Genomic DNA, 114,876 nt, shown 5'->3' on the forward strand with positions numbered 1-114,876 from the left:
GGCGTCCTGGCCGTCACCGTGATCGCCTCCCTGCTCAGCCCCAAGGGCCGGGCACTGAGCATCGCCAAGAACGCCCGGCGCCATGCCCAGCAGTACCTGGATGCCGACTACGAGTCCGATCCTGCGCTGCGGGAGAAGAACTACCAGAAGCTGCTGGAGGAGGAGCGGCAGTTCCGCGAGCTCGATGAGAAGCAGCGGGTCTGGGTGAAGGATCACGAGCAGGAGACCGCGGAGCTGATCGCCGAGGCGCATCGCGAACACGATCGGGCCGAGACCCAGTCGTGAGATGATCCGGTAGGTGAACGTGGTCATCGTCGCCGTCGGCGTCCTGCTCCTGCTGGTCGCCGTCACGGTCGCCGTCGTCGCCTGGCAGCGGAGCCGGGATGAGATCTTCATCGGTCCCACTCCCGGCCTGCTGCCGGCGCCCGGCCAGCCGGTCCGCGTCGAACGGGTGCGGCCTGGCCGGGAGTACGCCGGGGCGGTGGCGGTGCAGTTCCAGCCGCCGCGCGATCTGGCGCCCGGGCTGGTCGGCACCATCGTCGACGGGCACGCCGAGATGCGCGATGTCACCGCCACCATCATCGATCTCGCGGTCCGCGGGTTCCTGCGGATCCAGTCGGTGGGTGCCCCGGAGGCGGGGCAGCAGGACGGCCGCGGCAGGGGCCGGAAGGCCAAGCAGGACTGGATTCTGGAGGCGCTGCCCAATCCGCCGGCCGATGCTCGGCCGTTCGAGGCGGCGCTGCTGCGCGGCCTGTTCCGCACCGGACCCAGGGTGCGGATGTCCGATCTGCAGGCGGGCGCCGGTCAGGCGATGCGCGAGGCCCAGGTGGACCTCTACCGGCAGGTCGTCGCCAACGGCTGGTATCCGCGGCATCCCGCCGCCTCCGGTGGCAAGCTGCGCATCTGGGGCACCCTGTTGCTCATCCTCGGTCTGATCGCGGGGCTGCTCACCGTCTCCCTGGCGCTCACCCTGCGGGCGGAGTGGTGGGCGCTGGCCGGCCCGATCGCGGCCGTCGTCGGCGGCCTGGTGCTGCTGCTGGTCGGGCGCCGGGCCCGGGTCGGGCGCACCGCCACCGGGACCGCGGTCGCGATCCAGGCCCGCGGGTTCAAGCAGTATCTGACCACCGCCGAGGCCGATCAGATCCGCTTCGAGGAGGCCTCGGAGATCTTCAGCCGCTATCTGCCCTACGCGATCGTCTTCGGCGTCGCGGACCACTGGGCGAAGGTGTTCGGCGAGGTCGCGAAGCGCTACCAGGCCCAGCTCGGGGTGGCCGGTGGTTACACCGCCGGCGACGCGCTGTTCGACCTGATGTGGTTCGATCTGCTCACCGACGGCGACCTCGACCTGTTCAACCTGCCGGAACTCTTCGGCGGTCTGGACATCGGTGACGCCGGGATCGGTGACGTGCTGAGCGGCTTCACCGACAGCGTGGACAGCTTCGTCGACTCCGCGAACGGTTTCGACCTCCCCGACCTCGGCGGCTGCGACGGCTGCGACCTCGACCTCGGTGGCTGCGACGGTTGCGGCTGAGCCCCCGCCACGTTCATCGAGTGGCTCGCGCAGCGAGCGCCCCACCACGTTCATCGAGTAGCTCGCGCAGCGAGCGGCCCCGCCACGTTCATCGAGTAGCTCGCGCAGCGAGCGTGTCGAGATGAACCCGTACGCCGGTTGAGCGAGCGAGGTACGAGCGAGTCGAAGCCAGCGCCCGTGGTGAAACCACCCCTACTTGCGTGAAACCCCCACTGCAGCAGGGGTTTCGAGCACCGGAGGGTGGTTTCACGGGAGCCACCGGTTGGTGCGGTTCATCTCGACACGCCGACCATTGCTCCGCTGGCGCTCCGCATGGTCGGCTACTCGATGAACGTGGGGGAGGCCGCTCGGCGTGGTCGGCTACTCGATGAACGTGGGTGCTGCGATAAATCGGATGCGCGGCCCGGGAGTGCGGCTCATACTGGATGAGTCGCGGAGCGGCCGGGCCGGAGGAGCTCGGTTACCTCTGTCACAGGATGAAAAGGCCGCGGGTTCGACTCCCGCCCACCTTCGGGTGCGTAGCTCAGTGGTAGAGCATTTCACTTCCGGGAGCCATCACCATGCCCGGCCGTTCGCGACAGGTGCGGGCCGACGATGATCGGTTATCTGGCATACCTGGTTCGATTCCACTCTCGCCCATTCGGCGGGGATTCCGGTCGTCACACCCATGCCCGCACCGCCCAACAATCCAAGCACCATTGACCAATCACCGAGCACCGTGGAGGAGGAACCACCATGGTCGACATCCTGAAGCTGATCAACCTGCGGCGTACCCCGCAGGCGATGCCCGCACACCCCGATCAGCGGCCGAACGCCGCGGGTGGCTACACCTTCGTCCTGGACGACGTGGCCCGGCTGCGCCGGTTCCTGGTGCTCGGTACCGACTCGGGCACCTACTACACCAACGCGCCCGAGCTCACGCTCGACAATGCCGAGGTGCTGCTCCGGCTCTGCACCGATGACCCGGATTCCTTGCTGGCAACGATTCGCGAGGTCTCGCTGTCCGGGGCCGCGCCGCGGCAGCAGCCGACGCTGTTCGCGCTGGCCGCCGCCACCGCGCGCTGCGACGAGCCGCACCGTCGGCAGGCGCTGGCGATGCTGCCCGAGATCGCCCGCACCGGCACCCAGCTGTTCCTGTTCACCGGTTACGTCGAGCAGTTCCGCGGCTGGGGTCGTGGGCTGCGTCGCGCGGTCGCGTCCTGGTACGCCGATCAGCCGCTGCAGAAGGTCGCGTACCAGACCGTCAAGTACCGTTCGCGGGCCGGTTGGACGCACCGTGACCTGCTCCGGCTGGCCCACCCGGCCACCACCGACGAGGCCCGTCGGGCGCTGTTCGAGTGGGTGGTCCGTGGCACCGACGTGTCCGGGATCGACGGGCTGCAGCAGGTGGCCGCGTACGCCGCGGCGCAGCAGGCGACCGGTGCCGAACTGGCCGAGCTGATCACCGCCGGTGACCTGACCTGGGAGATGCTCCCGGATCGGGCGCTGGCGCGGCCCGAGGTCTGGGAAACCCTTGTCCGCAAGGGGATGCCGATGACCGCGCTGTTGCGTCAGCTCGGCCGGCTGACCAAGCTCGGGGTGCTCGGCCAGGGGCGTGAGCTCACCGAGCTGGTGGCCGACCAGCTCACCGATGCGGATCGGCTGCGGGCGGCCCGGGTGCACCCGCTGCAGGTGCTGATCGCGCAGCGCACCTACGCCCGCGGGCGTGGGGTGCGTGGCTCGCTCACCTGGCAGCCGGTGCCGCAGCTGGTCGATGCCCTGGATCAGGCGTTCGACAAGTCCTTCGCCGCGATCCGGCCCACCGGCAAGCGGCTGCTGCTCGCGGTCGACGTCTCCGGTTCGATGGGCTGGGGGCAGATCGCGGGTACGCCGATCACCCCGCGGGAGGCGGCCGCCGCGATGGCGCTGGCCACCGCCCGGACCGAGTCGGCGTACCAGCTGCTCGGCTTCTCGCACCGCTTGGTGCCGTTGCCGGTCACCCCGCGGCAGCGACTGGACGACGCGCTGTCGGCCATGGGACGGGTGCCCATGGGTGCGACCGACTGCGCGCTGCCGATGCAGCACGCGCTGCGGGAGAAGTTGGCGGTGGACGCCTTCGTGGTCTACACCGACAACGAGACCTGGTACGGCAACGAGCACCCGCACCAGGCGCTGCAGCGCTACCGCGAGCAGACCGGGATCGACGCGAAGCTGATCGTGGTCGGGATGACCGCAACCGGTTCCACGATCGCCGTACCCGACGACCCGGGCATGCTCGATGTGGTCGGCTTCGACGCCTCGGCGCCCGCGGTGCTGGCCGACTTCATCACTGGTGACGCCGGCTGAGCAGGCGCCATCGGGTCGAAACCGGCGTCCCGGGTCGCTCGGAAACTCAACCCTGGATGAGTTTCCGGGCGGCCCGCAGGGCCTGCACACCGTCGGTGCGGGCGGTCTCTTCACGCTCAGACTGCAGTTGGAACAACACCCCGTGGGTGAATGCCGACTGCCCGGCAGCGGTCGCCGCGGCAGCCAGCCCCGGCAACTGCTCACGGACCAGCGCGCAGTCCTGGGCGATGCCGAGGGTCTGGGTCACCCGCTTCCAGGCGGTCGCGATCTCCGCCGCGTCCGCACCGAGCGTGGGTGCGGCAGCCTCCCAGGCGTAGCGGGCGGCCTTGGCCCGCTTGCGGACCAGATGCCAGGCCGGACCGGATGCCTCGTCCGCGCTCTTCCGCGCCTTCTTCCAGGCCTTCAGCACCCGCCGGTCCGCGCGCTCCAGGAACTCGGGCAGTGCCCCCTTGGCGCGCGCTCCGGCGTACTCACCGAAGGGCGGTTCGGCGATCAGCTCCATCAGCGCGGTGCCCAACCGGGCGTAGCGCGGCGAATCCATCGCTGCGAGGAGCTGCTGATGCGCCGCCTGCTGCTGCTCGGCCAGCTCCCGGTCGAGCTGGGTGTCGACGGAGCCGACGACCGCGGCCGCCGGCAGATCGGCCACCTCGGCCCGCAGCAGCTCGGCCAGCACCGCCGGGTCGCGGGTCGCGCCGAGCAGGCCCGCGTACCACTTCAGCTCATCGCGCAGCGGATCGGTGACCTCGCGATCCAGCACCGACCGGAAGGTGCGCAGCGTGCTCCGCAGCCGCCGCGTCGCCACGCGTACCTGATGCACCGGCTCCACCTCACCGGCCCGGACCTGCGGTTCCAGCGCCTGCAGCACCCCGACCTGGGTGGCCAGGTAGTCACCGAGCACCCGGGCCGTGGACGCCTTGCGGGGACGCGGAGGCTCCTCCGCCTCGGCCAGCCGTTCACCCATCGCCTGCACCAGCTTCGACACCGATGCCGAAACCGGTACGCCACCGGCGGCCAGCACCTCGGTGACCCGCTCCAGCAGCTCCTCATCGCCGCGGGTCAGCTCGACCTCCAGTTCCCGCCAGGACTCCTCGGTGCCCCGGCGGGTCGCGGTCACCGTGTCATCGCAGAGCACGGCCAGCGAACCGCCGCGGGGCCCGGTCAGCTGGATCTCGGTGCGCCGGGTGCGCAGCTCGACGACCGGTACCAGGGGAGCCTCGCCGATCACCTCCGCGACCTGCGCGCGCAGCGCCTCGGGCACCAAGCGGGCCCGCGAGCCGGTGGTGAGTGGCAGCTGCATCTCGGTCCGGCTGTCACCGTCCCCGGGCAGCTTGAGATGCCAGCCGGAGTCATGGCCGCCGGTCCGCCGACGCAGGGTGCGGCGATTGCGCGCCAGCAGCAGATCCGGGGTGTCGTAGTAGACCGCGCTCAGCTGATAGGTCTTCCGCTTGCCGAGGGTGACGACCTCACCCAGCTCGGGGATCGGCTGGTCGGCGTCGATCCGGAACTTGCGCTCGGTCTCGGTGCTCCGCTTCGGGGTCATCGCGCGGTCCACCCGCCGTCGACGACCACATCGCTGCCGGTGATCATGCTGCCGTGGGGCCCGGCCAGGAAGGCGATCAGCTGACCCAGATCACCCGGGTCGACGAACCGCTTCACCGCGTGCGGGGCCAGCATCACCTTCTCCACCACCTCGTCCTCGCTCATCCCGTGCGCCTTCGCCTGATCCGGCACCTGGTTGGCGACGATCCCGGTCCAGGCATACCCGGGATTCACGCAGACACTGGTGACACCGTGCTCGGCCCCCTCCAGTGCGGTCACCTTCGACAGACCCTCGAGTCCGTGTTTCGCTGCCACATAAGCGGATTTGTACGCCGAGGCGACCAGTCCGTGCACCGACGACACGTTGATGATCCGGCCGAAGGACTGGGCGTACATGTGGGGGAGACAGGCCCGGATCAGCAGGAACGGTGCCTCCAGCATCACCCGGTTCAGCAGCCGCCAGCGTTCCGGGTCGAAGTCCTGGATCGGGGTGACCTGCTGCAAGCCGGCGTTGTTGACCAGGATGTCGGCCTCCAACCGCAGCTCCTCCAGCTGCCCGGTGTCGCCCAGGTCGACCACCCACGGTTCCCCGGAGATCTCCCCGGCGAGCTGTTCGGCGGCTGCTTCATTGAGGTCGGCGACCACCACCTGCGCACCGTGTTCGGCCAGGGCACGCGAGGTCGCGGCGCCGATCCCGGAGGCTCCGCCGGTGACGATCGCCCGCCGGCCGGCGAGGGGCTGGGTCGCATTCTGTTCCGACATGGGCACAGATTACCGGTCGGCCCAGACCCCCGAGCTGCCGCGTCGGTGCGAGTCGACCAGGTGGGTGTCGACCATCCCGACGGCCTCCATCAGCGCGTACATCGTGGTCGGGCCGACGAATCGGAAGCCGCGCTTCTTCAGTGCCTTCGACAGGGCGAGCGATTCGGCCGACCGGGTGGGGATCTCGGCGAGGATACGCGGCCGCGGGGTGTCGGCCGGTTGGTGGGACCAGATGAACTCCTCCAGTCCACCGTCGGCGCGCAGCGCCACCGTGGCCGCCGCATTGCCAATGGTGGCGAGGATCTTGGCCCGGTTGCGGATGATGCCGGCGTCGGCCAGCAGGCGTGCCACGTCGCTGTCGTCGAAGGCGGCCACCCGGTCCGGGTCGAAACCGGCGAACGCGGCACGGAAGTTCTCCCGCTTGCGCAGGATCGTCGCCCAGCTCAACCCGGACTGGAAACCCTCGAGGCTGAGCCGCTCGAACAGCCCGTGCTCGTCGCGCACCGGCATGCCCCACTCGGTGTCGTAGTAGTCCCGCAGCAGCGGATCGCGGGCCGCCCAGGCCGGGCGGGCCAGGCCGTCGTCACCGATCACCACATCGCTGCTCATGTCGGCCGAGCGTACCGGGAAGAAATCTCGGCCGCGCGGGGTTGCACCGATCATGGAGATCGAGATCTGGTCCGACATCGTGTGCCCGTTCTGCTACCTCGGCAAGCGTGAGTTGGAGAACGCGCTGGCCGGCTTCGAGCACGCCGACGACATCACCATCAGCTGGCGCAGCTTCGAGCTGGACCCCTCGATCGAACCGGTCGTCGAGGGCAGCCTGGTCGACAAGATCGCCGCCAAATATGGGATGCCGGCCGAGCAGGCCGAGCAGTCGCAGCGTCAGATCGCCGCCCGCGCGGAGTCCCTGGGGCTCACCTTCAACTGGCAGCAGGCCCGGTTCGGCAACACCTTCGACGCGCACCGGCTGGTGCACCTGGCCGCCGAGCTCGGGCTGCAGCAGGAGGCGTACGAGCGGTTGCTGCGGGCCTACTTCACCGAGGGCGTCGCGGTCGGCGACAAGGCCGAACTGCAGCGCCTGGGGGAGGAGATCGGACTGCCCGCCGACCGGGTGCGCTCGCTGCTCGCCTCCGACGAGTACGCCGGGCAGGTGCGCGCCGACGAGCAGCGCGCCGCGAAGCTGCGGATCCAGGGCGTGCCGTTCTTCCTCTTCGACGGCCGCTTCGCGGTCTCCGGGGCGCAGCCGCAGGAGGTCTTCGAGGCCGCCCTGCAGAAGGCCTGGGACGCGCACCGTCCCGATCAGCTGATCGACATCGGCGGCTCCGGTGAGGCCTGCGGCCCCGACGGCTGCTGACCTGCCTCTCCCTCCGCCGGCTGAGCGGTGCCAATCACGTTCATTGCGTGTCGAGATGAACCTTCTCGGGAGGGGTTCATCTCGACACGCAGCCCATTGCTCCGCAGGCTCCGCATGGGCTGCTACTCGATGAACGGTAGTGGCGCAGCCCATTGCTCCGCAGGCTCCGCATGGGCTGCTACTCGATGAACGGTAGTGGCGCAGCCCATTGCTCCGCAGGCTCCGCATGGGCTGCTACTCGATGAACGGTAGTGGCGCAGCCGCCATTGCTCCGCTTCGCTCCGCATGGCGGCCTACTCGATGAACGTCAGAGGGCGGCGAGGATGTCGTCGACGCGTTGTTTCGCGTCGCCGAAGAGCATCTGGGTGTTCTCCTTGAAGAACAGCGGATTCTGCACCCCGGCGTACCCGGGCGCCATCGAGCGCTTGAAGACGACCACATCAGCGGCGTTCCAGACCTCGAGCACCGGCATGCCGGCGATCGGTGAACCGGGCTCGTCCTGGGCGGCCGGATTGACGGTGTCATTGGCGCCGATCACCAGGACGGTGTCGGTGTCGCCGAAGTCGTCGTTGATCTCATCGAGCTCCAGCACGATGTCATAGGGCACCTTCGCCTCGGCGAGCAGCACGTTCATGTGCCCGGGCAACCGGCCTGCCACCGGGTGGATCGCGAACCGGACCCTGACCCCGGCCTCGCGCAGCCTGCGGGTCAGTTCGGCCACCGGATACTGCGCCTGCGCGACCGCCATCCCGTATCCCGGGGCGATCACCACCGAGCTGGAGTTCTTCAGCAGTTCGGCGACCTCGGCGGCCTGGATCTCCCGATGGGTGCCGTAGTCGCGGTCCTCACCACCGGCGGTCACCTCGGCGCCGAAGCCGCCGGCGATCACCGAGATGAACGAGCGGTTCATCGCCTTGCACATGATGTAGGACAGGATCGCGCCGGAGGAGCCGACCAGCGCACCGGTGACGATCAGCAGCGCGTTCTCCAGCATGAACCCGGCTGCGGCCGCCGCCCAGCCGGAGTAGGAGTTCAGCATCGACACCACCACCGGCATGTCCCCGCCGCCGATGCTGGCGACCAGGTGGAAGCCGATGGCCAGCGCGATCAGCGTCATCAGCAGCAGCGGGAGCAGTGCGGGCGCGGCGACGAACCAGATGCCCAGGCCGAGGCAGGCGATCAGGCCGAGCAGATTGAGCAGATGCCGGGCCGGCAGCATCAGCGGTGCCGACTTCATCCGCCCGCTCAGCTTCGCCCAGGCGACCAGCGAACCGGTCAGCGTGATCGCACCGATGAACACCCCGAGGAAGACCTCGACCAGGCCGACCGCATCGCTGCTTTCCCCACTGAGGAAGGAGTTCAGGCCGACCAGCACCGCGGCCAGGCCGACGAAGGAGTGCAGCAGTGCGACCAGTTCCGGCATCCCGGTCATCGGCACGGTACGCGCCCGCCAGGCTCCGATGACCGCGCCGATCGACATCGCCAGGGCGATCAGGATCGCGGTGATCAGCACATTGCGGGCACCACCGACGGCGTCGGCGTGCTGCAACCCGAGCACGATGGTCGCGCCGACCGCGAGCACCATGCCGACCACACCGGCTACGTTGCCGCGGCGCGCGGTCTCGTGCTTCGACAGCCCGGCCAGGGCCAGGATGAACAGCAGTGCGGCCAGGATGTAGACCACGCGAACGGCGCCGGACAGCACCGCGGAGGCGTCCAGGGGAAGCAACGACATTCTTCTGCCTCAGTCCTTCGAGAACATCGCCAGCATCCGGTTCGCCACCAGGAAGCCGCCGAAGATGTTGATGCTGGCCACGGTCAGGGCGATGAAGGCGAGGATCCGTACCACCAGGTTGTCCGAACCGATCTGCAGCAGTGCCCCGATCAGGATGATCCCGGAGATCGCGTTCGTCTCGGTCATCAGCGGGGTGTGCAGGGCGTGGGTGACGTTCGAGATCACGTAGTAGCCGACCACCACCGCCAACGCGAAGATCGTGAAATAGAGCAGGAAAGCCGACGGGGTGAACGCCAGGCCGACGGCCAGCAGCACCCCGAGCGTGCCGAGCGCGACCCGCGCCGGGCCGCGGCCGCGACGTACCGGTTCGACCTCGTGCGCCGGTTTCGCGGCGGGCACCGGAGCCGGTGCCGCCGACACCGTCACCGGTGGGGGTGGCCAGGTCACCTCGCCGCGGTCGGCGACCAGCATGGAACGCTGCACCGGATCGTCGAGATCGAGCACCAGCTGACCGTCCCTGGCCGGGGTGAGCAGCTTGACCAGATTGACCAGGTTGGTGCCGAACAGCTGGGAGGCCTGGGTCGGCAACCGGCCCGCCAGATCGGTGTAGCCGATGATGATCACCCCGTTGTCGGAGACCACCACCTGATCGCGCACGGTCAGCTCGCAGTTGCCGCCGTTCGGCGCGGCCAGGTCGACGATCACGCTGCCGGGTTTCATCGCCGCCACCATGGCGGCGGTGATCAACGTCGGTGCCGGCCGGCCGGGGATCAGCGCGGTGGTGATGACGATGTCGGCGGCCGCGGACTGATCGGCATAGAGCTCGGCGGTGCGCTGCTCCTGGTCGGCGGTCAGCTCCTTGGCGTAGCCGTCGCTGGATGCCTCGGCATCCTGCGCACCGGGCAGGTGGGTGAACTCCGCACCCATCGACTCGACCTGCTCGGCCACCTCCGGGCGGACGTCGAAGGCGTAGACCTGGGCGCCGAGCGAACTCGCGGTCCCGATCGCGGCCAACCCGGCCACCCCCGCACCGACCACGAACACCCGCGCCGGCGGCACCTTGCCGGCGGCGGTGACCTGGCCGTTGAGCAACGAGCCGTAGCTGTTCGCGGCCTCGATCACCGCCCGGTAGCCGGCGATGTTGGCCATCGAGGACAACACGTCCAGCGCCTGGGCCCGGGAGATCCGCGGCACGGCATCCAGCGACAGCGCGGTCTCACCGCGGTCGGCCAGTTCGGCGAGCAGTTCGGGGGAGCGGGCCGGGTCGAGCAGGCAGGCCAGCAGCTGCCCCTCGCGGAGCTGCGGAAGTTCCTCCGGCAGCGGGGCACGGACCTTCAGCACCAGATCGCTGCGCCAGACCTCGTCGGCGTCGGCGAGTTCGGCGCCCGCTGCGGCGTACTGCTCGTCGGGGAGTCTGGCCGCCCGGCCGGCACCGGCCTCGAACACGACCTGATGGCCGAGCGCGATCAGCTGGCCGACCGTCTTCGGGGTGGCGGCGACCATCGTCTCCCCGGGCCGCAGTTCTGCCGGTACGCCGATCCGCATCTGCCGTCAGCCCATCCGCTCGGCTGCCACGCGCAACTGCTCCGGCTTCGGCTTGACGACGTGGTCGGCGTACTCGGGATGCTTCGGCAGCCACTTCACCACGTAGGGGCAGACCGGCACGATCTTGTATCCCCTGGCGATCACGTCCTCGACGACGCTGCGGACCAGGGTGGCGGCGAGACCCTGACCGCCGTAGGCCTCGGAGACCCCGGTGTGCACCAGGATCCGGCCGGTCCCGTCGGTGAGTTCGGTGTCGACGTAGAGCTCCTCACCGATCACCTGGTCCGCCGGGTCGGCCCGGTGGTCGATCAGCACATAACGCTGCTCGTCGGCGCGGTCCTGCACCTCGAACTGCTCGGCCTGGTCGGTCTGCTCGGTCATCGGTGGGCTCCTTCGGGTCGGGTTCGGATCACCTTGCCGTCCGCGTCGCGCGGCCGGACGGCGTGTTCGCTGAGGATCGAGATGCGGTTGAAGGCGTTGATGGTGACCGCGATCCATTCGGCCGCGACGAAGGTCTCCTCACCGAGTACGCCGTGGGCGGCGTAGAGGTCGGCGTCCGAGTCGTCGGTGATCGGCAGTCTCGTCGCGGCCTCGGCGATCGCGAGCACCGCCCGTTCGCGTTCGGTGTAGATGTCGGCCTCCCGCCAGGCCGGCAGCAGATCGAGCTGCTGCTGGGTGATCCCGGACTGCCGGGCCTGCCGGGAGTGCAGGTCCAGGCAGAAGGTGCAACCGTTCAGCTGGGAGGCGCGCACCTTGATGAACTCGGTCTCCTGCGCGGTCAACCCGTGTGCCAGCGCGGCCTCGCGGATCGCGGCCGAATAGTCCTGCGCGGCCTGCCAGGCGCCCGGCATCACTTTGTCCAGCAGCGGTCGTCCCATGGCAGAACCATAGGCGGTGCGGTCCTTCGAACCGGGTCGACCCGCGCCGGCGGGGTCTCGTCAGGCGGGCGTCTCGTCAGGTGGGGGCGAGCTGCAGGGTGCCGAGTACGCCCTCGGCCCACTCGCCGGCGGCCTCGGCGGCCGGGACGGTCCCGCCGGCGTCGTGCCGGCCGTATTCACCCACCCGGGTCGCCCCCCGGGCCTCGAGGGCCTCGGTGAGCAGTTCGCTGCCCCGCGAATAGGTCTTGGTGTAGCTGGCATCGCCCATCCCGAACATGGCGAACCGCACCCCGGTGAGATCGATCGGTTGCTGCCGCAGCTGTGCATGGAACTCCGCGGCGGAGGTGGGGACCTCACCGTCACCGTAGGTCGAGCAGACGATCAGGTGGAACCGGGTCGGGTCGAGGTCGGCCGGGCCGATCGAACCGAGGTCGGCGACGACCAGATCCTCGCATTCCCCGAGCAGGGTGCTGAGTTCCTCGGCGACGAGTTCGGCATTGCCCGATTCGGTGCCGAACAGGATTGTCACCGGTACCCCGGCAGCCAGTGCGTGGCCGGTGCCGGCCGGTGCGGCGGTGAGGTGCTCATCGAGGCTGTCGTCGCGGGCCGCCGCGAGCAGCGCCGCCCGGGTGGTGAGCTTGGCCCGGCAGCGCCCGGCGGCGGCGCCGAGCCGCTCCCGCAGGTCGATGCGGCGCCAGCCGTCGAAGTCGGTGGCGTGGTCGGGTGGGTCGATTCCGGTGGCGCCGGTGCTCATCGTGCCGGCGTGCACCTCGGCGGCGATCATCGCCGCCAACGCCTTGGCGTCGACGCGCTGGTCGGGGATGGTGCCGCGGCCGTTGCCCCGGAGCCAGCCGATCGCGAACAGGCCGTCCTCGATCCGGCCGTCACCGGGAATCGGTGAGACCGGGCAGATGCCCTGGCGGGCGATCGCTGCGGGGTCGCGGACGAAACCCATCGCGGTGACGACCGAGTCGGCGGGCAGGCGTACCGACTCGCCGGCCTGGTCGATCTCGACCCCGGACACCGCGCCGTCGGTGCCGAGGATCGCTCGCGGCGTGGCCCCGAACCACCAGTGCAGCTCGATCCGGCCGGTCCCGGCGCTCGGTTCGACGAGGTCCCGCAGCGCATCGAGTTTGGCATCCTTGCCCGGTTCGGTGGCATCCAGTTCGACACCGTGCAGCACATGGGTCACCCCCGGTACCCGGGCGAGCTCGCGGATCATCACCGGATCGAACTTGGCCGCGGTCGCCGCCGAGCGGCCGATCACGTCGAGTCGGGTGATGCCCTCGCGCAGCGGTGCGTGCACCAGGTCGTCGATGTCGCTGCCCTCGAGCGCGCCCGGTTCGCAGATGAGCAGCCGGAGGATGTCGACGGCGACATTGCCCTGGCCGATCACCGCGATCCGGGAGCCGAGCCGCGGGCGGGCTGACTGGTGGCCCGGTGCCTCATCGGGGTGGCCGTTCAGCATCCGGGTGAGGGGACCGGCGGCGTAGACGTGCGCCAGGTCGGCGCCCGGGATGTCCAGGGCCCGATCGGTGGCCAGCCCGCTGGCGAGCACGACGGAGTCGTAGTTCCGCCTCAGGGTGTCCAGGCTCAGATCGCGGCCGAGTTCGGTGTTGCCGATGAACCGCGCCCTGGGGTCGGCGAAGAGCCGGTCGAATTGCGTGCTCACCGACTTGGTGCCCTGGTGGTCGGCGGCGACGCCGTAGCGCAGCAGCCCGTAGGGGACCGGCAACCGGTCGAAGACGTCGACCGAGGAACCGGAGACCTGGCGCAGGATCTCCTTGGCGGTGAAGCAACCGGCCGGCCCGGCCCCGATGACGGCCACCTTCGGCCCCGGGCGCTCGTCGGCCGCGGCGGTGGCCGTGCCCTGCGCCGCGCCGTCGTCGGCGCGGAGACCGTAGTCGGGCGTACCGCTGGTCGAGGTCCAGGTGACGGGCAGGGTGAGCATGCCCCGGAACACCCAGCCGCCCATGGTGGCCGGCTGCGTGGGGTCGGCGGACAGCCCGCGCAGGCTGGTGAACAGCAGCGGGAGAGCGACCTCGGCGATCTGGGCGCGGGCGGCCCAGTTGCCGAGGCAGACATGGACGCCCTTGCTGAACGCCAGGTGCGGCTTCACCTCGCGGTGGATGTTGAACTTCTCCGGATCGGTCCAGATGGTGCGGTCGCGGTTGGCGGAGAGCACGCAGATGCCGAGCTTCGCCCCGGCGGGCAGCGGCGTACCGGCGAGCACCGTGTCCCGGGTGACCTGGCGGGAGTAGAGGCCGATCGGCGCGACCCAGCGGATCGTCTCCTCGAACACGGTCGGCCACAGCCCCGGGTCGGACAGCACCGCGGCCCGCTGCTCGGGATGGGTGAACAGCGCGTGCGCGGCCACCCCGAGGGCATCGCGGGGTTCGTTCAGCCCGCCGCCGATCGTCATCTTGATGTTCGCGCGGATCTTCTCGATCGGCATCCGCTCACCGGGCATCGACAACAGCGCGGAGAGCAGCGAGTCGTCGCGGTGGGTGAGGTGGTACGCCAGCATCTCGTCCAGGGCGGTGTCCACCTCGGTGAACGACCGTTCCCCCTCCGCCCAGACATCCGGGTCGTCGGCGTAGTTGCCGGTCGCATCGATCAGGGTCTGCGACCAGCGCTGCAGATCGGCCTGGTCGGCGTTGTACAAGCCGAGCATCCGCCGCAGCGTCTCGGCGGCGTACGGTGCGGCGAAATCCCAGAGCAGGTCGGCACCGGGCCCCTTGGCGATCAGGTCGGCGAGCAGGTCCTCGGCGACCTCGCGATACATCGACAACCAGACCCGCTTGACGTAACCGGGCTTCAGGATCGGCTGCCAGGCGCGGCGTTCGGCGTAGTGCTCGGGATCGTCGCGGCGGAGCATGGAGTGCCCCATCGCCCGGATCTGCAGCGAACCCTCCTCGTTGGCCGAGAAGGTCTCCTGATCGTGCTCGGTGACACTGATCGCCTCGTAACTGGTGATCAGGTAGCGGTTGACCGCCGGGACCCAGTGCACGCCACCCTCGTCCCGGAGGCGTTCATAGATCGGGAACGGGTCGACCTGCAGATCCGGGATCCGGACCCAGTCCGCAACCGGTGCTGCTGCCTGGAGCTGAGAAGTCATCGTCATCCCCGCCTCGTCATCGAGTTCAGTGCTGGCGCTCACCGCCAAGTCTGGGCACACTGGAAATGAAGCACAAGCGGAATCAGTCGCACTTCCAATTCGGAAAAGGCGGATATGCAGACCCAGCAGGCCCCCAACTTCAGCCTCCGACAGCTGTCCTATCTGCTCACCGCGGCCCGGCTGGGCACGATCTCGGCAGCGGCCGCGGAACTGCACGTCTCCTCCTCGGCGATCTCGGACGCGATCACCGCGCTCGAACAGCAGCTCCAGTCGCAGTTGTGCATCCGTCGCAGGGCACAGGGCCTGGTGCTCACCGCCGCCGGCCGGCAGGTGGCCGCGCGGGCGCAGGCCCTGCTCGCCGAGGCGAACGATCTGGAACGCGAGCTGAAGACCTCCGACGGCGAGCTGGTCGGCCCGATCACGATCGGTTGCTATCCGACGCTGGCGCCGCTGATCCTGCCGGTGCTGCTCGCCGAGTTCGGGGAACGGCACCCCCGGGTCGGCCTGGAGATCGTCGAGACGACCCAGGACCGGTTGGCCGGTCGGTTGGAATCCGGCGAGATCGACCTGGCGTTCGTCTACGAGACCCTGATCCCCGGTGCGCCGAACCACGCGCGGCTGTTCGCGCAGCCGGCGCACGTGGTGCTCGCCGCCGACGACCCGTTCGCCGACCGGCCGGCGGTCCGGCTGGAGGATCTGGTCGAGCGCGACATGATCCTGCTGGACTCGCCACCGTCGAGCCAGCACACGCTGTCGCTGTTCCACGACCGCGGCCTGCGGCCCAGGATCCGGCACCGGGTCGCCAGCTATGAGGTGGTCCGCACCCTGGTCGCCCGCGGACTCGGTTACGGGGTGCTGGTGCAACGGCCGCACAACCCGGCGAGCTACGAGGGCTATCCGCTGGTGCTGAAGGAGATCGAGCCGGCGGTCGCACCGGTCGCCGTCGAGATCATCTGGCCCGCGGAGGTCCCGGTGAACGCGCGGGTGCGGGCGCTGATCGAGTTCGCGCTCGCGGAACCCCGGTGGGGCGCCCCGCGCTCCGCGGGCGAGCAATAGGCTGATCCCCGGCAGCGGGTCGGCGGATCGACTCGACGAGACTCGGGGCGGACGAACGGAGATCAGGGTGTCGGAGCGGGTGACCGTCATCGGGGCAGGGATCACCGGACTCACCGTGGGGTTGCTGGCCGCGCGGGCCGGGCTGCGGACCGAGGTCGTCGACCCGCAGCTGCGACCGGGGCAGCGGACCGGGTTGATGGGTGCGCCGGCCGGGTTGCAGCAGGAGCTGCAGTACCACCACGTGCTGCGCTGGCATGGTGCCGGCGGGCTGCAGGCGTACGCCGACCAGGTACGCCGCGGTCAGCGGTTCGTGCTCGCCGCCGCGGCCGATGCCGGGGTGCCGGTGCGGTTCGCCGATCAGGCCACGCTCACCGCCGACGGCAAGGAGGCGTTCTGGCTGCGGCACGAGGTGCACGCGATGCGGCGCGCCGGCGTGCCGGCGGAGTTCACCGACGAGACCGGGCTGCCGTTCTCGGCCCGGCCGATGCTGGTCACCGGTGACCAGCCGGTGCTGGATCCGGCCGCCTACCGCGACGGTCTGCTGGAGACCTTCACCGAGGCGGGTGGGGTCGTCGAGGACCGGCCGCGGGGCGGTGCTGGCGGCTGGCTGGTGAGCACCACCCCCGAGCCGGCCTTCGACCGGGTGCTGCTCGGGCCGCGGTTGCGCAGCAGCGAGTGGAGCTGGCTGGAGCTGACCAGCGAGGATCCGGCGGCCTTCCCGGGCCGCAGTGGTACCGATCTGGACGACGGCGGCCGGCTCTGGATCCGGACCGCCGAGGACCGGCTGCTGCTGGGCAGTCGCCGCGACGACGGCCGGGCCCGCGCGGCGAGCTGGTTCCCCGATGCCCGGGTCACCGACGCCTGGCGGGCCCGCGCCACCGCCAGCCTGGACGCCGCCCCGTTCGTCGGTTTCGCCGGCCGGGCCGCCGAACGGCGGCTGGTGGCCTGCGGATTCGATGCCTGGGAGCTGACGCTGGGCACCGCGGCGGCGCTGCAGTTGGCGGCGGTGCTGACCGGCGGTGGTACCGGCCGGGCGGAACTGCCCTGGGCCCCGATCCGGGTCCCGCGGCCGCTGAGCCTGCTCGGCGCCGGCTGGAGCCGGGCCCGACACGGGCTGAAGATCAGCCCGGTGTCCCCGTTCCCGCGGCGCCGATAGGGCTCACTTCAGGTAGCCGACGTTCTCCCAGGCGACGGTGGACAGGCCCTGGGCGCCCAGGTTGGCCAGCCGGATCGAGGTGCCGACGAGCTGCGGCTGCTGATAGAGCGGAATGGTCGGCAGCGTCTCCCACAGCTTGCTGTCCAGCTGGTTCGCCAGCTCCTGGCGGCGGGGCAGTGCGGGCTCATTGGTGATCTGCTCGAGCAGCTGGTCGATCTCCGGGTTCTCCAGCCGGGAGTAGTTCTGCTCGGCGCCGGAGCCGAAGCGATCGCTGAGTCCGGCGATCGGGTTGCGGCTGCCCTGCCCGCCCATGGTGATCAGGTCGAACTGACCGCCGGAGAGTACCGAGCCGTTGTCGAACTCGGTCAGCCCGATCTCGCTGACCTGCACGTCGAAACCGACCTGCTTGAGCTGGTCGGCGATCGCGGTCGCCTCGGCCTCGGACGCGGCGACGCCGCGGATCTTGACCAGCTTCACCTGCAGCGGCCGGCCATCCTTGCTGCGGGTGCCGTTGGACTGCGACCAGCCGGCATCGTCGAGGGTCTTGCGGGCGGTGTCCAGGTTGCGGGCCAGCTCCAGCCGCTCGACGTTGTCGGCGTACCCCTCCTGACCGGTCAGGAAGATCCGGTTGTTCAGCGGGGCGGCGTTGAAGTCCAGATCCGGGTACGCCTGGCTGCCGATCTGGGAGCGGTTCAGGGTGAGCTGGATCGCCCGGCGCACCTCGGGTTCGTTGACCGGGCCGGCGCTGCCGGTGTTCAGCACCAGCTGGCGCCAGTTCGTCGAACCGGCCCGGCGCACCTGATGGTCCGGCACGGTCCGGGCGGCCTGGTAGAGCTCGCGGGAGGTGCCCAGGTCGAGCACGTCGATCTCCTGGTTGGTGTACGCGCGGGCCTGGTTCTCGCGCGGCACCTCCTTGATGGTGAGCCGGTCGAGCAGCGGCTTCTCGCCCCACCACAGCGAACTGGGGCTGGTGATCAGCACCCGGTTGGCCTGGTCGTACTGGTCGACCTGGAAGGGCCCGGAGGTCCACTCCTTGCGGAAACCGGTCCAGTTGTTGAACGTGTTGGGGTCGCGTACCGACTCGGCGCGCAGCACGCTCACCTTGTCGAAGACCGCGCGCCAATCGGGGTAGGCCCGGTTGAAGGTGAGCTGCACCTCCTGCTGGCTGGCGCCGGCCTTGACCTCGGAGATCTGGTTGAAGCGCAGGTCGGAGCCGCAGCGGAACCCGCTGGTCCGGCCGTTGCAGGCCTGCCAGGTGGCGATCATGTCGTTGGCCGAGATCGGCTGGCCGTCGCCCCAGGCGGCGCGCGGGTTGAACTTCAGGGTGACCACGGTCGGGTTGGTCGAGGTCTCGGTGGCCGACTCCAGGTAGGCGGTGTTCGGGGTGGCCACGCCGCGGTCGTCGTAGCGGAAGAAGCTCGGCAGGACCGCCCGGCGGAAGGAGTCCAGGCTGTCGTTCGAGTCGGCGGACATCGGGTTGAACGCGCCGAACGACTCGGTCGCCAGGCGTACCTCGCCACCGGGCTGCAGCTCACCCCGATCGCGGGTGTTCACGTCACTGGCCGGGAGCGGAACGGTGTTGCTCTCGCCCTTGTCCTCGGGTTTGGTGCAGCCGGTGAGCAGCAGGCCGGCCACCACGGGCACGGCCAGGAACCGCCGGAACCTCACATGTCCTCCATCGCCTCAGGCATACAAACCCCGACAGCGTACCGGCCCCGCCCCAACCGGCTTAAATCCAGGATTGGAACCACATCCGCAGCTGCCACTGCGACTGGGTGAGCAGGCCGTCGGTGAGGATCGGATAGAAGAAGGCGAAGTTGAGCGCGACCAGGGCCACGAACACCCCGGCGATGATGGCCCCGATTCTTCGGCGTTCACCACCGTCGGCGGGGCCGATGAGTCTGCCGATCACCAGCGCGACCGCGATGCAGGTGAAGGGGATGATGACGATCGCGTAGAAGAAGAACAGCGGCCGGTCGGAGTTCGGGAACCAGGTCAGCCAGGTGCTGGCCACACCGACGACGGGTACGCCGAAGCGCCAGTCCCGACCGAGCACCCACAGCACCAGTGCCGCGAGCAGCGCGAAGATGCCGACCCACCACAGGATCGGTGTGCCGATACCGCTGATCACCCGCAGACAGGTCTCGGTGCCCTGCGGGCAACCCTGCTGGCCGGGTTTGATGTCGTTGACCGCGTCGATGCCGATCGGTCGGGCGACGAACAGCCAGCCGGCGGGCGGGGCGGAGTAGGGGTGGGTCGCCTGTTTGATCCCGTCGCCGGTGTGGAACTCGAAGATCTCCTTGTGATAGGTCCACAGCGAGGCCAGCGCGGAGCCGAGGATCTTCACCGACCGGGCCTCGGGGTGCTGCGCACCCCAGTCGCGGTCGTAACCCCCCGAGGTGGTCAGCCAGCCGGTCCAGCTGGCCAGATAGACCACCCCGGCCACCCCGACCTGGTAGACGAACGCGATCGGGGCGTCGGTGAACAGTCCCTTCCAGGCCTGCGGTCCGGCGCCGGCCAACCGGCGGGCGCCGATGTCCCAGAACACCGAGAGCACCGAGAAGAACGCCAGCACATAGATGGAGTTCCACTTGGTGGCGCAGGCCATCCCGAAGACGATGCCGGCGACCAGCCGCCAGGGCCGCCAGAGGAACACGGGGCCGAATCTGCCGCCGAGGTCGGTGAGCTTGTTGGCTTCCAGATGGTCGGCGAGCTTGTCCCGGTACCAGTCCCGGTCCCGGACCAGCACCGCCACCCCGAGCACGCAGAAGAACGCCTGGAAGATGTCCAGCAGCGCGATCCGCGACATGGTGAAGTGCAGCCCGTCCAGGCTGAGCAGCAGTGCGGCGACGCCGCCGATCAGGGTGGAGCGGGCGAGCCGCCGGGTGAGGAAGAACACCACCGCGATCAGCGCGCACCCGATGATCACCGAGGAGATCCGGAAGCCGAAGGCGTTGAAGCCGAACAGTTTGATGCCGATCGCGATCAGCCATTTGCCGAGCGGCGGGTGCACGATGAACGACCCGGACTCCTTCATTCCGGAGAAGTCGCCGCGGATCACCTGCTGGTCGGCGCCCTCGGCCCAGTCGTGCTCGAAACCGGTGGTCAGCAGGGCGTACGCGTCCTTGGCGTAGTAGACCTCGTCGAAGACCATGCCCTCGGGCCGGGACAGGTTGATCAGGCGGATGATGAACGCGAACAGGGTGATCCCCAGGGCCACCAGCCACGCGGTTCCCCAGTCGTTCGGCATCGCGTTGCGGAGCCGATCGATGGTCGAGACCGGGGTGCTGATCTGCTGCGCTCCGGTCACCGGATGCGGCTCGTCGTACCAGCGGCGGGTGGGCGTATCGTCCGCGAGTTCCTGAGTCACGCCGGTCATCCTATGCTGGCCGGGTTCGTTGTCCGCAGGTCTTCGCAGGAGTTCGGGAGGTGCAGGGTGCTGGTGCTCGCCGGTACGCCGATCGGCAGCGCCGAGGACGCCTCCCCGCGGTTGCTGCGGACGCTCGCCGAGGCCGAGGTGATCGCTGCCGAGGACACCCGGCGGCTGCAGGGTCTGCTGCAGCGGCTCGGGATCTCCACCGCTGCGCGGGTGATCTCCTACTTCGAGGGCAATGAGGCGGCACGCACCCCCGAGCTGCTCGAGGAGCTGCGCGCCGGGCGTACGGTCGTGCTGGTCACCGATGCCGGGATGCCCTCGGTCTCCGATCCGGGATACCGGCTGGTCGCCGCCGCGGTCGCGGCCGAGTTGCCGGTGACCGCGGTGCCGGGGCCGTCGGCGGTGCTCACCGCACTGGCCGTCTCCGGGTTGCCGGTGGACCGGTTCACCTTCGAGGGTTTCCTGCCGCGCAAGGCGGGGGAGCGGAGCCGGCGGCTGGCCCGGTTGGCGACCGAGGAACGGACGATGGTCTTCTTCGAGGCGCCGCACCGGCTGGCCGATTTCCTCCGCGATGCCGCCGAGGTGCTCGGTGCCGAGCGGTCGGCGGCGGTCTGCCGGGAGCTGACCAAGACCTATGAGGAGGTACGCCGCGGCGGGCTCGCCGAGTTGGCCGACTGGGCCGCCGAGCATGCCCGCGGGGAGATCACCGTGGTGGTGGCCGGGGCGCCGGCCGCCGACGCCGATCCGGCCGCGGCGGTCGCCGAGGTGGAGCGGCTGATGGCCGAGGGGCAGCGGATGAAGGCCGCCGTCGCCGAGGTCGCGGAGCGTGCCCAGGTGGCCCGCAATGCCCTTTATCAGGCGGTGCTGGCGGCGCGGAAGGGCTGAATCGGCAAGACCCCTCGACAAATTAGTGGACGTCCACTAATAATTGCGGAGGCGCGGTCGACCCGTGTCACCTCAGTACCGAGGAGCCCCATGAGTGCAGCGCAGCGTTCATCCGTCCCCGAGCCGGGGGACCCCACCATCTCCGCGACCGGCAGCCCGAATCTGATCGGGCCGCGATTGAGCGTCCCCTACCTGGGGCAGCGGCCGCAGGAGCGCCGCCCGGCGTGGTTCATCGGCGGGGTCTTCCTGGCCCAGTTCGGGATCTTCCTGGCGCTGCTCGGGCCGGCCACCGTGTCGATCGCGCTCAAGGTGACCACGCTCACCTCCGATCCGGCGCAGCAGGCCGCCTGGACCGGTACGGCGCTGGCACCCGGGGCGCTCGCCGCGGTGATCTTCAACGCGGTCGGCGGGCGGATCTCCGATCGCACCACCTCTCGCTTCGGCCGGCGGCGACCCTGGCTGGTGATCGGCTTCGTCGGCTTCCTGGTCGCGATGCTGGTGATCGCGCTCGGCACCAATGTGCTGATGCTGGCCGTCGGCTGGTTCCTGGCCCAGATGTGCGCGAATGTGGCGTTCGCCGCCTTCCTCGCCTCGCTGTCGGATCAGCTGCCGCAGCAGCAGTACGGCAAGACCTCGGGCATCGTCGGGATCGCGCAGAACGTCGGCATCATGGGTGCGACCTGGGTGAGCTCGTGGTTCGAATCCAACATGCTGCTGCTGTTCCTGGTGCCGGCCGTCATCGGGTTCGTGCTGGTCGTGGCGTACGCCCTCACCCTGCCCGAACCGGTGCTCAAGCAGAACCGGCACCCGTTCAACCTGCGGGAGTTCCTCGGCACCTTCTGGACCAATCCGATCAGACACCCGGACTTCGCCCTGGCCTGGTGGGGGCGGTTCATGATCATCCTGGCGTCCTACCTGTTCGTCACCTTCCGGTTGTTCTACATGACCAACCATCTGGGGCTGGACCGGTCCCGGGCGGCCGCCGCCGTGGCGCTCGGGGTCACCATCTACACCGTCGCCTCGATGGTCGCCAGCCTGCTCGCCGGCTGGATCTCCGATGCCACCGGCCGGCGCAAGGTGCTCGTCGCCGCCGCCATCCTGCTGTTCGCCATCGGCACCTACCTGCTGCTGCATGTTGACTCGGTGACCGGGTTCTACGTCGTCGAGGCGGTGATGGGGTTCGCCTACGGCTCCTATGTCGCGGTGGACCTGGCGCTGGTCTTCGAGGTGCTGCCGGACCGGGAGAACAACGGCAAGGACCTGGGGGTGTTCAACATGGCCAACGCCCTCCCGCAGTCGATCGCCCCCGCCGTCGGTGGCGTCCTGCTGTCGCGGCTCGGGGGCGGTACGGACTTCACCGCTCTGCTGATCACCGCCGCCGCGGTCGGCGTACTCGGCGCGATCCTCACCATGTTCATCCGGTCCGTCCGCTGACCACCACGATCCGAACCCACGATCCGAAGGAATGCCGATGCCCACCATCGACGAACTCATCGCCCGTCTCGATCTGAACCAGAAGGTACGCCTGCTCACCGGCTCGGCGGCGTTCTCGCTCGCCCCCGAACCCGCCATCGACCTGGCCCGGGTGGACATCTCCGACGGCCCGACCGGGGTCCGTGGCCTCAAGTTCATCGGCGGGGACCGGGTGGTGCTGTTCCCCAGCGCCACCGTGCTGGCCTCGGCCTGGGACGAGGAGCTGATCGAGGAGGTAGGCCGGGTGGTCGCCGACGAGGCGGAACGCCAGCAGATCGCCACCGTCCTCGGGCCGACCATCAATCTGCACCGCACCCCACTCGGTGGCCGGTTGTTCGAGCAGTATTCCGAGGACCCGCTGCTCACCGGCCGGATCGCCGCCGGGTATGTCCGCGGCATCCAGCAGCAGGGGATCGGGGCCTGCCTGAAACACCTCGCCGCCAACGAGGCGGAGACCGAACGCAACACTGTCGACTCGGTGCTGGATGAGCGCACCCTGCGAGAGGTCTATCTGCTGCCGTTCGAGATCGCGATCGCCGAGGACCCGTGGATGGTGATGGCCTCCTACAACAAGGTGAACGGCACCACCGCCACCGAGAACGCGCAGCTGCTCCGGGGAGTGCTCCGCGACGACTGGGACTGGGATGGCGTCGTCGTCTCCGACTGGTACGCGACCCGAACCACCGTCGAGTCCGCGGCCGGCGGGCTGGATCTGGTGATGCCCGGCCCGCACGGACCCTGGGGGGACGCGCTGGTGGCCGCGGTGCGCGAGGGCCGGCTGGCGGAGTCGGTGATCGATGAGAAGGTACGCCGGGTGCTGGCGCACGCCGACCGGGCCGGGCTGCTGGGTCGGGAGCGGACCTGGCGGGACGGTATCCCCGCCCCGGATTCACCCGAGCGGGTGGCGCAGCTCACCGGGTTCGCCGCCGCCGGGTTCACGCTGCTCAAGAACGACGGGGTGCTGCCGCTGGAACCGGGCACCCGGGTTGCCGCGATCGGTCGACCGGTCGTGCAGACCGTCGGCATGGGAGGCGGATCGGCGACGGTGAACGCCCCCTATCAGCGGTCCATCGCCGAGGGACTCACCGGTGTGTCCGACCGGCTCGGATCGCTGGTGGTGGTCGACGGCGTGGAGGTGCGGGACCGGGCGGTGACGGCTGGTCCCGGGACCCTGATCGACCCGGTGACCGGAAGCGAAGGCGTCCGGGCCCGCTACTTCGACGCGGCCGGGGAGCTGCTCGCCGAGGTGCACAGCGATGTCGCCTCGGTGAGCGTGGGCTTCGACGACGACCTGCCGCGGCCGGCCACCGCGGTCGAGCTGCGCGGCGTCCTCACCCGGGGCGGACTGCTCGAGGTCGGGGCACTCGGCTCGGGGGCCTGGCAGCTGCTGGTGGGCGATCAGCGGTCCGAACTGATCCTGAGCATCAGCGGTCACGACCCGGGTGAGGCGATGCTCAAACCGCCGAGCCGGAGCACGCCGATGCAGGTCGCCGAGGGCACCGAGATCGTCGCCCGGGTGGACATCACCGGCGGTGCCGGCACCGCGTCGAGCGCCGACAACGCCGAGCTGGATGCGCTGAACGCCTCCGGTGCCGGGCCGAAGGGGATCGTTGCCGGCCCGGTCGCGCGCCCGGTCGAGGAGGTCATCGCCGAGGCGGTCGCCGCGGCCCGGGCGGCCGATGTCGCGATCGTCGGGGTGGGGCTCACCGAGGAGCAGGAGACCGAGGCCGTCGACAAGAACACCCTCGCGCTGCCGGGGGAGCAGGACCGGTTGGTCCGCGAGGTCGCCGCGGTGGCACCGCGGACGGTGGTCGTGGTCAACGCCTCGACCCCGGTCCTGATGCCGTGGGAGGACGAGGTGGACGCGGTGCTGGTCGTCGGCCTGCCCGGCCAGGAGGGTGGGCTGGCCATCGCCCGGGTGCTGCTGGGCGAGCTGGAGCCGGCGGGCCGGCTGGTCACCACCTGGCCGGTGGCCGACGGGGCGACCCCGGCCTGGGAGGTGGTGCCCGAGAACGGCCGGCTGGTCTATCGCGAGGGCACCTTCGTCGGGCACCGCGGCCACCAGCCCTACGGTCTGGCACCCCGGCCGGCGCACTGGTTCGGTGAGGGGCTGGGCTGGGGGGACTTCTCCTACGGCGAGCCCGAACTGGGCACCGACGCCGACGGCCGCCACGTGGTCTCCGTCGAGGTGCACAATGCCGCCGATCGGGCCTCCCGGGAAGTGGTGCAGGTCTATCTGCGGCCCAGCGACCCGGCCGAACCGGTGCGGCTGGTCGGTTTCGCCGCGGCGCGGATCCCCGCCGGTGAGCAGGCGCGGGTCGAGGTGGTCTGCGACCCGCGGCTGTGGCGGAGCTGGGATGAACAGGCCGGTGGGTGGAGCGAGCTTGCTCCCGGTGGGGAACTGTTGGTGGCCCGCGGGCTCGGCGACGTACGCGGCCGGGTGCCGCTGGCGGCCTCGGTCTCCTCCTGACCCGGCGGGTGAGTGGGAGGATGACCGCGTGCCGAAGCCTGATCGCGTACCCGAACCCGAACCCGATCCCGGGCCCGACCCCGGGCCCGACCCCGGGCCCCGGCGAGGTCCGGGGCGCCCGCGCGGTGGCGACTCCGCCGAGGTCCGTGCGCGGATCGTGCGGGCCGCCATCGAGCTGATCGGGCGGCAGGGTTACCGCGCCACCTCGATGGCCCAGATCGCCAAGGTGGCAGGCATCTCCGCGACGGGGCTGGTGCACCACTTCCCGGCCAAGGAGGAGCTGTACGCCGCCGTGCTGCGCGAACGCGACGAGCTCGACCGGATCATGTTCCGGCCCACCGAGGCGGTGCCGTGGGCGGCGCTGGAATCGGTGGTCTCCCTGGCCAGCGCCAATGCGCAGCGCCCGGAGATGGTCCGGTTGTTCGCGTCGGTGGCCGGTGAGGCGACGGAGGGGACCCACCCCGGAAACACCTGGCTGCGGGAGCATTACGAGCAAACCTTCGGCCAACTGTGCTCGGCGATGCGGGCGGACCAGCAGGCCGGGGTGGCCCGGGCGGACATGCCGGTGGAGCGGATCGCCCGGGAGATCGCGGCGCTGATGGACGGATACCAGACCCAGTGGCTGCTCGATCCGAGCGTCGACATGGCCGCCCTGCTCGACGAGCGGATCGCCGAGATCCGGGCCGTCTGGTCGGTGCAGTCGTAGCAGCCCGGGGTCGCGCATCCTCCAGGGGGGCGGCGCTGGCGGCGCGGAAGGGCTGAGGAGTAAAGTCCCGGACCCCGGTACAACCCCGCACCGGGCCACCCCGGGGAGGTTTCATGGATCCCGCAGTCCGCCTGGACGCCCAATGGATCGACTATCTGTTGATCCTGGTCTATTTCATCTTCGTGCTCGGCGTCGGCTGGTTTGCCCGCCGGGGCGTCTCCAGCAGTATCGAGTTCTTCCTCTCCGGGCGGTCGCTGCCCGCCTGGGTGACCGGGTTGGCGTTCATCTCCGCCAACCTGGGCGCGGTCGAGATCATGGGCATGTCGGCGACCGGTGCGCAATACGGCTATCCGACGATGCACTACTTCTGGGTCGGCGCGATCCCGGCCATGCTGTTCCTCGGCGTGGTGATGATGCCCTTCTACTACGGCTCCAAGGTGCGCTCGGTGCCCGAGTTCATGCGCCGGCGGTTCGGTACCGGCGCGCACCTGGTGAACGCGCTCTCCTTCGCGGTGGCCCAGGTGCTGATCGCCGGGGTGAACCTGTTCCTGCTCGGCAGCATCGTGCAGCGGTTGCTCGGCTGGCCGCTCTGGCTGGCGCTGATCGTCGCCGCCGCGATCGTGCTGTCCTACATCACCCTGGGTGGTCTGTCGGCGGCGATCTACAACGAGGTGCTGCAGTTCTTCGTGATCGTGGCGGCGCTGCTGCCGCTGACGTTGATCGGTCTGCACCGGCTCGGTGGTTGGAACGGCTTCAAGCAGGCGGTGGCCAATGACGGCGGGCTCGGCGCGACCCAGCTGCACACCTGGCCGGGCGAGCAGCTCTCCGGTTTCACCAACCCGGTGCTGTCGGTGGTCGGCATCGTCTTCGGTCTGGGCTTCGTGCTGTCCTTCGGTTACTGGACGACCAACTTCGTCGAGGTGCAGCGGGCGATGGCGTCCAAGGACATCACCTCGGCCCGGTTGACGCCGATCATCGGCGCCTTCCCGAAGATGTTCATCCCGTTCATCGTGATCATCCCCGGCATGATCGCCGCGGTCCTGGTGCCGCAGCTGGCCGAGTTCAAACGGCTCTACCCGCAGGGTGAGGCGGCGGCCCAGGCGGCCACCGGGGTGACCTACAACGACGCGCTGCTGCTGTTGATGCGCGAGACCCTGCCGAATGGTCTGCTGGGTGTGGCGATCGCCGGTCTGCTGGCGGCGTTCATGGCCGGCATGGCGGCCAACGTGTCGGCGTTCAACACCGTCTTTTCCTACGACCTGTGGCAGCAGTACGTGAAGAAGGACAAGCCGGACGACTACTACCTGAAGGTGGGCCGGCTCGCGACCATCGCGGCCTGTGTGATCGCGATCTTCACCGCGCTGATCGCGGCGAACTTCTCCAACCTGATGGACTATCTGCAGACGCTGTTCGGCTTCTTCAACGCGCCGCTGTTCGCCACCTTCATCCTCGGCATGTTCTGGAAGCGGGCGACGCCGACGGCGGGCTGGGTCGGCCTGGTCGGCGGCACGCTGTCCGCGGTCGCGGTGTTCATCCTGAGCGAGACCGGGGTGATCGACCTGCCCGGCCAGGGCGCGGCCTTCCTGGCGGCGAGCGCGGCGTTCGTGGTGGACATCGTGCTGATGGTGATCGTCTCGCTGGTGACGACGCCCAAGCCGGCGAGCGAGTTGCGCGGGCTGGTCTATTCCGAGACCCCGCGCAGCGACCTGGTGGACGCCGACGCCGCGCGGCACCGCTGGTACCAGAAGCCGACCGTGGTCGCCGGTATCGCGCTGGTGATGGTCATCGCGCTCAATGTGATCTTCCGCTGAGGGGTTGGAAATGAGTGACACACATCGCACCCGGGCCCATTCCGCCGGCGCTTTCGACGTCCGGAACTTCATCGCCCTGCTGATCGGCATCTACGGAGTGGTGGTGCTGCTGCTCGGCCTGTTCGCCTTCAACGCCGAGGAATCCGCCCGTACCGACGGGATGAACGCCAACCTGTGGGCCGGCATCGTGATGATCGCCTTCGCGGTGCTCTTCGCGCTCTGGGCGAGGGTACGCCCGGTCAAGGTCGTGGAGACCGAGCAATTGGAGAATCCGGAGTAGGGTCGGGTCGGGTGGGTCCCGGGCTCGTCCCGGTGCGGTGGATCATCCAGCGCCGCACGAACCTCGGATGGGCAAGACTTGCGAGCAGTATCTGACCATCTCCGAAGATCGGGGCCAGATGACCTCCGCAACCCGGACCGCCCACCGACCCCGACTGCTCCGCCGCGCGATGGTGGTCGGCGCCGTCCTGTTCACCCTGATCGGCCTCCCATTCACCGTCGTCGGCGCGATCCAGGGCAATGACTATTTCGCGGTCCCCGATGCGTCGCTGAGCACGGATTCGGCGGCCATGGTCACCCGCGAGATCGATGTCGAGGGCCGTCGTCCGACGGATCCGCAGAACGATCCAGGTGATCTGTCCCGGGTCAGGATCCAGGTCCGACCTGCCGATCCGAACAGGCCGGTGTTCGTCGGCATCGGAAGACGCGCCGACGTCGAGCGATATCTGCGGGGCGTCGCCTACGACGAGATGGCGACCTTCACCACCGACCCGCTCCGGGTGACCTGGCAGCGGCATCCGGGTGGCGCGGCCGCGTCCCCGCCGGCCGCTCAGTCGTTCTGGGCAGCCACCTCGAAGGTGGTGGCTCCCGGTGTCGTCGAGCTGGAATGGGACAAGTCGCTGGGTGAGTGGATGGCCGTCGCCATGAACGCGGACGGTTCCCCCGGTCTGGTGGTCTCGGCCAACATCGGTCTGCGCTGGGGTTTCCTGCTGCCCGTGGGAATCGGGTGCCTGGTTCTCGCGACGACCCTCGTCGGGGGACTCATCCTCCTCACCCGGAGAGCGGCGAAGCGGTGATCCTGAGCTTGAGCATGGATTCCTCCCCGTTGGCTGCGTGACGTTCATCGAGTAGGTCGCGCAGCGACCGTGTCCTTCACGTTCATCGAGTAGGTCGCGCAGCGACCGTGTCGAGATGAATCCCATGCTCGCTGAGCGAGCGAGGGATGCCTTCCCACGTTGGCTGAGCGAGGAGGAACGACGAGTCGAAGCCACGGCCTCTGGGTGACGGTGGTTTCGACTCGTCGCTGCGCTCCTCGCTCAACCAACGTGGGTGTTGACTGCGCGCTCCTGTGGTCGGGGCATGGGAGTTCGGTTGGGGCATGGCACACCATGCTCGGACCGAAGGACGATGCCCCGACCGAATCAGAAGGGTGCGGGTTCGACGGATTCGCTTCCCTGGTTGGATAGCAGGGCAGGCTGAGTATCCGGCGGAGCCGACTTCTTCGCCTTCTGCTTCGCCGTCTTCTGCTTGGCCGCGTTGGCCTGGTCGCGGGCAGCCTGGCGTAGGTCGCGAAGCCGTTGGTTCTTGCGGGCGCGGCGGAGCCGCTCGCGTTCGCGGGCTTCGTCGGCTGCTTGTTCGGCTTCGGCCTGTTCCTTCTCCAACTGGGCCTGGCCGTTGCACAGGGTCTCCCAGAGAAGCTTTTCGGTCCGGGAGAGCGAAGCCGCCGGGTCGTTGATCAGGTGATCGGGTGGTGGATGGTCCCAGGTGCCATGTGCGCTGACCCAGGCCTCCTGCCCGGCGGGTGTTTTCCAGTGGAACACCCCGGGGGAGGGTTGCTCGACCTGATAGCCGGCGTGGGTTCGTGCGCGGTGCGAGGCCCGGGTCAACGGCCCCAGGTTGTCCGAACTGGTCGGCCCCTCCGGTGCGGGGATCGTGTGGTCCAGGTCGATCACGCGGCCGAACGCGCTGCGATTCGATCGGGGGAACATCACATACCGGTCGCGCAGCTTCACCCGCTGGGCGAGTTCGTCACTGGGTCGGTAGGTGTTGACCATCACCGGTGCGGCCAGGTCAATCACCGGCCGCACCTTCACGGTGCCAGCGCACTGGGCGAGCAGCTCCTTCAAGTGCTGGAGGGTGACCGGTCCGAGGGCTTCGCCTTCGCCGCCGCGGCCATTCGCGAGGTCGCGGGAGGTCATGTGAAGGATCAATTCGGCACCGTGCCGGCAGCGTTCGGATGTGGGTGTGACGATCTCCCCGTGCTTGTTGACCACCTCACCCGTAGGCGTGACGGTGGCGCCGTCGAACAGCGAGGGCTGGAGCAGTTGCCGGGCCCGGTCGGGATGTGCGAGGTGACCCAGGGCTTCCGCGCGGAGCTCGTCACGGGAGGCCGTCGAGCCACCGGCCTTCAACACGTCGGCGAGGCGGTCCAGCGTGCCGTTGAGCTGCTGCGCGTCGCCGGCGTCGAGGTTCGCGTAGAGGTCGGTGATCCCGGCGATGGTCCGGCTGGGGGTGAACTCGACACGGCGTTGCTTCTTGGCGGCTTGCCGTTCGGCTTCTTTGTCGTCGTTGAGGATCAACGCGACCTGGGCCTCGGTCGTCGCGACCGCACGCTTGGGGGTGAGGTTGACCAGGCGCAGTGACCAGAGGGAGTCGAACTCGCGGGCCTGGGTGAAGTTCAGCTGCAGGGCGGCGCGGGTGATGTCGCGGGCGACCCAGACGGGGATGTCGCAGTCGAGGGTGGCCTGCCACAGGATCGGATGCCGATGCCGCAGGTTGAGCACGTCGGCGGTCCAGACCTGCGCGGTCTCCGGTGAACACCCCAGCGACATCGCCAACTCGAGGTGAAAGAACTCGGTGATCCCGGGCGTACCGTCGGCACCGGGGAACACGAGTTGTTCACCGTGGAGGACGCGGGCGGTGAGTTCGTCGGTGTGGGTGTTGAGGCCGGAGTAGGTGTCGCAGGCGGCGGCGATCGCAACCAGCCGGCGGGCTTCGGCCTGGGCGATGGTCTCGCTTTCGGCGCGGATCGCTGCGAGCACTTGGGCTCGTTCGGTGGTCATCTGTGGTCACCTCCTTTCAACTGCTAGTCCCACATTAGTCATTGTGTTCGAATAACTCAAGGGGTTTGGGGAGATTTTTTCGGGTTCATCTCGACACGGTCGCTGCGCGACCTACTCGATGAACGTGAGGGCGCAGGGGTGTGCCGGGTTCATCTCGACACGGTCGCTGCGCGACCTACTCGATGAACGTGGGGCGGCGTACCGGGCCGCTAGGATCGGCGGGTGAAGTTGACCGATCGAGTGGCCGCCGATGCCGACAGCCTCTATGACCGCTTCACCGAGTGGACGCTGGAGCGGGGGCTCGAGCTGTATCCGCACCAGGACGAGGCCGCGATCGAGCTGTTCAGCGGCAACAACCTGATTCTCGCCACGCCGACCGGGTCGGGGAAATCGCTGGTCGCGGTCGCGGCGCACTTCGCGGCACTCGCCACCGACCGGGTCAGCTTCTACACCGCACCGATCAAGGCCCTGGTCAGCGAGAAATTCTTCAGCCTGTGTGAGATCTTCGGCGCCGACAACGTCGGCATGGTCACCGGCGACGCCTCGGTAAACGCCGACGCCCCGATCATCTGCTGCACCGCCGAGATCCTCGCCAACCTCTCGCTGCGCGAGGGCAAGGACGCCGACGTCGGCCTGGTGGTGATGGATGAGTTCCACTTCTATTCCGAACCCGACCGCGGTTGGGCCTGGCAGGTACCGCTGCTGGAACTGCCGCAGGCCCAGTTCCTGCTGATGTCGGCCACCCTCGGCGAGGTCGACCAGTTCGTCACCGACCTGACCGAGCGCACCGGGCGTACCACCGCCGTCATCGCCGGCGCCGAACGCCCCGTCCCGCTGGAGTTCGAGTGGTCGATGACCCCGCTGCAGGACAAGGTCGTCGAACTCGTCCGCGACGACAGGGCGCCGGTCTACCTGGTGCACTTCACCCAGGCCGAGGCACTGGAACGCGCACAATCCCTGCTCTCCTTGCCGTTGCTGCCATCCGGTGCGGCCGAACGGATCGCCGCGGAGATCGGCGCCTTCCAGTTCGGACCCGGTTTCGGCAAGGTGCTCTCCAAGCTGGTACGCCGCGGCATCGGCGTGCACCACGCCGGCATGCTGCCCAAATATCGCCGCCTGGTCGAACAACTCGCCCAGACCGGCCTGCTCAAGGTGATCTGTGGCACCGACACCCTCGGTGTCGGGGTCAACGTCCCGATCCGCACCGTGCTGCTCACCGGTCTCAGCAAATACGACGGCCGCAAGGTGCGCCGGCTCAAGGCCCGCGAGTTCCACCAGATCGCCGGCCGGGCCGGCCGGGCCGGTTTCGACACCATCGGCTACGTGGTCGTGCAGGCCCCCGAACATGTCATCGAGAACGAACGCGCCCTCGCGAAGATCGGCGACGATCCCAAGAAGCGCAAGAAATTCCAGCGCCGCAAACCCCCCGAGGGCTTCGTCTCCTGGAACGAGGAGACCTTCACCAAGCTGATCGACGCCGAACCCGAACCGCTGCAGAGCCGGATGCGGGTCACCCACTCGATGATCCTCAACATCGTGCAACGTCCGGGCGACCCGTGGCAGGCGATGCGGTCCCTGCTCCAGGACAACCACGAGCAGTGGCGGCGTACCCGTCAACTCTCCCGCCGCGCACTCTCGCTGACCCGCGGCCTGCTGGAATCCGGCGTCCTGGTCAAACTCGACCCGCCGGCCGCCGACGGGCGCACCTGTGCGCTGGCCGACACCGTCGGGGAGGACTTCGCGCTGAACCAGCCGCTCGCGCCCTTCGCCGTTGCCGCATTGGAACTCCTCGATCCCGAGGCCGACAGCTACCCGCTCGATGTGGTGTCGGTGATCGAGTCGGTGCTGGAGGATCCGTTCGTGGTGCTGCTCGCCCAGCAGCACAAGGAACGGGGCGCCGCGATCGCGGAGATGAAGGCCGACGGCATCGAATACGAGGAGCGGATGCAGCTGCTCGAGGAGGTCACCTGGCCCAAGCCGCTGGCCGAACTGCTCGAGCACGCGCTGCAGGCGTACGCCCAGTCCCACCCCTGGGTCGATCCGAGCGCGCTGTCACCGAAGTCGATCGTCCGCGACCTCTGGGAACGCGCGATGGACTTCACCCAGTTCATCGGCTTCTACCAGCTGCAACGCTCCGAGGGCGTCGTACTGCGCTACCTCACCGACTGCTACCGCGCCCTGCGCCAGACCGTGCCGGATTCCTTCCACAGTGAGGAACTGGACACCCTGATCGAGTGGCTGGGGGAGCTGGTCCGCCAGACCGACTCGTCACTGCTGGACGAGTGGGAGGCGCTCACCGACCCGGACAAGGTCGCCGCCGAGGCGGCGGCCCGCGCCGCCGGCACGCCACCCCCGCCGCCCCGTCCGGTGACCGGAAACGAGCGGGTTTTCACCACCATGGTTCGCAATGCGATGTTCCGCCGGGTCGAACTCGCGGCCCGGGACCGCTGGCAGGAGCTCGCCAACCTGGACGCCGCGGCCGCCGCGCTGCCCGAACCCGAGCTGCCGGTGTTGATGACCGCCGACGCCTGGGACGAGGCGCTCGGCGGTTATTGGGACGAGCACGACGAGCTCCGCACCGGCGCCGATGCCCGCGGACCGGCGCTGCTGCGGATCGAGAAGCACCGCACCCGCTGGGAGGTCACCCAGGTGCTCGACGACCCCGAGGGCAACCACGACTGGCGAATCCTGGCCGAGGTCGACCTGCCCGCCAGCGATCAGGTCGGTACCGCGGTGGTGCGCACCCTCGCATTCGAACGGCTCTGATCACGGGCCGCACCCATCGCCTGCGCCAGATCGGCGATCAGATCGCTCGGATCCTCAAGCCCCACGGACAATCGGAGCAGATCGGCATGCGGCCGGGCCTCCGGTGCGACCGGGCGGTGGGTCAGCGATGCCGGATGCTGGATCAGCGAATCGACCCCGCCCAGGGACACCGCATGGGTGATCAATCGGAGCCCGGTGACCAACCCGGAAGCGGCCTCGAACCCGCCGGTCATGGAGAACGCGATCATCGCACCGGGCCCGCGCAATTGCCTGCCCAGCAGGGATTGCGGGTCCTGGCCAGCGAGTCCCGGATAGCAGACCCGGTCCACCTGTGGCTGCCCGGCCAACCACTGCGCGATGACCTGGGCATTGTCCTGCTGGGCCCGCATCCGTACCGGCAGGGTCTGCAACCCGCGATGCAGCTGGTACGCCGCCAGCGGATACAGCAGTGCCCCGGTCAGCGCGCGTACCCCGCGCAAGCGCGTGGCCCACTCGGCATCGCAGGCCACCACACCACCGAGCAGATCACCGTGGCCGCCGAGATACTTGGTCGCCGAGTGCAGCACCAGGCGCACCCCCTGTCGGCGCGGCTGCTGCAGCACCGGGGTGGCGAAGGTGTTGTCGGCCAGCACCGGTGCCGAACCGGCCTGCGCGACGATCGCGGCCAGATCGACCAGTTCCAACGACGGATTGGCCGGGGTCTCCACGATCACCAGCCCGGTCTGCGGGGTGATCGACTCGGCGACCGTGTCCGGTTCCGCCCAGGTCACCGTCGTGCCCAGCAGCCCGGTGGCCAGCACATGATCGGTGCCACCGTAGAGCGGCCGGACCGCCACCACATGGGGCGTACCGGCCTGCACCAGTGCCAACAGCACGGCCGACAGCGCCGCCATCCCGGAGGCGTACGCCACCGCCTCCTCGGTGCCCTCCAGGGCTGCCAACCCGCGCTCGAACCGATCCACGTTGGGATTCCAGAGCCGTTGGTAGACCAGGCTCTGCCCGGACCCGGGCCGGCCACCGCCGGCCAGCGTCTCGTAGGCCTCTCCACCGCTGTCCAGATCGCTCACCGGATAGGTGCTGGACAGGTCGATCGGTGACACGTGCACCCCGCGCGCGGTGAGGTCCTCGCGTCCCGCATGGACCGCCATCGTGTCCGGCAGGGAACTGTCCAGCTGGTAGGAATCATCATCGAAACGCATACCCTCATGGTGCGGAATACGCGGCAGCACGACCAGAGTTCCGTGATATCCACGGCTCGAGATCGCCCAACCATGGATTCTGCGAAACCGGCCCGTTAGTCTGGCCGGGTGCCGAAGAAGCCGCAACGTCGCCGCCTCGACCCCGGTCCGGCCCCGCGGGAACGCCCCAGGTTGGACGAGATCGATGCCGCCCTGGTCCGGGAGCTGACCGCCGACGCCCGGATCTCCAACGCCGCCCTGGCCGCCGCCGTCGGGATCGCCGAATCCACCTGCAGCGCCCGCGTCCGCGCTCTGGTGCAGCGCGGCATCATCGAGGGCTTCACCACGGTCCTCGATCCGGTACGCCTCGGCGCCCCGGTCCGGGCGATGGTCGCGGTCCGGCTGGCGGGTCACGATATGGCGCAGGTCGACGCCTTCGGGATCGAGGTGGCCGAACTGCCCGGGGTGATCGAGGTCTGGAATGTCTCCGGCGCCGAGGACTTCGTGGTGCACGTCGCCTGCGCCACCCCCGACGAGCTGCGCGACTTCGTGCTCACCCACCTAACCGCCCGGGCGGGGGTGGTGCACGCGCAGACCTCGCTGATCTTCCGCAACCACCGGGGTCGCGGCGTCGCGGTGAACTGAGCGCGGCTCACTACACTGACGCGGGTGAAGGACGAACTGCCGCCGAGCCCGGACCCGCTGCCGCGACCGGTGATCGACTCGCACTGCCATCTGGACACCGCCGAGCAGGTCACCGGACTCGACCCCGCCGACGCGCTGGAGCGCGCGGCCGCGGTGAACATCACCCGGATCGTGCAGGTCGGCACCGATGTCGAGGGCTCCCGGTGGGCGGTCGAGGCGGCCCGACGCTTCGACACGGTGGTGGCGACGGTGTCCATCCACCCCAACGATGCGGCCCGCCTGGGGCGTACCGGGCTGCCCGACGCGCTCGCCGAGATCGACCGGTTGGCCGGTGAGGACCGGGTACGGGGGGTGGGGGAGACCGGCCTGGACTACTTCCGCACCACCGAAACCGAGTTGCAAGAACTGCAGCAGGAATCCTTCGCCGCACACATCGCGATGGCCACCCGCCACGACCGCACCCTGGTGATCCACGACCGCGACGCCCACGACGACATCCTCGCGGTGCTGGACGCCGAAGGAGTGCCGGAGCGGGTCGTCATGCATTGCTTCTCCGGGGACGCGGATTTCGCCCGCGCCTGCCTGGACCGTGGGGCCTGGCTCTCCTTCCCCGGACCCGTGACCTACAAGGCGAATTCGGCGCTGCGGGAGGCGCTGCGGATCACCCCGGCGGACCGGCTGCTCACCGAGACCGACGCCCCCTATCTGGTGCCGGTGCCCTGGCGCGGCTATCCGAACGCCTCCTACCTGATCCCGCACACCGTGCGTTTCATGGCCGAGGAACGCGGTGACGATCTGGACGAGCTCTGCGATTCCCTGACCAGCAACGCCTTTGCGGCGTTCGGGGGCGCGTGGTGAACCTCGACACCGCGATCCGGCGGCGGCGGATGGTGCGGGAGTACGCCGACACGCCCGTCCCGCACGAGCTGGTCGAGGAGCTGCTCGATCTCGGTGTCCGCGCCCCCTCGGCCGGATTCAGTCAGGGCGTCAGCCTGCAGACCCTCGACGGTGCCGCGGTGGACCGCTTCTGGGAATTGACCGTGGACGCCGGAAGTCGTTGGTTGGAACGGATGCGGACCGCCCGGGTGCTGATCCTGGTCTGGGCCAGCAAGGCGGCCTATCTGGACCGGTACGCCGAACCCGACAAGGGCTGGACCGATCGCGACGAGACCCGCTGGATCGCGCCCTACTGGTATGTGGACGCCGGCATGGCCGCGGAGAACATCCTGCTCGGCGTGGTGGACCGCGGCCTGGGCGCCTGCTTCTTCGGTATCCCACCGGGCAAGGTGGACGCGGTCCGCGATGGTTTCGGCGTACCGGCCGAGCAGCTCAGCGTCGGGGTGATCAGTCTCGGTTGGCCCCGTCCGGGTGAGACCCGGTCGGGTTCGCCGCGTCGGCGCCAACGGGTCCCGCGGGAGCAGCAGGTGCACTGGGGGCAGTGGGGAGGACCGGGGTGAGCGGCCTGCTCGACGCGCGCACGGTGCGGGAGCTCGCGGCGAAGCTGGAGCTTCGACCGACCAAGCAGCGCGGTCAGAATTTCGTCATCGACGGCAACACGGTCCGTCGGATCGTCAAGGCCGCCGAGCTGTCCGGCGACGATGTCGCCCTGGAGATCGGGCCCGGGCTCGGTTCGCTGACCCTCGGGCTGTTGGAGGTGGCCCGGCACGTCACGGTGGTGGAGATCGAGGACTCGCTCGCCGCCCAGCTGCCGCTGACGGTCCGGACACGGATGCCGGACCGCGCCGACCGGCTGGACGTGGTGCACGCCGATGCGCTGCGGGTCACCGAGCTGCCCGGACCGGCGCCGACGACGGTGGTCGCCAATCTGCCCTACAACGTGAGTGTCCCGGTGCTGCTGCATCTGCTGGCGACTTTCCCTTCCCTGCAACGGGGTCTGGTGATGGTGCAGCTCGAGGTGGCGGACCGGTTGGTCGCCGCACCGGGGTCGAAGATCTACGGCGTGCCGTCCGTGAAGCTGGCCTGGTGGTGCGAGGCGCGCCGCGTCGGCACGGTGCCGCCGTCGGTGTTCTGGCCGGTGCCCAATGTCGACTCCGGCCTGGTCCGGATGGTCCGCCGGGAGCCGCCGTCCACCACCGCCACCCGGGAGCAGGTCTTCACCGTCATCGACCTGTCCTTCGCCCAGCGCCGCAAGATGCTGCGCTCCGCCCTGTCCGGGATCTGCGGTTCCTCGGCGCTGGCCACCGAGGCCCTGGAGCGGGCCGGGGTGGATCCGCAGGCGCGCGGTGAATCCCTGCTGGTGCAGGATTTCGCGCGGATCGCCGAGCAGGTCTTCGACACCACCGGTTGAACATCCGAAGGCCCGGCCCCCCGCGGGGGGGGGACCGGGCCTTCGGGTGGTGGTTCAGCAGTCAGTCGACGGGCGTCACTTCACCAGCTGGACCGTGACGGTCCTGGTCTGGCCGTCGGCCAGCGTCGCGGTGAGCTGGTAGCTGCCGGTGCTGTAACCGGACTTCGTGCTCAGGTTGAAGATGTACTGCGGATCGCTGTAGCGGAACAGGTTCCCGGTGGTGGCGGCCGAGGTCGAGACGGCCTCCTGCTCCCCGGCACTGGTGCTGTCGCTCAGCTTCTGCACGGTCAGCTTGACCACCGCATCGGTGACCGGTTTGCCATCACAGGTCACCTGGATCTTCACCGGGATGGTGCTGCCCAGCTTGAACCGGCTGGACCCGTCGGCATTGATGGGTTGGGAGAAGGCGCTCATCGTGGCCGGCTTGGTCGCCACGGTGAAGCGGCGGGTCTGCTCGGCCCGGTTGCCGGCGTTGTCGATCGCCCAGGCGGTGTAGGTGTAGCTGCCCACCACACCGCTGGCCGGCGTGATCCAGTTGTCACCCTGGTCGGCCACCCCGGAGAGTGCGTCGGTCGCGGTGAACGTCGGCCGCGCCGGTGCGGTCGGGGTGCAGGAGCTGATCGTGCTGCCGTTCTCCGGGCCGTTGACGGTCAGCACCGGGGCGGTCTTGTCGATGTTGATGCCGGACACGGTGTTGCTGGCGCTGTTGCCGGACTTGTCGGTGCAGGTGCCCGTCACCGACTGGTTGGCACCCTCGGTGCTCACCGTCTCGGTCACCGTCGAGGCGCCGGAAACGCTGTCGGTGCAGGTCCAGGTCGCCGTCACCGCACCGTTGTTCCACCCGGCGGCATTCGGTGCCGGGGTGACACCGGTCAGTTCGATCACCGGGGCGGCGGTGTCGACGACGGTCACGGTGAAGCTGGCGGAGGCCTTGTTGCCGGAGGCGTCGGTGGCGGTGCAGGTGACCGTGGTCTTCCCGAGCGGATAGAAGGCCGAGTCGCCCGGTTCGCAGGTGACGCCGGGGTTGGCATCGACCACATCGGTTGCGGTCGGCGCGACGTAGGACCAGTTGGCGCCACCGAGGGTGTTGCCCTCGACGGTCGCGTCCTGCGGCATCCCGGTGAGCACCGGTGCGGTGCTGTCGGTCACGGTCACGGTGAAGGTGGCGGTGGCCTGGTTGCCGGACCTGTCCACGCTGGTGCAGGTGACGGTGTTCTCGCCCAGGTCGAAGAAGTCACCGGAGCTCTTGCTGCAGCTGACGGTGGTCGCGCCGTCGACGATGTCGCCGGCGGTCGGCTGGTCGAAGGTGACGGTGGCGCCGCCGGTGGTGTTGCCCTCGACCGTGAGGTTCTTGGCCGAGATCACCGGGGCGGTGGTGTCGGTGACGCGCACCACGAAGGCCGCGGTGGCCCGGTTGCCCGCACTGTCGGTGCTGGTGCAGGTGACGGTGGTGTCACCGACCGGGAACAGGTCGCCGGAGCTCTTGTCGCAGGTCACCACGGTGCTGCCGTCGACCGTGTCGGTGGCGGTCGGCAGGGCGAAATCGACCGTGGCGCCGCCGCGTGTGTTGCCCTCGGCGGTCACATCGGAGACCGTGATCACCGGCGCGGTGGTGTCGACGACATTGACCACGAAGCTGCCCGAGCCGACCTGGCCGGAGCCGTCGGTGGCGGTGCAGGTGATGGTGGTCGAGCCGACCGGGAAGGTGCCGCCGGAGGCCGGCGTACAGCTGACCGGGACGTCGCCCCAGACCACGTCCTGCGACTTCGGAGCCTGATAGGTGTACGCCGCCCCCGCGGCCGAGGTGGCCTCGATGGTTGCGCTGGCGGGCAGCTCGGTGAGCACGGGTGCCGCGGTGTCGACCACGGTGACGGTGCCGGTGGCGGTCGCGGTCAGGCCGGCGCTGTCGGTGGCGGTGCAGCTGACCCGGTTGGCACCGAGCGGCAGCACCGAGCCGGTGGCCGGCATGCAGCTGACCGCGGGAGCGTTCTGATCCTCGGCGTCGGTGGCGCTGCCGATCTCACCGAAGACCAGCGTGCGCCCGCCGAGGGTGTTGCCCTCGAGGGTGACGTCGTTGACGGTGATGGTCGGCGCGGTGTTGCAGTTCCTGGCGGTGCCGGTGACCGCGAGGGTCGCGGACCGGGTGATCGTGCCCTTGTCGGTGCTCGCTCCGGTCGCGTCGAAGGCCACGATGCCGCTGAAGGCCCCGGCCGTGGTCGGGCTGAGCGTCAGAGCGGCCGAGACGGTCCCGGACTGGGTCCGGTTGGCCAGCTTCTCCCAGTTGGCCGGGAGCTTGATGGTGTTGGACCCGAGTGCGGCGGTGAGGCCGGTTCCGGTGGCGCTGGCGGTCACGGTGACCGTGCTGCCGTTGGCGAAGACCTGGCCCTGACCCTGGCGGGTCACCGAGACCAGGACATCCTTGGTGACCGACTCGCCGACACAGACGGTGCCGAGGTCGATGGTTGAGCCGCCGCTGACGGGGGTGACCCCGTCGCCGGTGAGGGTGGTGTCGTCCGCCATCGCCCGGATGGGCGCCAGTAACAGCATGGAGGCGGCGGTGAGCGCGACAAAACGGCTCACCACAAGGGTGCGTTGCATTGATTGATCCCCGATTCAGATCCCCGATAGGAGCCCCCGTTGGCTCCACGGCGGAACTATGTCATGCCCGACACGTCCAGCACAGCATTTTCGAAAAACTTTATTGCGGTCAAATAATGAGACACGCCCCGCAGCCGGGTGGCGACGGGGCGTGTGACGGTGGTAGTGCCGCCGAATCAGCTCTCCAGCGTGGACTCCATCGTGATCTCGACGCCGGTCAGCGCCTTGCTCACCGGGCAGTTGGCCTTGGCGAAGTTGGCCGCCTGATCGAACCCGGCGGCATCCAGACCGTCGACCTCGCCGCTGACCTTCAGCGTGATGCCGGTGAGCTTGAAGCCGCCGTTCTCCTTGTCCGGGCCGAGGGAGACGTCGGCGGTCACCTCGAGCGACTGCGGCGTACCGCCCTGCTCGGCGATCGCCGCCGACAGCTGCATGGCGAAGCAGGCGGAGTGCGCCGCGGCGATCAGCTCCTCGGGGCTGGTGGTGCCGTCCGCCTCGTCGGCGGCGCGCTTGGGGAAGGACATCTCGAAGGTGCCGAGGCCCGAGCTGGTCAGCTCGACCTGTCCGGACCCCTCCTGCAGGGTTCCGTTCCAGGCGGTACGTGCGGTGCGAGTGGGCATTGAGCGACTCCTGTCCGTGGTTCTGCTCTGGGAGCCCCACTCTAGAACTCGCGGTCCCGCCCGCCCAGATAGGACCCGACGACGGCGGCCCCGAGGTCGTCCAGATCCGGGGCGACGACCTCGCCCTCGACCCGGCGGACCAGTCCCTCGATGAAGCGGGTCAGCCCGGGATCGCTGCCCAGGCGGAAAAAGGTCACGTTGGCACCAAGCCGTCGGGAGGCGTCCAGTTCCTGCACGGTGAGCGCGATCGTGTAGGGCGACGGGGGATAGCCGAAGATCGCCTCGCCGTCCGGTTCCAGGTGCGCGGTCGGCTCACCGTCGGTGACCACCAGCAGCACCGGCTGCGCCGAGGGATGCCTGCGGAAGAAGCGGTTCGCGAGCAGCAACCCGTGGTGCAGGTTGGTGCCCTGGATGCCCCAGTTGGACTCCATCGCGGTGAGCTCACCGATGTCGAGGCGTTCGGCGTGCCGGCCGAACCCGATGAGTTCCAGCGAGTCCCCGCGGAACCGGGTGCTGATCAACTGGTGCAGCGCCAGCGCGGTCTGCTTCATCGGCACCCAGCGCCCCTCGATCGCCATCGAGAACGAGGTGTCCACCAGCAGCGCCACCGCAGCCTGGGTGCGGTCCTCGGTCTCGGCGACCTCGATGTCGTCCATCTGCAGGCGGACGCCACCGCCGGCGCGTGCGCTGCGCGCCTCGGCGCCACCTTCGGAGGCGGCGCGCAGCACGGCGTTCTGGACCGACCGGGTGACGTCCCACGGTTCGCTGTCACCGAACTCCCAGGCGCGGGCGGCGCCGGTGCGATCACCGGCCGCACCGGCCCGGCGGGTCTCCCGGGCTCCGGTACGCCCCGAGAGTCGCCGCGCGACCTGCCGCAGCAGCGCCCGGCCCAGGTGCCGCATCGCCTTCGGCGACAACCGCAGCGCCTGATCCGGGCCGCGGGTCAGATAGCCCGAATTCTTCAACGCTCGTTCGAGTTCTGCCAGGGTGCGGGCATCGACGGCGGCCTCCGGTCCGAGCTGGCCGGCCAGCTTTTCCAGATCCACATCGTCCAGCGACGCCCCGGCGTGCTGCTGGGCGAGCTGCTCGGCCAGCGCGTCCAGATCGGCCAGGTCCTGCATCATCCCAGCGGCCTCACCCAGCCCGACCCCCTGCTCGCCGCCGAACTCCTCCGATGAGCCCCAGTCCTCACCGGGGCGCAGCCCGCGCAGCGTGCTGTCCAACTGGGACAGGGATTGCATCAACTGCGGGGATCCGAACGCCTGTTGCGCCAGTGCGTCCAGCTCGGCCCGCTGCTCGGGGGAGAGTGAGTTGCGCATCCGCTGCGCGGCGGCCGCCCGCTGGGCGAGGGTGTCCAGCAGCTCGTCGATGTTCTGCGGGTTCTCCGGGAAGAACTCACCGTGCCTGGCCATGAACTCATCGAAGTCGGCCGGGGTGTCCTCACCGCGGGAATGCTTCTGCAGCAGGGAGTTCAGGTCATCGACCATCTCCTGCACCCGGGCCCGATCCTCATCGGTGGCATTCTCCAGGGCCTGCTTCATGCCGGCGAAACGCTGGTCGAGCTGCTCCCGGCCGAGCAGATCGGAGATCTTCTGATACGCCTCCCGGGCCTCACTCGAGCGCCACTGGTAATCCCGCAGTTCATTCACCGCGGCAGCGGTCGAGGGCGGCAGATTCTCCAACTGCAGTTCGGAGAACCGGGCATCGTCGTCCAGGTCACGGGCCAGCTGCTTGCGTTCGGCGAGCACCGCCTGGTCGAGCAGCTCGCGTACCTCGTCGAGGGTGCCGTCGAGGCGATGCCGCTGCAGCAGCTGCTGCCGCTTCTCCGCGACCCGGCGGGCCAACTCGTCCAGGCCGGTACGGTTCCGATCGCCACGCCGCAGGAACTCCTGCATCGCCCGCTGCGGAGAGGTGCCCTCCATCACGTCGCGACCGATCTGCTCCAGCGCCTCGGCCAGATCCACCGGCGGGGCCAGCGGATCCGGCCCGTCGTGATAGGGCCCGTACGCCGAACGGTGCGGGTCCGGACGCCTCCCGAAGCCGGCCATCAGCCGTACACCGCTCCCTGGTCGCCGCTCTCCTTGCTGATCCGACGGGCCAGGTAGAGGCCCTCCAGCGCCAGCTCGGCCGCCCCGGCGCGGGCCCCGACACCGTCGGCCCGGACACGTTCGGAGATCCGGTCATAGAGGTCGGAATCCAGGCTGGGCAGGGAATCCAGCAGTTCGGTGGCGGTCACCCGGTCACCGGTGGTGACCAGCCGGGAGCCGTCCATCGCCGCCACCAGTTCGGCCAGATCCAGTCCGCGGAGCTTCTCCCGGACCGTCGCCGCGGTCGCCTGACGCAGCAGGTGGGTGAGGATCTCGGTCTCGCGACCCTCCTCGCCGACCTCGAACTCGATCTTGCCCGTCAACACGTCGACCGCGGCCGACAGGTCGACCAACCGGGCCACCGCCTCCTGCTCGCCGCGCACCGTGGCGCGGTGCAGCGCGGCCGCCGCGACGGTCTCGGCACCGGCGATCGCGAAGCGGGCCGAGACACCGGAGCGCTGGTCGACCGCGGAGGAGGAACGCAGTTCGCGGGTGAAGCGGGCGAGCACCTCCAGCAGCACATCGGGCACCTCGGCGACCAGCTCCGCCTCCTGCCGGATCACCGCGATCTCGTCGGCGATCTCCAGCGGGTAGTGGGTGCGGATCTCGGCGCCGAAACGGTCCTTCAGCGGGGTGATGATCCGGCCGCGGTTGGTGTAGTCCTCCGGGTTCGCCGAGGCCACCACCAACACATCCAGCGGCAACCGCAGCAGATAACCGCGGATCTGGATGTCGCGTTCCTCCATCACATTGAGCAGCGCCACCTGGATCCGTTCGGCCAGGTCCGGCAGCTCGTTGATCGCCACGATCCCGCGATGCGCCCGCGGCACCAGGCCGAAGTGGATGGTCTCCGGATCGCCCAGGCTGCGGCCCTCGGCCACCTTCATCGGGTCCACGTCGCCGACCAGGTCGCCGACGCTGGTGTCCGGGGTGGCGAGCTTCTCGGCGTACCGCTCGTCGCGATGCCGCCAGGCGACCGGCAGGTCATCGCCCAGCTCGGCGGCGCGGCGCTGCGAGGCCGCGGTGATCGGCTCGAAGGGGTGCTCGCCGAGTTCGGAGCCCTCGATGACCGGGGTCCACTCATCGAGCAGACCGACCAGGCTGCGCAGCAACCGGGTCTTGCCCTGGCCGCGCTCACCGAGCAGCACGATGTCGTGGCCGGCGAGCAGGGCCCGCTCGACCTGGGGGATCACGGTGCCCTCGAATCCGTGCAGCCCGGGCCAGGGATCGGTGCCCGCGGCGAGTGCGGAGAGCAGGTTGGCGCGGAGCTCGGCACGCAGGCTCTGCTGCTGGTGGCCGCTGGCCCGGAGCTCGCCAACGGTACGGATCTCGGGCGCCCGATCCTGGGGCGTTTCGCGCGTCGTCGTCGTCACCCATTCGATGGTACGCGCGGGGTCCTGACTAGGGTGTGGCCCGTGGCGACACCTGTAGCTCCCGGACCTGCGACGATCCGCGTCCGCGTCCCGGCCAAGATCAACCTGGCGCTGGGTGTCGGCGGCGTGGACGCCGACGGCTACCACCGGCTGACCACGGTCTTCCAGGCGGTGTCGCTGCACGACGAGCTCACCGCCCAGTGGGACGAGCCCGGGTTGTTCTCGATCGCGATGTCGGGGGAGGGCACCGATCTGGTCGCCGCCGACGACTCGAATCTGGCGATGCGGGCGGCCCGGCTCGTGGCCGAGCGGTTCGGCCCGGAGAGCGCCCTGGGCGTGCGGATGACGGTGAAGAAGTCGATCCCGGTCGCCGGTGGGATGGCGGGTGGTTCCGCGGATGCGGCGGCCGCGCTGCTGGCCTGTTCGGTGCTGTGGGATCTGGACGCCGATCTCGAGGAGCTGCGCGAGCTCGGTGGTGAGCTGGGTGCCGATGTGCCGTTCTCGATGCTGGGCGGGACCGCGATCGGTACCGGCCGGGGCGATGAGCTGGTACCGGTGCTGACCCGGGGTGCGCACCACTGGGTGCTCGCGGTCGCCGACGTCGGGCTCTCCACCCCGACGGTGTTCCGGCGCTTCGACGAACTCCAGCCCGGTGGCTGCGATCTGGCGATGCCGACCGAGCTGCTCAACGCACTGGCCTCCGGTGATTCGGTGGCACTCGGGCGGCATCTGCACAACGATCTGGCCGAGGCGGCCATCGACCTGCGCCCGCAGCTGCAGCAGACCCTCGACGCCGGGCTCGAGTTCGGGGCCCTGGGGGCCATCGTGTCCGGCTCCGGACCCACCTGTGCTTTCCTTTGTCGTAACGAGGAATCGGCGGTCGCGCTGAGCGTACGCCTCGGCGCCGAAGGGGTGGCGCGGGCGGTACGCCGGGTGCGTGGGCCGGTGCCGGGGGCTCGGCTGATCAGCTGAACCCAGCAGTCGACGAGAAGCACTCAACGAGGAGAGCCAGATGGCCACAGACAACGGACAGGTTCGGATCGCGGTCCAGCTGCAGCCGCAGCACGCCGACTACGCGGACATCCGCCGGGCCGTCGCCGCCGCCGAGGAGGCCGGGGTGGATGCGGTCTTCAACTGGGATCACTTCTTCCCGCTGTTCGGCGATCCGGACGGCAAGCACTTCGAGTGCTGGACGATGCTGGCCGCCTGGGCGGAGGCCACCGAACGGGTCCAGCTCGGTGCGCTGGTGACCTGCAACTCCTACCGCAACCCGCAATTGCTGGCCGACATGGCCCGCACCGTCGATCACATCTCGGCGCGCGACGGCGCGGTCGGGCGGTTGATCCTGGGCATCGGTTCGGGCTGGTTCAAGCGCGACTACGATGCCTACGGCTACGACTTCGGCACCGCCGGCGGCCGGTTGAACGCGCTCGCCCGGGATCTGCCGCTGATCAAGCAGCGGTGGGCCGAACTCAATCCGGCGCCGACCCGGGAGATCCCGGTGCTGATCGGTGGCGGCGGGGAGAAGAAGACGCTGCGGATCGTCGCCGAGCAGGCCCAGATCTGGCACAGCTTCGGCGATGTGGAGACCTTCACCCGCAAGAGCGGGATCCTCGACGAGCACTGCGCCGCGGTCGGTCGGGACTCCGCCGAGATCGAGCGTTCGATCGGGGTGGAGGCCGATGACCCGCAGGCCGACGCCGCCGCCAAGCACGCCGCCGGAGCCCGGTTGTTCACCCTCGGGGTGAACGGCCCCGACTACGACCTCGGCCCGGTACGCGACCTGGTCGCCTGGCGTGACGAGGTCAATCGCTGAGCGTCCCGGCCCGCCGGGCCACCACGAAGGCGCGCGGGAAGCGCAGCACCGTCCCGAAGTCCTGTGCGGGGTAGGCGATCCGCAGCTTTTCCTTGTACGCCTGGCTGAACTCGGCACGCAGCGGTTCGGGCAGCCGGTCCAGGATCGGCCGCGCACCGGTGCCCGAGATCCACTCGAAGACCGGGTCGGGGCCCGGCAGGAGATGCAGATAGGTGGTCTCCCAGGCATCCACCGTGCACCCCAGCGCGGTGAGGACGGCGACCGCGTCGATGGTCGGATACTGCGCGGTCCGGGCGACACCCTCGACGTGGCCGGCGAACCGCGGGTCGGCGGCGACCTCGCGGAGCAGCCGGTGGCTCGGCTCGTCGAAGTTGATCGGCACCTGGTAGGCGAGCCAGCCACCGGGGGCGAGCATCCCGACCAGCCTGGGCAGCAACCCCTGATGCTCCGGAATCCATTGCAGGGTGGCATTCGAGACGATCACATCGACCGGTTGTTCGGGCTGCCAGTCACGCAGATCGGCCCGCTGCCAGCGCAGTCGGTCGCTGTCGCCGTGGGTGGTGCGGGCACGGTCGATCATCGCCGCGGAGGAGTCGACGCCGAGCACCCTCGATCCCGGCCAGCGCTGCGCCAGGGTGCTGGTCAGGTTGCCCGGCCCGCACCCCAGGTCGACCACGGTGGCGGGATCGGTGGCACCGATCCGGGCGACCAGGTCGATGAACGGCCGGCCGCGCTGATCGGCGTACCGCAGATAGAGATCGGGATTCCAGTCACCCATGGCCGCTCCTCACCGAGCAGTTCCAAACTGTCTTGACATCAAGATACATGGGTCAAGATTCTCGATGTCAAGAGGTCGGCGTACGATGAGCGCATGAGCGCCCAGGACGACGTTGACCGGCTGCTCGCCGACTGGGGTCGCGAGCGGGCCGATCTCGACCTGTCGCCGATGGCGGTGCTGAGCCGGGTGACCCGGCTCAGCCGGCTCCTCGACCGGGCCCGCCAGGACGCCTTCGCCGCGCACGGGGTGGTCGCCTGGGAGTTCGACGTGCTGGCCGCGCTGCGCCGCGCGGGGGAGCCCTATCAACTCTCCCCGGGCCGCTTGCTGCGCGAGACCTTGGTCACCTCCGGCACCATGACCAACCGCGTCGACCGGCTGGTCACCCGGGGTCTGGTGCGCCGCAGCCCCGACCCCAGCGACCGTCGCGGGGTGCTGGTCAGCCTCACCGATGCCGGCCGCGATGTCGTCGACGGGGCGCTGGAAACCCTGCTCAGACACGAATCCGAGCTGCTCGATGCGCTCGACCGGGGCGAGCGGGAACAACTCTCCGGGCTGCTCCGGGCGCTGATGCTGCGCTTCGAACAACCCGACGCCGGCTGACCGGCGGTCGAGTTGGCGATCGGGGCGAACCCCGACAGACTGCGCCCCGTGAAACTCAGCGGCATCATCCTCACGATCGTCGGGATCGTCCTTCTTCTCGGTGGCGGGATCGTGGGCGCTGCCCTGACGATCCAGGGTTCGCTGAGCCTGGTCGACGAGGTCGGTTCGGGCGAACTGCTCGACGGCCGGTCCCAGATCGCGGTGACCGCCGGTGAGTCGTTGCATCTCTACCACCGGGCCGGGACGGCGCAGCCGACCTGCGAGGTCACCGGACCCGGTGCGATCCGCCGCGCCGCGGTCACCGACAGCCCCTGGGACTTCGGCGGGGTGACCTATGAGGCGTTCGAGTCACTGACCTTCCCCACGGCCGGGGACTACGAGATCGAGTGTTCCGAGCAGGGCACCCTGATCGCCCCGCCGGTGCCGATGTCGGCGATGGGCACCGCGGTGCTCGGGGTCGGGCTCGCGGTCGTCAGCGTCGTCGTCGGCATCGGCACGCTGATCGTTGGAATCGTCCTGTGGGTAGCCGGTGCGAAACGGCAGCGATCGGCAGTCGCTGCTCGATGAGCGTCAGTGGGCGCCGTGGCCGCCCTTCACCATCCTGCTCGGATCGGGATCCTTGGGCGCCGGGGCGGCCTTCAGGATCAGGGTGATCACCGCGGCGATGATCATCGCGATGCCGATGGCGTACATGCCGGCCCGGTCGGTGCCGGTGAGGTCCTTCAGGTAACCGGTGATGTAGGGGCCGGCGAATCCGGACAGGTTGCCGATCGAGTTCACCAGGGCGATACCGGTGGCGGCCGATGCGCCGGTGAGGAAGGCGGTCGGCAGCGACCAGAAGGTCGGCAGGAACGCCATGATGCACATCGTCACCACACTGAGCAGTGCCATCTTCGACACCGGTCCCGGCATGTAACTGGTGACCGGGATCAGCAGCGCGCCGATGGTCAGCGGGATCACGTTGTGCCACACCCGTTCACCGGTGCGGTCGGATCTCCTTGACCAGAAGAGCATCGCGACCAGGCCGCAGACATAGGGGATCGCGGTCACCAACCCCTGCTCGACCACCGACCACTGCACCTGGTACTCGTTCTTGAACCCGGCGACGATGCTCGGCATGAAGAAACTCAATGAGTACAGGCCATACACGCCGCCGAAGTAGACGAAGGACAACGCCCAGACCCGCGGCATCGCCAGCGCCTGACCCATCGTGACCTGATAGGTGCTCTCCTTCTCCTGGTGCTCCAGATCCAGCTGGGCCTGCAGCAGCTCCTGCTCGTTCGGCTTCAGCCACTTCGCCGCCCGCGGGTTGTCGGTGAGGAAGAACCAGCAGACCACACCCAGGATGACCGCCGGAATGCCTTCCAGCATGAACATCGAGCGCCAACCGGCCAGGCCGAAGATCTGCCCGTGGCTGTACTGGATGATCAACGACGAGACGGTCGCACCGAGGGCCGAGGAGATCGGGATCGCGGTCATGAACAGCGCGGTGTACTTCGCCCGGTCCCGCTGCGGGAACCAGTAGGTGAGGTAGAGGATGATGCCGGGGAAGAAGCCGGCCTCGGCGATACCGAGCACCAGGCGCAGGATGTAGAGCCAGGTGGTGTTCGGTACGAACGCGAACGCCGTCGCGACGATGCCCCAGGACACCATGATCCGGGCGATCCAGCGCCGGGCCCCGACCTTGTGCAGCATGATGTTCGACGGCACCTCGAGGATCAGGTAGCCGATGAAGAACAGGCCGGAGGCGATGCCGAACTGGGTGGCGTTCAGCCCCAGGTCCCGGTTCATGCCGTTCGGGCCGGCGAAGGCGATGTTGGTGCGGTCGAGGTAGTTGATGAAATACAGCAGCCCCAGGAAGGGGATCAGCCGCTTGGCAGCCTTGCTCACCGTCGCGCGGAGCTCGGGCGAGTCCCCATCGGTGAGGTGGCCGGAGGATTGGGCCGTACTCATGGGCGTGCCTTTCTAGTGGATCGCACCGGAACCGGGCGAGGGGTCGGCTGGGGCCCGGGAATCGGGCGGGGTGGGCTCTGGGTTCTTCGGGGCGGGCAGCGGGGGAGTGAACCGGCCGTCGACCGCGGTCCAGCCGCCGTCGACGGTGAGTGCGGTCCCGCTGATGAAGCTGGCCGCGTCGCTGGTCAGAAAGACCACCGCGCCGGCGATCTCCTCGGGTTGCGCCCAGCGGCCCAGCGCACCCTTGGTGGCGTAGGCCTGGTACCAGTCGGGGGAGGCCTTGATCTGTTCGGTGAGCGGGGTCTCCACCACCCCGGGCAGCACCGCGTTCACGCGTACGCCGCGGGGGCCGAACTCGGCGGCGGCGGTCCGCACCAGTTGCACCGCACCCGCCTTCGCGGCGGCGTACGCCGACTGGCCCGGTTCGACGGTGAGCGCACGGACCGAGGAGAAGACCACGATGCTGCCCCGGCCCCGCTCGGCCATCCCCGGCGCGAACGCCTGGATCGCCCAGAAGGGGGCCTTCAGGTTGAGCGCGAGCACCTTGTCCAGATCGGCCTCGGTGTAGTCGGTGATCCGCTGCCGCACGTTCGCACCCACGGTCACCACCAGGGCGTCCACCGGCCCGAGCTCGTCGGCCAGTGCCAGCACCGCGGCCCGGTCGGTGGCATCCAACCGGTACGCCGTCGCTCCCGGATGCTCGGCGGCGACCCGCTCCGCGGTCTCGGCGGACACGTCGGCGCAGAGCAGCTGGGCGCCCCTGCGGGCCAGCGCCTCCGCGACCTCGGCTCCGATCCCGCCGACGCCGATCAGCAGGATGCGACGGTCCGCGAGTGAAAAGGCGTCGGAGCGGCCGGACTGCTCCATCGAGGCACCCCCTGGGCGTGCATCTGTGCACGCACGTGTCGTGTGGGGTAACTGTGCCCCCGGTGAATTGCGGCGGTCAAGAGTATGACGAATGACTGGACAGACTTCGTGGCAACCGGTTGGTCACCCCCCGCTCACCGGCTCAGGTCGCGGTCCTCCTTCGGCATCACCACGGCCAGGAACAGCAGGCCGGTGAGGAGTGCCGCGGGAACGAACATCGCGTGCTGGATGCCCAGCAGTTGGACCAGGCCGCCCATCACACCGGGGCCGGCGAGGAAGGTCGCGTACCCGAAGGTGACCACCATCGCCAGCACCCGGCCACCACCCATGTGCCCGGCGACGGCGTACACCTGCGGGGCGATCATGCCCATCCCCAGCCCGACCAGCGCCCAGCCGAGGACCAGCACCGGCAGCGGGGTCAAGGTGGCCACCAGCAGATAGCCGAGGGCGGCGCAGACGCCGCCGAAGCGGACGACGGTACGGCGGCCGAAGCGGGCCACCAGGGCGTCGCCGGCCAGCCGGATCAGGAACATCGCGCCCGCCACCGTGGTCAGGCCGAGGGCCCCGGTCGTCGGGGACACCTGCGCCACATCGGTGACGTGCACCGAGGACCAGTCGAAGGCGGTGCCCTCGCCGAGGCCGAAGGCGATCGCCATCAGGCCGAGCAGCCAGGCGGCCGCCGGGATCCTGGTGCGGCCGCCGGTCTGCTCGTCGTGGTGGGACAGCGGTGCGGCCGGCGGGGCGAGGCGGAGCAGCAGGACCAGCGCGACCAACGAGGACACCGCGGCGATCAGGCCGAGCCAGGGGAGGATGCCGGCACCGGCCAGTCCGGGGATCAGCGCCAGCAGCAGCACCAGCCCGGCGCCGGCGAAGTTGCCCAGCGACCACATCGCGTGCAGCCGGCTCATCACCGGCCGGTGCCGGGCCTGCTCGACCTGCACGCCGTAGGCGTTCATCGCCACGTCGAGGGCGCCGTTGCCGAGGCCGAGGACCGCCGCACCGATGATCGCGACCGGGTACGCCGGGCTCAGGCAGAGGATCAGGATGCCGGCCCCGAGCAGCGGCAGCGACCCGAGTGCCACCGCGCGGGCGCCGATCCGGTCGGCCAGCCGGCCACCGATCTGCATCGAGATGATGCCGAACACACCGGCGGCGAACAGCACGCCCGGGAACTGCCAGCCGGTCATCTGGTGCCGGTCGCGCAGCGTCGGGAGGGCTGCGGCGTACCCGCCGATCACCAGGCCGTTGACCAGGAACAGCAGGATCACCGAACCGAGGGCGGCGCGGCCCGCGAGACGGTTGGCGGTCAGGGTGGACACGGCGGCGCTCCCGGCGGTCGAAAGAGATGTGCTGTAACGATTCAGACGATGGAACGAGTCTGCCGGTCACCGATTGGCGGTGTCAACCGATCGGTCAGATCTACCGCCGGTCACTTGTCGTGCTTGGCGCGCAGGCCCGGTTTCGGCTCCAGGTGCCGCAGTCCGTTCCAGGCCAGGTTCACCAGATGTGCGGCCACCGCCTGCTTGGACTGCTTGCGGTTGTCCAGCCACCACTGGCCGGTCAGGCCGACCATCCCGACCAGCATCTGGGCATAGATCGGGGCGGCCTTCGCGTCCAGCTTGCGGGTCTTGAACTCGCGGACCAGCAGATCGGTGACCTGGGAGGCGACGTCGGAGAGGATGCTGGCGAAGGAGCCCGAGGTCTGGCCGACATTGGAGTCGCGGACCAGGATCCGGAAACCGTCGGTGTGGTTCTCCACGTAGTCGAGCAGCGCCACGGTGGCGTACTCGATCAGATCCCGCTGGCTGCCGGGGTGGTTCAGGGAGGAGCGGATCGACTCGAGCAGGGTGCGCACCTCGCGGTCGACGACGACCGCGTAGAGGCCCTCCTTGCCGCCGAAGTGCTCGTAGACGACCGGCTTGGAGACCTGCGCGCGGGCGGCGATCTCCTCGACGGAGGTGCCCTCGAAACCGCGGTCGGCGAACAGCGGACGCGCGATGCTGATCAGTTGCTCCCGGCGTTCCTGACCGGTCATCCGGACCCGGCGGCGGGTCGTCTCGCGTTCTGCTGCCACCCGGCCATCCTCGCAGAAAGGGCTGACTGAAGATCTGCCGACGGCACGCTAGTCTGGTGCGGCCGTAAGCGGTTGATCCCCGGTTGGTCTGTCGGCAGGGCCCGCCTGACTTTGAATCAGGATTGAGCGACGCAGGTTCGACTCCTGCCCGGGGAGCGAGAACGCCCGCCAGATGTGAGGGGAGCCCTCTTGTCAGACCCGTCCCAGCTGGAACAGCCCCAGCCGGTCGCCGCCGTGATCGTGCTGGCCGCCGGTGCCGGCACCCGGATGAAGTCGACCAGGTCGAAGCTGCTGCACGAGATCGGCGGCCGCTCGATGCTGTCCTACGCCGTGTCCGCGGCGGAGGCGCTGCAGCCCGAGCACCTGGTCGTGGTCGTCGGGCACCAGCGCCAGCAGGTGATCGAGCATCTCGCCGAGATCGCCCCCGAGGCGGTCACCGCGGTGCAGGACGAACAGCGCGGCACCGGGCATGCGGTGTCCTGCGGGCTGGGTGCGCCGGGCCTGGAGTCGCTGACCGGCGATGTGGTCGTCACCTACGGCGACGTGCCGCTGCTCAGCGGGGAGACGTTGCAGGAACTCGTCCTCGCGCACCGCGCCGCCGGGGCCGGGGCCAGCGTGCTCACCGGGCAGCTGGCCGATGCCGGCAACTACGGCCGGATCGTCCGCGACGCCACCGGCGGTTTCGAGCGGATCGTCGAGGCCCGCGACGCGAACGCCGAGGAACTGGCGATCACCGAGATCAACTCCGGCATCTACGTCTTCGACGCCCGGGTGCTCCGCGACGGCCTCTCCCGGTTGAACCCGTCGAATGCCCAGGGCGAGCTCTACGTCACCGACGTGCTCGGCATCGCCCGCGGCGACGGCCAGCGGATCGGCACCCTGACCATCGACGACCTGTGGCAGACCGAGGGCGTCAACGACCGGGTCCAGCTCGCCGCGATGAACGCCGAGCTGAACCGCCGGATCTGCGAACGCTGGATGCGCGAGGGCGTGACGATCATCGATCCGGCCAGCACGTGGATCCAGCCCGATGTTGACCTGGCCCGCGACGTCACCCTGCTGCCCGGCACCTCGCTGGAGGGCGCGACGCTGGTCGGCGAGGGCGCGACCATCGGCCCCGACACCACGCTGCGCGATGTCGAGGTGGGCCCCGGAGCCAGCGTGGTGCGCTGCCACGGCGAGCTCGCGGTGATCGGTGAGCAGGCCAGCGTCGGACCGTTCGCCTATCTGCGCCCGGGCACCCGGATCGGGGTGGGTGGCAAGGTCGGCACCTTCGTGGAGACCAAGAACACCACCGTCGGCGACGGCGCCAAGGTGCCGCACCTGTGCTACGCCGGCGACGCGGTCATCGATGCCGGCGCGAACATCGGTGCCGGCACCATCTTCGCCAACTATGACGGCGAGCAGAAGTGGCACACCCACGTCGGCCGGCAGGCCTTCATCGGTTCGAACTCGGTGCTGGTGGCGCCGGTCGACATCGGCGACGGTGCATTCGTGGCCGCCGGATCCGCGGTCACCGAGAACGTCCCGCCCGGGGACCTTGCGGTGGCGCGCGGTCGGCAGCATGATTCCGCGGACTGGGTACGCCGCCGCAAGCCGGACAGCAAGTTCGCCGCCGCCGTCGAGGCCGCTGCGGCGTACCGGGTGAACGAGAAGGTCGCCGACCAGCAGAAGGGCCAGGACCGGTGAGTGGGATCAAGGAGAACCGCGAGAAGCACCTGATGCTGTTCAGCGGCCGGGCCAACCCGGCGCTGGCCGAGGAGGTCGCCGAGCTGCTCGACGTCGAGCTCACCCCGACCCGCTCGGTGACCTACGCCAACTCCGAGATCTATGTGCGGTTCGAGGAGTCGGTGCGCGGCTGCGACGCGTTCGTCATCCAGGCCCACCCGGCCCCGGTGAACGAGTGGCTGATGGAGCAGCTGATCATGGTGGATGCGCTGAAACGCGCCTCCGCCGACCGGATCACCGTCGTCTCGCCGTTCTATCCCTACGCCCGCCAGGACAAGAAGCATCTCGGTCGCGAACCGATCTCGGCCCGGCTGATCGCCGACCTCTACAAGACCGCCGGCGCGGACCGGATCATGTCGGTGGACCTGCACGCCGCGCAGATCCAGGGCTTCTTCGACGGCCCGGTGGACCACCTGTGGGCGCTGCCGGTGCTCTCGGACTACATCGAGAGCAAATACGGCAAGGAGGACCTCGTCGTCGTCTCGCCGGACGCCGGCCGGGTCCGCTTGGCCGATCTGTGGACCGACAAGCTGAACTGCCCGCTGGCGATCATCCACAAGCGCCGCGACCCCGATGTCGCCAACCAGGTCGCGGTGCACGAGGTCGTCGGTGACGTCGAGGGCAAGGTGTGCCTGCTGGTCGACGACATGATCGACACCGCCGGCACGATCTGCCAGGCCGCCGACGCCCTGAAGGCGCGCGGCGCCCGGCAGGTGATCGCCGCCGCGACCCACCCGATCCTGTCCGGGCCAGCCGCCCAGCGGCTCAACGACTCGGCGTTCACCGAGGTGGTGGTCACCAACACCCTGCCGATCGCCGACGACGTCAAGGTCGACAAGCTGACCGTGCTCTCCATCGGGCCGCTGATCGCCCAGGCCATCCACGAGGTGTTCACCGACGGTTCCGTGACCTCGCTGTTCGGCGGCCAGAGCTGAAGTGCCCGCTGCCGCCGCATCGTCCCGGATCCGCACCCGCACCCGGTTGGGGATCGGGTTGCTGGTCGTGGCGCTGATCGGGCTGACCGCCTGGGGGCTGTTCGCCGGTCGGCTGCCGCTGCCGGACAACCAGTTCCGTGCGCTCTCGGCCGGTGACTGCATCCGGCTGGTGGCGGTCGGCAACTCCGAACCGGCCCGCGACGGCTCGCTGACCGTCGGCCACGAGGAGGTCGCCTGCGATGCCGGGCCGACCCCGATGACCTACACGGTGGCGACCGTCGGGCCGGGCGAGCAGTCCTGCCCGACGACCGACTACGTGGAGTACTACCAGGTCGGCCAGACCTCGCGGGCCAATCCGACCGAGCAGCGGCAGTGGACCACCTGCCTGGTGCCGAACTACCGGCCCGACACCTGTTACGCCGACGACGACAGCACGCTGGGATACCAGGCGGTGCCCTGCGGGCAGGCCGCCTCGTTCCGGGTGGACTCGGTCACCGACCGGGCCGATGCGCAGTGTCCCGAGCCGGCCCGGGAGATGGTCTACCCCGAGCCACCGCGCACCTTCTGCGTCCGCCCACCCGGCTGAGGTCGGCGTACGCGAGAGCCGGGCGCGCGATCCAGGCGTACGCGAATCTCAGGCGTCGGCGGTGGCGGGCTCGCGACCCTCGACCTTGGTCAGCAGTTCGCCGAGGCCGCGGTCCAGGTCGGCGCCGTGCGAGCCGACGACGCCCGCCGGGTCGAGCAGTTGACCGTCGGGGCCGTAACCGTCGCGGGGGATGGTCAGCGCGACATTGTCGGCGACCGCGTCCGCCTGGGTGACCAGGAAGACGTTCTTCAGTGCGTCGGCGGCCATCTGGCCACCGCGGCCGCCGTAGCTGACCACCAGGGTCGGCAGGCCGTTCCATTCGGCGTAGATCGTGTCGATCGCGTTCTTCAGCGGAGCGGGGATGCCGCCGTTGTACTGCGGGGTGAGCAGCACGACACCGTCGAGACGGTCGACCTGCTGCGCCCAGCGCCTGGTGTGGTCGTGCTGGTAGTCGCCGAGGGCCGGCATCTTCGGTTCGTCGAGGAAGGGCAGATCCACCTCGCGCAGGTCGATGATCTCGACCTCGGCCCGCGGGTCGAGTGCGCTGATCCGGTTCGCCACCTGCTCGGCCAGCTGCGGGCCGATGCGGACGGGTCGGGTGCTGCCGATGATGACCCCGATGGTGTGCGTATCGCTGTTGCTCATGGGTCATTGAACTCTCAACCACTTCGGGATATTCCCTGCGGGCCCGCGCGTTTGCTGGCCACGGGGGCGAGCGACTAGGATTCACAACCGTCTTGGCGAGGGACCGCTGGTCCGTGATCGACTGGAAACCTCCTCGTCCGTTCTGTGTCTCGACTTGAGGAGAAAATCGTGTCCCCGTCTTCCCAGACCAAGCTCAGCGGCGAACTGCGTACCGAGTTCGGCAAGGGCGCTGCCCGCCGGATCCGCCGCGCCGACAAGGTGCCCGCCGTGCTCTACGGCCACGGCATGGACCCGCTGCACGTCTCGCTGCCCGGCCACGAGACCCTGCTGGCGCTCCGCGTCAACAACGCGGTGCTGTCGATCAACATCGACGGCAAGGAGCACCTGGCGCTGGCCAAGCAGGTGCAGCGTGACCCGATCAAGGGCTTCATCGAGCACGTCGACTTCGTGATCGTCCGCCGTGGCGAGAAGGTCACCGTCGACGTCTGGGTCAACGTGACCGGTGAGGCCGGCCCGGAGACCGTCGTCGTGCTGGACGCCCAGACCGTGTCCATCGAGGCCCCGGCCACCAACATCCCCGATAGCATCGAGGTCTCCGTCGAGGGCCTGGAGGCCGGTTCGCAGGTGCTCGCCAAGGACCTGGTGCTGCCCGAGGGCGCCACCTTCGCCGGTGACGAGGAGACCCTGATCGTCAACGTCACCCAGCAGCAGTCCGCCGAGGCGCTGGAGGCCGAGCTGGCCGAGGCCGAGGCCGAGGCCGGTATCGAGCGCGAGGAGACCGACGAGGAGAAGGCCGCCGCGGAGGCCGAGGGCGAGGACGGCGACGGCGAGTCCGACGAGGACAAGTCCGAGGAGTAAGGGTTTCATGCCGCCGATGGGCAGCGATCGAGGTATGCCCAGCGGCTGCTGGCTGGTGGTCGGGCTCGGGAATCCGGGCCCGACCTACCAGCGACACCGGCACAACATCGGCTATCTGGTGGTCGAGGAACTGGCCCGCCGGGCCGGGGGCCGGTTCGCCGCGCCGCGCGGGATGCGGGCCGAGGTGCTGCAGACCCGGATCGGACCGCTCGGGACCGGGGCGGTCGGTGCCGATGCCGAGCCGATGGTGCTGATGAAGTCCCGGACCTACATGAACGAGACCGGGGGACCGGTCGCCCAGCTCGCGGCGTACCACAAGGTGCCGCCCGAACGGGTGATCGCGATCCACGACGAGCTCGATCTCGAGCCCGGCGTACTCCGACTGAAACTCGGTGGTGGCGACAACGGCCACAACGGGCTGAAGTCGATCCGCAAAAGCCTCGGTACCGGGGACTTCCACCGGGTCCGCTTCGGCATCGGCCGCCCGCCCGGCCGGCAGGCCCCGGCCGACTTCGTGCTCTCCGACTTCCCGGCCGCACAACGGGCCGACCTGGCGGTCGACATCGACCGCGCCGCCGATGCGGTGGAGTCGCTGATCAACGACGGGCTCGCCGCCGCGCAGAACCGCTACAACGGTTGACCCTCACGCTGCCCGAGTAGCACCCATGCGCACCGAAGCGGAGCAATGGGTGCGTGTCGAGGGCAACGCCCTAAGCTGGCCGGCATGGCCGATGTGACGCTCTACCACAACCAGAACTGCTCCACCTCCCGCGCCGTCAAGGATGCGGTCGTCGACGCCGGCACCGAGGTGGAGATCGTGCAGTACCTGAAGAATCCGCTCGATGAGGCGGCCCTGCGCGAGCTGCTCGGCAAGCTGGAGGATCCGGCGACCGACCTGGTACGCCGGGACGGGCACTTCAAGGAGCTGGGTCTGACCGACGCCGATGTGGCCACCGAGGATCAGGTCGTCGAGGTGCTCACCGCCCACCCGAAGCTGATGCAGCGGCCCGTGCTGGTGAAGGGGAAGCGGGCGATCATCGGCCGCCCCAAGGACCGCGTACCGGCCTTCCTGGCGAGCTGACTCCTGCTCCCGCGATCCATCGAATCCACGGTCCATCCATCGCGTACTGCAGCACGCGATGGATGCATCCAGGGATCGATGGATCGCGAGCCGCGGTTCAGTCCTTGATGTCCTCGCCGGTCTGCATGTCGATCTGATCGGTACGGGCGGCGGCCCGGCTCATCATCTGGGAGGCCACCGGGGCGGTGATCAGCTGGAACACCCCGGCCAGCGCGATCATCCCCAGCGCCGGTACCGAGCGCAGCCCGAGCGCGACACCGAAGAGCACCAGCAGCACCCCGAGCACCTGCGGCTTGGTCGCCGCATGCATCCGGGACAGCAGATCGGGGAAGCGCAGCAGGCCGATCGCGGCGAGCAGGCAGAGCAGGGCGCCGGCGAGCAGGCAGAGCAGCGCCAGCAGGTCGATGATCGCTGCCACGGTGGGACTCATCGCTCGGTGCTCCCTTCCTCGCTGCGGTCACCGGTCGACCGGCCACCCGGGTCCTCGCTGCGGTCGGTGTCGCGGGCCACGAACCGGGCGACCGACACCGACCCGACGAAGGCGACCAGCGCCAGCGTGACGATGATCGGCAGCGTGGTCTCGTGCCGGGCCAGGGTCGCCTCGGCGGCCACCGCGCAGATCAGGGTGGTCACCAGCACGTCGGTGGCCAGGGTCCGGTTCAACACCGACGGCCCCCGGATGATCCGGATCACCGTCAGCACCGCGGAGGTGAACAGCAGCACCCCGACGATCCAACCGACGATCACCTGCGCCTGGTCGACGAACTCGATCATCACTGCACCTCCCGGGTCCAGGTGTCGTGGGCGCCACCGCAGCCCTCGGGAGCGGGCGCGCCGAACGCGCGGGCGACCTCGCGCTCGCGGCGGTGGATGTGCGCCACCTCGCGAGCCAGTCGCTCATCGTCGGTGTGGTCGATGAAGTGCACCAGCAGCTCGCTGCGTACCGGATCCAGATCCATCACCACCGAGCCGGGTACCAGCGAGGTGAGCTCGGCGACGACGGTGCGCCGGAAGTCGTCGTCATCGTGCAGATGCACCACCGCGATCCGGCCCGGTCGCAGCGGCGCCGGACGGACGGCCAGCCAGGCGACGTGCACGCTGGCGATGGTCAGCTCGCGCAGGAAGTTGCCGACCAGCCACAGCAGCGCCAGCGGCCGGATCCTGATCCGGCTCGCCGCGCGCGGCATCGGGAAGACCGCCAGCACGGTCGCGGCAACGAACAACCCGAGGAAGAAGGTGCCCCAGCTGGGCCGCCCCCAGAGCAGCATCCAGACCGCGGTCAGCCCGAGCAGTGAGCCGAGCCGGATCTTGCGCAGGAACTTCATCACTGGCCCCCCGTCCCGAGGACGGCGGTCAGATATGGCGTACGCGCCAGCAGTTCCTGCGCGGCCCGGTCGGCGACCCCGTAGAGCGGACCGCCGAAGACGGTCAGCCCGAGACCGAACAGCACCAGCGCCAGGGTGGGCACGATGACACCCGGGGTGAGCCGCCGGGCGCCACCGGCCACCGCCGGTACCGGTGCCCGCCAGAACGCCCGCGACCAGACGCGGGAGACGGCGTACAGGGTGAGCAGGCTGGTCAGCACCGACCCGGCCATCAGCAGGTACGCCAACCAGCCGCCCTGTTCGGCGCCGGCCTGCAGCAGACCGACCTTGCCGATGAACCCCGACAGCGGCGGGATGCCGGCCAGATTCATCGCGGGCACGAAGAACAGCACCGCGACCACCGGGGCGGTGACCAGCAGGCCGCCGAGTTTCTGCAGCGAGGTGGTGCCACGTTTCATCTCGATCAACCCGACCACCAGGAACAGGGTCGTCTGGATGGTGATGTGGTGGGCGACGTAGTAGATCGCGGCGCCGAGGCCGATCACCGACCCCAGGGCGACACCGAAGAGCATGTAGCCGATGTGCGAGACCAGGGTGAAGGACAGCATCCGTTTGATGTCGTCCTGGGCGACCGCGCCCAGGATGCCGACCAGCATGGTCAGCAGCGCCGCCCACATCAGCAGCGAGTTCAGTCGGTCGTCGGGGAAGAGCAGGGTCCGGGTGCGGATGATCGCATAGACACCGACCTTGGTGAGCAGGCCGGCGAACACCGCGGTCACCGGTGCCGGGGCGGTCGGATAGGAATCCGGCAGCCAGCCGGACATCGGGAAGACCGCCGCCTTGATGCAGAAACCGAGCAGCAGCAGCGATTCCAGCAACAGCGTCGTCTGCGGCGAGAGGGTGTCCAACCGGCTCGCCACCCGCGCCAGGTTGACCGTGCCGGTCGCGCCGTAGACGAGCCCGATCGAGGTCAGGAAGACCAGCGAGGAGAGCAGGTTCACGATCACGTAGTTGATGCCGGCCCGGACCCGTTCCTCGGTGGCGCCCAGGGTGAGCAGCACGAAGCTCGCGAACAGCAGCATCTCGAAGCCCACGTAGAGGTGGAACAGGTCACCGGAGATGAAGGTGGTGGAGACGCCGGCGGACAGCACCAGCAGGGTGGGGTGGAAGATCGGCAGTGGGGCGCCGCCGTCGAACTCGTCGTCGGAGCGCCGGCCCTGGCCGGAGGAATAGAGCATCACCGCGAAGGTGACGACGGTGGAGATCAGCAGCATCAGCCCGGACAGCCGGTCCACCACCAGGGTGATGCCCTCATCCAGCGGCCAACCGCCGACCCGCACCACCAGCGTACGCCGCTGATCGGCCGCCCAGAGCAGCGCCGCGGAGACCCCGACCACCGAGGCCAGCACGGTGCCGGAGATCCACCGCTGCAGGTGCTTGTGGGCGCCGGCGACCACGGTCGCACCGGCACCGCAGAGCGGCAGCACGACGACCAGCGGCACCAGGAACTCGAGGGTGAAGTTCACTTCTCGACCTCCTCGGTGTCCGGATCGGAGCTGTCGGTGAAATCGGAGTCGGACATGTCATTGGCGACGGCCCGGTCGTGGGTGCGGACACCCTCGTCGTCGTCGGCCACCTCATCGGTGTTGCGCAGCTGCCAGGAGCGGTGCGCCAGCGCCAGGAAGTAGGCCGTCACCGCGAGGGTGATCACGATCGCGGTCAGCACCATCGCCTGCGGCAGCGGGTCGCTGATCCCGCCGGGCCCGATCGGTGGATCGAGGTTGCTGCTGGACACGATCGGCGGCCGGCCGGGTGCCCCGGAGGCGACCATGAAGACCAGGTTGACGCCGTTGGAGACGAGCAGGACGCCGAGCAGCGAGCGGACCAGCGAGCGGGAGAGCAGCAGGGTGACACCGCAGGCGACGAGTACGCCGATCAGGATGCAGAGGGTGAGGTTCGCGATCATCGACCGCCCCGCTCTCCGGCCAGCGGATCGCTGACCACCTGTCCGGCGTGGGTCGGGGCGATCTCGGAGTCCAGCCCGGAACCCAGCGAGCGCAGGATGTCCAGCATCAGCCCGATCACCACCAGATAGACGCCGATGTCGAAGAACATCGAGGTGACGAGTTTGACCTCACCGATCAGCGGCACCTCGAAGATGAACGTCCAGGACTGCAGCACATCACCGCCGACCAGCATCGAGATCAACCCGAAACCGGCCGAGAGGAACAGGCCGATACCGAGCAGGGTGCCGGGCATCACCGGCAGCGCGGCGCGCAGCTCCTGGGCGCCACCGGCCAGATAGCGGATGGTCAGCGCCAGGCCGGCGACCAGACCGGCCGCGAAACCACCGCCGGGATCGTTGTGGCCGGTGAACAACAGGAACGCCGACCACACCATCACGGTGTGGAAGATCAGCCGGGTGACCACCTCGAGCAGCAGCGAGCGGTGCTCGGCGGGGGTGGCCCGGATCGCGGAGAGCCAGCCGAGGTCACCGGTGGTCATGCCGCGCCGCTCCTTGCGCCGGGTGCGGCTGCGGCGCAGCCGCTGGCGCAGCTCCCGCATCCGATCGCTCTGCTGGAAGATCAGCGAGGCGATACCGGTCGCGGCGACCAGCACCACCGAGATCTCGCCCATGGTGTCCCAGGCACGGATGTCGACCAGGATCACGTTGACGACGTTGTAGCCGCCGCCGAACTCGACCGAGCTGCGCGGCATCGTGACCGAGTCCGGGGTGGCGGTCCGGGCGGTGGCGGCGACCAGACTGGCGCCGGCGACGACCACCCCGGCCCCGACGCCGAGCAGGATCCGGCGCGGCCGCCCGCGGCGCTCCTCGCGGGTGTCGCGGAAGCGGCCGGTGAAGCGGCGCAGCACCAGGATGAAGACGACCACCGAGACGGTCTCCACCAGCAGCTGGGTGAGGGCCAGGTCGGGGGAGCCCTGCAACAGGAACAGCAGCGCCACCCCGTAACCGGTGACCCCGACCAGGAAGACCGCCCGGAATCGGCGGCGGGAGCGTACCGCCGCGATCGCCGCGATCGAGATGACGATCGCCACCGCGACCTGGGCCGGGGTGTCGAACCAGCGCACCGGCCGATCGGGGCCGGACAGCGCGCCGTTGAGCGCGCGGACCATCGCCGCACCCGGGCCGACCAGCAGCACCACCAGGATCAGCGAGAGCGACAGCGGCAGCGAGCCGCGGTGCAGCAGGCCGGTCACCTCGAGCGAGATCCGGTCCAGTCCGCGCATCACGAGCCGGTACGCCGACACCGCGGCCGGCGGATGGGGCAGCGCCTTCTGCACGGCCTCCACCCGGCTGCGCAGCGCGAACAGCCCGGCACCCAGTGCCAGGGTCACCAGCGACAGCAGCAGGCCGAGGTTGAGCCCGGGCCACAGCTCCAGATGCACGGTGTAGGCCGTGGGCGCGAGCAGGTCGACCCAGCCGGCGAACCAGGGCTCGGCCTCGGAGGCGAAGGGTGCGAGCACCAGACTGGCGGCGCCGAGCAGCACCGGTACCGCGGTGACCACCCACGGGTTGGCATGCGGTTCGGCCATCTCGGCCGCACCCGCGCGCGCCGGGCCCCAGGCGCCCCAGACGAAGCGGGCGCTGTAGCCGAAGGTGAGCACCGATCCGGTCACCACCGCGATCAGCAGCGGCAGCGCCCACGGGCCGGGCTCGTTCAACAGGGCGGCGTAGGCGGCCTCCTTGGAGACGAAGCCGAGCAGCGGCGGTACGCCGGCCATCGAGGCGGCGGCGAGGGTGGAGGCGACCGCGAGCACCGGCATCCGGCGGCGCAGGTTGTCCAGGATCCGCAGATCCCGGGTCCCGGTGGCGTGGTCGATGGCGCCGACGGTGAGGAACAGGCAGGCCTTGAAGATCGAGTGGGTGAGCAGCATCGCGATGCCGGCCAGCGCCAGATTCTTGGTGCCGCCGCCCACCAGCAGCACCAGGAAACCGAGCTGGCTGACCGTGCCGTAGGCGAGCAACAGCTTCAGGTCGAACTGCCGCAGCGCGCGGTAGCCGCCGATCAGCAGGGTCGCCGCGCCGAGCCCGAAGACGACTGGGTGCCAGACCGGCATGGTGGCGTACCCGGGTGCGAGCCGGGCGACCAGATAGACACCGGCCTTCACCATCGCGGCGGCGTGCAGGTACGCCGAGACCGGCGTCGGGGCGGCCATCGCACCCGGCAGCCAGAAGTGGAAGGGGACCAGCGCGGACTTGCTGATCGCGCCCACCAGCACGAGCACGATCGCGACCTGCACCACCGCGGTCGGCTCGGGCGGGCTGGCGAGCAGTTCGCTGAGCCGGTAGGAGCCGCCGGCGAGGCCGAGCAGGACCAGCCCGACGAGCATCGACAGGCCACCGAAGGTGGTCACCACCAGGGCCATGGTGGCCGCCCGGCGGGAGTCCTCCTGCTCGCTGAAATGACCGACCAGCAGATAGGAGAGCACCGTGGTGAGCTCCCAGAAGAGGTAGAGCAGCAGCAGGTTGTCGCTCCAGACCAGACCGAGCATCGCACCGGCGAAGGCGGCCAGGTGGACACCGAAGCGGTCCAGACCCGGTTCGTCGTCGGTGAAGTAACCCGCGCAGTAGGCCAGCACCAGCAGCCCGATCACCGAGATCACCAGGGTGAGCAGCCAGGACAGGGTGTCCATCCGCAGCTGGATCGTCAGGTCGATACCCGGGACCCAGGCGAAGGTCTGCTCCAGCGCACCCTCGCGTACCCGGCCCGCCTGCAGCAGGGCCCAACCGGCGGTCACCGCACTCGGCAGTGCCAACACCCAGAACGCCCGGCGGCCCAGCAGGCGCACCAGGGCCGGGGAGGACGCGGCCACTACGAAGTGGACGATCAGGAGTGTCAGCAAGGGCCCGCCTGGTCGATGGGTGAGATGGATGCGTGGTGGATCATCCGCATTCTACAGAATGTCGACAGCGCTTCTGAACCACTGGGGTGTACCATCGGTACATGCCGTTGCCGCGATTCTCCCGGCTGCCCGAGGCGAAGCGGGCGGCGATCCTCACCGTCGCCGCCCGACACTTCGCCACCGACGGACCCGAGACCGCCTCCTACAACGCGATCCTGGCCGAGGCCGGCATCTCCAAGGCCTCGGCGTATCAGTACTTCGACTCCCGCGCCGACCTGCTCGAGGCGGTGCTGCACGAGGTGGCCGGTGATCTGCTCGGGGTGCTCGGGGTGTGGCGGCCCAGCCGCGACGCCGCGGACTTCGCGGAGCAGTGGCGGGCCGGGGCGACCCGGTTGGCCGAGGCGCTGCGCGGCGATGAGGTGTTGCTGGCGCTGGCGCCGCACTGCCTGGCCCGCGGGGTGTCGGGGGAGGGGCCGCGGGTCTGGATGACCGCGCTGATCGCCGACGGCCAACGGATCGGGGTGGTCCGCGATGATCTGGACACCGGCCTGCTGATCGACGTCAGCCTGGCCGTGCTCACCGAGATCGACCGCTGGGCGTTGGCCGAGCTGGCCGCCGGCCGGGAACCGGATCCGGATGCGGCGTACGCCCTGCTGGATTCGCTGTGGCGGAATGGGGCCTGATCTCCGGCGACGCCGGCCCGCTGAGGGGGCCTGCCCGGTGCTGGAATTCCGGCTGGGGGTGAGCGAGTAGCCTGTTCCGGTGACCCTTCCGGGACTGGTCCAGCTCGTTGGCACCGACCCCGCCGTCGCTGAGGTCAGCGATGGCGCGCGCTCGCGTACCCTCTCGGCCGCCGATGTCACCGCCCCGCCCGCGCTGCGGCCCTTCCTCGCCGCGCTGCTGTCGGAGACCCGCACGGTGCTGCTGGTGACCGCCACCTATCGCGAGGCGGAGAACCTGACCACCGCCATCGGCGCGGTGCTCGGTGAGGACCAGGTCGCCTACTATCCGGCCTGGGAGACGCTGCCGCACGAGCGGCTCAGCCCGCGCTCGGACACCGTCGGGCGACGGTTGTCGGTGCTGCGTCGGCTGGTGGATCCGGATGCGCGGCCCCGGGTGGTGGTCGCCCCGGTCCGCGCGGTGCTGCAGCCGCAGGTGAAGGGGCTGGCCGAGCTCACCCCGGTCCGGATCGTGGCCGGTGAGGACTTCGATCTCGGCGACCTGGCGACGGCGCTGGTCGGCGCCGCCTACCACCGGGTCGACCTGGTGGAGCGGCGCGGCGAGTTCGCGGTCCGCGGCGGCATCGTCGATATTTTCCCACCCACGTTGGAACATCCGGTGCGGATCGACTTCTTCGGGGACACCGTCGAGGAGATCCGGCACTTCACCGTGGCCGACCAGCGCTCCACCGACCTGGTGCTGAGCGAGGTCGTCGCCGACCCCTGCCGGGAGCTGCTGCTCGACGACACGGTGCGTGCCAGGGCCGCGACGCTCGCGGAGCAGCATCCGGAGCTGGCCGAGATGCTCGAGCCGATGGCCCAGGGCCATGCGGTCGAGGGCATGGAGGCGCTCGCCCCGGTCCTGGTGGACGGGATGGAACTGCTCGTCGATGTGCTGCCCGCCGACGCCCTGATCGCGGTCTGCGATCCGGAACTCGTCCGCGGCCGGGCCGGCGACCTGGTCACCACCAGCGAGGAATTCCTGCAGGCCTCCTGGGCGGCGGCGGCCGGGGGCGGCCGCGCCCCGATCGATCTGGGCGCCTCGGCGTACCGGACCCTGGCCGATGTCCGCCATGCCGCGCTCGCCAACGGGCAGGCCTGGTGGTCGCTGTCCCAGTACAGCGCCGGGCCGGATGCCGGGCCGAGCGAGCCGATGCGGACTGAGGACGGCGAGATCATCGACCTCTCCTCGGCGCTGGACAATTCAACCCGGGCAGGGAATGCGACGATCCCGACCTTCACGGTCGCCGCCCATGCCACCGAGTCCTGGCGCGGGGACACCGAGGCCGCGGTGGCCGCGATCAAGCAGGCGATGGCCGACGGCTGGCGGGTGGTGCTGATCGCCGAGGGCAAGGGCATGGTCAAGCGGATGGTGGAGATCCTGCGCGAGCAGGAGATCGGCACCAAGGCGGTCCGGGTGCTGAACAAGCCGCCGGCTGCCGACCTGGTCACCGTCGCGCTGGCCGAGCTGCCGCACGGGTTCCGGCTGGATTCGGCGAAGCTGGCGGTCTGGACCTCCGGTGATCTGTCCGGTCGCGGTCCCGCGGACAAGTCGCTGCGCCGGATGCCGAGTCGCCGGAAGAACCAGATCGACCCGCTGGAGCTGACCGCCGGGGATCCGGTGGTGCACGAGCAGCACGGCGTGGGCCGCTATGTGGAGATGATCCAGCGGGCGGCGAAGGGCTCGGACTCGGTGCGGGAATATCTGGTCGTCGAGTACGCCCCCTCCAAGCGCGGGCAGCCGGGGGACCGGCTGTTCGTGCCGATGGACCAGCTGCATCTGTTGTCGCGTTACGTCGGTGGCGAGAATCCCAGCCTGGACAGGATGGGCGGCGCCGACTGGCATCGCCGCAAGGGCCGGGCGAAGAAGGCGGTCAAGGAGATCGCCGCGGAGCTGATCAAGTTGTACGCCGCCCGCCAGGCCTCCCGTGGGCATGCGTTCGCCACCGACACCCCGTGGCAGCGGGAACTCGAGGATGCCTTCGCCTATGTGGAGACCCCCGACCAGTTGGGCGCGATCTCCGAGGTCAAACACGACATGGAACAGGTCGTGCCGATGGACCGGCTGATCTGTGGGGACGTCGGTTATGGCAAGACCGAGATCGCGGTGCGGGCCGCGTTCAAGGCCGTCCAGGACGGCAAGCAGGTCGCGGTGCTGGTGCCGACCACGATCCTGGTGCAGCAGCATGCGAACACCTTCGCCGAGCGGTACGCGGGCTTCCCGATCCGGGTCGCGCAGTTGTCGCGATTCCAGTCGGAGAAGGAATCCCGCGAGGTGAAGGAGGCGGTGAAGGCCGGCAAGGTCGATGTCGTCGTCGGCACCCACCGGTTGCTGTCCGGTGAGGTCGAGTTCTCTGACGTCGGGCTGGTGATCATCGACGAGGAACAGCGGTTCGGGGTGGAGCACAAGGAGGCGCTGAAGAAGCTGCGGTTGAACGTCGATGTGCTGGCCATGTCGGCGACCCCGATCCCGCGGACCCTGGAGATGGCGGTCACCGGCATCCGGGAGATGTCCACCATCGCCACCCCGCCCGAGGAACGGCATCCGGTGCTCACCTTTGTCGGGCCCTACGACCGGGCCCAGGTCGGTGCGGCGATCCGCCGTGAGCTGATGCGCGAGGGCCAGGTCTTCTACATCCACAACCGGGTGCAGTCGATCGAGAAGGTGGCCGGCCAGTTGCGCGAACTGGTGCCGGAGGCCCGGGTGGTCACCGCACACGGTCAGATGGGGGAGCACAAGCTGGAGCAGGTGATGCTCGACTTCGCCGACCGCAAGGCCGATGTGCTGGTCTGCACCACGATCGTCGAGGCGGGACTGGACATCTCGAGTGCGAACACGCTGATCATCGAGCGGGCGGACCTGCTCGGGCTGTCCCAGCTGCACCAGTTGCGCGGCCGGGTCGGCCGGAGCCGGGAGCGCGGTTATGCGTACCTGCTGTATCCGCCGGAGAAGCCGCTCACCGAGACCGCCCACGACCGGTTGGCGACGATGGCGGCGAACGCCGAGCTGGGCGCCGGCATGCAGATCGCGATGCGTGACCTGGAGATCCGTGGCGCCGGGAATCTGTTGGGTGGTGAGCAGTCCGGGCACATCGCCGATGTCGGTTTCGACCTCTACATCCGATTGGTGGGGGAGGCGGTCACCGAGTTCCGCAGCGACGGCGAGGACGTGGTGGCCGAACCGGAGCTGCGGATCGAGCTGCCGGTGGATGCGCACCTGCCCGCGGACTATGTGGAGTCGGAGCGGTTGCGGCTGGAGATGTACAAGCGGCTCGCCGAGGTGCGGACCGCCGAGGATCTGGCCGAGGTGCGCGCCGAGCTGACCGATCGTTACGGTGCGCCGCCGGAGCCGGTCGAGGCGCTGCTCGCGGTGGCCGAGTTCCGCAACGCCGCCCGGGCGGTCGGGCTGACCGAGGTCGTCGCCCAGGGCAACTACATCCGCTTCGGGCCCTATGAGTTGCCGGAGTCGCGGATGCTGCGGTTGAAGCGGCTGCATCCGCGGACGGTGGTGAAGACCGGGCACCTGCTGATCCCGCGCCCGATGGCCGCCACCATCGGCGGGAAACCGCCCACCGACAGGGAATTGCTCGACTGGTGCAGCCAGGTCGTCGCCGACATCTTCGCTCTCGAACCCGCCCCCGTCGGCTGATCCTCCACGCTCATCGAGTAGGTCGCGCAGCGCCTCCGCCTCCACCCGCCATCCCCGTAACTTTTCTCGGTGGGTCGGGGTGGGGCAGGGCTGCCCGTAGAGGCTGACGAAGTGCTGCCAGGACGGCAGCACTTCGGTACACGTTCGCGGGGACATCTGAGATCTGACCGGCTCGCCCCGCGACGGATTCGCCCGATGCGCGGACAGCACCGTTTCCAGCTGCCCGGGGCTGGGTAGGAAGTCGTCGGGCGCGGTCTCGCCAGCCGGCGAGGCGACGGGGCGTACCCGTGAACTGCACAGATTTCGACCAGGAGGATGTCATGGCACGGCAGAAGGCCGATCGAAATGAAGCCGAACGAAGTGAGGCCGTAGAGTTGAACCCGCCGGCTGGTCCGACCTCGGAACCGCCCGCACTGGACGAGCCCACCAAGGCGCGCGATCCGCTGCCGCCCAAGCCGGATCAGGCCGGCCCGGCGAATGTGTCGCCGACCGGCGTCGACTACGGCTCGTCACCCGAGACCAACGCCCAGGCGGGGGCGTACCTGACCACGTCGACCGGAGTGCGGCTGCGCGACACCGATCACTCGCTGAAAGCCGGCCGCCGCGGCCCGGTCCTGCTGCAGGACCACCACCTGCGGGAGAAGATCACCCACTTCGACCACGAGCGGATCCCCGAGCGCGTCGTGCACGCGCGCGGAGCCGCGGCCCACGGCACCTTCGTCGCCAACGGCGCCGCCAGCAGGATCAGCCGCGCGGCCTTCCTCGCCGAGGGTGCGGAAACGCCGGTCTTCGTGCGCTTCTCCACCGTCCTCGGCTCCCGCGGGTCGGCCGACACGGTGCGCGACACCCGCGGGTTCGCGACGAAGTTCTACACCAGCGAGGGCAACTACGACCTGGTCGGCAACAACATCCCGGTCTTCTTCATCCAGGACGGGATCAAGTTCCCCGACGTGGTGCACGCGGCCAAACCGCAGCCGGATCGGGAGATCCCGCAGGCGCAGAGCGCGCACGACACCTTCTGGGATTTCGTCTCGCTGCACTCCGAGGCGCAGCACCACACGATCTGGAACATGTCCGACCGCGGCATCCCGCGCTCCTTCCGCACCATGGAGGGCTTCGGCATCCACACCTTCCGGATGGTGAACGCCGACGGTGGGACCAGCCTGGTGAAGTTCCACTGGAAGCCGCGCCAGGGGGTGCACTCCCAGGTCTGGGAGGAGGCCCTGCTGACCGCCGGCATGGACCCGGACTTCCACCGCCGCGACCTGGCCGACGCGATCGAGGCCGGGGCGTACCCGGTCTGGGACCTGGGCGTCCAGGTGATGCCGGACACCCCCGAGGAGACCTTCGAGGGCATCGACCTGCTCGACCCGACCAAGCTCGTGCCCGAGGAACTGTGCGAGGTGCAGATCATCGGCACGATGACGCTGAATCGGAACCCGATCAACTACTTCGCCGAGACCGAGCAGGTGATGTTCAATCCCGGCAACCTCGTCCCGGGTATCGACGTCACCAACGACCCGCTGCTGCAGGTCCGGCTGTTCTCCTACATCGACACCCAGCTCAGCCGGCTCGGCGGGCCGAACTTCTCCCAGATCCCGATCAACCGGCCGCATGCACCGGTCAACGATCTCCAGCGCGACGGCCACCACCAGGCCGCCGACCACGGGGGAGTCGCCCCGTACCGGCCGAACTCGCTCGACGGGGGTTGCCCCTTCACCGCCGGGACGGCCGAGGGGGCGTTCATCGACGTGCCGACCCCGGTGCAGGGCGAGAAGGTGCGGGAGCTCTCGGCCAGCTTCGAGGACCACTACAGCCAGGCCCGGTTGTTCTACACCTCGCTCACCGAGGTCGAACAGCAGCACGTGATCGACGCGTACACCTTCGAGCTCGGCAAGTGCTACGAGGAGGCCATCAAGACCCGCCAGCTGGGTTGCCTGGCCGCCATCGACACCGACCTGGCCGAAGCCGTCGCCACCGGCCTGGGTCTCTCGGTGCCGAAGGCCGACACCAAGCCGGCCAAGGTCGATCCGAGCCCGGCGCTCAGCCAGCTCGGCAGGAGCTGGCCGGTCACCGGCCGCAAGGTCGCGGTCATCGTCGCCGGGCCGGATGATGCCGCGGTCGCCGCGCAGACGGTCGAGGCGATCCGGGCCGCCGGCATGGTGCCCCTGCTGACCGCACCGAACGGCGGCACCCTGGGTGACCAGCCGATCGAGCGCAGCTACCCGACCGCGGCCTCGATCGAATGGGACGGCGTCGTGGTGGCGGCCGATCCGTCGGCCGGGCCCAACCCCGCCGACGACGCCAAGATCATCCGGTTGCTGGATGAGGCGTACCGGCACGGCAAGGCGATCGCGGTTCTCGACGGCGTGGATCCCGCGACGCTCGGTCTCAACGCGGCGGCCACCGGTGTGGTCACCGGTGATCCCGCCGCGGCGGTCACCGCGCTCACCGAGCTGCTCGCCGAGCATCGGGTGTGGGACCGGGTCTGACACCCAGGATCTCGGACCGGTCCGCGAACCCGGGCTGACCTCAGCCCGGTTCGCGGACCGGTACCGAGTCGATCCGGCAGTTGGCTCGACCATCGGAACCGACGCACTAGACTGACCGCGGCCCGGGACACCGGGGGTCGCGACAAGGAGTGGGTGCATGGCAGGGACAGGTTTCCGAGGTCGAGTGACTGCGGGGCTGGCCGCCGCGGCCGTCGTGGTCGCGATGGGGCTGGGTGGCTGTGCGAACAGCCCGTCCACCGCCGCAACGGTCGGGGACCGCACCATCACCACCAGCGAGGTCGCCGACACCTCCCGCGAGCTGACCGCGATCAACCCCAAGATCGCCGAGCCGGCCCTGGTGCTCAGCGTGAAGATGCGCGCCGCCGCCGCCGAACAGATCGCACAGTCCCGCAACATCAACCTGGACACCGAGACCCAGGCGCTGCTGCCGCAGCTGCAGATCCCGCCGGAGCTGATGGCCAACCCGGCCGGCAACCAGCTGGTGCGGGACCTGGTCAAGGTGGACGCGCTCGGGCAGAAGCTGGGCCAGGGTGAACTGGCCGCGGCGATGGGCTTCATCCCGGTCACCGTCAACCCGCGCTACGGGCTGCAGGGGCTGGAGGACGTCGCCAACGACCAGCAGGCGATCGGCAGCGGCTCGCTCTCCCAGCCGGCCGCCCGCTGACGATGAGCACCGGCGAGACCACGCCGTCCGAGCTGGACCGGCTGGTCGCGGTGATGGCCCGGCTGCGGGTCGACTGCCCCTGGGATGCCCGGCAGACCCACCGCTCGCTGGTGCACTACCTGATCGAGGAGACCGGTGAGGTCGTCGACGCGATCGAGGCCGGTGATGACACCGATCTGCGCGAGGAGCTCGGGGATCTGTTGCTGCAGGTCGTCTTCCATGCCGCCATCGCCGCCGAGCAGCAGCGCTTCGACATCGATGACGTGGCCCGCGGGATCGGCGACAAGCTCGTCGGTCGGCACCCGTGGGTCTTCGCCGACACCGGCGTACCCGACGATCTGAATGCCACCTGGGAGGCCGGCAAGAAGGCCGAGAAGGGGCGCACCTCCAGCCTGGACGGCATCCCCACCGCACTGTCCGCGCTGGCCCGGGCGGACAAGGTGATGTCACGCAGCGCCAGTCACGGCGTACCGCTCGATCTGCCGGAGGAGCCGATCACCGCCGAGGAGGTCGGCGCACAGGCGCTCGCCCTGGTCTCCCGGGCCCGGGCCAGCGGCATCGACGCCGAGCAGGCGGTCCGGGACGCCCTGCGCGGCCTGGAGGACGAGGTACGCCGCAGCGAGACCGATTCCGCGTCCTGACGCCGCTCAGCTCGGCTGGGCGCTCGGGGTCTGCTGCCCGCTCCCGTTCTGCCCGCTCCCGCTCTGGCCGCCGCGCAGGTTGCGCAGCTGGGTCGTCGGCAGTGGCTGGGCGCCGTCGGCGAGCACGACCCGCTGCCCGGCGGTGAGCCCGCCGGTGATCTCGACCAGGCCGCCGCCGACCAGGCCGGTCGCGACGGTCGCATCGCGCACCCCGGTGCCGTCCAGCACCCGGACCGTGCCGGTACCGGTGGCCACCCGGGTCACCGCGGAGACCGGCACGGTGACCGCGTCGGCGACCCGCCCGACGACGATCCCGGTATCGGCCCGGCCGCCACTGGCCAACCCCGGTCCGGGGTCGGCGACCAGCACCGTGACGTTGTAGCTCGGGGTGCTCGCGGTCGCGCTGACCGGCAGCGGGGAGATCTCGGTGATCGTGCCCGGATCCGCGGTCAGGCTGCCGGGGGCGTTCACCCGGACCTCCTGACCGAGCTGGACCTGCGGCCGGTTGGTCAGCGGCACCGGCACGGTCACCTCCGCGGCACCCCCGCCGACCACGGTGATCGCGGCATTCGGGGTGGCCGCGGCCCCGGCGGTGAAACCGATCGTGCCCACGGTGCCGGCGATCGGCGCCCTGAGGGTGGCGGCGTCGAGATTCGACCGGGCCTGCGCGATCGCCTGCTCGGCGGCGAGCACCGCGGCGCGGTCGGTGGCGACCTTCGCCTGGTCCACGGTCGGGGTGGCGGTCGGCAGCGCGGTGGAGGGTACGCCGGCGGGTACGCCGGCGGGCGGCTGGGGAACGGGCCGTTGCTGGGCCGGGGGCTGGGGTACGCCGGCGTTCACCGCGGGGGCGTTCAGCGCGGCGGCGGCCTCGGTGATCAGCGTCGCCGCCTGCTGCTGGCTGGCGACCAGCCGCTGCAGTGCGTCGCTGCAGGCGGTGAACTGCGCCGGATCGAGCCCGGGCGGGATCGGCGGCGGGTTGGTCAGTCGTTGCTCCCGGGGAGCGGCCGCCGAGGTGCTCGGGGTCGGGTCCGCGGTCGGTGCCGGCGTGGGGCTCGCGCTCGGGGCGGGGGAGGCGCTCGGGGTGGGGGACGCGCTGCGGGTGGTGGGGGACGCGCTCGCCGTGGGGGACGCGCTCGGGCCGGCGGGCCGGCTCGGCGTCGGTGACCAGGTCCGGTTCGGGCTCGCGGGCGGCCGCTCGACCGGTTCCGGCCAACCGTCGGTGACGGCGGTCAGGATCGGTCGGCAGGCGTCCTGCTGGGCGGCCAGCGCCTCGTGCACCGCGGTCATCGCGGCCGGCAGCCGGGTCACCGATTCCGGGGGCGTCGGCCGGGGCAGGTCGCTCGGTACCGGGACCTGCGGAACGCCCGCACCACCGGGTATGCCCGCACCATCGGGTACGCCCGGTACGCCCGGTGCGCCCGGGCGTACCGCCCCGGCACCCGGTCCGGGCAACCGGGGCGGGGCGGTCGGATTCTGGTCGCTGTCCAGCTGGGCCTGCGCCTGCGCGAGCTGTGCCCGGGCGTCCAGCAGCGCCGTCTGCAGCGGCAGCGGATCCATGGTGGCGAGCACGTCACCCTGCCGCACCTGATCACCGACGGCGACGTTCACCCCGCTGATCGTGCCGGCCACCGGGAAGCTCGCCCGCACCTGATCGACCCGACGCACCGACCCGGTCAGCGGCAGCACCTGCTGCACCGTGCCCCGCGAGACCACCGCGGTCCGCAGCGACGCGTTCGGGTCCGCCGGCCGGGTGAGTGCCCGGGCCACACCGACCCCACCCGCGGCGAGGACCGCCAGTCCGAGGACGGCGCCGCCGACGCGGATCGCGGTTCGTCGGTCCTGCATCATTCGCTCCTCAGCGCGTCGATCGGGGCCAGTCGGGCGGCCCGCGAGGCCGGGTAGACCCCGGCGACCGTGCCGATCAGCAGGGACACCCCGAGGGCGATCGCGGTGGCCGGCAGGGACACCGCGACCGGTTGGTCGAGCAGCTTCGGCAGCGTCAGCGCACCGGCGATGCCGAGACCGACCCCGAGCATCCCGCCGATCAACCCGAGCAACCCGGCCTCGACCAGGAACTGCCGCAGGATCACCAGCGGGGTCGCGCCCAGGGCCTTGCGCAGCCCGATCTCCCGGACCCGCTCGGAGACCGAGACCAGCATGATGTTCATCACCCCGATACCGCCCACCAGCAGCGCGATCCCGGCGATGCTGGCCAGCAGCAGCGTCAATGTCGCGGCCGTGGACTGCACCGTGTCGACCAGCGACTGCTGGCTGCTGACCTGGAAGTCCTGGTCGGCGAGCGTCGTGCCGTGGGTGTTCAGCAGGGCGGTGGTGACCTCCTGGTACGCCGCCGAGAGACTGGCCTGGTCGCGGGCCTCCAGATAGATCGCCGACACCTGGCGGGTGTTGGCGCTGCTGGACAACCGGGTGGCGAAGGTGGTCCGCGGCACCACCAGCTGGTCGTCCTCGTCGGTGATCATCGAGGCGCCGACCGGGTCCAGCACGCCGAGGACGGTGAAGCTCTGCCCGTTCGCGGTGACCTGTTGGCCGATCGGATCCCGGCCGCCGAACAGCTGCCCGGCGGTGGTGGCGCCGAGCACCGCGACCAGCCGGCCGTTGTCCAGATCGTCGGTGGTGAAGAAGCGGCCCTGGCTGACCGTGCGATTGCGCACCCCGAGCCAGTCGGGGGTGGTGCCGACGACATTGCTGGTCCAGTTGGTGGTGCCGACGGTGAGGGAGAGCTGGGACTGGTTGACCGGGGCGACCCGCAGCACATCGGGGGCGACCCGCGGATCGGCGAGCACCTGGGCGTCGTCGGCGGTCAGCGTGGTCGCCGACCCGCGGCCGCCGCGGAGCCCGGAACTGGTGGTGGCCGAGCCGGGGGTGACGATCAGCAGGTTGGTGCCCAGCTTGTTGATCTGGTCGGTGATCTTGGCGGTGGCGCCCTGGCCGAGGCCGACCACCAGCATCACCGAGGCGATCCCGATCAGGATGCCCAACATGGTGAGGATCGACCGCATCTTCCGTGCCCACAGGGATTCCACGGCGGTACGCAGGGTCTCGGCGAGATTCATCGGGGTGCCGGTCCCGGGGCCTCGGTGAGCTCCCCGTCGCGAATGGTGACGACCCGGGAGGCGTGGTCGGCGACCTCGCGTTCGTGGGTGATCAGCACGATCGTGCGGTCGGCGGCGTGCAGTTCGGCGAACAGTGCGAGCACGTCCTCGGTGGAGTGCGAATCCAGATTGCCGGTGGGCTCGTCGGCCAGGATCAGGGTCGGATCGGTGACCAGGGCGCGGGCCACCGAGACCCGCTGCTGCTGGCCGCCGGAGAGTTCACCGGGGCGGTGGTCGACCCGGTCGGCCAGCCCGACCCGGTCCAGCGCGCGCAGCGCCCGGCGCCGGCGCTCGGCGCGGCCCAGACCGGCATAGATCAGCGGCAGCTCGACATTGCGCAGCGCCGACAGACTGGGCAGCAGGTTGAACTGCTGGAAGACGAAGCCGATCTCGTTGTTGCGGACCTCGGCGAGCTGCCGCTCCGACATCGCGGACACATCGGTGCCGGCCAGGTGGTAGCTGCCGCTGCTCACCACATCGAGGCAGCCCAGAATGTGCATCAGGGTTGACTTTCCCGAACCCGAGGGGCCCATCACGGCCAGGTAGTCGCCGCGCTCCACCTCCAGATCGACATCGCGCAGGGCCTGCACCCGCAGCGCCCCGGAGGCGTAGGTCTTGGACACATGGCGCAGGCTGATCAGCCCCCGCGGTGCGGGGCCGTCGGTGTCCCGGCGGACCGGGTCGATCACCTCGGTCATCCGCCACCCTGACCGTGGTTGCCGCCCAGGCCGCGGTTCGCGCCGGGGCTGGCGGAGCGTTGGAAGCTGCGACCGGTCACCTGGACCTCATCGCCGTTCTGCAGGCCACCGGTGATCTCGGAATCGGTGCCGAAGACCTGGCCGACGGTGACCTCGGTGGTCACCGGCTGGCCGCCGATCAGCTTGCGGACCACGGTCTTCCCGTTCTCGGTGAGGATCGCCGCGGTCGGCACCGTCAGGATGTCGTCGTACTGCCGGACCACGATCGACACGCTCGCCGAGCCGCCGGCGTACAGGCCCGCCGGGTTGCCGGTGACGGCCACGGTGACCGGGAAGGTGGCCGCCCCGCCGCTGCTGCTGGCGGCCATCACACCGACCTGGGCGACCGTGCCGGCGGCCTTCTGCGAGCTGCCCGCCGGGGTGATCTCGACCGGCTGATCGGTCTTGATCCGGGGCAGGTCGGCGGCGCTCACCTGCGCGTTCACCAGCCAGGCGTCGGTCGCGATCACCACCAGCTGGGCGGTGGACCCGGTGGCTCCCGACCCGGCCGATCCGGACACCCCGGACGATCCCGCGGAGCCTGCCTGACCGGCCGCACCCGCCTGACCCGCCGCACCTGCCTGCCCGGCCCCACCGGACTGCCCGGCCCCACCGGACTGCCCGGAACCGGACTGCCCGGAACCGGACTGGCCGGAACCACCCGACCCGGTGGCGGAACCGGTGCCGGTGGCGGAGGTGCCCAGACCGCTCGAACTCGACTGGCCGGCGATCACCCGGTCCCCGGCGGCGATGGTGACCAGCGCGACCGTGCCGTCGATGGGAGAGACCAGGTCGGCGTCCCGCAGCGACTGCTGGGCCTGATCCCGCTTGGCGGTGGCCGAGGTGACCTGCGCATCGGCCGAGCTCAGCTGGGCGCTGGTCGCGTTCCCCGAATCGCGCAGCTGGCTCGCGCTGGCCGAGGCCGCGTCCAACTGGGCCTGGGCGAGCTCGAGCGCGGCCTGCAGCTGGGTCCGATCGATCTGGGCCAGGATCGCCCCTCGGCTGACCTGCTGGCCCACCGACACCGGTACCGCGGTCACCGTGCCGGCGACCGCGAAGTTCAGATTCGCCTGGCTGCGCGGCGCGATCGTGCCGGAGGCCGAGACCGTCTGCCGCTGCGTGCTCAGCGTCGCGCGGACCGTCTGGGTGGTCGGGGTGGCGGCATCGGAGGCGGACCGCCCACCGGCGCCCGGTCCGAACGCGAACCACGCCCCGACCCCGGCGGCGAGGACGACCAGCACCACCAGTACACCGAGCAGCACCCGGCTGCGACGAGGTGTCGCCATCAGTTCTCCGATCTGTGAATCGGGCCGTGGGCGAAGCGTACGCCGGAGGCCAATAGGGTGGGGTCGTGGTCGGGAAGCAAGCCGGCCCGACGGACGCACAGCTCTTTCGAAAGGCACGACCGTGGCAACCATCGAATTCGTCGACGCCCGCGAGATCCTCGACTCCCGCGGCAATCCCACCGTTGAAGTAGAGGTCCTCCTCGACGACGGCTCCCAGGGGCGGGCCGCCGTTCCCTCCGGCGCCTCCACCGGCGCCTTCGAGGCCGTCGAACTGCGCGACGGCGGCGAGCGGTACGGCGGCAAGGGCGTACGCAAGGCCGTGGAGAACGTGATCGAGCAGATCGGGCCCGAGGTGCTCGGCTTCGAGGCCAGCGAACAGCGCCTCGTCGACCAGGCGATGCTCGAACTCGACGGCACCGACAACAAGGGCAAGCTCGGCGCCAACGCGATCCTCGGGGTCTCGCTGGCCACCGCGCACGCCGCCGCCGAGTCGGCCGAACTGCCGCTCTACCGCTATGTCGGCGGCCCGAACGCGCACGTGCTGCCGGTGCCGATGATGAACATCCTCAACGGCGGCTCGCATGCCGACTCCAATGTGGACATCCAGGAGTTCATGATCGCCCCGATCGGTGCGGCCAGCTTCGCCGAGGCGCTGGAGATGGGCACCGGGGTCTATCACGCGCTGAAGAAGGTGCTCAAGGACAAGGGCCTGTCCACCGGTCTGGGCGATGAGGGCGGTTTCGCGCCGAACCTGGACTCGAACGCCGAGGCCCTCGATCTGATCCTGGTCGCGATCAAGGCCGCCGGGTACGAGCCGGGCAGCCAGGTCGCGCTCGCCCTCGACGTCGCCGCCAGCGAGTTCTTCGAGAACGGCTCGTACGCCTTCGAGGGCAAGCAGCTCTCGGCCGCCGAGATGACCGACATCTACGCCGAGTGGGTCGGCAAGTACCCGCTGGTCTCGATCGAGGACCCGCTGAACGAGGACGACTGGGACGGCTGGAAGACCATCACCGACAAGCTCGGTGACAAGGTCCAGCTGGTCGGTGACGACCTGTTCGTGACCAACCCGGAGCGGCTGCAGCGCGGTATCGACACCGACACCGCCAACGCCCTGCTGGTCAAGGTGAACCAGATCGGTTCGCTCACCGAGACCCTGGATGCGGTCGAGCTGGCCCAGCGCAGCGGCTACCGCTGCATGATGTCGCACCGCTCCGGTGAGACCGAGGACGTCACCATCGCCGACCTGGCGGTGGCCACCAACTGCGGCCAGATCAAGACCGGTGCCCCGGCCCGGTCCGAGCGGGTCGCCAAGTACAACCAGCTGCTGCGGATCGAGGAGGATCTCGACGACGCCGCGACCTACGCCGGCGCGTCCGCGTTCCCGCGGTTCGCTGCCAGGGGCTGAGGCTCCCCGCCCCTACACTGGCGGGGATGCCGGACAAGCCACGTACACGACGCGCGGGAGCCGGTCCGGGGCGCGGTAAGCCGCGATCCCGGACCGGCTCCCGCGCGTCCCGTACCCGGGACACCGCGGCGCCGGTCACCGAACGGCTGGAGACGCGCACCGGTGCACCCGCCGAGCCCGCCGCCGAGGATGGCCGGCAGTTCCGCCGCTTCGGGTTGACCCGGCGCGCGGTCGCGCTGTTCGTGGTGCTCGCGGTGCTGGTGCTGTCCTACGCCTCCAGCCTGCGGATCTATCTGGACACCGAGCGGCAGAACGCGGAGAACCAGCAGGCGATCCAGCGCTCCCAGGCCCGCATCGACGACCTGAACAACCAGCTGCAGCGCTGGGACGATCCGGACTACGTCCGGGCCCAGGCCCGCGAGCGGCTCGGCTGGGTGGTGCCGGGGGAGACCGGTTACCGGGTGATCGGGCCCGACGGCCAGCCGGTCGGCACCCGGATCGAATCCCAGCCCCGGGACCCCAAGAAGCCGCCGGAGGCGACCTGGTGGCAGAAGATGTGGGGCTCGGTCGGTGCCGCGGACCAGCCGGCGCCGCCACCGGTCCCGCCCTCGGCCAAGCCGCCGATCACCGACGGCACCCGGACGCCGACCCCCTCGCGTACCCCGACTCCCAAGAAGACCACCCGATGAGCCGAGAGCCTTTCACCCCCGCCGACGAGCAGGCGGTGACCGAGCAGCTGCAGCGCACCCCGCGCGGGGTGGCCGCGGTCGCGTACCGCTGTCCCGAGGGCCACCCGGGGGTGCTGATGACCCGGCCGCGGCTGCCGGACGGGACACCGTTCCCGACCACCTACTACCTGACCTGCGCCCGGGCGATCTCCGCCTGCTCGACGCTGGAATCCGGCGGCCTGATGACCGAGATGACCGAGCGGCTCGGTCAGGACCCCGAGCTCGCCGAGGCGTACGCCGCCGCCCACCGTGCCTATCTGGCCGACCGGCAGGAACTTGGTGAGGTGTCCGAGATCGAGGGCATCTCCGCCGGCGGGATGCCCGATCGGGTGAAGTGCCTGCACGTGCTGGTCGCCCACTCGCTCGCCGTCGGGCCGGGGGTCAACCCGCTCGGCGACGAGGCGGTCCTGGCGCTCGCGAGCGTCGGCGATCAGCCCTGCCTGACGCAGGCCGCCGCGCGATTCAGCAAGAGCTGAAAAGCGGCTCAGGAAAAGTTCAGACCCCCGAGAAGGTGCGGAGTCATGCGAAAACATGACACCCTGACCTGAGAGAAGCTTGAGATTCCGGGATGGCCCTGACACGCATCTCCGGTACCATCCGGGGTGGAAATCGGTCCACGACGACCACCGAGCAGAGTTAGTCTGATGGGACTGACCCGCAGGACGCAGGAGGACACGAGCAGCAATGGCAACCTGGCAGTGGTTCGTGCTGGCCATTCCGGCGCTGGTGCTCGTCGTCTCCATCGTGATGATCATCCGCCTGTTGCTCGGGGCGACCCAGTCGCCCGCCGACGAGCAGGAGGCGGCAGCTCAGCCGGCGCGGGAACAACCGGCCGAGGAGTCCGATCCGGTGGAGCTCGGCGCCCCCTTCGATGCACTGTTCGTCGGTGAGGACGAGGTGGCCCCGGAGCGGGCCGCCGACGATCAGTACCGTCGTCCGGTGAGCCCGGCCGAGCCGGAGACCGTGGTGCCGCGCCGGGTGACCGAGTCGCCGTCCTGAGCAGGCCGGGCCCGGCAGCAGGCCGGGCGTACGCCCCCGTAGCCCAACGGCAGAGGCAGGCGGCTTAAACCCGCCCCAGTATGGGTTCGACTCCCATCGGGGGCACCCCTGAGCCGACCCCGAGCAGGGGCGGATCGGTGGTCCGGTTGGCTACCATGGGGTACGCAACACTCCTGCGATCCGGAGGAATCCATGCGCACTTCGAACCCCGTTCTCTCCCGCGACGACGCCTTCTCGCCGTACCTGCAGCAGGGCGGAACCCGACAGGGCGCCCCGCAGCAGCAGGGTGGGCGGATGACGATCGACGACGTCATCGCCAAGACCGCGGTCACCATGGCCGTGGTCATGCTGGTGGCCGCCGCCACCTTCTTCATGATGCCGGATCAGCTGATCTTCCCGGCTGCCATCGGGGCCTCGCTGGCCACCATCGTGATCACCTTCATCGTCGCGGCCCGTCGGCACGTGCCGGTCGGGCTGGTGATGGTCTTCGCCGCGCTCGAGGGCGTGATGGTCGGTGGCATCTCCAAGATCTTCGAGACCATCTATCCCGGGATCGTCGTCCAGGCCGTCTTCGGCACCTTCGTCGCCGCCGCGGTGACCCTGGCGACCTACAAGTTCTTCAACATCAAGGTGAGCGGCCGGTTCGCCAAGATCGTCGGCATCGCGACGATCGCGATGGCGGTCGCCCTGCTCGCCAACTTCGGGCTGTCCTTCCTGGGCATCAACCTGGGTCTGCGCTCGGGTGTCACCGGCCCGGTCGGCCTGCTCCCCATCCTCATCTCCGCGATCGCGGTGGTGCTGGCGGTGCTGAACCTGATCCTGGACTTCGACTACATCGAGCGCGGCGTCGCGATGGGTGCGCCGGCCAACCAGTCCTGGAAGGCCGCCTTCGGCCTCACCGCGACCCTGGTCTGGCTCTACGTCGAGCTGCTGCGCATCATCAGCTACTTCCGGCGATAGCCGGGGGCCCCGCCCGAGCTTCGCGATCCAGCGAATCCACCGTGCACCCCGCGAGCCCTGCAGGGCTGGGGGTATGCACCCAGGATTCGCTGGATCGCTGGCGTTCAGAGGTTCTTGTCGAGCAGAGAGCGGGCGCCGGCGGTCCACCAGACGCGGCGCCAGGCGGCCAGGTCGACCCACTGGGCCGCCGAGGTCGTCCCGCCGACGTCGTGCACGACCGGATCGGTGGGTTCGGCGCAGGTGCCGGCATAGACCAGGCGCACCGCGTGGAAATCCTCCAGGGTGCCGTTCGGCGCCCGGCCGATCCAGTGGTCCGACTGCACCGCGACCAGGTCACCGATCTCGATCCGCTGCCCGGACTCCTCCCAGGCCTCCCGGACCACCGTCCGCGGCGGCTCCTCGCCCGGATCCACGCCGCCGCCGGGCAGCCCCCACTGACCGGGCACGTGGGTCCGGTCGGAGAACTGGGTGGCCAGCAGGCCGCGGGGTGAGGTGACGATCCCGTACGCCGCCACCCGCTGCCGGACCTGGGGCACCTCGCCCGGTTCGGTGTGCAGATCCGGATCCAGACCGCGCGGGCGGCGCAGCCGGACCTGACCGTGGGAATGCGGTGCGCCCTGCACGGTGAGCACGATCTCCTCACCGTCGCGGGTGGCCGACAGCGGGCGGGTCAGGCTGAGCCCGTGCTGCCAGACCGCGACGTGCGGATCCTCACCGTGGCCGAGGTCGCTGGCGAACAGCTCCCTCCCGCCAGGGGTCGACACGCACACGATCCGCATCCGTCCATCATGGCGCGTTGATCAAGGTGTAGCGAGCCGCCGGGCAGGCGACGCTACACTTTTGCCGATTCCCTCGGAGGTGCGGATGCAGTACAACGACAACGCTCGGCTCGATCCCGGACAGGTGTCCGGCGGTGGTGGCGGAGGCGGCGGCGGCCGGATCGCGGTCGGCGGTGGTATCGGCATGATGATCGTGCTGTTCCTGCTGTCCCAGTTGCTCGGGGTCGATCTGACCAGCATGGCCGGCGGCACCAGCAGCCAGCCGCAGGAGGATCCGAACGCGCCGAACCCCTACGCCAACTGCCGCACCGGTGGTGACATCCAGACCAACCGCGACTGCCGCTTCGTGGCGTACACCAACTCGATCCAGGGCTACTGGTCGCAGACCCTGCAGGGTTACCAGACCACCCAGACCCGGATCTTCACCGGCCAGATCTCCACCGGCTGCGGGACCGCGAGCTCGGCGGTCGGGCCGTTCTACTGCCCGGCCGACCAGTACATCTACCTGGACACCGGCTTCTTCGACCAGCTCTCCGGCCAGCTCGGCGCCCAGGGCGGCGACGGCGCCGAGGCGTACGTCATCGCCCACGAGTACGGCCACCACATCTCCAACCAGATCGGCACCATGCAGCAGGCCCAGTCGGCCGGCAACGTGACCGGTCCGGATTCCCCGCAGGTACGCCTGGAGCTGCAGGCCGACTGCTTCGCCGGGGTCTGGCTGAAGAACGCCACCGCCGACCCGCAGGGCCCGATCTCCGGGGTCACCCAGGACGACCTGAACCGTGCGGTGGATGCCGCGATCGCCGTCGGTGACGACCGGATCCAGCAGCAGACCCAGGGCCGGGTCGACCGGGAGTCCTGGACCCACGGCTCCTCGGCGATGCGCAAGCAGTGGCTGTCCACCGGCTACAACTCCGGCAATCCGAACAGCTGCGACACCTTCGCCAACAACGCCCGGGTGTCCTGAGCGGTACGCCCGGGGCTCAGCGGCGCGGGCAGATCACCAGGCCGTCGGCCGCCCAGATGCGGCGTTCGCAGTCGAAGTTGTTGGTCAGTGCGGCGGTGACCAGCGGGTTCGCCTTCTCCATGTCGAACCAGCTCTCCTCGATCACCACGTAGCGGGCCCGCGGATTGCTCAGACAGGCCAGGTTCTCGGCGAAGCTCTGGGTGGCCTCGATGGCCGCCGCCTGCTTGCCGGTGGCGCGTTGCAGGAAGGTGGGGGAGGCGTACCGGCAGGGCGTCGGGTTGCGCAGCACCCACTGGGTGTTGAAGGCCAGATAGATCACCTGGGAGTCCGGCGGCAGCACGTGATGCACCCGCTCGGCGGTGGCGCCGGCGTACTTGGCCGCGGTCAGGTTGACCGCCGGGGTGACGGTGCGGTGCGCCAGCGAGAACGAGTAGGTCGCCCGCGGTGACAGCGTCACCACCAGCGGCAGCAGGCAGCACATCGCCATCCAGCCCCGGCCCGAGGAGATCCGTTCGGAGAAGATCTCCCGGAACGCCGACGGCTGCCAGTAGACCAGCAGCACCCCGACCGCGACCACGGCCAGCTCACCGGCGAGCGCCAGCCAGGAGTTCCGGGTGCGGAAGCTGGTACCGGGCACGAACAGCAGGCAGGAGACGGCGAAACCGAGCGCGGCGGTGATCGGCAACGCGATCGGTACGCCGTCGCCGGCGCGGATCGCCCGGTGCGCGATGGTGGCGACCGAGACCGCCGAGAAGACCGGCAGCGCCGCCAGGTGGTAGAGGAAGTTCTGGTGCTGCACCAGGAACGGCACGGTCAGGATCGCCATCACCAGCAGGTTGCCGAGTGCCCAGCGGCGGTGACTGCCGCCGCGGTGCCACAACCAGACCTGGGCGACCAGGGCCACCACGATGATCGGCGAGACGACCAGCTCGTTCACCAGCCCCTTGCCGCTGGCGGCCAGTGCGGCGGCGGTGAGCGGCGGGTTGAGCGCCGGCATGTCCTGCAGCCATTGCCATTCGCGCGGTTCGACCGCGACCGTGATCCCGAACAGGGTGAGCGTGCCGACCGCGGTGACGACCGCGGTCCGCAGCGCCAGCCGGCGATCCAGTGCGGCCAGCAGCAGGATCGCGGCCAGCGCGGTCGCGGCCGTGGTGAACTTCAGCAACACCACCACCGCGAGCAGCAACCCGGCCAGCAGCGGACCGAGGAACCGGCTGCGGTCGCGGGCCAGCGCGACCCCGATCGCCAGCACCGCGAGCGCTGCGGCGTACCACTCGGGTTCGGCGAAGTCCCACCCGGGTGCCCAGGCCAGCGCGGCGGTGGCCGCCAACCCGATCCACTCGGCCCCGCGGACGCCCGCCCAGCGGCGCAGGCTGCGATACAGCAGCACCCCGGCACAGACCGCGAGCAGGATCGAGACGAGCCGGACCATGATCTCCTCGGTCCAGTACTCACCGGGGGAGAGGGCGCCGATCAGCGCCATCAGCCCGCGGCTGAGCAACGGCCGGTGCACCCAGGTCTCGCTCCAGCCCAGACCCGCACCGGCGGTCACCTGCAGCCCGCCGAGCACGTAACGGACGTCCTGGTTGATGCCCGGCCGGACCACCTGGACCGCGGTGATCAGCACGGCGAGACCCACGAGCAGCGTCCGCCAGGTTCGGGGGAAGTGCCGCGTCTCCACGCGACGAACTTACCCTGCGTGGCCACCGTCCCCGCACACCCCCGAACCCGGCCGGGGCGACCGCGTAGGCTCGAAGGACGATGATCAAGTACCTGGGATCGAAGCGGACCCTGGTGCCGGTGCTCGGGGCACTGTTCGCCCGCTCCGGTGCCCGGACCGCGGTCGACCTGTTCACCGGGACCACCCGGGTCGCCCAGGAGTTCCTCCGCCGCGGCGGGTCGGTGCACGCCAACGACACCGCCGCGTACGCCGAGGTGCTGGCCCAGTGCTATGTCGAGACCGACCCCGAGACCGTCGACCCCGCCGAGCTCGCCGAGGCGCTGGCGGAGCTGGCGGCGCTGCCCGGCCGACGCGGTTACGTGACCGAGGTGTTCTGCGAACGGGCGCGCTATTTCCAGCCGCACAACGGAATGCGGATCGACGCGATCCGCGCCGGGATCGACGAGCGGTACGCCGATCATCCGCTGCGGCCGCTGCTGCTGACCGCGCTGCTGGAGGCCGCGGACCGGGTCGATTCGACCGTCGGGTTGCAGATGGCCTTCCTGAAGAGCTGGTCCACCCGCTCCCACCGCGCGCTGCAGCTGCGCGCCCCGGTGCCGGCGCCGGGGGTCGGCACGGCCTGGCGGTTGGACGCCTACGAGGCGGTACGCCGGCTGCCGCCGGTCGACCTGGCCTATCTCGACCCGCCCTACAACCAGCACCGCTACTTCACCAACTACCACGTCTGGGAGACCCTGGTCCGCGGTGACGAACCCGAGCACTACGGGATCGCCTGCAAGCGCATCGACGCCCGCGGCGCACACACCCACAGCCCATGGAACAGCCGCCGGCGGATGCCCGCCGAGTTCGCCCGGGTGCTCACCGAACTGCGCGCCGAGGTGCTGCTCGTCTCCTACAACAACGAGGGATTCCTGCCCCTGGAGACATTGCGGGAACTCTGCGGCACCGGTGGACGCAGCGTCGAGGTGCTGGAGTTCGACACCGCACGGCATGTCGGCGCCCGGATCGGCATCCACAACCCGGCCGGGGTCAAGGTCGGCCAGGTCAGCCACACCCGCACCACCGAATATCTGCTGGTCTGCGGCGAACAGGCCCGGGTGGCCGCGATGGTCGAGGAGCTGCCGTCGGCGGGTGCCCCGGACGGACCGCCCGCGGTGGAGGCGGCCGGGTGAGTTCGGCACACATCCCGCTGGGGCCGACCGCCGCCGAGACCGCGCCCCGGTTGCTCGGGGCGGTGCTGCGCCGCGGGCCGGTGGCGGTCCGGATCACCGAGGTGGAGGCGTACGAGGGGCAGGACGACCCGGCCTCGCACGCCTGGCGCGGGCCGAGCCGGCGGAACGCGGTGATGTTCGGCCCGGCGGGGCATCTGTACACCTACCAGATGCACGGGCACGTCTGCTGCAACGTGGTCTCCTCCCCGGCCGGGGTGGCGAACGCCGTGCTGATCCGGGCCGGTCGGGTGATCGACGGCAGCGAGGTGGCCCGGGAGCGCCGCGGGCCGTCGGTGCGCGACGCCTGGCTGGCGCGCGGCCCGGGCTGCCTGACCAGGGCGCTCGGGATCACGATGGCGGACGGGGACACCGACCTGTTCGATCCGCGGTCGGCGGTGCGCCTGGAGCCGGGCGACCCGGCGGGACCCGACCCGATCCGGCTGCGGTCCGGGCCCCGGGTCGGCGTGTCCCGGGCCGCGGAGGAGCCGCTGCGGTTCTGGCTCGCCGACGAACCCAGCGTCTCGGCGTACAAGAGAGTGGGGCGCAAGCCCCCGACGCGGTAGGAGCTGCGCGCGCCCTCGCACGAGAAGGGCTTCGCCCCTCGTGCGACTAGAATCCCGCCCGTGCAACCACCAGGCTGGTACCCCGATCCGTCCGGACAACCGCAGAGTTTCCGGTTCTGGGACGGTCAGGTCTGGACGCCGGTCACCACCCGCGATCCGAACACCCCGTGGCCGACGCCGGCCGAACTGGGCCGGCCCGGGTTGCAGCCGCTCGGCCAGGGCGCCGACCGACCGGCCGGGCCGAGCCTCGGCGTACCTCCTGCTCCCACCGGTCCGGCACCCCAGCCGCCGCGCTCGACGACCCCGCTGGTGATCGGCGGGGCGGTGTTCGTGCTGATCGCGGTGATCATCGGGGTCGCCCTGTGGCGGACCGGTGGCGGCCAGCCGAGCCCGGCGCCGTCCGCGTCGGCCGCACCGTCGGTGCCGAGCGCTGCCGGTACGCCGAGCGGACCGGTCCGGTTGCGCTGCGACAACGGCAACGGCAATGCCACCAATCTGCAGGCGGCGAGCTACTCCTCGACCGGGGCGCGCTACGACGCACCCTCGAATTTCGCCTTCCGCTACAGCAAGAGCTACTGGGAGTGGGCCGACGACTTCTCCGCCTTCGGGGTCTATTCCGGCGGGCAGGAGGCCGGCATCGTGCTCGGCGGGCTGAGCGCCGGCAACGGGTTCACCGATACCGCGACCGCGGGGGAGCAGGTGCTCTCCTGCATGGAGGGGACCCTCTCCAGTGACAAGCCGACGAAGGCCGAGGGCGCCCGCACCGAACCGATCGAGATCGGCGGGATGCAGGGCCACCGGACGACCGCCCGGATGAACTCGCCGAGCGAGGCCCGGCCGCTGCTGGTCACGATCACCGTGGTGGATTCCGGCCAGCCCGGCAAGCTCGCCCAGCTGATCACCTTCGTCCGCGAGGGCAACCCCGTCGCCGCCCAGGTCGAGCAGGCCGCGTCCACCCTCCGCCGCGGCTGACCAGAGCGCGGCGAGTGGCTAGCGATACAGCGCGAGCTGCTCGGGGAGGGCGACCGCATAGTGCCCAGGGATCGTCGGGTCGCGGTCGTTCAGCGGCCGGGTCGCTGCCACGGCGAGGATCCCGGCGATCGTGAACTGGGCCGGTTCGGCGGCGCTCCGACCGGTGGCATTGCACGGAATCGACGTGGTGACACGGAAATCGACCATCGGCCGGGCCGGGTCGGACCGCTGCCGGGCCCGGAAGGTACGCACCTGGTCGCAGGCGAGCCAGTGCTCGTCGCCGAGCGTGGTCTGTTCCCCGGACTCCGGGTCCAGGGCGATCAACCGGCCGTTGCTGGCCAGCACCGGGGTGGCCGCCGGGGCGCGGACGGGCAGTCTGCCGCTGGTCGGCGGACCGGGATTCGCCACCTCCCGGCGCCACAGTTCCTCACCGCCGGCGTCGGCCTCCAGATAGGTCACCCCGGCACCACCGGGGCGTACGGCACCGCTCGGGCTGCGGGTGAAGCCGAGCTTGTCACCGGTGCAGGCCAGTGCGACGCCACCGGGGCACACCCAGGAGCGGCCCTCCTTCGACCAGAGCAGTTCACCGTCGACCAGGTTGACCGCCGCCTGGGTGACCTCGCCGACCCCGAACGCCGACCCCGGTGCGCCGAGCGGTTGCGGACGGGCGGTCACCTGCAGCTGGGTGTTCTCCTCATCGACGGTGATCTCCAGCCAGCTCCTCGCCGGGTCCACATCGGTACCGAGCCAGTCGCTGACCGGTTTCTCCCACTGGCCCAACTCGCCGGTCATCCCGACCATCGTGGCGCCGCCGCGGCGTACCAGATAACCGCCGTTGCCGAGCGGGCGGACCTGGTCCACCGGGCCACCGGGCAGTTGCAGCGGGGCCAGCGTGCCCCGGTCCGGATCGACCCGGAGCAGGGTGCGGCGACCGCCCTCGATCTTCTCCGCGCAGATGCCACCGATCACCCGGCAGCTGCCCAGGTTGCCGCCGGTGCCGAGGGGGAGCTGGTACGCCGCCTCCCCGGTCCGGGGGTCGGCGAGCAGCAGGGTCTGCCCACCCGGATCACCGCTCAGGTACGCCACCAGTTCCCGGCCGCCGACCTTCCCGGTGGTCAACCGGGGCTCGATCCCGTCGGCGACCGCGCCCAGGCTGGCCGGACGACGCCACAGTTCGCGGCCGTCGGCCAGGTCGAGGGCGACCAGGTCGAACTGGCCGTCCCGCGCCGACTCGTAGGCGAGCACGGCCTGTTCGGTGACCGCGGGTCGGGAGGCGGGCCGGAAGGGCACCGCCCAACTGGGGGTGACGTGCCGGACCATCGCCTCGATCGGGGTGGTGGCGCGCAGTGACAGGTCGGCGAGCACCCGCGGCTGCTCCCGGGTGCAGCCGGCCAGCAGGATCAGGACCAGCAGCATCGCCCAGCACCACGGCCAGCGTCTCCTCGGTCCCACCGGGGCAGCCTAAGGGGTGTGCGGTCAGCCGGGCCGACGACGATGGCCGGAACCCGCCGGATGGGCCCACCGGCGGCTAGGGTGAGGGCCGTGAGCAACGCCGGATACAGCAGCACGCCCGGACAGGCCGGCGGGGTCGCCGTCCTTCCGCCCAGCCCCCTCGATCTCGGGAAGACCCTGTCGGGGGCGTTCCGGGTGATGAAGTCCCGGCTGGCGCAGTTGATCGTGCTGGCCCTGCTGCCGATCGCGGTCGGCATCCTGCTGATCGGCGCCGCCGCCGTGCCGCTGGTGCTCGGGATCGTGCAGATGATCAGCAACCGTGGCCAGTTCAGCGGGCTGATCGTGCTCGGTGTGCTGCTGATCTTCGCCACCGTGGTGATCACCGCGCTGGTCAACATCAAGGCGCAGGGCATGATGGCGCTGGCCGCCCACGATTCGGCGACGGGCCGTCCCGATGCCGGGCTGTCCGATCTGTCTTCACGGACCCGCGGCCTGGTCGGCCGGGTGCTGCTGTTCGCGCTGATGGTCGTCGGGGCGGTACTGCTGCTCTACGGCGTGATGGCGGCGGTGATGATCGGCACCATGCTCACCGCGATCAACACCTCGAGCAGCCGGGGCGAATCGGCCATCGCCGCAGTCGTCGGTGTCTATCTGCTGATGATGCTGATCATGGGTGCGCTCGGGCTGCTGGTGTTCTATCTGCAGATCCGTTTCCTCTACTTCATCCCGGTGCTCGCGGTCGAGGGCACCGGCGCCATCGACTCGCTGCGCCGCTCCTGGGGCCTCACCCGCAACAACGTGCTGCGCACCCTGGGTTACTACCTGGTCGCCTCGCTGATCGTCGGTGCGGCCAATACGGCGGTGTCGATGATCGGCCAGGTCATCTCGGCCGCGGCCGCACCGAGCAGTTCCTCGATGAGCAATTCCAGCGATCCCGCGCAGGTGCTCGCGGGGCTGGCGGCGCTCGCGCCCGGGCTGATCGTCATGATGCTGCTCTCCGCGCTCGTCGGCCTGCTCGCGGTACCTTTCATCACCTGCGTGCTGACCGTGATGTACGCCGACCAGGTCCAGCGCGCGCAGCTGCCGAACGGTGGCCGTGGTGGCTACGGGACGGCGTACGCCCCGCCGGCGTACCCGAATCAGGGCTATCCGAATCAGGATCAGGGCTGGCCGAATCAGGGTCAGGGCTGGCAGCAGCCGCCGCAGCAGCCCGGCTGGGGCCAGCAGAACCCGGGCGATCAGGGCTGGGGTCAGCCGCCGTACCGGGGCTGAGCCGGCTCAGTTGCAGGTGACGCCGGTGGCGTGCACCGGGCAGTAACCGTTCGGGTTCGCGTCCAGGTATTGCTGGTGGTAGTCCTCGGCGTAGAAGAACTCCGGGGCCTCGACGATCTCGGTGGTGATCGCGCCGAATCCCTTCTCGGCAAAGGCTTTGGCGTACCGGTCCCGCACGTCGGTGGCGATCCGCGTCTGCTCCGGTGAGGTGGTGTAGATCGCCGACCGGTACTGGGTGCCGACGTCGTTGCCCTGCCGCATCCCCTGGGTCGGGTCGTGGTTCTCGAAGAACACCTTGAGCAGGTCGGCGTAGGAGACCACCTTCGGGTCGAAGGCCACGCGCACGGTCTCGGCATGCCCGGTCCGCCCGGCGAAGCAGACCTCCTCATAGCTCGGGTTCGGGGTGAAGCCGCCCTGATAGCCGGCCGCGGTCACCTCGACCCCGTCGAGCTGCCAGAACAGTTTCTCCGCACCCCAGAAGCAACCCAGCGCGAAGAATGCCTCCTCGGTGCCCTCGGGCGTGGAATGCACCTCGGTGCCCAGCACCCGGTGCATCGTCGGGGTCGCCAGCACCGGCTCGGCGCGGCCCGGGAAGGCGCGCTCGGGGGTGACCATGGCCTGCTTCGAAGAGAGTCCGAACATGTCTTCCATTATGCTCCCCGGCTCCCAGCGCCTCACTCCAACCCGGCCGTTCGAGCGCGCGGGAGAGCTGGGTCAACAGCAACCCGAGCACCACCAGCCCGACTCCGATCACCACCGGCGCACGCAGCCCGAGGCCGGCCGCGATCGCCAACCCGCCCAGCCAGGGCCCGACCGCGTTGCCGAGGTTGAACGCCCCGACATTCATCCCCGAGGCGAGCGTGGGGGCGGTGCCGGCCACCTGGAAGATCCGGCCGTTGATCGCCGGTACCAGCAGACCGGTGGCCACCCCGAGCAGCACCTCGGCGACGATCACCGCGACCGGATGCCAGCTGGCGGCGAGCACCAGCAGCAGCGCGCCGGTGAGCACCAGCAGGCAGCGGCGTACCGTCACCAGCAGGCCGGCGGTGACCAGCCGGTTGCCGATCCGGATCCCGACCAGCATCCCGATCCCATTGCCGAGCAGCACCAGCGGCACCACCGCGGCCGGTACGCCGGCCACCTCGGTGAGCAGCGGGCTGAGGTAGGAGAAGGCGCAGAACACCGCGCCCTGGAAGGCCGCGGTGGTGCCCAGGGTGACCAGGGCGGCCGGCCGGGTCAGCACCCGCAACTCGCGGCGGGCCAACCGCAGCAGGGGTTCGCTCGGCACCGACGACCGGTCGCGGATCGCGACCGCCTGCAGCACGAACAGCAGCAGGCTGGCCAGCGCCACGGCGACGAAGGCCGCCTTCCAGCCGGCCCGCTGGCCGAGCCAGGTGCCGGCCGGTACCCCGACGATGTTGGCCAGCGACAAGCCGGTGACCAGCGCCGCCAGCGCCCGGGGGACCCGGGTCTCGTCGACGGTGCCGATCGCGATCAGCGAGGCCACCGCCCAGTAGGTCGCGCAGGCCACCGCGGCGATCCCACGGGAGACGAGCAGCACGCCGTAGCCCCCGACGAACACCGGCAGCAGATGGGCGGCACCGAAGACCGCGAGCGCGCCCAACAGGGTGAGCCGGCGCGGCAGCCGCAGGGTGAGCAGGGCCATCACCGGGGCGCCGACGAGCATCCCGATCGCGAACATGCTGATCAGCGTGCCGACCGCGGGTATCGGCACCTGCAGGTCCGCGGCGATCAGCGGCAACAGGCCCGCGGGCAGGAACTCCGAGGTGCCGACGACGAAGACGCCGGCGGCGAGCAGCGGCACCGTGCCGCGGCGGGTGGGGGAGGTGGTTCGGGTATCAGTGGTCATCTGGGGAGGACTCCCGGTCCGTGGTTGGGGTGTGCCCGGTGGGCCACACTGGATGGATGCGGATGCGACGCGATGAGCTGGCCGACTTCCTGCGGCGGCGCCGGGAGGCGCTCGACCCCCGCGATGTGGGCCTGCACAGCCACGGGCGGCGGCGTACGCCGGGTCTGCGGCGTGAGGAGGTCGCGATGCTGGCGACGATGTCGACCGACTACTACGTGCGTCTGGAGCAGGGCCGCAGTCCGCAGCCCTCGCCGCAGCTGCTGGGTGCGCTGGGCCGGGCGCTGCGGTTGAGCTGCGACGAGCTGCACCACCTCTATCTGCTGGCCGGGCAGACCCCGCCGCTCGGTCCGGACGCGACGAGCCGGCACGTCACCCCGGCGGTGCTGCACATCATGGATCGGCTGGTGGACACCCCGGTCCAGGTGATCGATGACCTGGGGAATCTGATCGCCCAGAACCCGGTGGCCGACGCGCTGTTCGGCTGCGCCCACCCAGCCGACGGGGAGCAGCGCAACATCATCCGCCGCTGGTTCACCGACCCGCTGGTCCGCGCACCGTTCACCGCCGACGAGATCGCCTGCCTCAGCCGGTCCCATGCGGCGGATCTGCGGGCGGCGTACACCCGGCGACTGGCGCTCGGCGCGGACGCCGAGGCCAGCGAGCTGGTCGAGACGCTGCTCTCCGAGAGCGCCGAGTTCGCCGAGTTGTGGGAGCAGCACGAGGTCGAGGTCCGGTTGACCGGCACCATGAAGGTCGACCACCCCGATGTCGGCCGGATCGAGTTGGACGTGCAGACCCTCACCTCGCCGGCCAGCGACGGTCAACGGATCATGATCTTCACCCCGCCGCCGTGCACCGACGCCCGCTCGCTGCTGGAGGTGCTCAGCGTGATCGGCAGCCAGCGCTTCGGGATCGCGCACGATCCGGTGCGGACCGAGCAGGTGCCGGCGCCGGTCACCCAGCCGCCCACGCCCTGACACCTCGACGATCGTCTGACTGGTCATGCCTTCAGCCTGCGCGGCACCCGATCGGGCTACCAGAGAGCGCTCACCCGAGGATCGCCGGTCCCACCCTGCGGCCCGATCGGGCCCATCGGGCGTACGCTCACCGGATGCCAGCAACCCGTGTGCCGAACCGGCTCCCACCGGTCGCCCGGCCCCGGGCGCTGATCGTGGCGCTGATCCTCGTCCAGGTCGGGGCGATCAGCCTGCTCGCCTGGGGCGTCGCCGAGACCTACGAGTCGGTCATCCGGCACAGCGGACTGGCCCGCTTCGACCAGCCGATGCTGGACTGGATGATCGCCCACCGGACGGTCGACCGGAACCAGTGGATCACCCTGTTCACCACCTTCGGCGGGCCGATCATCACCCCGATCGTCGCCGCCGCGGTGATGATCGTGCTCGCGCTGAAGTGGCGCTCCTGGACACCGGTGGTGATGGTGCTGGTCGCCGGCGCCGGATCGCTGGCGATGACCGTGATCGGCAAGGACTACGTCGCCCGGGTTCGCCCGCCGCACGAGCTGGCCGTGCCGCCGTATGAGTGGTCACCGTCCTTCCCCAGCGGCCACGCGTTGAACTCGATGGCACTCGGCGGAGTGATCGCCTACCTGATCTGCATCCATCTCACCCGCACCCTCGGCCGCGTCCTGGTGATCATCGTCGCCCTGGCGTACTCGCTGGCGATGGGCGCCAGCCGGATCTACCTCGGCCACCACTGGCTCACCGATGTGGTCACCGGCTGGCTGCTCGGCCTGCTCTGGTTGCTGATGGTGATCGCCGGGCATCGGATCGGCCACCGGATCGTGCATCACGGTCCGGCGCCCGCCGACCCGGAATCCTCAGCTCCGCCGCAGGGCCAGCTCGACGAAGGCCGCCGCGGCGGGGGAGGGATTGAAGTCGCTCCAGGCGAGATACTCGATCCGGGTCGGGGCCCCGGTGACCGGGAGCGTGCGTAACGCGGGATCGGCCGGGACCACTGCCGGCGGCAACATCGCGACCCCCAGCTGCTGACGCACCAGCTCGAGCATCAGCTCGGTGCCGGATACCTCGAAGGCCACCTGGCGGGTGATCCCGGCGGCGGTGAAGGCGAGTTCGGACTGGGTACGCCCCGGTGAGCCGGCCGGGAAGTCGGCGAAGGTCTCCTCGGCCAACTCGGTCAGCCGGACCCGCCGGCGCCCGGCCAGCGGATGCGCCGCCGACACCACCGCAACCAGCCGTTCCCGGGCCAGCACCCGGGTGCGGACACCGGTCGGCGGGGCCGAATCGGCCAGGCCGAGCACCGCCACATCGAGCCTGCCGGCCGCGATCGCGGCGATGAACTCGTCGCTGGCACCGCCCCGCAACCCGACCCGGACGGCCGGGTGGGCGCGGTGGAAGGCGCCGATCGCGGCGGGGATGTCGATCGCGGTGACCGTGGGGATCACCCCGATCCGGAGCGCACCGCGGATCTCACCCTCGGCGGCGGCCGCCTCGGCGGCGGCCCGGTCGGTCGCCGAGAGGGCCTCGCGGGCCGCGGGGAGGAAGGCCTCCCCGGCGGCGGTGAGCTGCACCCGGCGGCTGGTCCGGGCGAACAGGCGTACGCCGAGCTCGGTCTCCAGGGCCTTGATCTGGTGGCTCAGCGCTGACTGCACGACGAAACAGCGTTCGGCCGCCCGGGTGAAGCTGCGTTCCTCGGCCACCGCCAGCACATAGCGCAACTGCTGCAGTTCCATCACCCGAGTGTGCCCCAGAACGATCGATTCAGCTCATTGAAGCGATGAAAAACATGTGTTGGACTCATCAGTGAATCGGTCTGACGATGGATCCATGACCACCGCCACCGCCACTCCGAACCAACCGGCGACCACCCCGAGCGCATCCTCGGGCAGCGTCGGGCGCACCCTGATCACCGCACTCGCCCCGGCGGTCTGGGGCAGCACCTACATCGTCACCACCCAGCTGCTGCCACCCGGCCATCCGCTCTTCGCCGCCCTGCTCCGCTCCCTGCCGGCCGGGCTGATCGCGCTGCTCATCTCGCGGCAGCTGCCACGTGGTTCGTGGTGGTGGAAGAGCCTGGTGCTCGGCACCCTCAACATGGGTGCGTTCTTCCCGCTGCTCTTCGTGGCCGCCCAGCACCTGCCCGGCGGTGTCGCCGCCACCCTCGGCGCCACCCAGCCGATCATGGTCGCCTTTCTGGCCGTGGCGATCCTGCGGGAGCGGTTGTCCCGGTGGCGGGTCGGTTGGGGTGTGGTCGGGGTGTTCGGGGTCGGCCTGGTGGTCCTCGGACCGGGTGCCGGACTGGATCTGACCGGGGTGCTCGCGGGGATCGCCGGGGCGCTGTCGATGGGGGTCGGGGTGGTGCTCACCAAGCGCTGGGGACGCCCGCCGGGGGTCGGTGCGGTCGGGCTGTGCGGTTGGCTGCTCACCGCGGCCGGTCTGGTGCTGCTGGTACCAGCGCTGCTGATCGACGGGATCCCCGCCGGTATCGACTCGTACGCCGTCGGCGGTTACCTGTGGCTGGGGCTGGCCGGTGGGCTGCTCAGCTACACGATCTGGTTCGCCGGCATCGGCAGGCTGCCGGTCACCGCGACGGCGCTGCTCGGCCTGCTCTCCCCGCTGATGGCCGCGACCCTGGGTGTCCTGCTCGCCGGCGAGGCGCTGAGCGCGCTGCAGCTCCTCGGTTTCGCCGTCGCCCTCACCGCGATGGTCGCCGGCCAGCTCTCCCCGAAACGCCGCGAACCCCGCCTCAGTTGAGATCCCAGTCGATCGGGTCGGCGCCCTGACGCTCCAGCAGGGCGTTCACCTTGGAGAACGGCCGGGAGCCGAAGAAGCCGTTGTGCGCCGACAGCGGGGAGGGGTGCGGGGACTTCACGTGCGGCATCCCGCCCAGCATCGGGATCAGCGACTGGGCGTCGCGGCCCCACAGGATCGCCACCAGCGGGCCGCGGCGCTCCACCAGCGCCTCGATGGCGCGCTGGGTCACCTTCTCCCAGCCCTTGTTGCGGTGGGAGGCCGACTTGCCGGGTTGCACGGTGAGGCACCGGTTCAGCAGCAGCACCCCCTGGTCGAACCAGGGTGTCAGGTCCCCGGTCTGCGCCGGCGGTACGCCCAGATCGTCGTGCAACTCGCGATAGATGTTGACCAGCGACTTGGGCAGCGGGCGCACGTCCGGGGCCACCGAGAACGACAGCCCGACCGGATGACCGGGGGTGGGATAGGGGTCCTGGCCGACGATCAGCACCCGCACCTCGGCCAGCGGCAGCGTGAACGCGCGCAGCACGTTCTCCCCGGCGGGCAGATAACCGCGGCCGGCGGCGATCTCGGCCCGCAGGAACTCACCCATCGCGGAGATCTCGCCGGTGACCGGGGCCAGTGCCTCCGCCCAGTCGGGTGCGATCAGTTCGGTCAGCGGTTTCGCGGTCATCGGCGTTCTCCTGCCTCGGATTCGGTGACTGGTTCGGCGGCCGGTACGCCCGGTGGCATCCGCAGGCTGACCGCGGCCCCGGCCAGCAGCAGCACCGCGCCGGTCGCGAACGCGGCCGGCATCCCGACCTGATCGGCGATCGCGCCGGCCACGATCGGGCCCAGGATCGCGCCGATGTCGGAACACATCGAGAAGACCGCGACCGGCGTCCCACCGCGGGCGCCGGCCGCGTCGCCGACCGCCGCCGGGGGAGCGGTACCGAGCGCGGCGGCCGCCAGCCCATAGACCGCGAGCACCCCGATCAGTGCCCAGATGTTCGGCACCCAGGGCAGGGCCAGCATCCCGGCCGCGCCGATCAACCCGGCGGCGATCAGCGCGGGCCGCCGCCCGACGGTGTCGACGAAGCGGCCCACCGGTCCCAGCGCCAGGGTCTGCACGACCGCCGCGACGGCGAAGGCGATCCCGGTCCAGGAGGTGTCGCGGTGCAGCACCTCGACGACCAGCACCGGGGTGAGCGCGGTCCGGGTGCCCATCGAGTTCCAGCCCTGCCCGAGGTTGGCCAGGCAGGCGGCCTGGTAGCGCGGGTCGCGCAGCACCTCGCGCATCGGGCGTACCGGGGCCGCCGTCGTCGACGCCGCGGGCGCCTCGCCGGTGTTGCGCAGCATCAGCAACCCGACGGTGCCGGCGATCGCCAGCGTCACCGCGTAATAGAAGAAGGGTGCGGCCAGCGAGATCTGCGAGATCAGCCCGCCGATCGCCGGGCCGGTCATCCCGCCGAGCAGGAAACCGCTCTGGAAGAACCCGGCGGCCCGGCCGCGCAACCGGGGCGGCACCGAGTCCAGCAGCAGCGTCATCGCCGAGACGGTGAACATCGCCGAGCCGACGCCGCCGAGCCCGCGCGTCACCAGCAGCCACGGATAACTCGTCGCCAACCCCGACAGCGCACTGGAGACCGCGACGATCCAGATCCCCACCGCCAGCGTGGCCCGCCCGCCGAGCACCGCGGCGATCCGGCCACAGAACGGGCTGGTCACCAGGCGTACCAATGCGAACGCCGACACCACCATGCCGACCTGCAGATTGTTGACACCGAACGATTTGGTGAACACCGGCAGCACCGGGATCAGCACCCCGAAGCCGACCGCCACGCAGAAGGCGATCAGGCCCAGCACGATGACATCGCGGGGGAGGTCGGTACGCCGCCGCACCCACTGCCGCAGCGCCACACCTCTACCCACCCGCGCGAGGATACTCGCCCGCCGCGCTGTGGGTACTACAGTGCTCGGAACATCGACACCACCCATCACGACGACACCAGGAGGGGCATGTTCTTCAGCAGCCGGGGTGACCGTGCTGAACGGGAGAACCGGGCGCTGCGCTCGGAACTGGCCAGGGTTCAGGGCGCACAGGATCTGGAGCGGCGAGCCGAGGTCGGCGAACAGCAGCGCCAGCGGGACTTCGACCGGATGGTGCCGCGCGGGGTGCAGATCGGTGCCGCCTGGGCGTGGCGGCTGCTGCTGCTCGCGGCGCTGGCCGGTGGCATCGGCTGGCTGGTCGCCACCTTGAGTGCGGTCACCATTCCGCTGGCCATCGGCATCATGCTCACCGCCGGCCTGTCGCCGATCGCGAAGCTGCTGAACAAGACCGGCATGCCCCGGGTGCTGGCCGCGCTGATCACCCTGGTCGGCGGCCTGCTGGTGGTCAGCGGTGTGCTCACCTACATCGGGATCACCATCGCCGGCCAGTCCGCGGAGTTGGGTGAGCGGGTCACCCAGGGCTGGGGGCAGCTGACCCAGTGGCTCGACCAGGGGCCCCTGCACATCAACGCCGACCAGCTGAACTCCTACTACAGCCAGGCCTTCGAATACCTGCGCCAGCAGCAGAGCCGGATCGCCACCTATGCCGCGACCGCCGGTGGTGCGGTCGGCAACTTCCTCACCGGGCTGGTGCTCGCGCTGCTGGCGATGTTCTTCATGCTCTACGACGGCCGGCGGATCTGGAACTTCCTGCTCAAGCTGGTGCCGGCCGCGGCCCGGCAGAAGACCGATGGTGCCGGCCAGGTGGGGTGGACCTCGCTGGTCGCCTACGTCCGGACCACGGTGATCGTGGCCGCGGTGGACGCGGTCGGCCCGCTGATCGCCGCGATCGTGATGGGCGTACCGATGGCGCCGGCGCTGGGTGCGCTGCTGTTCCTCTCCGCCTTCGTGCCGATCGTCGGTCTGCTGGTCTCCGGCTTCGTCGTGGTGCTGGTCACCCTGGTCACGGTGGGCTGGGTGCAGGCGCTGATCATGCTCGGCGTGATCATCCTGGTGAACCAGCTCGAGGGCAACGTGCTGCAGCCGCTGCTGATGGGCAAGGCCGTCGCCCTGCACCCGATGGCGGTGATGTTCGGCATCACCCTGGGCATCTCGGTCGCCGGCATCATCGGAGCGCTGCTGGTGGTGCCGATCATGGCGTTCGGCAAGACCTTCATCGAATACTGCGCGAGCGGGCGTACGCCCGAGGGCGTCGACGACCCGCTGGCTGGCGCCGATCAGAAGGGACAGGCCCCCGCCGGTGACGAACCGGCGAGGGCCTGAGCGGGAACGATCGACCCAGGCTCAGTCCGCGGCGTGCCGCGGGCTGGGCTCGGGGTTGCGGATGTCGACCATGTACGCCGCGGCGAGGTCGCTGCCGGCCTCGTGCAGCTTGCCGATGTCGACGGCCTGGTAGCGCTGCTCGACCGGTTCCTCGATCCGCGCCAGCACGATCGCCCGATCCTGTTCGGCGGCGAGCACGGCCAGGTCCTTGCGCAGCTCGGGGCTGAGCACGCCGCCGGGCTTCTGGGCCCGGGCGGCGACCTCGGCGGCCTGCCCCTCGGCGCGGGCCACCTCCGCCTCGTCCTCGGAGCAGAGCATCGCGGCGGTGCAGCGCAACAGCGCGATCCCACGCTCCAGATCCCCGTCGCCCAGGCCGGTCACGCCCTCGCGGAGCAGCTCCCGGCCCGGCTTGGCCGCCTCCTCGGCGAGCAGCGCGTACTGAAGGCCGAGGATCCGCTCCCGGGTCCGGCCATGGCCGCTCAGGGTCGGTACCAGCTCGTTCGGTGAGCCGCTGGTCTGGTTCATCGAGTCGAGCACCTCCCGGCCGGCCTCGGTCGGGGTGTGCACGGTGTCCCGCAGCGGTACCGCCTTGATGAACAGGGTCGCCAGCAGCGCCAGCGCACCGACCGGCAGGCCGATCAGGAAGGTGTTGTGCAGCGCATCGGCCAGCCCCTGCCGGACGGCGTCGGCGATCGCCGGCGGCAGCTGGGCGAGCACGCTCGGGTCGAGCACCGCGGAGGCGTTCATCGCGCCACCGGCCTGGGCCGCCGCACCGGCGGGCAGGTACTTACCGATCGCGGTGTGCATGGTGGTGGTCATCACCGTGCCGTAGATCGCGATCCCGACGGTGGAGCCGACGTTGCGGAAGAACTGGCTGGAGGCGGTCGAGACGCCGAGATCCTGGCGGCGGGAGTTGTTCTGGATGACCAGGGTGTAGAGCTGCATGCAGGTGCCCAGGCCGACGCCGATGACGACCATCGCCAGGGTCAGGTCGAGCTGGGTGGACCCCCAGTGCAGCCGGGACAGCAGCCAGTAGCCGATCAGCATCACGATGTTGCCGAGCAGCAGGAATTCCTTGTAGCGGCCGGTCTTGGTGACCAGCTGTCCGACGACGATGCCGAGGATGATCAGGCCGAGCATCATCGGCATCAGGATCAGCCCGGAGTTGGTGGCGTTCACCCCGATCACACCCTGGGCGTACACCGGGATGTAGATGATCGCGCCGAACATCATGATCGCCACGGCGAAGCTGGCGATGCAGCTGAGGGTGAAGATCGAGCTGCGGAACAGGCGCAGCGGCAGCACCGGATCGATGGCGCGCGTCTCGGCGAAGATGAAGATGCCGGTGAAGACCAGGCCCACGGCGTACAGGGTGATGATCTGCCAGGACGACCAGGCCCAGGTGGTGCCGCCGAAGGAGGTGGCGAGCAGCAGGCAGATCAGCGCGATCGCCATCGTGAAGATGCCGAACAGGTCGATCTTCACCTTGCGCGGTTCGTGAGCCAGGTGCAGGAAGCGGCCGATCGCGACCAGTGCGACCAGGCCGATCGGCAGGGTGACGAAGAACAGCCAGCGCCAGCCCCAGTGGTCGGTGATGAAGCCACCGGCGAGCGGGCCGGCGACCGAGGTGAGGCCGAAGACCGCACCCATCACCCCTTGGTACTTGCCGCGGAAGCGGGGCGGTACCAGGTCGCCGATGATCGTCTGGGACAGCGGCATCAGGGTGCCCATGCCCAGGCCCTGGATCGCGCGGGCGCCGACCAGCATCCAGAAGTTCTGCGCGAAGCCGGAAATCACCGAGCCGAGCATGAACACGACCAGACCGGCCAGATAGAAGGGCCGGCGACCATAGAGGTCGGAGAGCTTGCCGACGATCGGCACCGTGATCGCCGAGACCAGCATGGCCGCGGTGGCCAGCCAGGAGTAGTGCTCCATGCCGCCGAGTTCGGCGACGATCCGGGGCAGTGCGGGGCCGACGATGGTCTGGCTGATGGAGGCGACCAGCATGCCCAGCATCAGGCCGATGAAGACGCGCTTGCCGGCCGCGTCCAGGTGGAACTCCTCCTTGGCCACGGGAGCGTCGGCGGTCGGCGCGGTGGACTCAGCCACGGGTTTCCTTCCGGTGCTGCGGGTTGTCATTGTCATTCGGGGTCAGGGGATCCTTGTCTTCGGTTTCGGGGTCTTCGGTTTCGGGGTCTTCGGGTTCGGGGCACTTGGCGGGGTTGGACTGGAGCACCTCATCGGCCAGTCGGGTCATCAGGCGCTCCAGGGTGGTCACATCGTCGGTCGACCAGGTGGACAGCCGTTCGCTGAGCAGCGCCCGGCGTTCGGTGCGGGCCCGCTCCAGCAGCGCCTCGCCACCGGCGGTGAGCGTGAAGTGCTTCGCCCGCCGGTCACCCGGGTCGGGTTTGCTGGAGACCAGGTCCGAATCCTCGAGCTGGCGCAGGTGCCGGGAGACGGTGGAGGTGTCCAACTCGGCGGCCGCCGCGAGCTCGGTCAGCCGGAGCTCACCGCGCAGTTCGAGCAGATGCAGCATGAAGTAGCTGCCCTGATCGACCGCGAACCGCTGGGACCGCTTGGCGGCCCTGGCCATTCCGACCATCGCGTCGATGAGCCGGTCGGCGACATCCGCCGGTGTTTCTGATGCTTGCACCAAACAAGCATAAATCCATTACTTGCACTATGCAAATACTCCGATGCACTTTGTCAGCAGTTATGGCCGGTGTTGCGGCGCCGGACCGGCCGTTTGGCCCCAAGAGTTTGGTAGGGATGCGGGGTGCGCGCGATCGAACTTCCCCCGACGGCCGACTGGAGCATCTGCGTCCGGGACGCGAGCGATGATCGGGTGCTGTACGCCCACCATCCGGAGCGATTGCTGCGGACCGCCAGCGTCGGCAAGGTGTTCCTGCTGGCCGAGGTGTCTGCCCGGTTGGCGGCGGGGGAGCTCGATCCGGACGAGCCGTTGCGCTGGGACGATGACGAGTGGGTCGCCGACTCCGGGCTCTGGTACCAGCTGCGCAGCCGCTCCCTGCCGCTGGCCGATCTCTGCCTGCTGATCGGTGCGGTCAGCGACAACCTGGCGACCAACGTGCTGCTGCGCCGGGTCGGCATCGAGCCGGTCCGCCGGATGGCCCGGCGGCTCGGCTGCGCGGAGTCGGCACTGCTGGACCGGGTACGCGAGGGACGCCGCCCGACCGATCCACCCACCCTCTCGGTGGGTCGGGCCGACGAGTTGTCCGCGCTGCTGGGTCGGTTGCATCGCGGTGAGGTGCTCGGTCGGGAGGCCGCCGACCGGGTGCTCGGCTGGCTGGCCACCGATACCGACCTGTCGATGGTGGCCGGCGCCTTCGGGCTCGACCCGCTCGCGCACACCGGACCGGACCGCGGCGTACGGCTGGTGAACAAGACCGGCACCATCGAGACCGCCCGGATCGACATCGGCCTGGTGAGTGCCGGCGGCCGCACCCTGGCGTACGCCGCAGCGGCCAACTGGGCGGACGGGCGCCCCGAGGTGCGCGACCGGGTGCTGGCGGCGATGCGGGAGATCGGTCGCGCGGTCGCCGATGAGCTGGCTGGCTGAGTCTGGTCATCTCGACACGCTGCCCCGGCTCCGCTTCGCTGCGCCGGGGCAGCTACTCGATGACCGTGAGGGCGGCTTCGCTGCGCCGGGGCAGCTACTCGATGACCGTCGGGTCAGACGGTTTCGAGGAAGCGGCGCAGCATCTGCTGGCCGGTGACCAGGGAGGTGACCGGTACCCGCTCGTCCACGCCGTGCTGACCCTCGGAGCGTCGACCGTCGGGGTCGGGGCCGAGCGGGGTGAATCCGTAACCCGGGATCCCGATCCGGGCGAACGCCTTCGCATCGGTACCACCGCCCAGGCAGCCGGGGATCACCGTCCCGAGCGGGTCGAACTCACCGATCACCCGACGGATCGCGGCCAGCCAGGGACCGTCCAGGGGAGCGGCCACCGGTGGCTGATAGGTGCTGTGCTCCCACTCGACCGCTTCGCCCTGCCGCGGCCCGAGCAGCTCGGCCAGGGTGGCGTCGAGCTGGTCGACGAAACCGGGTGGGCAGCGGACGTCGAACTCCGCGGTCGCCGCCCCGGGGATCACGTTCACCTTGTAGCCGGCGTTCAGCATCGTCAGCGTCGCCGACGCCCGGATCGTCCACGGCAGCGGACCGGCATCATCGCCGAGGGCGGCGATCACCGCCCGCACGGCCACCTCGGCCGTCGCTTCGTCGGTGGCCGCCAGGTCGGTGACGACCTCGGCGGGCAACTCGAGAGCGCACGCCGATTCGGTCAGCTGAGCTCGTACCACCGGGGCCAGGTGCAGCGGCCAGCGGTACTCGCGCAGCCGGGTCACCGCCGCCAGCAACCGGCTGATCGCATCCGCACCGGTCGGCCGCGACCCGTGGCCGGAGGCGCCGTGGGCGGTCAGCCGCAGATGCATCGAACCCCGCTCCGCACAGGCCACCGGATAGAGGTGCACCGCCTCGCCGGTCGTGGTCCGCAGCGCCTCGCAGTGACCGCCGGATTCGCCAATGGTGCAACCGATTCCGGCGAACCGATCCGGATATCTGTCGACCAGCCACTCGGCCCCGTGGGCCCCGGTGTCCTCCTCATCGGCGACGAAGGCGAACAGCACGTCGCGGCGTGGGCGGACGCCGTCGCGGGCCCACTGCAGCAGGGTGCTCAGTGACATCGCGCAGGCGTCCTTCATGTCCTGCGCGCCCCGTCCGTAGAGGTACCCGTCGGCCACCTCGCCGGCGAACGGATCGTGTGTCCACTGCTCGGCCTCCGCCGGCACCACGTCCAGATGGCCCTGGACCAGCACCCCCGGCAGCTCGGGCTCGGAGCCCGCGACCCGGAGCAGCAGGTTGGTCCGCTCGGGTGCGTCCGGGCGGGCCAGGATCTCCGGTTGCCAGCCGGCGGTGCGCAGGGTGTCGGCGACGAACTCGGTGCAGGCGCGTTCGCCGCGGGCGCGGCCGCCGCCCCAGTTCGTGGTGTCGAAGCGGATCAGCTCACCGCACAGGCGTACGACATCGGTCTCGGTGTCACCGTCGGTCTCGGTAGGACTCACCCCTCCCACTCTGCCAAACCGTCGTCAACATTTCACGCACCTACGTTTCAGGAAGGAAACAATTGACGCATACCTCTTGACCGCGGCCTCACCGCTCCGGTTGTCTGGCGCGCAACTCGCACCAGGAGGTCGCATGTCCAGTCGTCGCACATCGTCATGGTCCAGGTTGCTGGCTGCCCTCGGGGTGCTGCTCGTCGCCCTGCTGCCCTGGGTCGGTACGCCGACCGCGCGGGCGGCCGACGCGCCGGTGCTGAAGGTGGCCGTGACCGCCGACATCGACAACTTCAACCCGTTCAAGACGGTGCTGCTGACCTCCACCCAGATCAACCGGATGCAGTATGAGCCGCTGGTGCAGTGGGGGCCGGACAACAAGCTCACCGAGGGTTTGGCGAACAAGTGGGAGGCCAGCCCGGACGCGAAGACCTGGACCTTCACCATCCCGGCCGGCCGCAGCTGGTCCGACGGCCAGCCGATCACCGCCGAGGACGCGGCCTGGACCTTCCAGCAGATGCAGCAGAAGGAGGAGCTGCAGACCGCGAACGGTTCCCTGGTGGAGAATGTGACCTCGGTGGAGGCGAAGGACCCGCAGACCGTGGTGATCACCATGAAGGAACCGCAGGCCTCCAACCCCGGCAACGAACTGCCGATCGTGCCCAAGCACATCTGGGAGAAGCTCGATGCCGCCAAGACCAACAACGACCTCTCCGACGGTCAACCGATCGTCGGCTCGGGGCCGTTCCTGATGACCAAGTACGTCAAGGGCCAGTCGATCGAGCTCACCGCCAACCCGAAGTTCTTCCGCGGTGCACCGAAGATCGGCGGAATCACCTTCGTCTACTACAAGAACCTGGACGCCGCGGTGCAGGGTCTGCGCGCCGGTGAGATCGACCTGGTCAACGGGCTCACCCCGGCCCAGTTCAACTCGCTGAAGAACCAGCAGGGCATCACCGCGAACAACGGTGAGGGCCGGCGCTACCAGGGTCTGGCGATCAACCCCGGTGCCGTCGATGCGGCTGGAAAGCCTTTGGGTGATGGGAATCCCGCCCTGCAGAACCCGCAGGTCCGCGAGGCGATCCTGACCGCGATCGATAAGAAGGTGCTGCTGGAGCGGGTGCTCGGTGGCCTGGGCAAGCCGGGCATCACCCAGGAGCCCACCGTCTATCCCGACTACTTCGGCCTCGCCGCCGGTGCCAGCGAGCGCACCTTCGACCCGGCGAAAGCCAACCAGCTGCTCGACCAGGCCGGCTACCGCAGGGGCGCCGACGGGGTCCGCGTCGACCCGTCGGGCAAGCCGCTCAAGCTGCGGCTGATGGGCCGCAGCTCCGATGCCACCCATGCCCAGCTGGCCGACTTCGTGAAGCAGTGGCTGAGCGATGTCGGGATCCCGGTCGAGACCTCGATGGTCAGCAACACCCAGGTCAACAACGACTCGACCCTCGGCAAGTACGACCTGTACTTCACCGGCTGGAGCATCGGGCCCGACCCCGACTACCAGCTGTCGATCAACCTGTGCTCCTCGCGGCCGAACGCCGACGGGTCGGGTGCGACCAGCGAGAACAACTGGTGTGACCCGAAGTTCGACCAGCTCTATGCCCAGCAGCATTCCGAGCTCGATCCGGCCAAGCGGGCCGACCTGGTCAAGCAGGCCTGGACCATCGCCTACCAGGCCAACGTGATCGACATCGTCTACTACGCCGACTACCTGGAGGCGTACCGCAGCGACCGGTTCGCGAACTTCACCAAGCAGCCGGAGAACACCGGCACGATCACCAACCAGAACGGCTACTGGGGCTACTACGGCGCCACCCCGGTGCAGGCCGGTGACACCCAGGCACAGACCGCCGGCGGCGGCAGCTCGAACACCGGGCTGTGGATCGGTGTCGGTGTCGTCGCCGTGCTGGCCCTGGCCGGTGGATTCTTCGCCATGCGTCGCCGCAAGCCCGCCGAGGATCGTGAATGAGCCTGGCGGAGACCAGCGACCCGAGCGCGCTCGAGGACGTCCCGGCACCCGCCGGACTGGGTCGCTATGTGCTCAATCGGGCGATCGGTGCCGCGATCAGCCTGATCCTCATCGTGGTGGTCGGATTCTTCGTTTTCCGAATCCTGCCTGGCGATCCGGCGATCACGATGACCCGCGGCCGCCGGGTCAGTGCCGCGGACGTGGACCGGCTGCGCGAGCAGTTCGGGCTGGACCAGCCGTTGCCGGTGCAGTTCTGGAAGTACCTGACCGGGCTGGTCACCGGTGACCTGGGCACCTCCTACACCTACGACGCCCCGGTCACCCAGCTGATCGGGGAACGGGTGGGGTCCACCCTGCTGCTCACCGGCACCGCGGCCGCGATCTCGGTGGTGCTCGGCCTGTGGCTGGGTCAGCGGGTGGCCTGGCGGCGCGGTTCCACCTTCGACAAGGCGCAGACCGGGATCGCGCTGGTGTTCTGGTCGGTGCCCACCTTCTGGCTGGGTCTGCTGCTGCTGATGCTCTTCGGCGGCACCCTGCAGTGGTTCCCGACCGGCGGCATGACCACCCCGGGCAGCACCGCCACCGGGTTGGCGTACGCCCTGGACGTGGCCAGACATCTGGTGCTGCCGGTGCTCACCATGGTGGCGGTGGTCTATGCCCAGTATCTGATGGTGATGCGCGCCTCGGTGCTGGAGGAGATGAACGCCGACTATCTGACCACCGCCCGCGCCAAGGGCCTGCGGGAGGACCTGGTCCGCACCAGGCATGCGGTCCCGAACGCCCTGCTGCCGACGGTGACGCTGATCTTCCTCACCCTCGGCCACCTGATCGGCGGTGCGATCACCGTGGAGACGGTGTTCTCCTGGCCGGGGCTGGGTTATCTCACCTTCCAGGCGCTCGACGGCCCGGATCTGCCACTGCTGCAGGGAACCTTCGTGGTCTTCTCCAGCATCGTGGTGCTGATGAACTTCGTCGCCGACCTGCTCTATCGGGTGCTGGACCCGAGATTGAAGGTCGCCTGATGAGCTCCGAACCGACGACCGGACCGGCCACCTCCGCGACCGCCATCGCCAGCCGCCGGCGGCGGCAACGGGTCGCCGCGAACTGGGCCCTCTTCGCCGCCAACCGGGCCGGCCTGGTCGGGCTGATCGGGTTGCTGTGCGTGCTGGCGCTCGCCCTGCTGGCGCCGCTGCTGGTGCCCTTCGACAGTTTCGATGTCACCCGGTTGACCGCCTCGGCCAACCAGCCACCCTCGGCGGCCCATCTGCTCGGCACCGATCCGGTGGGCCGCGATGTGCTCGGCATGCTGCTGTGGGGATCGCGGATCTCCTTGGTGGTCGGGTTCTCCGCGACCTTGATGTCGATGCTGATCGGCACCCTGATGGGGATGCTGGCCGGTCACTTCACCGGTGTGACCCAGCTCGTGCTGCTCCGCATCATCGACTTCTTCCTGGTCATCCCCAGCCTGGTGCTGGCCATCGTGCTCTCCACGATGCTGACCCGCGGCGTCCTCACCATCGTGATCGCCATCGGGTTGACCAGCTGGGCCGCGACCGCGCGGATCGTTCGCTCGCAGACCCTCACCATCGAGGCCCGGCCCTACATCGAACGGGCCCAGGCCCTCGGCGGCGGGCACGGCCATCTGCTGCTCCGGCACGTGCTGCCGGCGGTGATCCCGCTGGTGCTGGCGAACACCACGCTGATGGTCGGCTCGGCGATCATCTCGGAGTCCACGCTGTCCTTCCTCGGCCTCGGTGATCCGACGCAGATCTCCTGGGGGTCGATGCTGAAGAGCGCCCTCGACACCGGTGCGGCGACCGCCGGCTACTGGTGGTTCGTGCTGCCCCCGGGGATCGCGATCGTGATCGTCGTGCTCTGTTTCACCCTGGTCGGCCGGGCCTTGGAGGCCGTGGTCAACCCCACCCTGCGGGAGCGCCGATGACCACCCTGGAATGGCGCGGGGTGAGCGTACGCTACCGATCCCGCGCGGACGACCCGCCGGCCGTCGACGATGTCAGCCTGCGGATCGGCTCCGGTGAATCGGTGGGGCTGGCCGGTGAATCCGGCTGCGGCAAGTCCACCCTCGCCGCGACCGCGCTGCGGCTGCTGCCACGCAGCGCCGCCGTCAGCGGTGAGATCCTGGTCGACGGTGAGGACGTGACCACGATGAACTGGGGGCGGGTCCGCGCGGTCCGCTGGACCGCCGCGGCGATCGTCTTCCAGGGCGCGATGCACTCGCTCAATCCGGTCCGCCGGATCCGCTGGCAGATCGCCGAGGCGCTCAGCCTGCACGCCGACGAACGCTGGGCCGACCAGGCGGCCCGCGACCGCCGGGTGACCGAGCTGCTGGCCCGGGTCGAGTTGCCCGCCGATCGCGCGGATGCCTATCCACACGAGCTTTCCGGCGGCCAGAAGCAGCGGGTGATGATCGCGATGGCGCTCGCCTGCGACCCCGACATCATCATCGCCGACGAGCCGACGACCGCCCTCGATGTGGTGGTCCAGGCCCAGGTGCTGCAGGTGCTCTCCGAGTTGGTCAGCGAACGCGGGTTGACGCTGATCATGATCAGCCACGACCTGTCGGTGCTCGCCCAGGTCTGCCAGCGGCTGGTGGTGATGCAGTCCGGGCGGATCGTCGAACAGGGGGAGACGGCTGCGGTGGTGGCCGACCCGCAACATCCGCACACCCGGGAGCTGGCGGCCGCGTTCCCGACGATCGGTGACGAACGGTCCCGGTTGCGTGTCGGTCGCGCCGCGCGGGAGGAGGAGTTCGATCCCGACGCCGTCGCCCGGGACCGTGACCGGGAGCTCGGTGCCGAACTGCTCCAGGTGCGCGATCTGGTGGTCGACTTCCGGGCCCGGGGCAAGCGGCTGCGGGCGGTCGACCACGTCTCGCTGGGGTGCCGCCAGGGGGAGGTGGTGGCGCTGGTCGGTCAGTCCGGGTCGGGCAAGACCACCCTGGCCCGGACGGTGCTCGGGCTGCAGCGACCCACCTCCGGTGAGGTGCTGTTCGACGGCCGGCCGATGCCGCGCGGGGGAGCCGCGCTGAAGGCGTACCGGCGGAAGGTCCAGTTCGTCCTGCAGGACCCGAGTGGGGCACTCAACCCCAAGCACACCGTCCTCGACGCGGTCGCCGAGGGGCCCCGGGTGCACGGGCTGGGTGGCGACGAGGTGGAACGGGTCTCCCGGGCGCTGCGTGCCGCCGAGTTGACCCCGCCCGAGCGGTTCCTCGCCGCACTGCCGCAGGAGCTCTCCGGCGGGCAGCGGCAGCGGGTGGTGATCGCCGGGGCGCTCGCGCTGGACCCGGAATATCTGGTCGCCGACGAACCGGTCGCCTCCCTGGACGCCTCGGTGCGCGGTGAGATCCTCGGCCTGCTGCTGAATCTGCGCCGCACCCTGGGGCTCGGCGCGCTGGTGATCACCCACGATCTCGGACTGGCCTGGAACATCGCCGACCGGGTGCTGGTGATGCGCAACGGGCAGATCGTCGAGGATGGGCCCGTGGAACAGGTACTGCTGGATCCCCAGCACGACTACACCAAGACCCTGCTCGCCGCCGCGCCGCGCGGCCTGGGGGTGCCCCGGTGACCGACCCCCTGGGGCCGTTGGTGCCGGGTGACCGGGTGGCGCTGCTCGGCCCGGCCGGCCCGCCGCCGCCGGAGAAGTTGGCGGCGGCGGAGGAGCTGCTCACCGGTTGGGGGCTGGTTCCGGTACGCCTGCCCTCGGCCCGGGCGGCCCATCGGTGGGCGAGTTATCTCTCCGGTGCCGACGAGCTGCGGGCCGCGGATTTCCAGCGGGCCTGGTGCGATCCGCAGTTCCGCGGCATCATCGCGGTCCGCGGTGGCTATGGCACCGCCCGGATGCTGGACCACCTCGACCTGGCGGCGCTGCGGTCCTGCCCGCCCAAACCGGTCTACGGCAGCTCCGACATCACCGCCCTGCACGAGCTGCTGCGCGAACAGCTCGGCGTACCCAGCTGGTTCACCCCGATGCCCGCAACCGCTGACCTGCTTGACGATCCGGCAGCCACCGAGTCATTCCGGCAGGCACTGTTCGGCGATCCGGCCGAGCTCGATCACGCCGGCTCGGACGCCTTGGTCGACGGCACCGCGACCGGGACGCTGATCGGCGGCAACCTGTCGCTGCTGGCGATGACGCTGGCCGCCCGCAGCCGGCCGCCGGTCGACAACACCGGTGCCCTGGTCCTGCTCGAGGACATCAACGAGGAGACCTATCACCTGGACGGCTATCTCACCGCGCTGTTGCGGGCCGGTTGGTTCGACGGTGTCGCCGGCATCGTGCTGGGCAGCTGGCGCGGCTGCGTCGTCGACGAGGTACGCCTGCTGGTCGGCGAACTGCTCGGCGGGCTCGGGGTGCCGATCGGTGCGGGCTTCAGCTTCGGGCACGGCCCGGGTGCGGAGAGCGTGCCGCTCGGCGTACCCGCCCGGCTGCAGGTCGCCGCAGGCACGAGCACGTTGATCGTCACCCCGGGTCTTCCCCCAACCACACCCGATAGTGGAAAGTGACCCTTTAGATAGTCGCAAGTCCGTTTTACATTTGGGTCATGAGCACTCCAGACCTCACACCGATCCTCGAGGATCTTGCCGCCGGGCGGATCGATTCCGCCGAGGCCTCGCGCCGCATCGAGGCGCTCACCGGCGCTCCTGCCGGCGCCAGCGCCGGATCGAGTGCCGGGTCCACCACCGGCAGCACCGGTACCTCGGCCGGTGCCGGGGCGGACTCCTCGGCTGCGGGGGAGCGCCCCCGGCCGCGCTGGCAGCAGTACGCCCGGGACACCTTCAGCCGGGTCGTCGGCGACCAGCCCGACACCGAGGCCGACCCGCGAACCGCGCCGCCGACTGCGGAGACCCCGCGTACCGAGGGTGCCGAGCCGCCCGCCGGTGACGACGAGGTCCCCACCGCCGACCGCCGCACCGCCAACACCAAGGGCGTCGACCGGGTCTCGATCCGAGCCGTCGGCCGCCGGGTCCGGGTGGTCGGTGAACCGCGGGTGGCCACCGCCTCCGTCGACGGCGCCCATGTGCTGCGCCGCAATGGATCGGTGCTGGAGATCTCCTCCGACGGTGAGATCGGCGCCTCGATCGACGGCTTCACCCTGCTCCGCCCGCCGCGCAGTCTCGACGACGTGCGCAATCTCGGTCTGGGCAAGGAACTGTTCATCCGGGTCAACCCGAACCTGATCGTCGATGTGGAGCTGACCGCCGGGTCGCTGACCTGTGAGGACGTCCGCTACCTGGGCAAGGTCCGGGTCACCGCCGGTGGCGCCAAGCTCACCGGATTGAGCGAGGCGCACGACGTGCTGGTGCAGGCCGGTCAGGCCACCGTCAAGGGCCGGATCGCGACCGGCCGCTCCCGGATCCGCTGTGAATCCGGTTCGCTGAACGTCCAGCTGGACGACGACTCGAATGTCACCGTGCGCGCGGAATCCCAACTGGGCAAGGTGGTCTGGGCCGGTGGGCACACCGGCGCCGGTGACGAAGTGGTGATGGGCAACGGGGCCGCCCGGCTGGATGTCGGTGTGGTGATGGGCCACGCGGTGGTCCGGGTCGGTACCGAGAACGGAGGCGATCGATGAGCACGCATTCCCACGGTGAGCGGACCCTGGACGAACCGCACCGCCCGCCGAGCGACTGCCCGGTCTGCGGCGACCAGCTGCACGTCACCCGGCTCGGCTGCACCACCTGCGGATCGGAGTTGGCGGGGGTGTTCACCTCGTGCGAGTTCTGCGCACTGAACCCCGCCGAGATCGAGACCCTGCGGGTCTTCCTGGCCTCCCGCGGCAACCTGCGGGAGGTGGAGAAGCATCTCGGGGTGTCCTATCCGACCGCGCGACTGCGGCTCACCCAGCTGCTGATGAAGCTCGGCCTCTCCGGCGAGGAGGGCGAGGGCGAGCAGCCGACGAGCGCCCCGACCGAGACGACCGCCGACACCGCGGGCGGGGTGGACCGGGACACGATCCTGGCCCAGGTCGCCAGCGGTGAACTCAGCCCGGCCGAGGCCCAGCGGCTGCTGGCCGGCTGACGCCCGACGTCCGGGGCGGCGTACGCCCCGGAGACCCCGCACAACCAACGAGCCGCCCCGGATCACCCGGGGCGGCTCGTTGCTGGCGGAAATCGATGTTCAGCCGGTGAAAGCCTCCACCTTGGTGATCTTCACGGAGATGGACTTCCCGTTGGGCGTCTCGTAGGAGACGGTGTCGCCCACCTTCTTGTCCAGGATCGCCGCGCCGAGCGGGGACTGCGGGCTGTAGACGTTGACCTCGTCGGCGGCATCGTCCAGTCCGAGCAGCTCGCGGGAGCCGAGCAGGAAGGTGTCGGTGTCGTCGGGGTCGCCGTCGAAGGCGATGGTGATCTTGGTGCCCGGGACCGCCTGGTCGGTATTGGTGGGGGCATCGCCGACCTCGGCACGACGCAGCATGTCCTGCAGCTGCGCGATCCGGGCCTCCTGCTTGCCCTGCTCCTCGCGGGCGGCATGGTAGCCACCGTTCTCGCGCAGGTCCCCCTCGTCACGGGCCGCGGCGATCCGGTTGGCGATCTCGGTGCGCCCCTCACCCTCGAGGTACGCGAGCTCGTCGGCGAGCTTGTCGTAGGCCTCCTGGGTGAGCCAGATGGTGTTGGTCTCGGTGATTTCTGCCATCGCACAAGATTACCAACACCCCCGGCCCAGGCAATCGTGGCGCGCTGTTCAGCCGCCCTGGCACTTGCTGATGGTGGCGCTCACCGGCGGCCGGAAGGTGCGCAGCGAGACCTGCTCCTGGGTGACCTCGCGATCCGCGGCGGCGACGGCGTACCAGACCTCACCGACCTGCTCACCGCCCTGCGCGGTCGCCTGCACCAGACAGCGCCCGGTGACGTCGGCGGAGGAGCGGTCGATCATCAGCGTGATGTTGATGGTGTTGTTGCCGGTCACGGTGAAGCTGACCACCTGGGCGGTCACCGGCGGGTTCGACTGATCGACCGAGATCCACAACCAGACCCCCAGCAGCGGGAGCACGATGAGTGCCACCACCCACTTCAACCAGGGGCGTCGGGCGTCGGGGTATCGGGCGGCGATCCGCTCCGCGGGGGACAGGCTCACGAGAACAGGTTAGTGACCGGCGGGAATCTCTCGGGCCGATCTGGTGTTTGCTTGGGTTGGCTGACCGTTCGACACCCATGGAGTCCGACCTTGACGAGCACGACCACCACCCGCCCCCGGCGTACCGCTGACGGCGACCAGCTCCGCCTGCTGCACGTGCACGCGCACCCCGACGACGAGTCGAGCAAGGGCGCGGCGGTGACCGCGAAATACGTCGATGAGGGCGTCCGGGTGATGGTCGCGACCTGCACCGGGGGCGAGCGGGGGTCGATCCTCAACCCGGCGATGGACCGCCCCGACATCATCAACCACCTCGCCGAGGTGCGCCGCCGCGAGATGGATCGGGCGCGGGCGATCCTGGGCATCGAGCAGACCTGGCTCGGCTTCGTCGACTCCGGGCTGCCCGAGGGCGACCCGCTGCCGCCGCTGCCGGACGGCTGCTTCGCGCTGCAGGATCCGGAGCAGGCGGCCGGGGAACTGGTCCGGGTGATCCGGCAGTTCCGGCCGCAGGTGCTGACCACCTACGACGAGCTGGGTGGCTACCCGCACCCCGATCACATCCAGACCAACCGGATCAGCCTGATCGCCGTCGAACAGGCCGCCGATCCGACGAAGTGGCCGGAGCACGGCGAGCCCTGGCAGGTGAGCAAGGTCTACTACCAGCACACCTTCAACCGGCAGCGCACGATCGCCCTGCACGAGGCGATGCTGGATCGCGGCTTCGAGTCGCCGTACGCCGAGCGGCTCGCCAACTGGGACGACTCGAACCGGGTGCCGGACTCGCGGATCACCACCGCGGTCGAGTGCGCCGACTACTTCTCGGTCCGCGACCGGGCGCTGCTCGCGCATGGTACGCAGGTCGACCCGAACGGGGCCTGGTTCCACGTGCCGCTCGAGGTGCAGCGCGAGGTCTGGCCGACCGAGGAGTTCGAACTCGTCATCGACCAGACCGGCTCGGAGACGCCCGAGGAGGATCTGTTCGCCGGGATCGCGGTCCAGGCGTAGAGTCCTCCTCGTGGAGGGAGGGCTCATGCTGCCGTTGGACATCGACCCCAATTCGGTGGTCGCAGGCTGGATCCCGCTGGTGCTGATCCTGGTGCTGG

The 114,876-nt window shown here is 70.0% G+C and carries 102 protein-coding genes and 2 tRNA genes (2 of these 104 only partly in view); 59 read left to right on the forward strand and 45 right to left on the reverse strand.

What is annotated here, in order from left to right; genetic code table 11:
• From BI335_RS17450 to BI335_RS17460, 3 genes are all read left to right on the forward strand, one after another.
• Positions 1-285, forward strand: partial view of a TerC family protein gene (locus BI335_RS17450; protein WP_094360015.1) — the 3' portion only. 915 nt of this gene lie to the left of the window's left edge; 285 of the gene's 1,200 nt are visible here — the last part of the coding sequence; the start codon falls outside the window, past its left edge; it ends in the stop codon at positions 283-285.
• Between the two features lie 13 nt (positions 286-298).
• Positions 299-1,531: a DUF2207 domain-containing protein gene (locus BI335_RS17455; protein ID WP_094432540.1), complete on the forward strand. Its 1,233-nt coding sequence runs from the start codon at positions 299-301 to the stop codon at positions 1,529-1,531.
• A gap of 735 nt (positions 1,532-2,266) precedes the next feature.
• The gene (locus BI335_RS17460) at positions 2,267-3,856 is read left to right on the forward strand and encodes a TROVE domain-containing protein (protein ID WP_094432543.1); all 1,590 of its coding nucleotides are present in this window, start codon (positions 2,267-2,269) and stop codon (positions 3,854-3,856) included.
• A 46-nt stretch (positions 3,857-3,902) separates the two neighbouring features.
• Here BI335_RS17460 and BI335_RS17465 read toward each other — a convergent pair whose 3' ends face one another.
• The 3 genes from BI335_RS17465 to BI335_RS17475 are packed head-to-tail and all read right to left on the reverse strand — an operon-like array spanning position 3,903 to position 6,766.
• Positions 3,903-5,396 (reverse strand): CYTH and CHAD domain-containing protein, encoded by a 1,494-nt coding sequence (locus BI335_RS17465; protein WP_141212394.1) that lies wholly within the window; start codon positions 5,394-5,396, stop codon positions 3,903-3,905.
• Positions 5,393-6,157 (reverse strand): 3-hydroxybutyrate dehydrogenase, encoded by a 765-nt coding sequence (locus tag BI335_RS17470; RefSeq protein WP_094360027.1) that lies wholly within the window; start codon positions 6,155-6,157, stop codon positions 5,393-5,395. The genes BI335_RS17465 and BI335_RS17470 overlap by 4 nt, the downstream gene beginning before the upstream one ends.
• Positions 6,158-6,166: 9 nt before the next feature.
• Entirely contained in the window at positions 6,167-6,766 is a 600-nt protein-coding gene (locus BI335_RS17475; protein ID WP_094427529.1) for a DNA-3-methyladenine glycosylase I, read from the reverse strand.
• Positions 6,767-6,818: 52 nt separating this feature from the next.
• Here BI335_RS17475 and BI335_RS17480 point away from each other — a divergent pair, with 52 nt between their 5' ends.
• Entirely contained in the window at positions 6,819-7,514 is a 696-nt protein-coding gene (locus tag BI335_RS17480; protein ID WP_094427477.1) for a DsbA family oxidoreductase, read from the forward strand.
• 307 nt (positions 7,515-7,821) lie between these two features.
• Here the strand turns inward: BI335_RS17480 and pntB are convergent, their stop codons facing one another.
• The 5 genes from pntB to BI335_RS17505 form a co-directional block, all read right to left on the reverse strand.
• Positions 7,822-9,249 carry a Re/Si-specific NAD(P)(+) transhydrogenase subunit beta gene (gene pntB, locus BI335_RS17485; protein WP_094427478.1) on the reverse strand — a complete coding sequence of 476 codons (1,428 nt, stop codon included), beginning with the start codon at positions 9,247-9,249 and terminating at the stop codon, positions 7,822-7,824.
• A 9-nt stretch (positions 9,250-9,258) separates the two neighbouring features.
• On the reverse strand, positions 9,259-10,794 hold the full coding sequence (locus BI335_RS17490) for a Re/Si-specific NAD(P)(+) transhydrogenase subunit alpha (protein WP_094427480.1): 1,536 nt from the start codon (positions 10,792-10,794) through the stop codon (positions 9,259-9,261).
• Positions 10,795-10,800: 6 nt separating this feature from the next.
• Positions 10,801-11,175 (reverse strand): GNAT family N-acetyltransferase, encoded by a 375-nt coding sequence (locus BI335_RS17495; protein ID WP_094427482.1) that lies wholly within the window; start codon positions 11,173-11,175, stop codon positions 10,801-10,803.
• Complete coding sequence (locus BI335_RS17500; RefSeq protein WP_094355956.1) at positions 11,172-11,672, reverse strand: carboxymuconolactone decarboxylase family protein; 501 nt, start codon at positions 11,670-11,672, stop codon at positions 11,172-11,174. Before BI335_RS17500 ends, BI335_RS17495 begins: the two co-directional genes overlap by 4 nt.
• Before the next feature lie 76 nt (positions 11,673-11,748).
• The gene (locus BI335_RS17505; protein ID WP_208109370.1) at positions 11,749-14,832 is read right to left on the reverse strand and encodes a cytochrome P450; all 3,084 of its coding nucleotides are present in this window, start codon (positions 14,830-14,832) and stop codon (positions 11,749-11,751) included.
• Between the two features lie 72 nt (positions 14,833-14,904).
• Here BI335_RS17505 and BI335_RS17510 point away from each other — a divergent pair, with 72 nt between their 5' ends.
• Both BI335_RS17510 and BI335_RS17515 read left to right on the forward strand, forming a co-directional pair.
• Positions 14,905-15,846: a LysR family transcriptional regulator gene (locus BI335_RS17510; protein ID WP_094427484.1), complete on the forward strand. Its 942-nt coding sequence runs from the start codon at positions 14,905-14,907 to the stop codon at positions 15,844-15,846.
• A gap of 67 nt (positions 15,847-15,913) precedes the next feature.
• Positions 15,914-17,002 (forward strand): FAD-dependent oxidoreductase, encoded by a 1,089-nt coding sequence (locus BI335_RS17515; protein WP_094432545.1) that lies wholly within the window; start codon positions 15,914-15,916, stop codon positions 17,000-17,002.
• Positions 17,003-17,005: 3 nt separating this feature from the next.
• Here BI335_RS17515 and BI335_RS17520 read toward each other — a convergent pair whose 3' ends face one another.
• On the reverse strand, positions 17,006-18,670 hold the full coding sequence (locus BI335_RS17520; RefSeq protein WP_094427487.1) for an ABC transporter family substrate-binding protein: 1,665 nt from the start codon (positions 18,668-18,670) through the stop codon (positions 17,006-17,008).
• Between the two features lie 61 nt (positions 18,671-18,731).
• Positions 18,732-20,252: a dolichyl-phosphate-mannose--protein mannosyltransferase gene (locus BI335_RS17525; RefSeq protein WP_229119682.1), complete on the reverse strand. Its 1,521-nt coding sequence runs from the start codon at positions 20,250-20,252 to the stop codon at positions 18,732-18,734.
• Between the two features lie 132 nt (positions 20,253-20,384).
• Here BI335_RS17525 and rsmI point away from each other — a divergent pair, with 132 nt between their 5' ends.
• The 7 genes from rsmI (at position 20,385) to BI335_RS17560 (ending at position 28,799) form a co-directional block, all read left to right on the forward strand.
• On the forward strand, positions 20,385-21,263 hold the full coding sequence (rsmI, locus tag BI335_RS17530) for a 16S rRNA (cytidine(1402)-2'-O)-methyltransferase (RefSeq protein ID WP_094432548.1): 879 nt from the start codon (positions 20,385-20,387) through the stop codon (positions 21,261-21,263).
• Between the two features lie 90 nt (positions 21,264-21,353).
• Entirely contained in the window at positions 21,354-22,697 is a 1,344-nt protein-coding gene (locus tag BI335_RS17535; RefSeq protein WP_094355962.1) for an MFS transporter, read from the forward strand.
• A 37-nt stretch (positions 22,698-22,734) separates the two neighbouring features.
• Positions 22,735-25,206, forward strand: a complete 2,472-nt coding sequence (locus BI335_RS17540; RefSeq protein WP_208109371.1) for a beta-glucosidase family protein — start codon at positions 22,735-22,737, stop codon at positions 25,204-25,206.
• A 28-nt stretch (positions 25,207-25,234) separates the two neighbouring features.
• Positions 25,235-25,912 carry a TetR/AcrR family transcriptional regulator gene (locus BI335_RS17545; protein ID WP_094432552.1) on the forward strand — a complete coding sequence of 226 codons (678 nt, stop codon included), beginning with the start codon at positions 25,235-25,237 and terminating at the stop codon, positions 25,910-25,912.
• Positions 25,913-26,025: 113 nt separating this feature from the next.
• Positions 26,026-27,723: a sodium:solute symporter family protein gene (locus BI335_RS17550; protein WP_094355965.1), complete on the forward strand. Its 1,698-nt coding sequence runs from the start codon at positions 26,026-26,028 to the stop codon at positions 27,721-27,723.
• A 10-nt stretch (positions 27,724-27,733) separates the two neighbouring features.
• Positions 27,734-28,003, forward strand: a complete 270-nt coding sequence (locus BI335_RS17555) for a hypothetical protein (protein WP_094432554.1) — start codon at positions 27,734-27,736, stop codon at positions 28,001-28,003.
• Between the two features lie 118 nt (positions 28,004-28,121).
• Positions 28,122-28,799, forward strand: a complete 678-nt coding sequence (locus BI335_RS17560) for a hypothetical protein (protein ID WP_133626487.1) — start codon at positions 28,122-28,124, stop codon at positions 28,797-28,799.
• A 345-nt stretch (positions 28,800-29,144) separates the two neighbouring features.
• Here the strand turns inward: BI335_RS17560 and BI335_RS17565 are convergent, their stop codons facing one another.
• On the reverse strand, positions 29,145-30,785 hold the full coding sequence (locus tag BI335_RS17565) for a hypothetical protein (protein WP_094432559.1): 1,641 nt from the start codon (positions 30,783-30,785) through the stop codon (positions 29,145-29,147).
• A 222-nt stretch (positions 30,786-31,007) separates the two neighbouring features.
• Here BI335_RS17565 and BI335_RS17570 point away from each other — a divergent pair, with 222 nt between their 5' ends.
• Positions 31,008-33,551, forward strand: coding sequence for a DEAD/DEAH box helicase (locus tag BI335_RS17570; protein ID WP_094405650.1), 2,544 nt, complete (start codon positions 31,008-31,010; stop codon positions 33,549-33,551).
• Here BI335_RS17570 and BI335_RS17575 read toward each other — a convergent pair.
• Positions 33,503-34,750, reverse strand: a complete 1,248-nt coding sequence (locus BI335_RS17575; RefSeq protein ID WP_094432561.1) for a trans-sulfuration enzyme family protein — start codon at positions 34,748-34,750, stop codon at positions 33,503-33,505. The two genes, BI335_RS17570 and BI335_RS17575, sit on opposite strands and share 49 nt — an antisense overlap.
• Positions 34,751-34,858: 108 nt before the next feature.
• Between BI335_RS17575 and BI335_RS17580 the strand changes: the two genes are divergently transcribed.
• From BI335_RS17580 to rsmA, 4 genes are read left to right on the forward strand one after another with little or no spacing between them, the layout of a single operon-like run.
• On the forward strand, positions 34,859-35,374 hold the full coding sequence (locus BI335_RS17580; RefSeq protein ID WP_094355971.1) for an Lrp/AsnC family transcriptional regulator: 516 nt from the start codon (positions 34,859-34,861) through the stop codon (positions 35,372-35,374).
• Between the two features lie 24 nt (positions 35,375-35,398).
• Positions 35,399-36,232, forward strand: a complete 834-nt coding sequence (locus BI335_RS17585) for a TatD family hydrolase (protein ID WP_411266763.1) — start codon at positions 35,399-35,401, stop codon at positions 36,230-36,232.
• Positions 36,229-36,831 carry a nitroreductase family protein gene (locus tag BI335_RS17590; protein ID WP_229119678.1) on the forward strand — a complete coding sequence of 201 codons (603 nt, stop codon included), beginning with the start codon at positions 36,229-36,231 and terminating at the stop codon, positions 36,829-36,831. The genes BI335_RS17585 and BI335_RS17590 overlap by 4 nt, the downstream gene beginning before the upstream one ends.
• Positions 36,828-37,682 carry a 16S rRNA (adenine(1518)-N(6)/adenine(1519)-N(6))-dimethyltransferase RsmA gene (gene rsmA, locus BI335_RS17595; RefSeq protein WP_094432566.1) on the forward strand — a complete coding sequence of 285 codons (855 nt, stop codon included), beginning with the start codon at positions 36,828-36,830 and terminating at the stop codon, positions 37,680-37,682. Before BI335_RS17590 ends, rsmA begins: the two co-directional genes overlap by 4 nt.
• Positions 37,683-37,757: 75 nt before the next feature.
• On the opposite strand, the gene BI335_RS17600 is transcribed toward rsmA, so the two are convergent.
• The 4 genes from BI335_RS17600 to BI335_RS17615 form a co-directional block, all read right to left on the reverse strand.
• Positions 37,758-40,280, reverse strand: a complete 2,523-nt coding sequence (locus BI335_RS17600) for an HYR domain-containing protein (RefSeq protein ID WP_094432568.1) — start codon at positions 40,278-40,280, stop codon at positions 37,758-37,760.
• 176 nt (positions 40,281-40,456) lie between these two features.
• Positions 40,457-40,900 (reverse strand): OsmC family peroxiredoxin, encoded by a 444-nt coding sequence (locus tag BI335_RS17605; RefSeq protein WP_094405656.1) that lies wholly within the window; start codon positions 40,898-40,900, stop codon positions 40,457-40,459.
• Positions 40,901-40,941: 41 nt separating this feature from the next.
• A complete protein-coding gene (locus tag BI335_RS17610; protein ID WP_094432570.1) occupies positions 40,942-42,948 on the reverse strand; it encodes a vWA domain-containing protein in 2,007 nt (668 codons plus the stop codon).
• Entirely contained in the window at positions 42,948-44,360 is a 1,413-nt protein-coding gene (locus tag BI335_RS17615) for a sigma 54-interacting transcriptional regulator (RefSeq protein WP_094432572.1), read from the reverse strand. Before BI335_RS17615 ends, BI335_RS17610 begins: the two co-directional genes overlap by 1 nt.
• A gap of 42 nt (positions 44,361-44,402) precedes the next feature.
• On the opposite strand from BI335_RS17615, the gene BI335_RS17620 reads away from it, so the two are divergent.
• Together BI335_RS17620 and BI335_RS17625 are read left to right on the forward strand one after the other, a co-directional pair.
• On the forward strand, positions 44,403-45,332 hold the full coding sequence (locus BI335_RS17620) for a 4-(cytidine 5'-diphospho)-2-C-methyl-D-erythritol kinase (RefSeq protein WP_094402085.1): 930 nt from the start codon (positions 44,403-44,405) through the stop codon (positions 45,330-45,332).
• Between the two features lie 40 nt (positions 45,333-45,372).
• Positions 45,373-46,176: an LLM class F420-dependent oxidoreductase gene (locus BI335_RS17625; protein WP_094355979.1), complete on the forward strand. Its 804-nt coding sequence runs from the start codon at positions 45,373-45,375 to the stop codon at positions 46,174-46,176.
• Here BI335_RS17625 and BI335_RS17630 read toward each other — a convergent pair.
• A complete protein-coding gene (locus BI335_RS17630) occupies positions 46,166-46,954 on the reverse strand; it encodes a methyltransferase domain-containing protein (protein ID WP_094432574.1) in 789 nt (262 codons plus the stop codon). The two genes, BI335_RS17625 and BI335_RS17630, sit on opposite strands and share 11 nt — an antisense overlap.
• Before the next feature lie 93 nt (positions 46,955-47,047).
• On the opposite strand from BI335_RS17630, the gene BI335_RS17635 reads away from it, so the two are divergent.
• Both BI335_RS17635 and BI335_RS17640 read left to right on the forward strand, forming a co-directional pair.
• A complete protein-coding gene (locus BI335_RS17635; protein ID WP_094355981.1) occupies positions 47,048-47,554 on the forward strand; it encodes a MarR family winged helix-turn-helix transcriptional regulator in 507 nt (168 codons plus the stop codon).
• A 48-nt stretch (positions 47,555-47,602) separates the two neighbouring features.
• On the forward strand, positions 47,603-48,121 hold the full coding sequence (locus tag BI335_RS17640; RefSeq protein WP_094427941.1) for a hypothetical protein: 519 nt from the start codon (positions 47,603-47,605) through the stop codon (positions 48,119-48,121).
• A 3-nt stretch (positions 48,122-48,124) separates the two neighbouring features.
• On the opposite strand, the gene BI335_RS17645 is transcribed toward BI335_RS17640, so the two are convergent.
• The 4 genes from BI335_RS17645 to BI335_RS17660 form a co-directional block, all read right to left on the reverse strand.
• Entirely contained in the window at positions 48,125-49,507 is a 1,383-nt protein-coding gene (locus BI335_RS17645; protein WP_094432576.1) for an MFS transporter, read from the reverse strand.
• A 12-nt stretch (positions 49,508-49,519) separates the two neighbouring features.
• Positions 49,520-50,374, reverse strand: coding sequence for an SDR family NAD(P)-dependent oxidoreductase (locus BI335_RS17650; RefSeq protein ID WP_094432578.1), 855 nt, complete (start codon positions 50,372-50,374; stop codon positions 49,520-49,522).
• Between the two features lie 134 nt (positions 50,375-50,508).
• Positions 50,509-51,693: an MFS transporter gene (locus tag BI335_RS17655; RefSeq protein WP_094405662.1), complete on the reverse strand. Its 1,185-nt coding sequence runs from the start codon at positions 51,691-51,693 to the stop codon at positions 50,509-50,511.
• Positions 51,694-51,803: 110 nt separating this feature from the next.
• Complete coding sequence (locus BI335_RS17660) at positions 51,804-52,409, reverse strand: TetR/AcrR family transcriptional regulator (RefSeq protein ID WP_094432691.1); 606 nt, start codon at positions 52,407-52,409, stop codon at positions 51,804-51,806.
• 115 nt (positions 52,410-52,524) lie between these two features.
• Between BI335_RS17660 and BI335_RS17665 the strand changes: the two genes are divergently transcribed.
• The 4 genes from BI335_RS17665 (at position 52,525) to BI335_RS17680 (ending at position 55,697) form a co-directional block, all read left to right on the forward strand.
• A tRNA-Gln gene (locus BI335_RS17665) sits at positions 52,525-52,604 on the forward strand.
• A 33-nt stretch (positions 52,605-52,637) separates the two neighbouring features.
• Positions 52,638-54,137 (forward strand): bifunctional UDP-N-acetylglucosamine diphosphorylase/glucosamine-1-phosphate N-acetyltransferase GlmU, encoded by a 1,500-nt coding sequence (gene glmU, locus BI335_RS17670; protein WP_267489871.1) that lies wholly within the window; start codon positions 52,638-52,640, stop codon positions 54,135-54,137.
• Positions 54,134-55,111 (forward strand): ribose-phosphate diphosphokinase, encoded by a 978-nt coding sequence (locus BI335_RS17675; protein ID WP_094355986.1) that lies wholly within the window; start codon positions 54,134-54,136, stop codon positions 55,109-55,111. Before glmU ends, BI335_RS17675 begins: the two co-directional genes overlap by 4 nt.
• 1 nt (position 55,112) lies before the next feature.
• Complete coding sequence (locus BI335_RS17680) at positions 55,113-55,697, forward strand: hypothetical protein (protein WP_094432580.1); 585 nt, start codon at positions 55,113-55,115, stop codon at positions 55,695-55,697.
• Positions 55,698-55,745: 48 nt separating this feature from the next.
• On the opposite strand, the gene BI335_RS17685 is transcribed toward BI335_RS17680, so the two are convergent.
• Positions 55,746-56,342, reverse strand: a complete 597-nt coding sequence (locus tag BI335_RS17685; protein WP_094355988.1) for an NADPH-dependent FMN reductase — start codon at positions 56,340-56,342, stop codon at positions 55,746-55,748.
• A 168-nt stretch (positions 56,343-56,510) separates the two neighbouring features.
• On the opposite strand from BI335_RS17685, the gene BI335_RS17690 reads away from it, so the two are divergent.
• From BI335_RS17690 to BI335_RS17700, 3 genes are all read left to right on the forward strand, one after another.
• Positions 56,511-57,200, forward strand: a complete 690-nt coding sequence (locus BI335_RS17690) for a 50S ribosomal protein L25/general stress protein Ctc (protein WP_094432582.1) — start codon at positions 56,511-56,513, stop codon at positions 57,198-57,200.
• Positions 57,201-57,216: 16 nt separating this feature from the next.
• Positions 57,217-57,840 carry an aminoacyl-tRNA hydrolase gene (gene pth, locus BI335_RS17695; RefSeq protein ID WP_094432584.1) on the forward strand — a complete coding sequence of 208 codons (624 nt, stop codon included), beginning with the start codon at positions 57,217-57,219 and terminating at the stop codon, positions 57,838-57,840.
• Positions 57,841-57,924: 84 nt separating this feature from the next.
• Positions 57,925-58,281: an ArsC/Spx/MgsR family protein gene (locus BI335_RS17700; RefSeq protein WP_094432586.1), complete on the forward strand. Its 357-nt coding sequence runs from the start codon at positions 57,925-57,927 to the stop codon at positions 58,279-58,281.
• Between the two features lie 97 nt (positions 58,282-58,378).
• Here the strand turns inward: BI335_RS17700 and mnhG are convergent, their stop codons facing one another.
• The 6 genes from mnhG to BI335_RS17730 are packed head-to-tail and all read right to left on the reverse strand — an operon-like array spanning position 58,379 to position 64,472.
• A complete protein-coding gene (mnhG, locus tag BI335_RS17705) occupies positions 58,379-58,711 on the reverse strand; it encodes a monovalent cation/H(+) antiporter subunit G (RefSeq protein WP_094432589.1) in 333 nt (110 codons plus the stop codon).
• Positions 58,708-59,055, reverse strand: a complete 348-nt coding sequence (locus BI335_RS17710; RefSeq protein WP_094355992.1) for a monovalent cation/H+ antiporter complex subunit F — start codon at positions 59,053-59,055, stop codon at positions 58,708-58,710. Before BI335_RS17710 ends, mnhG begins: the two co-directional genes overlap by 4 nt.
• Positions 59,055-59,606, reverse strand: a complete 552-nt coding sequence (locus tag BI335_RS17715; RefSeq protein WP_094355993.1) for a Na+/H+ antiporter subunit E — start codon at positions 59,604-59,606, stop codon at positions 59,055-59,057. The genes BI335_RS17710 and BI335_RS17715 overlap by 1 nt, the downstream gene beginning before the upstream one ends.
• Positions 59,606-61,132, reverse strand: coding sequence for a Na+/H+ antiporter subunit D (locus BI335_RS17720; protein WP_094355994.1), 1,527 nt, complete (start codon positions 61,130-61,132; stop codon positions 59,606-59,608). Before BI335_RS17720 ends, BI335_RS17715 begins: the two co-directional genes overlap by 1 nt.
• Positions 61,129-61,572, reverse strand: a complete 444-nt coding sequence (locus BI335_RS17725; RefSeq protein ID WP_094355995.1) for a Na(+)/H(+) antiporter subunit C — start codon at positions 61,570-61,572, stop codon at positions 61,129-61,131. The genes BI335_RS17720 and BI335_RS17725 overlap by 4 nt, the downstream gene beginning before the upstream one ends.
• Positions 61,569-64,472 (reverse strand): Na+/H+ antiporter subunit A, encoded by a 2,904-nt coding sequence (locus BI335_RS17730; protein WP_094432591.1) that lies wholly within the window; start codon positions 64,470-64,472, stop codon positions 61,569-61,571. The genes BI335_RS17725 and BI335_RS17730 overlap by 4 nt, the downstream gene beginning before the upstream one ends.
• 101 nt (positions 64,473-64,573) lie before the next feature.
• On the opposite strand from BI335_RS17730, the gene BI335_RS17735 reads away from it, so the two are divergent.
• From BI335_RS17735 to BI335_RS17755, 5 genes are all read left to right on the forward strand, one after another.
• On the forward strand, positions 64,574-65,155 hold the full coding sequence (locus tag BI335_RS17735; RefSeq protein ID WP_144009140.1) for a TetR/AcrR family transcriptional regulator: 582 nt from the start codon (positions 64,574-64,576) through the stop codon (positions 65,153-65,155).
• A gap of 79 nt (positions 65,156-65,234) precedes the next feature.
• Positions 65,235-68,840 (forward strand): transcription-repair coupling factor, encoded by a 3,606-nt coding sequence (gene mfd / locus BI335_RS17740; RefSeq protein ID WP_094432595.1) that lies wholly within the window; start codon positions 65,235-65,237, stop codon positions 68,838-68,840.
• A 374-nt stretch (positions 68,841-69,214) separates the two neighbouring features.
• The gene (locus BI335_RS17745) at positions 69,215-71,332 is read left to right on the forward strand and encodes a catalase (RefSeq protein WP_229119057.1); all 2,118 of its coding nucleotides are present in this window, start codon (positions 69,215-69,217) and stop codon (positions 71,330-71,332) included.
• Between the two features lie 157 nt (positions 71,333-71,489).
• On the forward strand, positions 71,490-72,017 hold the full coding sequence (locus BI335_RS17750) for a hypothetical protein (protein ID WP_133626594.1): 528 nt from the start codon (positions 71,490-71,492) through the stop codon (positions 72,015-72,017).
• A gap of 2 nt (positions 72,018-72,019) precedes the next feature.
• Positions 72,020-72,658, forward strand: coding sequence for a nucleoside triphosphate pyrophosphohydrolase (locus BI335_RS17755; RefSeq protein WP_094432597.1), 639 nt, complete (start codon positions 72,020-72,022; stop codon positions 72,656-72,658).
• A 6-nt stretch (positions 72,659-72,664) separates the two neighbouring features.
• On the opposite strand, the gene BI335_RS17760 is transcribed toward BI335_RS17755, so the two are convergent.
• The 4 genes from BI335_RS17760 to BI335_RS21205 are packed head-to-tail and all read right to left on the reverse strand — an operon-like array spanning position 72,665 to position 77,794.
• Positions 72,665-74,503 carry an HlyD family efflux transporter periplasmic adaptor subunit gene (locus BI335_RS17760; RefSeq protein WP_172421937.1) on the reverse strand — a complete coding sequence of 613 codons (1,839 nt, stop codon included), beginning with the start codon at positions 74,501-74,503 and terminating at the stop codon, positions 72,665-72,667.
• Positions 74,503-75,732 carry an ABC transporter permease gene (locus BI335_RS17765; RefSeq protein ID WP_094432601.1) on the reverse strand — a complete coding sequence of 410 codons (1,230 nt, stop codon included), beginning with the start codon at positions 75,730-75,732 and terminating at the stop codon, positions 74,503-74,505. Before BI335_RS17765 ends, BI335_RS17760 begins: the two co-directional genes overlap by 1 nt.
• A complete protein-coding gene (locus BI335_RS17770) occupies positions 75,729-76,469 on the reverse strand; it encodes an ABC transporter ATP-binding protein (RefSeq protein ID WP_094432603.1) in 741 nt (246 codons plus the stop codon). Before BI335_RS17770 ends, BI335_RS17765 begins: the two co-directional genes overlap by 4 nt.
• Complete coding sequence (locus tag BI335_RS21205; protein ID WP_172421939.1) at positions 76,466-77,794, reverse strand: efflux RND transporter periplasmic adaptor subunit; 1,329 nt, start codon at positions 77,792-77,794, stop codon at positions 76,466-76,468. The genes BI335_RS17770 and BI335_RS21205 overlap by 4 nt, the downstream gene beginning before the upstream one ends.
• A 121-nt stretch (positions 77,795-77,915) precedes the next feature.
• Here BI335_RS21205 and eno point away from each other — a divergent pair, with 121 nt between their 5' ends.
• From eno to BI335_RS17810, 6 genes are all read left to right on the forward strand, one after another.
• A complete protein-coding gene (gene eno / locus BI335_RS17785; RefSeq protein WP_094405766.1) occupies positions 77,916-79,199 on the forward strand; it encodes a phosphopyruvate hydratase in 1,284 nt (427 codons plus the stop codon).
• A gap of 26 nt (positions 79,200-79,225) precedes the next feature.
• Positions 79,226-79,888: an FtsB family cell division protein gene (locus BI335_RS17790; protein WP_229117883.1), complete on the forward strand. Its 663-nt coding sequence runs from the start codon at positions 79,226-79,228 to the stop codon at positions 79,886-79,888.
• Positions 79,885-80,403: a DUF501 domain-containing protein gene (locus BI335_RS17795; protein ID WP_094432608.1), complete on the forward strand. Its 519-nt coding sequence runs from the start codon at positions 79,885-79,887 to the stop codon at positions 80,401-80,403. Before BI335_RS17790 ends, BI335_RS17795 begins: the two co-directional genes overlap by 4 nt.
• A gap of 208 nt (positions 80,404-80,611) precedes the next feature.
• Positions 80,612-80,926 (forward strand): hypothetical protein, encoded by a 315-nt coding sequence (locus BI335_RS17800; protein ID WP_094356007.1) that lies wholly within the window; start codon positions 80,612-80,614, stop codon positions 80,924-80,926.
• A 32-nt stretch (positions 80,927-80,958) separates the two neighbouring features.
• Positions 80,959-81,031, forward strand: a tRNA-Leu gene (locus BI335_RS17805).
• Positions 81,032-81,118: 87 nt separating this feature from the next.
• Positions 81,119-81,886, forward strand: a complete 768-nt coding sequence (locus BI335_RS17810; RefSeq protein WP_094356008.1) for a Bax inhibitor-1/YccA family protein — start codon at positions 81,119-81,121, stop codon at positions 81,884-81,886.
• A gap of 104 nt (positions 81,887-81,990) precedes the next feature.
• On the opposite strand, the gene BI335_RS17815 is transcribed toward BI335_RS17810, so the two are convergent.
• A complete protein-coding gene (locus BI335_RS17815) occupies positions 81,991-82,665 on the reverse strand; it encodes an NUDIX hydrolase (RefSeq protein WP_094356009.1) in 675 nt (224 codons plus the stop codon).
• 85 nt (positions 82,666-82,750) lie between these two features.
• On the opposite strand from BI335_RS17815, the gene ypfJ reads away from it, so the two are divergent.
• Positions 82,751-83,632 carry a KPN_02809 family neutral zinc metallopeptidase gene (gene ypfJ, locus BI335_RS17820; RefSeq protein ID WP_094356010.1) on the forward strand — a complete coding sequence of 294 codons (882 nt, stop codon included), beginning with the start codon at positions 82,751-82,753 and terminating at the stop codon, positions 83,630-83,632.
• A 16-nt stretch (positions 83,633-83,648) separates the two neighbouring features.
• Here the strand turns inward: ypfJ and BI335_RS17825 are convergent, their stop codons facing one another.
• Positions 83,649-85,313: a hypothetical protein gene (locus BI335_RS17825; RefSeq protein WP_144009142.1), complete on the reverse strand. Its 1,665-nt coding sequence runs from the start codon at positions 85,311-85,313 to the stop codon at positions 83,649-83,651.
• Between the two features lie 80 nt (positions 85,314-85,393).
• Between BI335_RS17825 and BI335_RS22170 the strand changes: the two genes are divergently transcribed.
• The 3 genes from BI335_RS22170 to BI335_RS17840 are packed head-to-tail and all read left to right on the forward strand — an operon-like array spanning position 85,394 to position 88,059.
• Entirely contained in the window at positions 85,394-86,485 is a 1,092-nt protein-coding gene (locus BI335_RS22170) for a DNA adenine methylase (RefSeq protein ID WP_094432613.1), read from the forward strand.
• Positions 86,482-87,087, forward strand: a complete 606-nt coding sequence (locus BI335_RS22175) for a DNA-3-methyladenine glycosylase (RefSeq protein WP_094459355.1) — start codon at positions 86,482-86,484, stop codon at positions 87,085-87,087. The genes BI335_RS22170 and BI335_RS22175 overlap by 4 nt, the downstream gene beginning before the upstream one ends.
• Positions 87,088-87,147: 60 nt before the next feature.
• Positions 87,148-88,059, forward strand: a complete 912-nt coding sequence (locus tag BI335_RS17840) for a DUF2510 domain-containing protein (protein ID WP_144008504.1) — start codon at positions 87,148-87,150, stop codon at positions 88,057-88,059.
• 18 nt (positions 88,060-88,077) lie between these two features.
• On the opposite strand, the gene BI335_RS17845 is transcribed toward BI335_RS17840, so the two are convergent.
• Positions 88,078-89,511: a hypothetical protein gene (locus BI335_RS17845; protein ID WP_144009143.1), complete on the reverse strand. Its 1,434-nt coding sequence runs from the start codon at positions 89,509-89,511 to the stop codon at positions 88,078-88,080.
• Positions 89,512-89,601: 90 nt separating this feature from the next.
• Here BI335_RS17845 and BI335_RS17850 point away from each other — a divergent pair, with 90 nt between their 5' ends.
• Positions 89,602-90,783 (forward strand): glycerophosphoryl diester phosphodiesterase membrane domain-containing protein, encoded by a 1,182-nt coding sequence (locus BI335_RS17850; protein WP_172421941.1) that lies wholly within the window; start codon positions 89,602-89,604, stop codon positions 90,781-90,783.
• 6 nt (positions 90,784-90,789) lie between these two features.
• Here BI335_RS17850 and msrA read toward each other — a convergent pair whose 3' ends face one another.
• Both msrA and BI335_RS22180 read right to left on the reverse strand, forming a co-directional pair.
• The gene (gene msrA, locus BI335_RS17855; RefSeq protein ID WP_324252839.1) at positions 90,790-91,272 is read right to left on the reverse strand and encodes a peptide-methionine (S)-S-oxide reductase MsrA; all 483 of its coding nucleotides are present in this window, start codon (positions 91,270-91,272) and stop codon (positions 90,790-90,792) included.
• Positions 91,169-92,653 carry an MFS transporter gene (locus BI335_RS22180; RefSeq protein WP_094432622.1) on the reverse strand — a complete coding sequence of 495 codons (1,485 nt, stop codon included), beginning with the start codon at positions 92,651-92,653 and terminating at the stop codon, positions 91,169-91,171. Before BI335_RS22180 ends, msrA begins: the two co-directional genes overlap by 104 nt.
• Positions 92,654-92,709: 56 nt before the next feature.
• Here BI335_RS22180 and BI335_RS17865 point away from each other — a divergent pair, with 56 nt between their 5' ends.
• Both BI335_RS17865 and BI335_RS17870 read left to right on the forward strand, forming a co-directional pair.
• A complete protein-coding gene (locus tag BI335_RS17865; protein WP_229119679.1) occupies positions 92,710-93,630 on the forward strand; it encodes a helix-turn-helix transcriptional regulator in 921 nt (306 codons plus the stop codon).
• A 134-nt stretch (positions 93,631-93,764) separates the two neighbouring features.
• Positions 93,765-94,607, forward strand: coding sequence for a phosphatase PAP2 family protein (locus BI335_RS17870; RefSeq protein WP_094432626.1), 843 nt, complete (start codon positions 93,765-93,767; stop codon positions 94,605-94,607).
• Here BI335_RS17870 and BI335_RS17875 read toward each other — a convergent pair.
• On the reverse strand, positions 94,491-95,363 hold the full coding sequence (locus BI335_RS17875; protein WP_094432628.1) for a LysR family transcriptional regulator: 873 nt from the start codon (positions 95,361-95,363) through the stop codon (positions 94,491-94,493). The two genes, BI335_RS17870 and BI335_RS17875, sit on opposite strands and share 117 nt — an antisense overlap.
• A 94-nt stretch (positions 95,364-95,457) precedes the next feature.
• On the opposite strand from BI335_RS17875, the gene BI335_RS17880 reads away from it, so the two are divergent.
• On the forward strand, positions 95,458-96,384 hold the full coding sequence (locus tag BI335_RS17880) for an EamA family transporter (protein WP_094432631.1): 927 nt from the start codon (positions 95,458-95,460) through the stop codon (positions 96,382-96,384).
• Here BI335_RS17880 and BI335_RS17885 read toward each other — a convergent pair.
• Together BI335_RS17885 and BI335_RS17890 are read right to left on the reverse strand one after the other, a co-directional pair.
• The gene (locus BI335_RS17885; RefSeq protein ID WP_094432633.1) at positions 96,377-97,054 is read right to left on the reverse strand and encodes a uracil-DNA glycosylase; all 678 of its coding nucleotides are present in this window, start codon (positions 97,052-97,054) and stop codon (positions 96,377-96,379) included. The two genes, BI335_RS17880 and BI335_RS17885, sit on opposite strands and share 8 nt — an antisense overlap.
• Positions 97,051-98,292, reverse strand: a complete 1,242-nt coding sequence (locus BI335_RS17890) for an MFS transporter (protein ID WP_229119680.1) — start codon at positions 98,290-98,292, stop codon at positions 97,051-97,053. The genes BI335_RS17885 and BI335_RS17890 overlap by 4 nt, the downstream gene beginning before the upstream one ends.
• A gap of 87 nt (positions 98,293-98,379) precedes the next feature.
• Here BI335_RS17890 and BI335_RS17895 point away from each other — a divergent pair, with 87 nt between their 5' ends.
• Entirely contained in the window at positions 98,380-99,633 is a 1,254-nt protein-coding gene (locus BI335_RS17895; RefSeq protein ID WP_094356025.1) for an AI-2E family transporter, read from the forward strand.
• A 21-nt stretch (positions 99,634-99,654) separates the two neighbouring features.
• On the opposite strand, the gene BI335_RS17900 is transcribed toward BI335_RS17895, so the two are convergent.
• Together BI335_RS17900 and BI335_RS17905 are read right to left on the reverse strand one after the other, a co-directional pair.
• Positions 99,655-101,742, reverse strand: a complete 2,088-nt coding sequence (locus tag BI335_RS17900) for an MDR family MFS transporter (protein WP_208109390.1) — start codon at positions 101,740-101,742, stop codon at positions 99,655-99,657.
• Complete coding sequence (locus BI335_RS17905) at positions 101,735-102,286, reverse strand: MarR family winged helix-turn-helix transcriptional regulator (RefSeq protein WP_094427987.1); 552 nt, start codon at positions 102,284-102,286, stop codon at positions 101,735-101,737. The genes BI335_RS17900 and BI335_RS17905 overlap by 8 nt, the downstream gene beginning before the upstream one ends.
• A 123-nt stretch (positions 102,287-102,409) precedes the next feature.
• Between BI335_RS17905 and BI335_RS17910 the strand changes: the two genes are divergently transcribed.
• Positions 102,410-103,213, forward strand: a complete 804-nt coding sequence (locus tag BI335_RS17910; protein WP_094432640.1) for a serine hydrolase — start codon at positions 102,410-102,412, stop codon at positions 103,211-103,213.
• 113 nt (positions 103,214-103,326) lie between these two features.
• Here the strand turns inward: BI335_RS17910 and BI335_RS17915 are convergent, their stop codons facing one another.
• Positions 103,327-104,715: a M20/M25/M40 family metallo-hydrolase gene (locus tag BI335_RS17915; RefSeq protein ID WP_094432643.1), complete on the reverse strand. Its 1,389-nt coding sequence runs from the start codon at positions 104,713-104,715 to the stop codon at positions 103,327-103,329.
• A 133-nt stretch (positions 104,716-104,848) separates the two neighbouring features.
• On the opposite strand from BI335_RS17915, the gene BI335_RS17920 reads away from it, so the two are divergent.
• From BI335_RS17920 to BI335_RS17950, 7 genes are read left to right on the forward strand one after another with little or no spacing between them, the layout of a single operon-like run.
• A complete protein-coding gene (locus BI335_RS17920; RefSeq protein ID WP_094405687.1) occupies positions 104,849-106,675 on the forward strand; it encodes an ABC transporter substrate-binding protein in 1,827 nt (608 codons plus the stop codon).
• Entirely contained in the window at positions 106,672-107,697 is a 1,026-nt protein-coding gene (locus tag BI335_RS17925; protein WP_094400183.1) for an ABC transporter permease, read from the forward strand. The genes BI335_RS17920 and BI335_RS17925 overlap by 4 nt, the downstream gene beginning before the upstream one ends.
• A complete protein-coding gene (locus tag BI335_RS17930) occupies positions 107,697-108,617 on the forward strand; it encodes an ABC transporter permease (protein WP_094405688.1) in 921 nt (306 codons plus the stop codon). The genes BI335_RS17925 and BI335_RS17930 overlap by 1 nt, the downstream gene beginning before the upstream one ends.
• A complete protein-coding gene (locus tag BI335_RS17935) occupies positions 108,614-110,263 on the forward strand; it encodes an ABC transporter ATP-binding protein (protein ID WP_094405689.1) in 1,650 nt (549 codons plus the stop codon). Before BI335_RS17930 ends, BI335_RS17935 begins: the two co-directional genes overlap by 4 nt.
• Positions 110,260-111,201, forward strand: coding sequence for a S66 peptidase family protein (locus tag BI335_RS17940; protein WP_094405690.1), 942 nt, complete (start codon positions 110,260-110,262; stop codon positions 111,199-111,201). Before BI335_RS17935 ends, BI335_RS17940 begins: the two co-directional genes overlap by 4 nt.
• A 38-nt stretch (positions 111,202-111,239) precedes the next feature.
• On the forward strand, positions 111,240-112,271 hold the full coding sequence (locus BI335_RS17945; protein WP_094405691.1) for a hypothetical protein: 1,032 nt from the start codon (positions 111,240-111,242) through the stop codon (positions 112,269-112,271).
• Positions 112,268-112,717 carry a DUF2089 domain-containing protein gene (locus tag BI335_RS17950; RefSeq protein ID WP_094400190.1) on the forward strand — a complete coding sequence of 150 codons (450 nt, stop codon included), beginning with the start codon at positions 112,268-112,270 and terminating at the stop codon, positions 112,715-112,717. Before BI335_RS17945 ends, BI335_RS17950 begins: the two co-directional genes overlap by 4 nt.
• 99 nt (positions 112,718-112,816) lie before the next feature.
• Here the strand turns inward: BI335_RS17950 and greA are convergent, their stop codons facing one another.
• Both greA and BI335_RS17960 read right to left on the reverse strand, forming a co-directional pair.
• Positions 112,817-113,332 carry a transcription elongation factor GreA gene (gene greA, locus BI335_RS17955; RefSeq protein WP_094356037.1) on the reverse strand — a complete coding sequence of 172 codons (516 nt, stop codon included), beginning with the start codon at positions 113,330-113,332 and terminating at the stop codon, positions 112,817-112,819.
• 48 nt (positions 113,333-113,380) lie between these two features.
• A complete protein-coding gene (locus BI335_RS17960; RefSeq protein ID WP_094356038.1) occupies positions 113,381-113,773 on the reverse strand; it encodes a DUF4307 domain-containing protein in 393 nt (130 codons plus the stop codon).
• Positions 113,774-113,863: 90 nt separating this feature from the next.
• Here BI335_RS17960 and mca point away from each other — a divergent pair, with 90 nt between their 5' ends.
• Together mca and BI335_RS17970 are read left to right on the forward strand one after the other, a co-directional pair.
• Positions 113,864-114,778 (forward strand): mycothiol conjugate amidase Mca, encoded by a 915-nt coding sequence (gene mca, locus BI335_RS17965; protein WP_094356039.1) that lies wholly within the window; start codon positions 113,864-113,866, stop codon positions 114,776-114,778.
• Between the two features lie 10 nt (positions 114,779-114,788).
• Positions 114,789-114,876, forward strand: partial view of a hypothetical protein gene (locus BI335_RS17970; RefSeq protein WP_133626578.1) — the beginning only. 119 nt of this gene lie beyond the right edge of the window; 88 of the gene's 207 nt are visible here — the first part of the coding sequence; its start codon is at positions 114,789-114,791; its stop codon lies beyond the right edge, outside the window.

This window comes from Enemella evansiae, assembly GCF_002250705.1.
In the GTDB taxonomy this organism is placed as follows: Bacteria; Actinomycetota; Actinomycetes; order Propionibacteriales; family Propionibacteriaceae; genus Enemella; species Enemella evansiae.

Bases quoted from the DNA above. Each gene is read 5' to 3' on its own strand.
- BI335_RS17460 (WP_094432543.1), top strand. From the start codon at position 2,267: ATGGTCGACATCCTGAAGCTGATCAACCTGCGGCGTACCCCGCAGGCG.
- BI335_RS17465 (WP_141212394.1), bottom strand. From the start codon at position 5,396: ATGACCCCGAAGCGGAGCACCGAGACCGAGCGCAAGTTCCGGATCGAC.
- BI335_RS17470 (WP_094360027.1), bottom strand. From the start codon at position 6,157: ATGTCGGAACAGAATGCGACCCAGCCCCTCGCCGGCCGGCGGGCGATC.
- BI335_RS17475 (WP_094427529.1), bottom strand. From the start codon at position 6,766: ATGAGCAGCGATGTGGTGATCGGTGACGACGGCCTGGCCCGCCCGGCC.
- BI335_RS17480 (WP_094427477.1), top strand. From the start codon at position 6,819: ATGGAGATCGAGATCTGGTCCGACATCGTGTGCCCGTTCTGCTACCTC.
- pntB (WP_094427478.1), bottom strand. From the start codon at position 9,249: ATGTCGTTGCTTCCCCTGGACGCCTCCGCGGTGCTGTCCGGCGCCGTT.
- BI335_RS17490 (WP_094427480.1), bottom strand. From the start codon at position 10,794: ATGCGGATCGGCGTACCGGCAGAACTGCGGCCCGGGGAGACGATGGTC.
- BI335_RS17495 (WP_094427482.1), bottom strand. From the start codon at position 11,175: ATGACCGAGCAGACCGACCAGGCCGAGCAGTTCGAGGTGCAGGACCGC.
- BI335_RS17500 (WP_094355956.1), bottom strand. From the start codon at position 11,672: ATGGGACGACCGCTGCTGGACAAAGTGATGCCGGGCGCCTGGCAGGCC.
- BI335_RS17510 (WP_094427484.1), top strand. From the start codon at position 14,905: ATGCAGACCCAGCAGGCCCCCAACTTCAGCCTCCGACAGCTGTCCTAT.
- BI335_RS17525 (WP_229119682.1), bottom strand. From the start codon at position 20,252: ATGCCGAACGACTGGGGAACCGCGTGGCTGGTGGCCCTGGGGATCACC.
- rsmI (WP_094432548.1), top strand. From the start codon at position 20,385: ATGCTGGCCGGGTTCGTTGTCCGCAGGTCTTCGCAGGAGTTCGGGAGG.
- BI335_RS17535 (WP_094355962.1), top strand. From the start codon at position 21,354: ATGAGTGCAGCGCAGCGTTCATCCGTCCCCGAGCCGGGGGACCCCACC.
- BI335_RS17540 (WP_208109371.1), top strand. From the start codon at position 22,735: ATGCCCACCATCGACGAACTCATCGCCCGTCTCGATCTGAACCAGAAG.
- BI335_RS17550 (WP_094355965.1), top strand. From the start codon at position 26,026: ATGGATCCCGCAGTCCGCCTGGACGCCCAATGGATCGACTATCTGTTG.
- BI335_RS17555 (WP_094432554.1), top strand. From the start codon at position 27,734: ATGAGTGACACACATCGCACCCGGGCCCATTCCGCCGGCGCTTTCGAC.
- BI335_RS17560 (WP_133626487.1), top strand. From the start codon at position 28,122: ATGACCTCCGCAACCCGGACCGCCCACCGACCCCGACTGCTCCGCCGC.
- BI335_RS17565 (WP_094432559.1), bottom strand. From the start codon at position 30,785: ATGACCACCGAACGAGCCCAAGTGCTCGCAGCGATCCGCGCCGAAAGC.
- BI335_RS17575 (WP_094432561.1), bottom strand. From the start codon at position 34,750: ATGCGTTTCGATGATGATTCCTACCAGCTGGACAGTTCCCTGCCGGAC.
- BI335_RS17600 (WP_094432568.1), bottom strand. From the start codon at position 40,280: ATGCAACGCACCCTTGTGGTGAGCCGTTTTGTCGCGCTCACCGCCGCC.
- BI335_RS17605 (WP_094405656.1), bottom strand. From the start codon at position 40,900: ATGCCCACTCGCACCGCACGTACCGCCTGGAACGGAACCCTGCAGGAG.
- BI335_RS17610 (WP_094432570.1), bottom strand. From the start codon at position 42,948: ATGGCCGGCTTCGGGAGGCGTCCGGACCCGCACCGTTCGGCGTACGGG.
- BI335_RS17625 (WP_094355979.1), top strand. From the start codon at position 45,373: ATGGCCACAGACAACGGACAGGTTCGGATCGCGGTCCAGCTGCAGCCG.
- BI335_RS17630 (WP_094432574.1), bottom strand. From the start codon at position 46,954: ATGGGTGACTGGAATCCCGATCTCTATCTGCGGTACGCCGATCAGCGC.
- BI335_RS17635 (WP_094355981.1), top strand. From the start codon at position 47,048: ATGAGCGCCCAGGACGACGTTGACCGGCTGCTCGCCGACTGGGGTCGC.
- BI335_RS17645 (WP_094432576.1), bottom strand. From the start codon at position 49,507: ATGAGTACGGCCCAATCCTCCGGCCACCTCACCGATGGGGACTCGCCC.
- BI335_RS17650 (WP_094432578.1), bottom strand. From the start codon at position 50,374: ATGGAGCAGTCCGGCCGCTCCGACGCCTTTTCACTCGCGGACCGTCGC.
- BI335_RS17660 (WP_094432691.1), bottom strand. From the start codon at position 52,409: ATGACCGGTCAGGAACGCCGGGAGCAACTGATCAGCATCGCGCGTCCG.
- BI335_RS17685 (WP_094355988.1), bottom strand. From the start codon at position 56,342: ATGAGCAACAGCGATACGCACACCATCGGGGTCATCATCGGCAGCACC.
- pth (WP_094432584.1), top strand. From the start codon at position 57,217: ATGGGCAGCGATCGAGGTATGCCCAGCGGCTGCTGGCTGGTGGTCGGG.
- BI335_RS17700 (WP_094432586.1), top strand. From the start codon at position 57,925: ATGGCCGATGTGACGCTCTACCACAACCAGAACTGCTCCACCTCCCGC.
- mnhG (WP_094432589.1), bottom strand. From the start codon at position 58,711: ATGAGTCCCACCGTGGCAGCGATCATCGACCTGCTGGCGCTGCTCTGC.
- BI335_RS17710 (WP_094355992.1), bottom strand. From the start codon at position 59,055: ATGATCGAGTTCGTCGACCAGGCGCAGGTGATCGTCGGTTGGATCGTC.
- BI335_RS17715 (WP_094355993.1), bottom strand. From the start codon at position 59,606: ATGAAGTTCCTGCGCAAGATCCGGCTCGGCTCACTGCTCGGGCTGACC.
- BI335_RS17725 (WP_094355995.1), bottom strand. From the start codon at position 61,572: ATGATCGCGAACCTCACCCTCTGCATCCTGATCGGCGTACTCGTCGCC.
- BI335_RS17735 (WP_144009140.1), top strand. From the start codon at position 64,574: ATGCCGTTGCCGCGATTCTCCCGGCTGCCCGAGGCGAAGCGGGCGGCG.
- BI335_RS17750 (WP_133626594.1), top strand. From the start codon at position 71,490: ATGGCAGGGACAGGTTTCCGAGGTCGAGTGACTGCGGGGCTGGCCGCC.
- BI335_RS17755 (WP_094432597.1), top strand. From the start codon at position 72,020: ATGAGCACCGGCGAGACCACGCCGTCCGAGCTGGACCGGCTGGTCGCG.
- BI335_RS17760 (WP_172421937.1), bottom strand. From the start codon at position 74,503: ATGCAGGACCGACGAACCGCGATCCGCGTCGGCGGCGCCGTCCTCGGA.
- BI335_RS17765 (WP_094432601.1), bottom strand. From the start codon at position 75,732: ATGAATCTCGCCGAGACCCTGCGTACCGCCGTGGAATCCCTGTGGGCA.
- BI335_RS17770 (WP_094432603.1), bottom strand. From the start codon at position 76,469: ATGACCGAGGTGATCGACCCGGTCCGCCGGGACACCGACGGCCCCGCA.
- BI335_RS21205 (WP_172421939.1), bottom strand. From the start codon at position 77,794: ATGGCGACACCTCGTCGCAGCCGGGTGCTGCTCGGTGTACTGGTGGTG.
- BI335_RS17790 (WP_229117883.1), top strand. From the start codon at position 79,226: ATGCCGGACAAGCCACGTACACGACGCGCGGGAGCCGGTCCGGGGCGC.
- BI335_RS17795 (WP_094432608.1), top strand. From the start codon at position 79,885: ATGAGCCGAGAGCCTTTCACCCCCGCCGACGAGCAGGCGGTGACCGAG.
- BI335_RS17800 (WP_094356007.1), top strand. From the start codon at position 80,612: ATGGCAACCTGGCAGTGGTTCGTGCTGGCCATTCCGGCGCTGGTGCTC.
- BI335_RS17810 (WP_094356008.1), top strand. From the start codon at position 81,119: ATGCGCACTTCGAACCCCGTTCTCTCCCGCGACGACGCCTTCTCGCCG.
- BI335_RS17815 (WP_094356009.1), bottom strand. From the start codon at position 82,665: ATGCGGATCGTGTGCGTGTCGACCCCTGGCGGGAGGGAGCTGTTCGCC.
- ypfJ (WP_094356010.1), top strand. From the start codon at position 82,751: ATGCAGTACAACGACAACGCTCGGCTCGATCCCGGACAGGTGTCCGGC.
- BI335_RS22170 (WP_094432613.1), top strand. From the start codon at position 85,394: ATGATCAAGTACCTGGGATCGAAGCGGACCCTGGTGCCGGTGCTCGGG.
- BI335_RS22180 (WP_094432622.1), bottom strand. From the start codon at position 92,653: ATGACCACTGATACCCGAACCACCTCCCCCACCCGCCGCGGCACGGTG.
- BI335_RS17865 (WP_229119679.1), top strand. From the start codon at position 92,710: ATGCGGATGCGACGCGATGAGCTGGCCGACTTCCTGCGGCGGCGCCGG.
- BI335_RS17870 (WP_094432626.1), top strand. From the start codon at position 93,765: ATGCCAGCAACCCGTGTGCCGAACCGGCTCCCACCGGTCGCCCGGCCC.
- BI335_RS17875 (WP_094432628.1), bottom strand. From the start codon at position 95,363: ATGGAACTGCAGCAGTTGCGCTATGTGCTGGCGGTGGCCGAGGAACGC.
- BI335_RS17880 (WP_094432631.1), top strand. From the start codon at position 95,458: ATGACCACCGCCACCGCCACTCCGAACCAACCGGCGACCACCCCGAGC.
- BI335_RS17885 (WP_094432633.1), bottom strand. From the start codon at position 97,054: ATGACCGCGAAACCGCTGACCGAACTGATCGCACCCGACTGGGCGGAG.
- BI335_RS17895 (WP_094356025.1), top strand. From the start codon at position 98,380: ATGTTCTTCAGCAGCCGGGGTGACCGTGCTGAACGGGAGAACCGGGCG.
- BI335_RS17920 (WP_094405687.1), top strand. From the start codon at position 104,849: ATGTCCAGTCGTCGCACATCGTCATGGTCCAGGTTGCTGGCTGCCCTC.
- BI335_RS17925 (WP_094400183.1), top strand. From the start codon at position 106,672: ATGAGCCTGGCGGAGACCAGCGACCCGAGCGCGCTCGAGGACGTCCCG.
- BI335_RS17930 (WP_094405688.1), top strand. From the start codon at position 107,697: ATGAGCTCCGAACCGACGACCGGACCGGCCACCTCCGCGACCGCCATC.
- BI335_RS17935 (WP_094405689.1), top strand. From the start codon at position 108,614: ATGACCACCCTGGAATGGCGCGGGGTGAGCGTACGCTACCGATCCCGC.
- BI335_RS17945 (WP_094405691.1), top strand. From the start codon at position 111,240: ATGAGCACTCCAGACCTCACACCGATCCTCGAGGATCTTGCCGCCGGG.
- BI335_RS17950 (WP_094400190.1), top strand. From the start codon at position 112,268: ATGAGCACGCATTCCCACGGTGAGCGGACCCTGGACGAACCGCACCGC.
- greA (WP_094356037.1), bottom strand. From the start codon at position 113,332: ATGGCAGAAATCACCGAGACCAACACCATCTGGCTCACCCAGGAGGCC.